Below are 115343 nucleotides of genomic sequence, written 5' to 3' on the forward strand. Positions count from 1 at the left end.
CCAGAATTTTCTCTTATTTTATCTGTACACCTTTTTGACCTGAATCGACTAAGATGATTCCATTGAAAAAGCATCTCTTATTGAATTCATTATAACGTGAATTTAACAAGAGATGCTTTTTTGTTTTAAATTATTGGGTCAGTTTCTTTATTCTATTTTGTGTATATTGGATTGACTTTGATCGCTCCTTGCAAAATGAGGGAGCAAACAAAAGTCTTTTAGAATTTCAAGAAACGTCTCATTGAAATAATTGAACCTAATGAACCGATGATCACACCGATACCAACCATCAATAGATTGATTTTCCATACAATATCTTGAGGATGGATCATTGAATAATGTGAACGTAAAAGTGTTGGGTTCAGTGCTTGGAATGCTTGATCATAACCAAATGTGATGATCAATACAGGAATGATTGCACCAATCAAACCGATCCAGCCACCTTCTAAAAAGAATGGCCAACGAATATAGCCGTTCTTAGCACCAACCAGTCGCATGATTTGGATTTCTCTTTGACGTGAAAGGATGGTGATCCGGATCGTATTGGAGATCAAGAACATAGCAATGAATAATAACAACGCAGCAGCAGCTAATCCCCAAGTACGAACAGCGCTAGCAATCTTAAGTATCCTATCGGAAGAGGTTCCACCATAATCTGCTCGCGAAACATTTGCTAGCTTAGCAGCAGCTTCTGATACCTCTTTGGTATGGGATGGATCAGTAGTACTAACAACATATACGTCATATAAAGGATTATTGTCTCCTTCAAAAAGACTCCATGAGTCACCCATCGCATTTTGGATTTTTTTCAGTTCTTGTGCTTTACTTGAAAATGTCACATTTTTTACGTGATCGATTTCTTTTAACTCACTTTCGAGTTTTTTCATATCTTTCTCATTTGTACCAATATCGATGAAAACTGAAACTTCTACATTTCCTTCGATGTCTTCAGCAATTTTGGTTGCATTCATGATGACTGCCATAAATAAACCAACTAAAGTCAATGTGATCGTTACAGCACTGACTGAAGCAACTGTCATCCAGCCATTACGCTTCAAACTTTTGATACTTTCTAATATGTGACGGAAAAAGGTTCTAATCATCGTATCCATATTCCCCTTCCGCTTGGTCACGAATGATCCGACCATTTTCAATGGCGATTACCCGGTGACGAATTGTATTAACGATCGTACTGTTATGGGTTGCCATAACGACCGTCGTTCCTTGAGCATTGATCCGATCCAGTAATTTCATGATTTCCCATGAGTTTTCGGGATCCAGATTTCCAGTAGGTTCATCTGCAATCAGTACTTTAGGCGTATTGACGATTGCTCGTGCAATCGAAACCCGTTGCTGTTCCCCACCAGATAGTTCACTTGGAAATACACGGACCTTGTGTTTCAATCCCACTAAATCTAATACTTCCATGACACGTTTTTTGATATCTCGAGGCTTACGCCCGATAACTTGCATCGCATAAGCAACATTTTCATATACTGTTTTTCTTGGGAGTAACTTATAATCTTGGAATACTACGCCGATCTCTCTGCGCAGATAAGGAACCTCACGATTTTTGATTTCTAACAAATCATGTCCAGCAACATTCAGTGTTCCTTTTGTAGCTTTTTCTTCTCGATACATCAATTTGATGAATGTAGATTTACCAGCCCCCGATGGACCAACTACATAGACGAATTCTCCCTGATCGATAACAACCGAAAGATTTCGGATTGCAGTCGTACCATTTGAGTACTTCTTCATTACATCCTTCATTTCAATCATGGCGTTCTCTCCATATCTTTTTCAGTCTTTTACCATTATAGCATGGTAATGTTTCATCTTGCTTTCAAAATCTTACAATTTTATGTCATTTATCATTTATCTTCAACTAATCAAAGATGCATCTTTAAATAACCATCGATAAAGATATCTAGGTCACCATCCATTACCGCTTGGACATTCCCAGTTTCAACATTCGTACGATGATCCTTGACCATTGAATATGGATGGAAAACATAAGAACGTATCTGTGATCCCCAGCCGATTTCTTTTTGTTCTCCTCGCAAAGTGGCAGCTTCTTGTTCTTTCTTTTCCACTTCAAGTTGGTAAAGTTTCGCTTTCAGCATGCCCATTGCTTGTTCTCTATTCTTCAATTGTGACCGTTGCGCTTGACTGGCAACTACCGTACCTGTAGGAAGATGGGTGATCCGTACAGCTGATTCTGTTTTATTGATATGCTGTCCGCCCGCACCACTTGCTCGATACGTGTCGATTTTCAAATCATCGGGATTGATTGCAACATCGATCGTTTCGTCTAGTTCTGGCATGACATCTACTGAACAAAAGGACGTGTGACGACGCTTCGCCGAATCAAATGGCGAGATCCGTACAAGTCGGTGCACACCCTTTTCTGATTTTAGATATCCGTAAGCATTATGGCCTTTGATCAGCAAGGTGACACTTTTGATTCCAGCTTCATCTCCTGCTTGATAATCAAGAGTTTCCACCTGATAGCCATGTTGTTCCGACCATCTAGTATACATACGTAAGAGCATGCTTCCCCAGTCTTGCGATTCTGTACCACCTGCTCCTGGATGCAACTCAATAATTGCGTTATTCCGATCATACGGTCCATCTAACAGCATCGCTAATTCATAGGTTTTCATTTTTTCATCTAATGTTTGCAGTCTTTCTTCTGTTTCTTGCTGCATTTGTGCATCTGGTTCTTCTTGCAGCATCTCCACCATCAACTCTAATTCTTCCAATTCTTCTGCTAATGCGTTGAATTGGTCATAGGTTTCTTTGTTCGCGTTATTTTCGTTGATTACTTTCTGAGCGGCTTCACTATCATCCCAGAATCCAGGTTCCGCCATTTTAGCTTCTGCTTCAGCGATATCTTCTTCTAATTGGTCTAAGTCAAAGAGACCTCCTGAAACTTGTGACCTTTTCTCGCATTTCAGATAATAGGTTGCGAATCTCTGAAATTTCCATATTTATCCCTCTTTCTTTTGACTACAATTTATTTTAAGTATCTTTAGTTTACCAGAATCGTTTCTTAACAGAAAGAAGGTGAGTCAATTCTTAATCAAAAAGAACCGATCTCACCAACTTTACTGTCAAAAATTAGTTTTCATCTTTTCCATGACAGTTTTTATATTTTTTTCCGCTTCCACAAGGACATGGATCGTTTCTGCCTACTTTGTTCACATGCACTGGTTGTTTTTTCGCATTTGTATTGCTATTTTCTTTTGCGTCACCAGTTGTCGGTTGAACTGCTTCGCCTTGTGATACTTGTTCACGTTGCACATTTTGACGAATTTCTGCCTTCATAAAGATACGTGTAACTTCATATTCGATGGCTCCGACCATGTCTTCAAACATTTTGTAGCCTTCTGTTTGATATTCAACTAATGGATTATTTTGTCCATAGGCGCGCAGACCGATTGATTGACGTAACTGGTCCATCGCATCGATGTGATCTGTCCATTTTGAATCGACCACTCGCAGAATCACTACTTTTTCAAATTCAAGCAATTGTTCAGGACCGTTCAGTTGAGCGGCTTTTGTATTGAAGATCTCCTGTGCTAATTCATTCAAGTATTCTTTGATTTGTTGTGGTTCTTTTCCTTTTAGATCGTCAACAGAGATGCTATCTTCATGGACAAGTGTACTACCAGCGAAATCAGCGATCCCTTCCAGATTCCAATTTTCTTTTTCTAATTGTGTATGCGCATCGACGACACGACTGATCGTGCGTTTGACCATGTTCATCAATGGTTTAGAAAGGCTCTTTTCTTCCATGATGACTTCTTGACGTTGTTTATAGATCACTTCACGTTGTTCACGCATTACATCGTCGTATTGCAAGACGTTTTTACGTGTATCGTAGTTATTTCCTTCTACGCGTTTTTGAGCAGATTCAACTTGCTTAGATAGCATTTTGCTTTGAATCACAGCATCTTCTTCACCAATCTTCATACGGTCCAAGAATGCTTTGATACGTTCAGAACCAAATCGTTTCATCAAATCATCTTCCAATGAAAGATAAAATTGAGACATCCCTGGATCCCCTTGACGACCAGCACGTCCACGCAGCTGATTATCGATACGTCGAGATTCATGACGTTCTGTCCCGATAACGGCTAAACCACCTAATTCGCGAACACCAAGACCAAGCTTGATATCTGTTCCTCGTCCAGCCATATTGGTTGCGATCGTAACTGCGCCTTTTTGACCGGCGTTCATGATGATTTCTGCTTCTTTAAAGTGATTTTTCGCATTCAAGACTTCATGAGGAATCCGTTCACGATTCAATAGATCAGAAAGCAGTTCAGAGGTTTCGACTGCGACAGTACCTACTAGTACAGGCTGCCCTTTGCGGTAACGATCTTTGATATCTTGGACGACTGCATGAAACTTACTTGTCAATGTAGGATACAATAGATCTGCTCGGTCATCACGAATAACTGGGCGGTTGGTTGGTATTTGGAAAACTTGGATGTTATAGATTTCTCTAAATTCTTCTTCTTCCGTTTTTGCTGTACCTGTCATTCCTGAAAGTTTTTTATACATACGGAAGTAATTTTGGAAGGTGATCGTAGCCATTGTTTTGGTTTCGTCTTCGATCTCTACGCCTTCTTTTGCTTCGATTGCTTGATGCAATCCATCTGAATAACGACGTCCATCCATGATACGTCCTGTAAATTGGTCAACGATCAATACTTTGCCTTCTTGAACAACGTAATCGATATCCAAGAGCATGATATAGTTTGCCCGTAACGCTTGGTCAAGATGGTGTGTCAATGCTGTATTCTCAATGTCATATAGGTTTTTTAAGCCGAAAGTTTCTTCTGCTTTTTCGATTCCTGCTTCTGTTAAACTGATGGTCTTAGACTGAACATCGATTTTATAATCTTCTTCTTCCTTCAATCGTTTGACAAAATTGTCAGCTCTTGTATACAAAGCAGTTGATTTTTCTGCTTGTCCTGAAATGATCAACGGTGTTCTTGCTTCATCGATCAAAATGGAGTCTACTTCATCGACGATTGCATAGTTCAATGGACGTTGAACCATTTGATGACGGTAAACGACCATATTGTCCCGCAAATAATCGAACCCTAATTCGTTATTCGTACTGTACGTGATGTCACAAAGATAAGCTTCACGTTTTTCATCTGCTGATTTTGAATTGATGTTCAATCCTACCGTCAAGCCTAAGAAATTGTATAGTTCTCCCATTTCTGTGGAGTCACGAGTTGCCAAATATTCATTGACTGTAACAACGTGTACCCCTTCTCCAGTCAATGCATTCAAATAAACTGGCATAGTGGCAGTCAACGTCTTCCCTTCACCAGTACGCATTTCAGGAATGTTCCCATCATGAAGGACGATCCCACCCATTAATTGGACATGGTATGGGTATAAACCTAAAACACGTTTTGCCGCTTCACGAACGACCGCAAATGCTTCAGGTAATAATTGATCTAATGTTTCACCTTTTTGATAACGAGCTTTGAATTCAGCTGTTTTTGCTTGTAATTGTTCATCTGTTAATGCTGCCATTTCGTCAGCGTGGGCTTCGACTTTTTTGGCAATGCTATCTAAACGTTTTAGTTCTTTTTTATCATTTTCGATAATCGAACGAATAAAATTGGCCATACGTTGTGTAATCTCCTTTTTTACATATATTATCCAGACTATGTAGACTATACCTTCCATTTTAGCATTAGTCACTAGTAATTGAAATATCTTAAGACGATTAAAGTGAGAACTTCATAATTAATTCATATTTCCTCATCTTAGAAAAAGTGAAAAAAGACTCGCAACACCCCTTTTAAGAGTGCTGCAAGTCAATTTTTACTGATTTAGTTGTTATTTATCAATCTGTTTCGATTAAACCGTATTTTCCATCTTTACGACGGTAAACGATACTTGTACCGTTTGTGTCCGCATCTTCAAAAATGAAGAAATTATGACCCAACATGTTCATTTGTAAAACCGCTTCTTCACTATCCATTGGTTTCAATGACAAGCGTTTCGTACGAACGATATCTAATTCAGAATCACTTTCATTTCCATCAGCTTCATTATTGAATAAAACCGCCGCATCTGCTGCATTGATTCCTTTTTCGCGAGATTTACGGTTGATTTTTGTTTTGAATTTGCGGATTTGACGTTCCAATTTATCAACGACCAAATCGATACTTGCATATAGATCTGGTGAAGTTTCTTCGGCGCGTAATACAAGATAAGGTAATGGAATGGTTACTTCCACTTTCGCTGTTTTTTCAGTATAAACTTTTAAATTTACATGGGCTGTAGCATCTGGTGCGTCACTGAAGTAACGTTCTAATTTTCCTACTTTTTTCTCAACGTAGTCCCGAATCGCTTCAGTCACTTCGATATTTTCACCGCGTACATTATATCTAAACATAAAAATTACCCCTTTCGTCTACCACAATCAAGAAGGAGAAGGACCACTCTTTCCCTCTTCTTAATACTATTATATCGAACTCTAATGTATTTGCAAACTAAATCGCTATCAATTCCATCAGTTTCTAATATTTATTTATCGCGCTAAAGAATACGTCCGGATTTTCTTTGGTTGATGAGGCAAAAGGCAACTGGCTACATGAAATAACGTCTGCCCAGTCGTATAAACATCATCGATCACAAAAATAGTTTTCCCCTTTATTCCAGACGGATCGACCTTAATACCAAATAGTTGGATGCTGGCTAATCGCTCATTTCTTGTTTTTTTTGCTTGTGGGTTTGAGTGATGGATACGAGTCACTAACATCTGATAATCAACCTCCGCTGCTACTAGCATTTCACTCACTTGATTGAAGCCTCTCTCAGCTAATCGTTCGTTTGATAGAGGAACTGGACAAAAAATGGCTTCTGGGTGTTGCTTTTGTAAATTTTTCCAGTAAGTAGCGAATGTTCCTGAAAGGCGGATATCTCCCATAAACTTATACTGATTCAACCATTCTTGAAAGGCAGGATCGTACACAAAAAAAGCTTGATGGACAAAATCATAATCAGGAAACTTGTTTTGCCATGTGAAACAATCCTGACAGATCTTACTCTTCTCCGTGATCTGCTTTGTGCAACGCGGACATCTTCCTTGTTCAGGAATTTGCTGAAACAACGCAGTACAATCACTGCATAACTGCGGAACTTTTTTTACTCGCCAAAAAAGTTCCTTGATGCTTAAGTCGTGTATCAAACGGCAATGACAATAGCAACATTTCATTTTTGACCTCGCAATCTTTTGCCTTGCTTATTCATCTCTTTAATTTCGCGACAAGCTTGGATAATAGCTGTTGTTTTTTCTTCATAGAAAAAGTACACTTCACTATTTGAAAAAGCACCTTTTCTGTCTGCTCTTCCAGCGATCTGTACCAATGAGGATTTTGTAAATACACGATGATCCGCCCCTAAAACGACCACTGAGACTTTTTCAAAAGTCACACCTCGCTCAAGAATCATCGTTGTCAGTAGGATATCATACTTTTTTTCTCGCATTTTTGCCACTTTCGCTATGCGATCTGGATCGCGAGCAGAAGCATCTGCTATTCTATAATCTGGCATTTTTTCCATCAAAAGTCGTGTCAAGTGTTCCATGATCTCGATGCTTGGACAAAAAAGCAATACATGATTTTGTGCCAATAACTGTTCAAGTTTGCGTATCAAAGGGCGGACCTTCTTCTCTGACAGACATTTTTTCTGCCAAGCATTCCAAAAAAATAGCTTTGGTTCAGGAAGTAATCGCTGGTGGAAACGCAAAGGCAAACGGTGTATTTGAAACGCCATACGGATTTCTTTTAATAAACGTTCAGCCGGCGTAGCACTTAAATAGATAAATCTACCTGTTGGCTTGATCGCAGTTTGCACAGCAAAGGAAAGTCCTTGATCGTCTGCATAAGGAAATGCATCCACTTCATCGATCACAACCAAATCAAAGGCTTGATAAAAACGGTAAAGTTGATGTGTCGTGCAAATCACAAATGGGCTAAATCGGTAAGGTAGCTTTGTTTTTCCATGAAGCAGCAAAATATTTTCTTCTGGAAATACTTTATCAAAGCGGAGAAATAATTCATTGCAGACATCCACTCTTGGCGAAGACAAGACGACTCTGCTACCCATCTTTAAGGTTTTCATCACTATTTCATAGAGCATTTCCGTTTTTCCTGCCCCAGTGACTGCCCAGATCAAATGATGCTGTTTCGCTGGGCTGTTGACGATAGCATCTGAAATCGTTTTTTGCAAAAAGGTTAGTTGGCTAGTCCAAGCAAATGCAACGGAACGTTTTGGTAATGACGGCTGACAAAACAAAAATAACTGCTGGCTACTATCACAACGTCCCAAAAATAGACAATGGGTACAATAATAAAGGTTCTCAGTTAATCGACAGTTCTTTTTTCGGTTTCTTGTCCCACAGCGACCGCAGATGAGCCAATTTTTTTCCAAAACAACTGCTGGGACTTTTTTATAGGGAATCGTTTGAAAAGACGGTTCTTCCATTTCGTTCAGTTCTCTTGTGAGTAATCGCCTCCCGTAAAGCTTAGTATTTACTCGGATCACCTCCCATAACTAAATATGCCAAAACGAGAGGATTATAAAAAAAGAGCGTGGGACAAAAGTGAGAAACACTTTTGTCTCATGCTTTAAAAACAAATAAACGGTGGGAGCAGAAGCAAACACTCCTCCAGACCTGCCAATTTATTATTTAGACTCGATCAAACGAAGCGCTTGTTGCAATACTTTTTCGCCATTCATCAGACCGTAATCAGCCATATTGATGATATCTAACGGAATCCCCTTTGGTTCTAACCGCTTTTCAAAGTCAGCTTTCATAAAACGAACTTGTGGCCCTAATAATAGAACATCTACCTCTTTTGAGGCTAAATGATTATCTGCATCAGAAGCGGGGATACTGCAAAAATATCTGTGTCGATTCCTTCTTCTTCGGCAGCCTTTTGCATTTTTGTTACAAGTAAGCTGGTACTCATCCCAGCTGAACACACGAGCATGATTGTTTTCTTTGTCATTTTACTCTCTCCTTTTTACAAAGCAAGCGTTTTCTTTTCGCCTGTGTGCCTATTATACAAAATAGAAAGAGAATGTCAACGGTTTCTTAAAATTTCATTCAATCAAATAACCAACTTGATTTAACTAGCTGATTAAAAACAACATATTCCTTTTTTAGATTGATTACCACTACTTCGTAACCAGCATTTATCCAACCATATGCACCTTTTTCAGGATGCTTATAATCATTCGCCCACCAATCAGTACTTTGTCTGGCAGATTTAGGGAGGCCATAACTGGGAAAGAGCAGTTCATCGATTTGAGTAAATGTCAGAGTAATTTGCGAGCCGCCATTGTTTTTTAAATATTGCGTAATGGCATCATATTTTTTTGTACGTTCTTTCATCCCCATCTCACCTCTCTCCTTTTATTATCGCACACTCTTCTGATTTCGCAAGCGTTATAAATGTTGAAACAATGGACTGAATTCATTATACTTTTACTATTGACTGTAATGTGAAAGAGGTGAGTACCATGCTTCATAGTTATCAAACGATCAAAGAAGACGGACAGAGTGAAATCGAAATCAAAAAATCACGTTTCATTTGCTCTCTCAAACGAGTCACAAGTGAAGAAGAAGCAAAAGATTTTATTCAAGCAATAAAAAAAGAACATTGGAAAGCAAATCATCATTGTAGTGCATTCGTGATCGGAGAAAAAAATGAGATCCAAAGAAGCAGTGACGATGGCGAGCCAAGTGGAACGGCTGGTGTACCGATGTTGGAAGTGCTGAAAAAAAATGAACTGATCAATGTTATAGCGGTCGTTACCCGCTATTTCGGTGGTACAAAACTTGGTACTGGGGGGCTGATCAGAGCGTATACGCATGCCGTTTCACATGCTTTAGAAGAGATTGGGATCGTAAAAGGGACCTTGCAACAAGAGATTTCCGTTCATATCACCTATCCTCAATTAGGCAAATTAGAAAACTATCTTACACTCAATCAGCTAACGATCAAAGAAACGAATTATACAGATAAAGTGACTGTAGTTTGTTTGGTCACAGAAGATAGCGTGGCTTCTTTTAAAGAATCCCTCATTGAGTTGATGAACGGTCAAGTCTCATTTACCGATGGTGCTGTTTCTTATCATGAACAACTGATCAATAAATAAGTCAAGTGACCCGTTTGTTGTTTGTCGACACTCAAAAAATGAATAGCGTAGGCCAAATCTAAAAACCAGTTTTGTTATAGACTCCAATTCCCAATAAACGATGTCCAAAAGTCATTTTTTTCGGAAATTTCAAAAAAGAGGCTAGAACAGAAATGTTTAACTCCTTCCACTTGATCCTTGAAGTTAAATACCTCTGTTCTAGCCTCTATCCAATAGATGTCCTGCTACTATTTTTCTAAATAAAATTCAAAACGATTGCCTACATACTGCGTACGTACATACTCGAATGGCGTGCCGTCTTCAAAATAAGAGATTTGTCTCAAACGCAACACCGCATCACCTCTTTTGATCTCCAAATACTCAGCGATCTTTTCAGATGCTAACACAGCTGTGATGGTTTGATTTGCTGCCCCGATCTTATTTCCGCTTTTTTCTTCAAGCGTTCGATAAAGCGACTCGGTTATTTCAGCTTTGCTGTATGCATCGATGATTTTTTGAGGAACACTTGCTACTTCAAAACAGATTGGAATATCATCTGCGTAACGAATACGTTCCATACGTAAGATCGTGTCTTCTTTTTGCAGATTCAATTTTTCCATCTCACTAGAGCTAGGAGATGTCAAAAAATAAGAAATCGTTCGACTGGAAGGTACTCGGTTCTGTGATTCCATGATTTCAGTGAAACTTGTCGCACCTGTCATCTTTTCTTGTACTTTTTTACGCGCGACATATGTACCTGAACCGATTTTTCTTTCTAAGATCCCTTCATCAGCTAGATTCTGAATCGCTTGTCTCAAAGTCATTCGACTGACATTGAATTTTACAGCTAATTCTCTTTCAGAAGGAAGACGATCACCGATTTTCCAGATGCCCTGTTCGATTTCACTTTTGATCTGATCATGAATTTGTATATATACTGGTAATTGATTCGACATATCGTATACCCGTCCTTTCGTTTCTTCTATTATAACTGGTATATACCTGATTCACAACCGAAAAGAGTACCACTTCTAGCTAAATCCCCTCTTTTTTGCAATCTTTCGATGATCTTGGCTTTTCCCCCAAAAAAGGAACAATACAAAAAACGTATTGTTCCTTTTTCTCTCCAATTTCTCAAACCTAAACGACTTTTGTCTCGACCTCTTCTCGAAACGGTGGGAGCAGAAGCAACTCCTTTTGAATTAAGTCGAAACCCATCTAAAGCTAAAAAGCAATTTTCATGAATCCCTACTTATTTCTCTGGGTTGAACGCTTCTGTCTTAGCCTCACCCTCACAATAGAACTGTTTCAAAAAATATTTTTTACTATTCAGAAGTAGAAATGTACGCTCACGCTTTCTGTTTCTCCAACGTTTTATTTGCTGTTGCCATCATCAAACGGATACGATTCAACTGGTTGACGATGGATACACCTGGATCATAATCGATGGCTGCGATATTCGCATTAGGGTAGCGGTGACGTAATTCTTTGATCACTCCTTTGCCCACGACATGATTTGGTAAACAGCCAAAAGGTTGCATGCAGACGATATTATGCACATCATTTTTTAGCAATTCGATCATTTCACCAGTCAAGAACCACCCTTCACCTGTATGGTTCCCGATTGAAAGGATCTGGCTAGCATCTTTCGCCAAGTCATCGATCGATTGGATTCCGTCAAAACGTTCAGATTTGCGCAATGCTTTATCCATTGGTTTTTCGATCCATTCGATCATTTTGATTGCAAATTGAGCAAGTAATTTACTTTGTTTTGACATTCCAAGTTGTTCATACTTCCAAATTTGGTTATACAACGAATAGTTCATAAAACCGATGATGTCTGGAACGACTGCTTCAGCACCTTCTGCTTCTAATAGTCGAACGATATCATTGTTCGCTGTAGGTGAGTATTTCACTAAAATTTCGCCAACTACGCCAACTTTGGGTTTCTTTTCAGAAGAAATCGGAACGGTATCGAACGCTTGGATGATTTTTTTCATGTTGCTGTTGAATAAAGTGATTGAACCGTTACGCACATTCTTTTCTACTTTTTTCAGCCACTCTTGATACAATCGATCGATACTGCCTTCTTCCAATTCATAAGGGCGTGTGCGATAAACGACTCTTTCGAAGAGATCCCCATATAAAAAGGCAATAGCTACACGTTTAAGCATAGGCAAAGTAAACTTAAATCCTGGATTAGACTCTACCCCTTGATTTCCCATTGAGATAGAAACAACGGGGATTTGTCCAAAGCCAGCATCATTCAATGCTTTACGTAAAAGTGGGATATAGTTCGTTGCTCGGCAGCCTCCGCCAGTTTGTGTCATCATGACGCTTGTATTTTCCAAATCATACTTGCCACTTTCAAGTGCTTCAACTATCTGACCAATCGAAATGATTGCAGGGTAACAAGCATCATTGTTGACGTACTTCAAGCCAACATTGATTGCTTCATTGTCTTCTGCTGGTAGACACACCACATGATATCCAGAAGCATTTAGTGCAACATCCACTAAACCTGATTGATGGATCGGACTAAGCATCGGTAATAACAGTGTATGTTTTTCCTTCATTTCTTTCGTAAAAGTAATTTTTTCAGGTTCTTCAAACCGTTTTACAGGTTCAAATTGTCGTTTTTCTCGTTCATTTACTGCGGCTTTTAGTGAACGTAACCGGATCCTGATGGCACCTAGATTCGATCCTTCATCAATTTTAAGCACCGTGTAGATCTTGCCATATTGATCCATGATCTCTTCCACTTGGTCTGTTGTGACCGCATCGATCCCACAACCAAATGAGTTTAGTTGAACCAATTCAAGATTTTTCGATTTTGCGACTACCCTTGCAGCTGCATATAAACGTGAATGATAGACCCATTGATTGACCACACGAAGATTTCCTACATCCCCTAGATGAGAAATACTATCCTCCGTCAAAACATGAAATCCTTCTTGTGTGATGACTTCAGCGATCCCATGATTGATTTCTGGATCTAAATGGTACGGTCTGCCAGAAAGAACAATTCCTCGTTGGTTTTTCTGGTTCAACATAACTAACGTTTCTTCACCTTTTTGTTGAATATCTCGTTTAAAAGAATCGAGTTCTTCATAACCATGATGCAAAGCTGTTGCTACTTCTTCTTCTGTGAAACCAAAATCAGAAAATGTCTGATGTAGGACTTTTGCAACAGACGCTTCGTTTGCTAAGTTCAGAAAAGGATTGCGATAATCTACTTTGCCTGCGCGGATATCATCGACATTATTGCGGATGACATCTGGATAGCTTTGTACGATCGGACAATTGAAATGATTGTCTGCACCCGCAAATTCAGGACGTTCAAAGATGACCCCTGGATAAAAGATTCTTGAGACACCCGAGTCAATTAGTGCTTGGATATGACCATGTGTCAATTTAGCTGGGTAACAAGCCGTATCACTAGGAATTGTTTCCATTCCTTGTTCATACAGTTCTTTGTTTGAACGAGGAGATAAAGTTACTCTAAATCCTAGATCAGAAAAGAATGTATGCCATAGTGGATAATTTTCATACATATTCAGTACACGAGGTATCCCGATCGTTCCATTGACAGCTTCTTTTTTTCGAAGTGGACGGTACTTGAACAAACGACGGTACTTATAATCGACTAAGTTGACCTTTTTAACTTCTTTTTTGATTTTGATACGTGCGCCGCGTTCACAACGATTTCCTGTAATAAAACGTCGTCCATCAGAAAAAAGAGTGACAGTTAACATACAATTGTTTTCACAAAGACCACAATGAGTGAATTCTTTTTCAGAAGTAAATTGAGCCAATTCTTCTAAAGAAAGAATCGTACTTTCATCACCAATCTCGTAATCTTCCAGTGCAATCAAAGCAGCTCCATAAGCCCCCATCAGACCTGCAATGGATGGACGAACGACTTCTCTGCCACTAATCATTTCAAATGCACGTAACACAGCTTCATTATAAAAAGTGCCACCTTGGCAAACGATTTTTTCTCCAAGTTCTTCTGGTCTTCTTACTTTGATTACTTTATATAATGCATTTTTGATAACTGAATAAGAAAGTCCTGCAGAGATATCACCTACAGATGCCCCTTCTTTTTGTACTTGTTTTACTTTTGAGTTCATAAAAACAGTACAACGTGAACCTAGATCAACTGGTGCTTGCGACTCGACTGCTGCTTGCGCAAAACTTCTTACGTCATATTTCAAAGATTTGGCAAATGTTTCAATAAAGGAACCACAACCTGAAGAACAAGCTTCATTTAGCTGAATCGAAGATAACACACCTTCTTTGATAGTCATAGCTTTCATGTCTTGTCCGCCGATATCTAAAATAAAGTCAACACCTGGTTGAAAGAAATTTGCAGCTTTATAATGTGCCATTGTTTCAACTTCACCAATATCGACTTTGAGTGCATTCTTGATCAATGCTTCACCGTACCCAGTGGCAGCTGCTTTTCCGATATAGACATCTTCTGGTAACTGTTCATAAAGGTCTTTTAAAACTGCCATCGTTGTTTCCAAAGGCTGGCCTTCATTATTGCCATAAAAAGAAAATAAGATATCGCCATCTTCATTTATCAAGACTACTTTTGTTGTAGTTGATCCTGCATCGATGCCTAAAAATGCAACACCGTGATGTTCAGAAAGTTTTTTTTCTGAAGCCTGTGCTTTTGCATGTCTTTGACGAAATTGAGCAAGTTCATTTTCATCTTTAAATAAAGGAGTCAATGTCTTGGAAGGATTTAATTGGGCTTGGTTCCCATTTTCTAACGTGTCAATGAGTTTCGCCATTGTGGTTGGCTCAGCTTCTTCTGCATAAAATGCTGCGCCCATCGCCACAAACAATTGCGGATCTTCTGGGAAAATGACATCTTCTGGGGCTAGATTCAACGTATCGATGAATCGTTGACGAAGTTCAGACATGAAGTAAAGCGGTCCACCTAAAAATGCGACTTTCCCTTTGATTTTACGACCAGCTGCAAGTCCAGCAATGGTTTGATTCACGACAGCTTGAAAGATACTCGCTGCTATATCTGAACGATCAGCACCTTCATTGATCAGTGGTTGAACATCCGTTTTTGCAAAAACGCCACATCTCGAAGCGATCGGATAAATTTGTTGGTAATTTTTAGCTAATTCATTGACTCCATTTGCATCTGTTTTAAGTAAAGAAGCCATTTGATCAATAAAAGCTCCCGTGCCTCCTGCACAACTACCATTCATCCGCTGTTCCAAAGAACCTTCAAAAAATGTGATTTTCGCATCTTCACCACCTAATTCGATTGCGACATCTGTCTCCGGTATGATTTCCTCTACCGTTCGTGTACAGGCAATAACTTCTTGAACAAAGGGGATATCTAACATCTCTGCTAATCCCATTCCACCCGATCCTGTGATTGCAATCGAAAGAGGCTGCTCAGCAACCAACTTTTGCGCTTCTCTCAATGTTTGTAACGCTGCTTTTTTGACATCTGAGTAATGTCGTTCATACTTAGAATAAATCGTCTTTCCTTGTTCATCTATTACAATTAATTTGACGGTCGTCGAACCGACATCGATCCCCGCTTTTAAACTCATATTTTCTCCCACTCTCTTTTAACGGACACCTTGTTGAATATATAACAAATTGTCTGTTATACTACTTATGTATATTTTAGGTACCTTTTTAAGTTTTTGCAATAAGCAAACTATCGCAGTTTGTGAGATAAGCAACAAAAGAATGTGAAATGTCGAAAAATAAGCGAGGAAATTTTATGGGGAATAAAACAGATCTTCGAGTAAAGCGCACCCACAAAATGATTGTGGAAGCTTTTGTCCGCTTACTAGAAAAAGAAAAAAATTATGAATCAATCACGATCCAAGCCATCGCAGATGAAGCGATGATCAATCGAGCAACTTTTTATGCCCATTTTAAAAACAAAGAAGATCTTTATGAACAGATCTTTGATATTGCCATTGAAGTTTTTATGTCTGTTTTGGATTTAGAACCATTAGTTGATGGTAATCGAATCAAGTTGAACCATATCATTCGTGCATTAACAACGATCTATGTGAATATCCAGAAAAATAAAGTGCTTTTCTTAACTACGATGGATGGATCATCGATTGAATTATTTCGAAAAAAATTGGAAATGTTTCTGTATGATAAATACGCAAGTATTTTTAACAACTTACAAATCAAAGAGAGCCAATTAGAAGTTCCAATCGATTTCATCACGGAATATATGACTTCTATTTTTGTTGGTACTCTTCATTGGTGGATCACAAGTGACACAGATATGACACCCGAAGAACTTGCCGCATTAGTCGTTAAATTAGTCGGTAACGGACACTTGACTGTCCTAGGAATCGAAGTCGTTAAATAACAAAATCTCTAGAAATCAGTAAAAAAGAAGATTTCTAGAGATTTTTGTTATTATTAGCGGTTTTTTGATAGCCATTTTTTCGTATGGTTCGTGGGGCGTTTAGATGTTATCTGTACAGCTTTATCAGATTTTTTTGGAAAATGGACTTCCACATTGTATTTTTCTGATTTCATTAAATCATAGATCTTTTCTGCAGTTTCATCAACTTTTTCTTTCCATCTCATTTTTCCTGCCTCCATTTCTATCTTCTATACTTACTCTAGCTTAAATTGGCAGAATCTTCAAGAAACAAGGTGTTTTTTGCAAAAAAAAAAGAGCGATTCTCAATGATCACTCGTAAAAACTGGGGTAGCTGGATTCGAACCAACGCATGAGGGAGTCAAAGTCCCTTGCCTTACCGCTTGGCTATACCCCAATGAATGGAGGAGAGTGGATTCGAACCACTGAACCCTAAGGAACGGATTTACAGTCCGTCGCGTTTAGCCACTTCGCTACTCCTCCAAAAGGTCTGTATCAACCTGACTTAGTTATAATACCTAATTTCCCAGATTTTTGCAACCCTTTATTGAAAATTTTTTTGATATTTTTTTAGTCATGCAGATTCCAGTGACGAATCACTGTTTCTATCGCATTTTCAAGGGTTTTTTCTTTGCCAAAATCTTCTTCCCCAAAGAAAATCTCAAATTCTTTTGGTCCATAAGCTAAAATTTCACCGATCAATTTTTTGCCTATAAATAACTGTGTGACCTCATATGTTTTTCCATTGATATTCTTTTTTACTTCTTCAATACGAACTACTATATCTTTATTCTTTTTTGACATCTTTTTCCCACCTCCATGATAGTTTATCATATTTGAAGGGGGAATACATCGTCTGCGCCCAAAAGACTTTTTCCCCCAGCAAATTTGTTACGAATCTCCTCTTGCTGTTGCAAAAAAATTAGCTGATGCCCCGATTAGATTCGCCTCATTTCGGTAATCGCATAGCAAGAGTTGAGGATCAAAATCATTCAATTCATAGCGAGTGGTCAATTGTTTCATCCGTTGATTCAATTCTTTAAGCAAGTCTTTTTTTGCTGAGATACCGCCACCTATGATAATTGCTTCTGGATCAAAAGTAAATTGGATACTGAATAGCCCTTTCGTCAAATAATCGTAAAAACGATCGACTTCTTCTTTAGCGATCTGATCGCCTTGTTCAGCTAATGCAAATACTTCTTTTCCGCTATAGGCCGTTTTTGCTAGGCCTTTTCGTTCACAGTATCGCCAAGCCATGCTTACCGCAGTTCCCAGCTGACTAAATGTTTGATTGTTGTCTAATAACATCAGCCCGAATTCCCCACCGTATAGATGGGCCCCTTTATGGATCTTCCCATCCATGAACACTGCTCCACCGACACCTGTGCCAATCACCACAAATGCTACATTTTGATATGCTTTTGCTGCTCCTTCGTAAAATTCTGCCATCCCTGCACAATTTGCATCATTTTCGATCGTCACAGGTAAACAAAACAATTGCTCTAACTCTTCAAAAATATTGAATCCATGGATATAAGGAATGGCACTGATTCCTTCAATCCTTTGTTTCTCATTGTTCACTACACCTGGTGAACTGATGGCTATCCCTTCGATGCTCAAAGTAGCTGATAATGAGTCATATATCTGGTATAAATCCGTTTTCATTTTTTCCCAAGTATCGGGAGTTGGAAATTGTCCAGTTCCCTCAAGTGATACGCCATTCCAATATCCATATTTCACTGCAGAACCGCCAAAATCAAAAGCTAAAATTCCCATGCTCGTCTGTTCTCCTTTTTTGCTTACTACGTCTATTGTAAAATATCCTGCACCTTTTTGAAAGCACTTTATTTTTAGATCATCAGTTCCAAAGTGACTTGATCACGTAGCAACTCCCCATTTTCATAGATGGGTTCAGGATAGTTTTTGACAAAATAGTCGATATCCCTAGAAACTTCCACAAATCCAACTTTTTTATAAAGATGGAGGGCAGCAGACGACACACTACCTGTCCGAATGATTATTTTATTTTGGGCGTTTTTACCCTCTCTAAGGTGTTTGATCGCGTGAAGCAATAATTGACGGCCAATTCCTCTTCCTTGCTCGCTAGGGGCAACAGCAACGTTCATGATCTCATATTCTGTCTTTCTAGTATCGTACACGATGACCCCTTTTATTTCATCAGCTACTTACCAAACAAAGCCGGAGCCCATATCTACATACATTTGGATTTTTTCTTTATCAGGATCTGCATCTAATAATAGCTCCCATGGAAGATGCTGCTTATCTAATGTGGTGAACATACCGTCTCCTTACTATTTTTTATAGTGTGGCATTTCCTTATCCTTTTTATTCCTTGTCAATTGGAATTTTAAAGGCACGTGATCGATACCACCTTTGACGAACGGATGACAGCGTAAAATGCGTGCTGTCCCCATCAGTGTCCCTTTCATCGCTCCATGCGACTGGATCGCTCGGATCATGTAATTTGAACAGGTAGGTTAATAACGGCAACTAGGAGGAAATGCAGGGGAGATAAAGCGCTGATAAAAGCGAACGAGCCCAATCAACATTTTTTTCATATTCTTTCCTCCATTTCTTTTCTACTTCAATAAAAAGCGGAGACAAAAGTAGCGAACCTCAAAGAACAAGAAGGAACTTTCACTAACTGAGTTCATGATCTTTGAGATCTTCGTTCATTTCCGAAGAAATTACTTCTGTCCTCGCTATTTAGTCTAATTTAATAAGGGGAATACAGGTGGTCTTTACTCAACCTTTTTTTGCCTAACTTTATTTAGGACGAACGAAACAAAGGGTTGCTTAAAATAGCTATATCAGCGATTTTAAGAACCCTCTTTTTTACTTTAAAACGAACAATGTAAGATCAGTCTTCAACTAAAAAAATCTCGAATATGAAGCCATAAGCTTGGTTGAAAAACTTTAAGCGGATTGCCTTCACCAATCACTCCGTACCCGATCATCGTACCGGCAATAAAAAGGAGAATCAATAATAAGACAACGAGCAGTATCTTGACCAAGCTGACTAAAATATAGCGTTGTGTACTCATCTAACCACGTCCTTAAGCAATCGTTTGTGCTGTCTTATCAGCAGTTACTTGGTTACTCTCAACACGTTCAACATCCGCACCTAATTGTTGCAATTTGATATGGAAGTTATAATAGCCACGATCTAAGTATTTTAGATTACGAACACGTGTGATCCCGTTTGCTTTCAAGCCAGCTAATACTAAAGCTGCTGCTGCACGCAAGTCAGTTGCATACACTTCTGCACCTTGTAACTCATGGTTTCCATCCATGATGGCTACATTGCCGTCGATTTTTACATGTGCATTCATTCGACGCATTTCTTCTAAATGTTGGAAACGATTTTCAAAAACTGTTTCCGTCACCATGCTTGTACCTTCAGCAACTAATTGGATTGCTGTCATTTGTGCTTGCATATCTGTAGGAAATCCAGGGTGAGGCATTGTTTTTACATCTGTAGGCAAGATATGTTTTGGTCCAATGACACGGATCCCGCCTTCTTCTTCAGTGATCTTAGCACCCATTTCGATCAATTTAGAGATCAATGGTCGGTTGTGTTCTGAGATAGCGTCAGCGATCAAAACATTTCCTTCAGTCATTGCAGCGGCTACCATGAATGTGCCTGCTTCAATACGGTCTTGTACGATTGAATGTTTCACAGCATGAAGATGTTCAACACCTTCGATACGCATCGTTTCTGTTCCAGCACCGTAAACATTGGCGCCCATTTTATTTAAAATATTGGCAAGGTCAACGATTTCTGGTTCACGTGCTACGTTTTCAATGATTGTTGTTCCTTTTGCTTTTACAGCTGCCATCATGATATTTTGAGTTGCTCCAACACTAGGAAAGTCCAAATAGATCGTGTTACCGATCAATTGATCTGCAATAGCTTCGATATAGCCGTTCTTTTGGATGATTTTAGCTCCTAATGCTTGGAATCCTTTTAGGTGCAGATCAATTGGACGTTTACCAATTGCACATCCTCCTGGCATAGCTACTTTCGCATGACCATTTCTTGCAAGCAATGGTCCCATTACAACGATCGAAGCACGCATTTGGCTAACATATTCATAAGGTGCTTCAATTTCTAACTGTCTTGAGGCATCAAGTGTTACTTGATTCATTTCTTCATCAAACGCTACATCGACATTTAAATGACGAATCACTTGATTCATCGTGAAAACGTCAGAAAGAATAGGAACATTATTTAATACGGTTGTTCCCTCTTCTGCCAATAAACTAGCAGCTAAAATAGGTAAAACCGCATTTTTAGCTCCTTCGATTTTTACTGTTCCATTTAATTGATTGCCACCTTTTACGATGATCTCTTCCATGTTGTTCCCCCCAAAAAATTCCAATGAGCTACAGTTGCTCAAAATCTTTTCTATTATATCATTTCTTCTTTTAAAATAGTACCTTTTTTTAAAATAATAGGCTAACGAAAAGGTTGCGACACAAAGCGATGATCTCTAAGAAAAAATTACTCGCCGTATACCCTAAAAAAATAGAAAAAAGTACAATCGTCATGCGAATCTGTGTATTATGCATCGCTCTAAAAAAGGTTTCGATGCGCAAAGAACGTAAAGACCAAAAAGCTAAATAAATGAATGCTAAGTGGCTAACAATTCGGATAATCGCATCAATTCCGTATACTTGCATAGCTACGTCCTTTCTAACAATTGTTTTTTTACGATAACTAACAAAACGATGATACCATAAATTGGAAGAATAGAGAAATTATTGATTGCAAAAAGTATAATTTTTTTGTTTTTTTCTTGACAAATTTCAAGAAATGAATGTGGGACAAATCTAAAAATCAAGTTTGCCACAGACTCTAATTCCTAATAAACGGTGTCTAAAAGTCAGGTTTTTCGGAAATTTCAAAAAAGAGCATGGTGAACATATAGAAAGACGTTTATCCAATACTTTACATCTCATGTTACTTTTCTTTTAAATAAAAAAAGAACGTGGACAAAAGTAACAAATACTTTTGTCCACGTTCTAATACGAATAAACAATCAGAGCAGAAAACACTTGGAAAAGCAATCTGAAATTCACAAAATCTAAAAAATCGAGTTTCGCAATTTTCTTCTTGATCCCTTAGCACTCCTGTCTCGATTATTTATGACTATGAATGTTTTGAAACCTTGATTCGGTTGATTGCACGATGCAAAGCAACGGTTGCACGTTTCAATTCATTTGTATCTTCTTTTTCTTTTGCTTCTTCAATTTGTCGTTCCGCACGTTGTTTTGCTCTTTCCGCACGAGAAACATCGATATCACGTTCACGTTCCGCACTATCGGCTACGATAGAAACAACGTTATCACGTACTTCCATGATCCCGCCATTTACTGCGATCCAGTCGACATGCGTATCGGAGTCAGTTCTTTTTATACGAACTTCATCGATCGTTAAAGGAACGATTATGGGCGCATGTTTAGGTAGAATACCGAGTTCGCCGGCTGTTGTGCGTGCAACTACGATCGCTGCATGGTGATCATAGACCAAACCGTCAGGAGTAACCACGTTAACTGTTAAATATTGATCCATGGGGCACCCCTTTCTAGTAGCCTAGTTTTTTCGCTTTTTCTACGACGTCTTCGATTCTACCAACACTACGGAATGCTTCTTCAGGAAGGTCATCGTATTTACCTTCTAAGATTTCGCGGAATCCTTTGACAGTTTCTTCAACTGGTACATATGACCCTGGAAGACCTGTAAATTGTTCTGCTACGTTAAAGTTTTGTGACAAGAAGAATTGAACTCTACGTGCACGAGAAACTAAAACTTTTTCTTGGTCAGATAATTCATCCATCCCTAAGATAGCAATGATATCTTGTAATTCACGGTAACGTTGTAAGACATGCTGTACTTCCGTTGCTACTTTATAGTGTTCTTCTCCGACGATTTCTGGAGCAAGCGCACTTGATGAAGAAGCGAGTGGATCTACGGCTGGGTAAATCCCTTGTTCTGTCAATTTACGTTCCAAGTTCGTTGTTGCATCTAAATGGGCAAATGCTGTTGCTGGCGCTGGGTCAGTATAGTCATCGGCTGGTACATAGATTGCTTGGATTGAAGTGATTGAACCTTTTTTCGTTGAAGTGATCCGTTCTTGTAATTGACCCATTTCTGTTGCTAGCGTTGGTTGGTACCCAACGGCAGAAGGCATACGACCTAATAGGGCAGAAACTTCTGAACCGGCTTGAGTGAAACGGAAAATATTATCAATAAACAATAGCACGTCTTGCCCTTCAACATCACGGAAGTATTCAGCAATCGTCAAACCAGTCAAGGCAACACGCATACGTGCACCTGGTGGTTCGTTCATTTGACCAAACACCATGGCTGTTTTTTCAATAACTCCTGAATCTTTCATTTCATAATAAAGGTCATTACCTTCACGTGTACGTTCACCAACACCAGTAAATACAGAAATACCACCGTGTTCTTGAGCGATATTATGGATCAATTCTTGGATCAATACAGTTTTACCTACACCGGCACCACCGAATAATCCAACTTTCCCACCTTTTAAGTAAGGAGCAAGCAAGTCAATAACTTTGATCCCAGTTTCAAGGATCTCAGTACTTGTACTTAACTCATCAAAGTTTGGTGCTTTTTTATGGATTTCGCTACGTTTTGCATCTTCTGGGAAAGGTGCAGATAAATCGATCGTATCTCCTAATACATTGAATACACGACCTAACGTTTCTTTACCCACTGGTACAGAAATTGCTTTTTCTGTATCAATGACTTCCATTCCGCGTTGTAAACCATCTGTTGATTCCATCGCGATTGTACGGATGACACCGTCACCTAATTCTAGCGCTGTTTCAAGAACAACTTTCGATTTCTTCTCATCATTTTTATAAACAACTAAAGCGTTGTTGATATCTGGTAAGGATTGGTCTAAAGAAAATTCCACGTCGACAACGGGACCGATTACTTGAACAATCTTGCCTGAACTCATCTTTTTTCCTCCAATCTTAATACTATTCTAGTGCCGAAGCTCCGGCAACAATTTCGGTAATTTCTTGGGTAATAGCCCCTTGTCTTGCACGGTTATAAGAAACCGTTAGATCATCGATGATCGTTGCGGCATTATCCGTTGCTGTCTTCATAGCTGTCATACCGGCAGCATGTTCTGCTGTCTTGGCATCAACGATTGCACCATAAATCAAGCTATCTGCATATTGAGGTAACAATTGAGCCAAGATTTCTTCTTTTGATGGTTCAAAAATATATTCTTGTTCAAAGGTTATTGCTTCCTCAGGGTCTAAATCAGAAATCGGCAGCATTTTTTCTACCCGAAATTGACTAGTTAGTGAATTGATATGATGGTTGTAACATACATACAATTCATCAAATACTTCATTTTGATACATAGTTGTTGCCATTCCTACGATCTTGCGAACTTCATCAAAACTTGGTTGGTCAGATAAATTACGCAATTCGTAAGCTAAATTGATTCCTCTTGCTTTGAAGAAGTCTGCACCTGTTCCGCCGATTGCGATCATTACGTAATCGTCAGGTGATTGGTGATCTTCTTCTAAAATGGACATCGTTTGCTTCAAGATCGAGCTATTATAGCCACCAACTAAACCACCATCCGCAGTGATCACGATGTACCCCGTCTTCTTCACTGGTCGACTGATCAACATACTGTTGTAGTTGATGTCTCCACGAGGATTGTCTGAGGCGATATCGTTTAATTGCGTTGCGGTCAAATGGGTCACGATCTCTCTAACTTTGTTTGCATAGATCTGAAACTTCTGAGAAGAAGCTTCAGATTTTGTTAGTTTAGAGGCGGAAACCATTTGCATTGCGCGCGTGATTTGACTGGTTTTCTTAGTTGAAGCGATCCGAGTCTTGATTTCATTTAATGAAGCGCCCATTCATCTCACCTCACTATGCATTTTGAATGGATTTCAATTTGTCTTCTGTTGAAGAAGAATTACCTTTTGACGCCAAAAAGATATCTTTATATTCTTGGATCGCAGTATTCAAAGCTTCTTCTTCTGGAAGATCCTTCGTTGTACGAATCGTTTCAAAAATATCTGAATGGTTATTATCTAGATATTCAAATAATTCATGTTCAAAATCTAAAATACTATCAACAGGGATACTATCTAAGAATCCATGTGTCAAAGCATATAAGATGACTACTTGTTTTTCAACAGCAAGTGGTGCATGAAGTTTTTGTTTCAAGATTTCAACTGTACGGCGACCACGATTTAATTTTGCTTGTGTCGCAGCGTCTAAGTCAGAACCGAACTGTGTAAATGCTTCTAATTCACGATAACTTGCTAAATCAAGACGTAAAGTTCCGGCAACTTTTTTCATTGCTTTGATCTGTGCAGAACCACCTACCCGAGAAACGGATAACCCAGCGTCAACAGCTGGTCGAGTTCCGGCATAGAACAAGTCGCTTTCCAAGAAGATTTGTCCGTCAGTGATCGAGATAACGTTTGTTGGAATGTATGCAGAGATATCTCCAGCTTGTGTTTCAACAAATGGTAAAGCAGTCATTGAACCGCCACCCAATTCATCACTCAATTTAGCTGCACGTTCTAACAGACGTGAATGTAGGTAGAAAACATCCCCTGGATATGCTTCACGACCTGGTGGACGACGCAATAGTAATGAAAGTTCACGATAAGCAACGGCTTGTTTTGATAAATCATCAAAGATGATCAAAACATGTTTTCCATTGTACATGAATTCTTCACCCATAGCAGTCCCTGCATAAGGAGCGATATAAAGTAATGGAGCTGGTTGTGATGCTCCAGCATTCACGACGATCGTATAATCCATCGCACCATATTTTTTCAATGTTTCTACTTGTGTACGAACAGTAGAATCTTTTTGACCGATTGCAACATAGATACAGATCATATCTTGACCTTTTTGGTTAAGGATCGTATCGATTGCAATTGATGTTTTCCCTGTCTTACGGTCACCAATGACTAACTCACGTTGACCACGACCAATTGGAACTAAAGCATCGATTGCTTTTAATCCCGTTTGCATTGGTTCATTAACAGATTTACGTTGCATAACGCCTGGTGCCATTGCTTCAACTGGACGAGCCTTGTCTGTTGCAATTTCACCTAATCCATCGATTGGTTGACCTAGCGGATTAACGACACGTCCGATCAATGCGTCCCCAACTGGAACTTCCATGATCTTTCCTGTACGTTTTACTTTGTCTCCTTCACGAATGGATTCGAAATCACCAAGGATGATGATACCTACATCATTAGATTCTAAGTTTTGTGCCATTCCGTATGAGCCATTTGAAAATTCAAGCAACTCACCACTCATCGCATTTTCTAAACCATGTGCACGAGCGATTCCGTCACCAACATAAGTAACGGTACCGATTTCTTCGACTGAAAGCACGTTTTGATAATTTTCAATTTGTTCTTTAATCAAGGCACTAATTTCTTCTGCTTTGATAGCCATTCGATTCACCTACCTCTTTGTACTATCTATTTAATTGACTACGCATTTTTTCTAATTGCGTGCGAATGCTTCCGTCGATCACTCGATGGTTGGCTTCAACAATTGCCCCACCAATAATAGATGAATCAACGATTTCTTTTAATTCAACTGTTTGATAGTCCATTGTTTTTGCAACATTCTTTTCTAAATTTTGTAACTGTTCCTCAGAAAGCGGTACTGCTGTTTTTACACTACCTAAAAGTAGTCCTTTATGTTCGTTATAACGATGTTCGTATTCATCGATCATAAAGGTTAGATCAGACATTCGATTGTAATTGTAAACAACTTCTAAAAAGTTTTTCACAGTGCCTTCGAAGCCTGCAACAAGTTTATCCATAATTAGACGTTTTTCATGAGGTTCTAAGCGGACATCACTAAGCAGGTTTCCTAATTCTGGAACTTCTGCATAGATTTGTCGCAAACTTAATAACTCTTGGTAAATTTCTTCCGCACGATTTGAATCGATCGCCAGTTCAAACAATGCTTTACCATAGCGTCTGCCTACAGTATATTTATCTAGTTTCATTTGAAGAACCTAGACCTTCGATATATTGATTGATTAAAGATTCGTGCATTTCTGGAGAAAGTTCTTTGTTCAAGATTTTTGCCGCAATTTGAAGAGATAGATCAGCTACATCGTCTTTCACAGAGTTTAAAGCTGAGTCACGTTCTAATGTGATATCGGCTTGCGCTTTGCTTTTTAGACGAGCTACTTCTTCTTGCGTATCCTTCAAAATATTTTGACGGATTAATTCTCCACTTTCTTTCGCATTTTTAATGATATCAGCTGCATCTGAACGAGACGCTAACAATTGTTGTTCACGTTCTTGTTCCATTTTTGCTGATTTGATGCGAGATTGTTCGGCAGAATCTAAATCATTGGCGATCTTATCTTCACGTTTTTTCAAAATATCGCTGATTGGGCCCCAAGCAAAATGCTTTAGTAGGGCCAGTAGTATCAAAAATGAGCCGCTGACAACGATGATATTACCTAACATCGGATTACCAACTTCTGCAATTGCCAATTGATTCAGCATAGGCTAGCCTTCCTTTCTTTCAGGTGTTTCTAACTGGTGTAAAGGATGCGTCTCTCATTTAAGAAATTCGTCTTCCTAAACGCCTTTTTCTAATTTTATGAAGAAACTTTTTTAGTTTTTCTACATCTTTTTCAATTCACTGCAATGAAAAGAGGATTAGTGACATGCGTCCCATCCTCATTGAGTAAATTTACTACATAAATACTAGAATTAAAGCGATAACCACACCTAGAATTGGAACGGCTTCAACAAGGGCTACCCCGATGAACATTGTTGTACGGAATTGACCAGACATTTCAGGTTGGCGTGCCATTGATTCGATGGTTTTAGAGATAACTTGTCCATTACCATAACCAGCTCCGATTGCTGCCCCCATGATTGCGATTGCTGCTGCGATATAATTCATAATATATTTCCTCCTAAAATAGATAAGTAGTTTGTTCAAAAACGATGTTATTCTTCTACTTCAATCTTATGGCTCATATACACCATTGATAAAGTAACAAAGACAAATGCTTGGATGCTTCCGATAAACAATGAAAATGCAATCCAAATCATCTCTAAAGGAATTGCTAATGGTAAGGAGTACCAACCTATGTTATTCATCATGCTGGCGATTAAGGTTAGCAAAACTTCCCCCGCGTAAATATTCCCATAAAGACGTAAAGCAAGTGTTAATAGGTTCGTAAACTCTTCGATCAGTTTCATTGGAAACATGAAACTATATGGTTTTAGGAACGAATTTACGAAATACCCTTTGAAGCCGAGTTTCTTCACCCCAAATAGATGAGTAAGAGTGATCATTATAAATGCCAATGTTAAAGTAATAAATGGGTCTGCCGTCGGACTTTTCCAAAGTGTCGTATCATTCGGTAAGACGATTTTCGTTACTAAACCAATATTGTTCGCAACAAAGATAAATAAAAACAACGTGAATGCCAACAAATGGAAATTGTTCAATTCTTTTCTAGGCAAGTTATCTGTTACGATTCCTCGGGCAAAGTCAATGACCCATTCTATCGCATTTTGTTTTCCAGTTGGTTTCATCTTAAGGTTCCTAGTAAAGAAGTAAACCAAAAAGAAGACGATCAAACAGGTCAATAACACCATCATACAAACTGTACCATCAAACCAAACAGGTCCAATATGGAAGGTTAGCGAGCGTTCATCCAATCCATTTCACCTCTTTTCCCTGAAATTCACATAAAATCAAATTCATGTGTACATCTGGTTTTTCTAAATCGTTTTCTAACCAAACGGTATCATACCACCATGAAACAGAAAATTCAAAACATTTTCATGAAAATTAGACACTTTTTTATTTCAGTCAAAAAATGTCTAAATCTCAAAGAAATCCATCGTGGTATTATACAGAAAAAACCTGTAATAATCATGCTTTATCAGATTAAATGCTAACAAATTTTATCATTAAGTAAAACTAAAAGCACCGAATATGCGAAAAAGGATAATGAAATTATCTAGAGAAATTTTTTAATGTTCGATCAATTTGACGATCCACATCTTTTCTCTTCAAGTCTTCTCGCTTGTCATACGATTTTTTCCCTTTCGCAAGCCCAATGAGGACTTTTGCGTATCCATTGCGTAAGTATACTTTCAACGGTACGATCGTGACCCCAGTATTTTTCGTTTCATTTTCAAGACGTGCAATCTGTTTCTTGTGGAGTAACAGTTTTCTTGTCCGTAATGGATCATGATTGAAAATATTTCCTTGTTCATAGGGGCTGATATGCACATTGTGCATATACGCTTCCCCATTGCGTACTCGGACAAACCCATCTTTAAGATTGATCCGACTGTTCCGAATAGATTTTATCTCTGTTCCTTGCAATACCATTCCAGCTTCCATTGTGTCGATGATCGAATAATCGTGGCGAGCTTTTTTATTTTGCGCGATCAGTTTCCCCTCGCCTTTTGGCATAGTTCATTCCTCCAAACGAATAACTTGTTATTTTTTCTTCTTTTTCTTTTTGATTCCTTTATAAAAAGGTTTTTTCCCTTTTTTACCTGTGGTTGATTTCGCATTTTTACGATCGTTCGTGCGCGGATTCTTTTTCCCTTTTTTATCCGAACGTTCGCTATTTCTATTTTGTCGGCTCACGGGTCTACCTTTTCGCTGAGTTTTAGGTCGTTCAAGGGATGCTACTTCTTCCGCAGATACGAGTTCAAAATCAACTGCTCGTTCATCTGGATCAGCTTTCGTGACTTTGACACGAACTTTCTGACCAATTTTGAAAGTCAACCCAGTTCGTTCCCCAACTAAAGCTAAGTGATTTTCGATGAAGTGGAAATAATCCTGTTTCAATTCATTGATATGGATCAATCCTTCTACCGTATTCGGCAATTCGATAAATAAGCCAAACTTGACAACCGAACTGATGATGCCGTCGAATTCTTCTCCGACTTTATCCATCATGAATTCAGCTTTCTTCATTGAATCGACTTCACGTTCCGCTTCTACCGCGCGACGTTCCATTTTCGAACTGTGGTCTGCGATCTCAGGTAACTCGCCTTCCCAATATGTTTTGTTTGTATCACTAGCATCTTGTCCGTACGAACGGATCAAACGATGGACGATCAGATCGGGATATCGTCTGATTGGCGAAGTAAAGTGTGTATAGTATTCTGCTGCTAACCCATAGTGTCCAAAATTGTCTTCTGAGTAACGTGCCTGTTGCATGCTTCTCAATAGCATTGTATTGATCACTGCAGATTCTGGTCTATCTTCTACATGCTCGATGACTTTTTGTAAATCTTTTGGTGTAATCGAACCTTTTGTTCCTTGAACGACGATTCCTAAAGCCGAAGCAAAATCAAAGAACCGTTGCATTTTTTCTTCTTTCGGTTGTTCATGGATCCGATAAATGAATGGAAAATGCTGCTTATAGAAGTGTTCTGCGACAGTTTCATTTGCTGCCAACATAAAGGACTCGATCAATCGTTCCCCTACTCCTCGGCTGCGCAATTGGATATCCATTGGATGTCCATCTGGGTCTACTAGTATTTTTGCTTCACGGTCTTCAAAGGAGATCGCACCACGACGGATCCGCATCTCTTCAAGAATATCATGCAGCTCTTTCATTTCTTGGAACATCGGTACGAGTTGTTCATAGCGTTCCATGACCGCTTCATCTTGTTCCTCTAAGATTTGGTTGACAGCTGTATAGGTCATACGTTCGGTAGTTTGGATCACACTAGGAAAAATCTCATGAGAAATCACCTTTCCAGTCGGATCGATCTCCATCTCACAACTCATCGTCAATCTTGAAACATGAGGGTTCAAGGAACAGATACCATTTGAGAGTCGCTGAGGGATCATTGGGATCACTCGATCGGTCAAGTAGACACTTGTTCCTCGTTCGTAGGCCTCACGGTCCAATTGGCTGCCTTGTGTCACATAATACGACACATCTGCAATATGGACACCAAGAAAATAATTGCCATTTGCTCGTTTTTTTACAGTAACTGCATCATCTAGGTCTTTGGCATCTTCTCCATCGATCGTCACGATCAACTGATCTCTCAAGTCTTTACGACCGATTAGATCCTTCTCGCTGATCTCATCTGGTACATGGTCAGCTTCTGCTAAGACATCATCAGGAAATTGCGTAGGAATACCATTAGAGACCACAATGGATAAGATGTCCATACCTGGATCATTTTTATGCCCGATGACTTGTTTGATGATTCCTTCTAAACTTGTGGCGTAGTTTTTTTCTGGATAATGGGTCAATTCGACCATTACGATACTACCATCAACAGGACGGATTCCTTCTGCGGCAGCGTAGATTTTGAATTGATTCATTTTTTTATCTTTAGGGATAACTACACCATATAGATCTGTTTCTTTGATTTCTTCTTCGGGATAAGCAACGAATTCTCCAGCAAGTTGTGTAGTTGCTCTTTTGCGGATCTCGACTACTTTTCCTTCAGCTCCACGATCCATCGCTGTATCTGCGGTTTTGATGATATCGATTGCTACTGTATCCCCATCCATCGCATAACCCGTTGCCTCTTTAGGGATATAAATGTCGTCTTCTTCGGGATCGATCGTCACAAAACCAAAACCCCGTTCATTTGCCCGAAAGGTACCTTCTACTAAAATAGGCTGCAATGGTAATTTCACTTTTCCTTTTTTGGTAAAGACAACCGTTTGTTCTCTTTCCATCTGAGCGATCGTTTGTACAAGTAATTTGAAATCTTCACTTTTTTCCAGCCCTAGTCCTTGGGCGATTTCTTCCATTGAAAAACTTTTTTTGCGACTGCTTTCAATAAAGAAAATAATTTTTTCTTTCAACGTTTCTTTGGTCATATTGATTCCTCATTCCAAGGTAGATTTTCTAAGAAATCCAACACATCTTTTTCGAGTATCCTTCTTGAATCACCTACAGTAATCACATGTTTACTGTTGGGATACCATTGAAGTGTCACTCTTTTTTCAGCCATCTTTTTAGCGGTCTCAAACACACCATAGGGGTCGATCATTTCATCTTGCCCCGCTTGCGCCATAAAAATAGGCGATTGGATCTCAGAAAGTTTTCCTTCTGTAATTGTTGCCTGATTTTGGATTTCTTCTAATTGTCTGCGTATCATTGGTCTAAAACCTACTGTTGCAGCTTCGATTGCTTCATCTGACTGTCCAGCAAATTTCAATACTTGCCGAACGTATTTCTCAAAATTTTCTGGTACGTGATTTTCCACAGGAGAAATCGGCGAACAGAAAAATCCTCCTCCGATCAAAGACTCATCTGCCAATGCACGAACAGCAAAAATTCCTCCCATTGATAAGCCAAATGCGGCGATTTGAGAAAAGCCTTCTGATTTTAAAAACTGAATCGCTTTTTGTGTGTCCTTCCACCAGTTCTCCGCTTTTTGAGATAAAATATCTTCAGGGTCCAGTGTTCCATGTCCTTCAAATAAAGGAGCATAGACTGTATACTCAGATTTTTCCAAAAAACGGCAAAGCATTCGTACATCATTCGGACTCCCAGAATACGCATGTAATAAAAGCACGGCACGTTTTCCATGCTTCCCATATAAGGGTTTTGGTAGACTTTTCATTTGGTTCACCTCGTTCTCTTCATTTTACCATAGTTTCCATGAACCCTTCTCGTAAAACAGCTTTTCTAAAAAAGAAAAAAAGAGCCGTGACATCCGCCGCTGCTCTTTTCTGGTTCATTCATCATTGAGCGTGGGACAAAAGTAAGAAACACTTTTGTCTCATGCTTTAAAAACGAATAAACGGTGGGAGCAGAAGCAACTCCTTCGGAAATAAGCCAAAATTCACAAAAATTTGAAAAGCAATTTTCGTGAATTTCTTCTTATTTCTCGGAGTTACACACTTCTGTCCCAGCCTCTTGTTAAACTTCTACCTATACTTAAGCAATAAACAGACTGCTGATCCATCCTGTGTGCATATAAAAACTATGATTCAGGTTGAAACAAGTAGCTGTCCTCTTCGCTTATTTCGAAGATAAAAAGACAAGTACAAATAATAAGATCATCCAAATCGCACCCATTACCGCTGTCGAGCGTTGCATCACAGCTTCAAAGCCACGTGCTTTTTGTTTTCCGAACAATTGATCAGCGCCACCTGTAAATGCGCTCGCTGCACTATTTTGTTTGCTCGGCTGCATCATAATAGCGATCACCATTACAATAGATAAAACGATCACGATTCCTAAAATTAGATTATACATATGGCAGCCTCCTTTCTAAAAGATATCATCTCTCTCATTCTATCATATTAGAAAAATACCTACAACTCCCTACTTTATCTAAAAACCATTCAAGAGAGACGAGGCTGGGACAGAAGTGTTTCTTACTTTTGTCCCACACTCATCAACAAAAAAAGAGTTGCCAAAACCATCTAGTGATCCTGGCAACTCTTCGTTAAGAAAGCAAAGGTTATTTTCGTAAAACGTCCTGATATTCTGGTTTTCTTTCAAATTCTTTTTTAGCGTAAGGGCATAACGGAATCACTTTTTTCCCATCTCTTCTGGCGATTTCTACGCCTGTAGATACTAATTTTTCCGCTAGTTTTTGTCCGCGATAAGCTGGGTCAACAAATGTATGATCAATGATCATAATGTCTGGTCCAGCATCTGACCATGTCATTTCGCCTATTTCTTCTTCAGCATTCAGTAATACCAAACGGCTTTTTTCTTCTTTGATTTCCATTTCACAACACTCCTTGTATCGACCACTTATTTTGTTCATCTTGATTTTAACAGTCTACTTTCCTACAGACAATTATTTATACTCGAACTGCTTTTCCATTATAGACGAATCCGTTGTTCGATAAACGAGAAGACCACCGTCCAATATGTCTCAGGGTCTTTTACCGCTGCTTCTAGATGTTGCGCTTCTGGCACTAAAAGCAGTGCTTTATCACCAGCTGTAGCATTCTGGATAGTATAAGCCGCTTCTGTTGGAACAAAATGGTCATTTTCTCCATGGAAGATTAGTACCGGAAGATGGTTACTGCCTAACTGACGGGTAGCTGAAGCTTGTTTTAATGAATAGCCCGCATACTTTTTTGCACAGCGATCTGCATGACGCATGATGGATTTTTTTGGAAAAGCAGTCAATTTGCTCAACATATAGCGAAATTCTGCGTAAACAGAGACAAAACCGCTATCCAAGATAAATCCTCGGACTGCAGAAGGGAGTTTTTCTCCACTTGCCATCATGATAGCAGAAGCACCCATTGATCCACCATGTAAAATAATTTTTGCAGACGGATCTTGATTCAACACATAATTGATCCACACGATCAAGTCGAGCCGGTCGAGCCAACCCATCCCGATGATTTCTCCCTCGCTTTTTCCATGCGCTCTTAGATCTGGTATCAGCACATTGAATCCATTTTCGGCATATTTTTTCCCGATATAAGACATATCTTTCTTTCCATCACTACGGTAATCATGTACACAAATCACCCACTTGTGACTATTCGGTTGGCAGTGAAAGCTTCGGCCAATCAATTTGAGACCATCTTGACTTTTGACTTCTATTTCTTTCCCGCTTGTCCAAAAGTCCTCTGCTTGCGATTCAGCTAGTTGTCGCTGCCTTTCAACCGTCGTCAATGAGGAAGGATCCATTAATTGATGTCCGCTACTCTCATACCATTCATAGCCTCGTTGTAAACCAGACTTGATAAGTTTGTTTGCATAATAATAAGAAAGAACTTGATAAATGACTGTGCCTAAAACTAGGATACCCACTATCAAATAAAATACAATCACTTATCTTCCCCACTTTCTATCGTTTTTAATCGTACTTTCTACCCCAATATCGATGATTCTATTCTTCTTTATTGTAACATTTTCTAAAAAAACTGCTCAAGGTTTCCCCTTCGATCTGCAGAAAAATAATTTTATCTCAGTGCTCATACGTGTTTCTTTAATATTAAATAACGTTTACAATTTATTTAAAAGCCAGTATACTAGGTTCGTGCATTGGAATCAAGGATTTTCCTTGGACTGGTTCGGAAACTTCCCAGAATAAAAAACTAAGGATCTCTAAAGAAAGGAGATTGGAAATAATGCGTAAAGTAATCATTGATTGCGACCCTGGAATAGATGATCTTTTGGCTCTGCTATATGCGGTCAAATCATCTGAAATCGAGGTAGTCGCCATTACCACTGTCTGTGGAAATGTTCCTGTCGAGTTAGGTACGCAGAATGTTTTTACGTGCTTAAAACGATGTGGACGATTAGACATCCCTGTTTATCAAGGAATGGCTAAACCGATGAAACAACCATTTATCAGCGCCCAAGATACTCATGGGATGGACGGCTTAGGTGAAACAAATTTCCCAGCAATCCATGAAAAACAAGCAGAACAGATAAATGCCGTTGACTTTCTTGTTCGCTACTTTTCTGAAGAAAGGGACACATCGATCATCACACTTGGACCATTGACGAACATTGCCAGTGCCCTTATCAAAAATCCTCGCATCGGCAATCACTTAGAACGTTTCGTTTCAATGGGTGGCACATACAAAAGTCATGGAAACTGTTCTCCTGTTGCAGAGTATAATTACTGGTGCGATCCTGAAGCGGCTGCACTTGTTTTTGAGAAGCTTGGGAAAACCATTGAAATGGTGGGGTTAGATGTCACTAGGGAAATCGTCTTTACCCCTACGATACTTGAATACTGCTGTCAAATGAATCCAACTGAAGGCAACTTTTTAAAAGACATCACTCGCTTTTACTTTGATTTTCATTGGCAACAAGAACGAATTCTTGGTTGTGTGATCAACGATCCTTTAGCTGTTGCTTATTTTATCGATGAACAGCTATGTCAAGGTTTTGCCAGTTACACAGCCGTTGAAACACAAGGTATCAGTCGAGGACAAACTTTAGTTGATCGATTTGATTTTTGGCAAAAACCTGCTAATAGTATCATCATGACTGAAGTAGATTCTCATCTATTTTTTCGGAAGTTTTTGACCGTTCTTTTAAATGCACAAGAAGAAACGATTAAAAAAGATCTGGAAAGATTAAAGATGGGATGAAAAAAATGTTGAATAAAAGAATAACAACAAGAACAATCACGATTATCGCTTTATGTATTGGACTAAATTATATTGGTGGAACAATTGCTTTATGGCTGCGCTTGCCGATTTATCTAGATTCTATCGGTACGATCTTCGCTGGTGCTTTGCTTGGACCTGTGTTTGGTGTACTGACAGGTATAACTAGCGGTGTATTGAGCGGTTTTACTACTGATATCTTTTCATTGTATTATTCGCCTGTCCAAATGATCACTGGGCTGCTAGCAGGAATCATTTTTTATCAGCGATTATACCAAAAGAAAAATCGTTTTACTCTGATTTTTTGGGCATTTGTGTTGTCATTACCAGGAACGATCCTTTCGTCCCTCATCACAGTAAAGCTATTCGGTGGCATCACATCCTCTGGTTCCAGTATGATCGTCCAATTGCTGCATGGTCTAGGAATGGATCTAACGATGAGCACGATCCTTGTTCAAGCTGGAACAGATTATCTTGATCGACTCCTCTCTTTAGTCCTCGTGGCATTCGTAGTTGTTGCTTTAGGAAAACGAGGAAGAATCGGCAGTCAACTAAAAGAAAATCAGCAATGATACTGTTCATTTCACTATGCTACTGAACGATTCGTTGGGTATGCCAACTCTTGACATCTGACTTAAAACCAAAGTGTAATAAATTTAGGCATTTCATGTTTGATCATCACAAAAGAAGCTGTGACCTCTCAATAGAAAAATGAGGTCGAGATAAAAGTCGTTTAGGTTTGAGAAATTGAAAAAAAAAGCGACTGGGACAAGAGCAACTCCTTCGGAAATAAGCCGAAGGAGTTGCTTCTGCTCCCGCCGTTTATTCGAGAGTCTGTGGCAAAACTGATTTTTAGATTTGTCCCACACTCATTTTTTGTTCAATAATCCAAGTTGGTCACCCATACATAACACAAGAAACGCTTATTTCAGTAGGCTGAATTTTTTTGTTACAGCTCTAACCTCTTCATCTGGACCAGAAACGACAATTCCAACTGGTTTCAAATTTTCTAAATCACTTTTTTGGATCTGTTCTTGGTAGACCTCAAATTGATTATTTAAGGACTGCCCTGTTGCGGTAAACACACAACTAGATATCGTTTCACTTTCTTTCAGTGATTTTGCTAAATTCGCGATTTGCCCTGATCCAGCTTTTAATACGACTGTGCTATACCGGATCGCGGCATGACGAACACCATCTGCATCCGTCACTTCTGAATCTAAATAGACCTCTGGATTGATTTGCGCTATTTGTCCCATCAAAATGCCAGCTACATTGCCAACTTCTCCGGCTGTTAAGTTTTTTTCTAATATGATTGCATTTCTTTGCATAGTTATCTCCCCCAATTTTTAAACATCCTTGTCATCGTTTCCCCAAGTAAGAATGCCCCAATATGTGCAATCAGTATAACTTAGTTTCCGACCGACTGAAAGGCTTATTTAAGACTCAACCCCTTACTATACGTAAAAACATATAGACAAAAAATAGAGGGTGTTTTTCTTGTGATAATTTTCGGGAAATCTGTATTCTGCCTATGGTGTACCTCTTTCCATGTAAAAGGATCATCACCAAAAATCATGTTCATTTCTGGTGATGATCCTTCTTATCAAAAGAGCATATTGCCAAGTGTGTTGCTTCTCAAGCTAAAGAAAAAAGTAGCCTAACATCAAAACAAGCCATTAATAAATGTCACAGTCTGTTCATAACATTCTTTTGATTCTGGTAGAGAATAATCAAATTGGTATTCATGACTGATTTCTTTTTTCTCATCTTTATAAAACAAACCTTCAACTGGTACCTGTAGTTCTTTCAATTTGTTTTCCAATGCCATCCCTTGTTCTTGGAAAGAATACGCATTTCCATCGGTAATAAAAGTTGGTGGAAAATTTTTTGTGACGTGATCGACTAAACTAGCTTGGAATAAACGGTCATCCGTTTTCCAATCTTTTTGTCCTAATAAAGACCATGCAACAGTTTTAACGAAAAAGCGCATAAATCGATTATCAGATTGTTGTTTAGCCGTTTGTTGTAGATCCACAGGCCCACAATAAGAAATGGTCCCTTTGATTGTTTCTGGCGCCATACTTTGTTTCATATTCATTTCTTTAGCATACTCTTCATTTGTTTGGATCGTTACGTATTGTAACGCAATCTGAGCGCCTGCACTGTCCCCGCCAAAGAGAACATTAGAAAGATCCAACCGTTTATCTTTGTCTTTCTTCAATTGTTGGACTAACTCATCGACTTGCGTTACTTGATTCGGATATTGAGAAGCCGGTGCTGGTTCATAATTCATACTCACTACTGCTACATGAGTATCTGCTGCTACTTTTGTCGCAAACTCTTTTACACCCGCTTTATCTCCACTTACATATCCGCCACCATGTACCCAAATCAACACTGGAACAGCTTTATCACTATTTTTAGGATAGTAGATATCATAATTATTTTGTTTATTTTTAGATTGATAGACTTTGTCCGCACTCAATTCAGTCGATGCTTTTGCGTGATCATACTCTTTTTTATTCGTGATTGCTGTTGCATCGTTGAACAAATGAGCAATCACAAAGGCTCCGGGTCTTGGCGAAACTTGGAAGGCTATTACGATCACTAATACTATGCTGATCAGCGCGATCCCCAACCATTTTAATCCTTTAAAAATCTTAGCTCTCATTCATTTTCCCCATTACATTTTTACTTTTTTTGCCTTTAATATCTTAGCAAGAAACAGTCAATTTGTAAATCTGCCTGCTACTTTATCAATAGCCACTTGCTGATTTGTCGAGCCTTTTATCAAGTAATTCATCCTCCTCAAGTTCTACGAGTTAATATTCAGAAGCCAAAATAGCATACTCAAATGTATCTACCCAAATCGGCTTTCCTTGCCCATCTTTCTTGAACCAAATATTTTGACGTAGATGTCCTTCTCTTCGCAAACCTAGACGCTCAAGTAATTGCCACGAAGAAACATTTAAAGGATTACACCTTGCGAAGATCCGATGAGCGTGTTTTTCTTTGAATGCATGCTCTATCAAAGCCAGTGCTGCTTCTGTTGCGTAACCCTTCCCTTGAAATTCTGGATTGAAGACATATCCTAATTCCCAAGTGTCAAACTCCTGACTTGCCAAATAGATGTTCCCAATCAATTTATTTGTTTCTGCTATACATACTGCCCAAAAGGAATCATCCTGAGAACGTCGAATAGCTTCTTTTTTACACTCCTCAACACTAAGCACATCATAAGGTTCAAATTCAACAACCTCTTCTTTGGATAAATAGTCAAATAGATCCTGCCAATCCTCCTCAGTAAATTTTCATATTGAAAGTCTTTTTGTTTTCATTGATTTCCCCCAAAAATTTGATTAACAATTTCTTGATCTTAGGCCCGTTTCTTTAATCATACATTGGTAAAGTTTAAGAAACAAATCATTCCTATATTATGGATAGACTTTCCTTTTTAAAACGTTCGCCAAGTTGATTTTCAGTGTTCTTTTACTGCTCTGTTGGATAAAAAAATACCCTCCTCCTATCTTTAACGATAAGAGAAAGGTATTTTAGAATAATCTCATAAGGGAGAAGTAAATCACAGATCCAGTCGATAGTATCGATTAAAAATCAGCTATACTTTCCGATTTAAAATTATTTATTTTTTAAGTTGTAGAAAGATTTCAAGCCTTTGTATTCTGCAACTTCACCAAGTTGGTCTTCGATACGTAGTAATTGATTGTATTTAGCAATACGGTCAGTACGTGATAGAGAACCAGTTTTGATTTGGCCAGCGTTTGTTGCAACAGCGATATCAGAGATTGTTGAATCTTCTGTTTCACCAGAACGGTGAGATACAACTGCAGTGTAGCCAGCTTCTTTAGCCATTTCGATAGCTTCGAAAGTTTCTGTCAAAGTACCGATTTGGTTAACTTTGATAAGGATTGAGTTAGCAATTCCTTTTTCGATACCTTCAGCTAATTTTTGAGTGTTTGTTACGAACAAGTCGTCACCAACTAATTGAACTTTGTCGCCTAATACGTCAGTTAATTTCTTGAATCCGTCCCAGTCGTTTTCGTCTAAGCCGTCTTCGATTGAGATGATTGGATATTTAGCAACTAATTCTTCGTAGAATTTGATCATTTCGTCAGTTGTTTTTTCGCCTTCGCCTGAATCAGCTAATACGTAAACACCTTTTTCTTTGTCGTAGAATTCTGAAGAAGCAGCATCCATAGCAAGAACAACGTCTTTACCAGGTACATAGCCAGCTTTTTCGATTGCTTCGATGATTACTTCGAAACCTTCTTCGTTTGAACCAAGGTTAGGAGCAAATCCACCTTCGTCACCAACAGAAGTAGCTAAACCGCGTGCTTTTAGGATTGATGCTAACGCGTGGAATACTTCAGCACCCATACGTAAAGCTTCTTTGAATGTTGGAGCGCCAACAGGCATGATCATGAATTCTTGGAAGTCGATTGAGTTGTCTGCGTGTGATCCACCGTTGATGATGTTCATCATTGGAGTTGGTAATACTTTTGTGTTGAATCCGCCTAGGTAGTGGTATAAAGGTACTTCTAGGTAGTCAGCAGCTGCACGAGCAACAGCGATAGATACGCCTAAAATAGCGTTCGCACCTAATTTACCTTTGTTAGGAGTGCCGTCTAAAGCGATCATAGCTTTATCGATTGCCATTTGGTCACGTACATCGTAGCCAATGATTGCTTCAGCAATGATGTTGTTTACGTTGTCAACAGCTTTAGTTACACCTTTACCGCCATAACGAGCTTTGTCTCCATCACGTAATTCAACTGCTTCGTATTCACCAGTTGAAGCACCTGAAGGAACCATTCCGCGGCCAAAAGCTCCGCTTTCTGTGTATACTTCTACTTCGATTGTTGGGTTTCCGCGTGAGTCTAAGATCTCGCGAGCGTAAACATCAGTAATAATTGACATGTTTTGTCTCTCCTTTGAGTTTGTTTTTTCCTAAGGGATTACCCTCATATACGATTTTAGTTAATTTCTTGCATTAGTGCAAACATTTCTTGCATTTTTTGCAAATTTTCACAAATTATTTTACAGCATCTAATAATGCTAAGAATGAATCAGCTTGTAAGCTTGCGCCACCAACTAATGCACCATCAACATTTTCTTTTGCCATATAATCAGCAATGTTTTCTGGTTTAACAGAACCACCGTATTGGATACGTACTGCATCAGAAACTTCTTTGCCATATAATTTTTCAACTGTTTGGCGAACAACACCACAGATTTCATCAGCGATTTGTGCATCAGCTGATTTACCTGTACCGATAGCCCAGATTGGTTCGTAAGCGATAACCATGTTGCTTACTTGGCCGTCTGTTAAACCTTCAAGTCCAGCAGTGATTTGTCCTTCGATCCATTCAGCTGTTTTTCCAGCTTCATAAGTTTCTAAAGATTCACCACAGCAAAGGATTGGGATCATGCCGTTTGCAAAAATAGCTTTTGCTTTTTTGTTGATGTCTGCATCTGTTTCGTGGAAATATTCACGACGTTCTGAATGGCCGATGATCACATAGTCCACTCCTAGGTCTGCTAAAGCAGCTGGTGAAGTTTCACCTGTGAACGCACCTGAGTTTTCCCAGTAGCAGTTTTGTGCAGAGATTTTTAATTCTGTTCCTTCAGCTGAAGCCATTAATTCTTGTAAGAATAATGCTGGAGATCCGATAACTGAATCCACTTTATCATTTGAAGGGATATTGTTTTTTACTGCTTCTGCAAATTCTTTTGCTTCAGAAGCTGTTTTGTTCATTTTCCAGTTACCAGCGATAATTGGTTTACGCATGACAGTATACACTCCTTTAAATTATGAGTCGCAGATGTTCTTCTACGTATTGAAAAAGAAAAACTACGATCCGAACGAATGCTCTCGCTACAAAAAGTAGCTTTTCTTTTCCTACTTAACTTTTACGATTGATTATTTGTCGTTGATTGCTGCTAGACCTGGTAATTCTTTACCTTCTAACAATTCTAAGCTTGCGCCGCCACCTGTTGAGATGTGTGTGAATTTATCAGCGAAACCTAGTTGTTCTGCAGCTGCAGCTGAGTCACCGCCACCGATGATAGTTGTAGCACCTTCAAGGTTAGCGATTGCTTCACATACGCCGATCGTACCTTTTGCAAAGTTACTCATTTCGAATACACCCATAGGTCCGTTCCAAACAACTGTTTTAGCACCTTGTAATGTATCAGCAAATAATTTAACTGATGCAGGGCCGATGTCTAGAGCCATCAAGCCTTCAGGGATATCTCCTTCGATGACTTGTGTTTCAACATCATTTGAAAATTCTGGAGCACATACATTGTCGATTGGTAATACAAGTTTGTCGCCAGCCTTTTCGATCAATTCTTTCGCTAATGCTACTTTATCAGCTTCAACTAAAGAGTTACCGATCTTGATGCCTTTTGCTTCGTAGAATGTGTAAGTCATTCCGCCACCGATCAAGATTTTGTCAGCTTTAGGAATCAAGTTTTCGATTACGCCGATTTTATCAGAAACTTTTGCGCCACCTAAGATTGCGATCATAGGGCGTTTTGGATCTTCAACTGCTTCACCGATAAATTTGATTTCTTTTTCCATTAAGAATCCAGCAACTGTTGGGATACCAGTTGAAGCAATCCCTACGTTAGAAGCATGCGCACGGTGAGCTGTACCGAATGCATCGTTTACAAATACATCACCTAATGAAGCCCAGTATTTACCTAGGTCAGCATCATTTTTGCTTTCTTTTTTACCATCAACATCTTCAAAACGAGTGTTTTCGAAAACAACTACGTCTCCGTCTTTCATGTTGTTGATTGCAGCTTCTAATTCAGCACCACGAGTTTCAGGAACGAAAGTTACTTCTTTTCCTAATAATTCGCCTAAACGTTTTGCAACAGGTGCTAAAGATTTGCCTGCTTTATCTTCTTCAGTTTTTACACGTCCTAGATGAGAGAAAAGGATTGCTTTTCCGCCTTGTTCTAATACGTAGTTGATTGTTGGTAAAGCAGCTTTGATACGTGTATCATCAGTGATCACGCCATCTTTCAAAGGAACGTTAAAGTCAACACGGACAAGAACTTTTTTGTCTTTTAAATCGATATCTTTAACTGTTTTCTTAGCCATTTTATATCCTCCTAAATAAACTTATTATCAAAAAAAGCGGAGAAGCGCGATTGCTTCCCCGCTTTTAAGTGTACATGTTTATTGTTTACACTTGTACGTTTGTCTATCTTATAAGTTAGCGAAGTATTCTAAAGTACGTACTAATTGTGCAGTGTATGACATTTCATTGTCGTACCAAGCAACAGTTTTAACTAATTGTTTGTCGCCAACAGTCATTACTTTAGTTTGTGTAGCATCAAATAATGAACCGTAAGTCATACCAACGATATCAGAAGAAACGATTTCGTCTGTGTTGTATCCGTAAGATTCGTTTGAAGCTTCTTTCATTGCTGCATTGATTTCGTCAACAGTTACTTCTTTGTTAAGAACTGTAACTAATTCAGTTAATGAACCTGTTGGTACAGGAACACGTTGAGCAGCTCCGTCTAATTTACCGTTCAATTCAGGGATTACTAAACCGATAGCTTTAGCAGCACCTGTTGAGTTAGGAACGATGTTTGCAGCAGCAGCGCGTGCACGGCGGAAGTCACCTTTAGGATGAGGTCCGTCAAGAGTCATTTGGTCACCTGTGTAAGCGTGGATAGTTGTCATTAATCCTTCAACGATACCAAATTTGTCGTTTAATGTTTTAGCCATAGGAGCTAAACAGTTAGTAGTACATGAAGCACCTGAGATAACTGTTTCTTTACCAGTTAATGTTTCGTGGTTTGTGTTATAAACGATTGTTGGAACGTCATTTCCACCAGGAGCAGAGATAACAACACGTTTAGCACCAGCTGTTAAATGTTTTTCAGCAGCTACTTTTGAAGTGAAGAAACCAGTACATTCTAGAACGATGTCAACACCTAGTTCGCCCCAAGGTAATTCTTCAGGGTTACGGTTAGCTAAAACTTTAACTTCTTTTCCGTTAACATTGAATGAACCTTCGTGAACTTCAACTGTACCGTTGAAACGTCCTTGAGTTGTGTCATATTTTAACAAGTGTGCTAACATTTTAGCATCTGTTAAGTCATTGATTGCTACTACTTCGATTCCATCTACATCTTGGATACGACGGAATGCTAGACGTCCGATACGTCCAAAACCATTAATACCTACTTTAACTGTCATTTAAGATTTCCTCCTTATGAAAATCAAAAAAATATTTATTTTAAAGGGATATCCCTTTTAAAATCTCATTTGCAGCAGCTTCATCTGTGATGAGCCACGTTTGTTTTGGTGCATTTTTCATATAGGCTCGAATTGCTTTAGCTTTTGACTTTCCACCTGCAATAGCTAGGATGATCGGTACATTCGCTAAGTCTTTCAATTCTATGCCGATTCTTGGAACCTTATAAACAACTTCTCCATTCTCGTTAAAGAAATAGCCGAAGGATTCCGCAACAGCATTGGCCTGTTTTAGCATGACTAATTCTTGCTCAGTCATTTTTCTTCGTGCAGCCATGTGTAATGCACGTCCAATACTATGAATAACACAATTCGCCTGACTAATCAAGTTTAAGACTTCTTGGATAGACGGTTCATTGAGTAAAGAATTGTACGTAGCTAGACTTAATTGTTCTGGTACATACAACGCACGATGATTGCCACTTGCCTTTGTAGCCATTCTAGCACTGACCGAATTTGCTTGTACAGTCACAGCTTCTCCGATACCGCCACGAGCTGGCACAAATAAGTTATGTCGTTTACTGTTTTCCAGATTTGTCAATTGTTCAGCGACGATTGCCATCGTTGTTCCTCCCATTACGGCGATAATATTATCACCTTCCGGAAGTAAAAGATCCAACGCTTCGTCTAATGCTTCACCGAAGCCGTCAGCAACTTTAGGCTGTTTCTCACTGTTTCCTGACACGACAATACAACGTTGATTCCCGAAATACTCAGCCAGTTTTTTTTCTGTCTGATGCATACCTAAAAGTTGATCCATGAAGCTTTCAAGACTCTGATAAACTTCCTCACCTTTTTTTGTCAACGTCATTCCGCTTTTAGAGGTGTTGATTAAATTCAACTGTTTCAATAAATCTGTTTCTGTTCGTAATACTCGTTCTGTGATTCCCATACTTTCTGATAAACTGCGGCGACCAATCGGCTGCATCCAATAAATATTTCGCAAAATTTTATAGCGTTCTTGCAGAACCTCGATAATATCTGGTGCAACAGATTCAATCATTTTCAATTCATCTAGCATAGCGATCTCCTTAGTTGGACGATAAATGTCCAATGTAGACTCAAAACGACCCATGTACGATAAAAAAAGAAAAGTGACTTTCCAATTTTCAAAAATATTAAAAAGGAAAATCTCAACCTCACGAATGTTAGTCTAACAGTTTTATTCTACTTTTTCAATAAAAAACAACTAGAAAAAATTTTTCATTTTTTCTAGTCAAAATTCACATTAATTATCATAACGTTTTCTTTTCGATGAACTTGGGATTCCTAACAGGTCTCGATACTTCGCAACGGTTCTTCTTGAAATCAATATTTCATCTTTTTTTAATAGTTCTACTATTTTTTGATCGGATAGCGGCTTCCCTTTATCTTCTTCCTCGACTAACTCTTGGATTCTTTTTTGGGCCGTATCTGCAGAAAGATCTTCTTCTGACATGTTTCCACTTTTTTGGATGCGATTCGTAAAGAATTTTTTTAGTTCGAATACACCGAACTCTGTCTCTAAATATTTTCCATTGACAGCACGGCTGACTGTTGATTCATGCACATCGATTTCTTGAGCAACTTCTCTTAACGTCAACGGCTTGATTGGTCGGTTCTTATTCGTAAAAAATTCTTGCTGATGCGCCACGATACTTTGCGCCACACGCAAGATCGTATCCCCTCGCTGTAAGATCGTTTTTTTCAACCAATCAAATTCCTGTTTTCGTTCTTTCAAATAGACTTGCGTTTCTTTGTCCGCTTTTTTTTGCATCTGATTAAAGTAATGTTCTTGAAAACGGACATCTGGTTGGTTTCCCCGATTTGATCGAACATGGACCTGGTTGTTCTCATCTACCATTACTCTTACATCTGGAATAATGTAAAGTTCGCTGCTTCGATCAAAAATCCTACCAGGACTCGGACTAAGGGTTTGAATATAATCAAAGATCTGCTGTACTTCGCTTAATTCAATCGAGAAGCGTTGCGCAATTTCTTTCCACTTCCGTTCTACTAACGGTTCAAAACACTCTTCTAAGATGATATAAGCTAATTCTGGTGCGAAATCATCTCTTTCTGTCTGAAGCATCAGACACTCTTGCAAACTTCTTGCGCCGACTCCTGCCGGTTCGAGTTGCTGGATCAGTGTAAGGGCATCAAGTATTTCAATCGATGACGCATTCGTATTGGTTTCTGCTTCTTTCAAATCAATCGTCAAAAAGCCGTTCAAGTCGATATACTCAACTAGATAAAGTACGAGTTTACGCAAAAACGTATCACGATAATTCAAATGGACCTGATCGATCAATGATTCAAATAAGGAAGTGCTGGTATCTGGAATTTGATTCAAGTAGTTTGTTTCCTCGCCTTCATAGTTCGACGATTTTATTTTTTGAAAGTCAGGTTGCCAATCTGGCTCTACGACTTCTAATAAAGGATTTTCCAGTGCTTGATTTTCAACAAACGCGAGCAGTTCCTCACTGTTATACTGCAATACTTGAATGGACTGTTGCAGCTGCTGTGTCATGGCTAATTTTTGTGTTTGTTGTTGTTTTTGTGAAAAGTTTTGTTGAAATTTCATTTTTTTGTCCATTCCCCTTGTTTTTTTTTTTGGGTTTCGTTACAATTATCCCAGTGCTTGCGTCCTTAGTGTAGTGGATATCACGTAAGATTCCGGTTCTTGAGACGGGGGTTCGATTCCCTCAGGACGCGTCTATTGTTATCTTAGCATATTTGAGAGCGTTTTGCTTTCTAAAATTTTCAATCAAAAAGCTGGTCCTCGATCGAGAACCAGCTTTTTATTTATTTTCTCTCTTTTATTTCCCTTAAAGTCGAACATCTCCCCCTCTATCATCAAGCTTTCACTTAATTTTTGCTCGCAGAAGATATCACGTGGATTGCGTCAATAAAGCGATTAAGCGAAAACGTTAAAAATAAAATTGCCAAACTATGCACCAAGAGTGTTCCAGCATATTCAATGAGGTATTGTTCCCCAAAGACTCCCTTGGCAGAGATCGATTGAGAGATCATGACTGGAGCAATAAATAAACTGATGCTTGCTAATACATTCACACCTAATTTCACTATTGGTTTGATCTTTTTTATTCTCCCATCACCTTTTATGAACGAAACATCCACTTATTTTTCCATAGCTTCTTTACAGAACTTCCAACTACAGACTAACCTAATAACTAACGTCATAAAACTGTTATGTTCTAAGTTTTTTTTAAATTCAAAAGGTCTTTTTGCTCATTCTTGTTCTTTTGAAAATGGAAATACCTCACAAAAAAACAAAAAAATAGAGCATGAGACAAAAGTAAGAAATACTTTTATCTCATGCTTTAAAAACGAATAAACGGTGGGAGCAGAAGCAATTCCTTCTTAAATAAGCCGAAATTCACAAAAATTTGAAAAGTAATTTTCGTTAATTTCTTCTTATTTCTCGGAGTTACACACTTCTGTCCCAACCTCCATGAAAGTCTGATTTTTAGATGACTATTCTTACTTGATACTTTTTACTAAACGTTATAAGAAATTATTTTTTAAAATAAGAGTTCTTGTTCTTCGGCTGTCAATTCTCCTCTTTGTGCTAGTACGGTGACGCATTCTACCATATTTTTGTAGGATTGATTTAAGCCGATTCCGCCTTTTTTCGGCATTTTGATAATTAGGACTGTTTCACGAAATTCTTCAACAGCTGGGTTTTCTGCTGACATTGCTGCCGCTGCGGGAACTCCATTCTTAGCTAATGCTTTTGCTAAGCTACCTGCCATCATACCAAAATTGGGATAATGCATCGCTGGGCCGCATAATACTGCATCAGCGCCGAATTTCTTGGCAAAACCGATGAATTTTTGGTTTACCTCTTCAGGATGACTTACATAGTACTGATCACCACAGTATAAAGTTGCAATAATCTCAGCATCTTTTTCTTTGAATAGTGGAACAAGCGTTTCTGCTGGTCCCATCGCTGCTTTTTTTCCTCCTGGAGGCAGTTGCGCTTGCTCATCACTTCCCATACCAGCCGTGACATGGTTCAAAATCACGAGTATCTTTTTCATGAGATACCTCCTTTTTACAATGTATCAAAATCGAAATCATCAAAATTGATTTCTTCTGTTTCTTTTTCTTCCGCTTCATGTTCTTCTTTTAGGTACTGATTATCTAATACCTTGATAAATGGATAGTAGATTCCCATTCCAAGTAAAATCAAAACGCCTTGTAGGATCGAAGCCTGCCAGCCACTTACTAAAAATCCAGAAATGATCGGTGGTGTCGTCCAAGGAAGTTGGATACCGTTGGTGTAGGCAACCAATCCGAAATCCATACAGAAATAGGCAATGATGATATTGATCGTTGGAACAAGAACAAATGGGATCAAAATGATTGGATTCAATACGATCGGCAAACCGAAAATGATCGGTTCATTGATGCCAAAAATTCCTGGTACAAGGGATAATTGAGATAATTTTTTGATACGTTGACTCTTACAAATGATGACCATCACTAAAATCAATGATAATGTTGATCCGCCACCACCAAAAGTTGCGAACATGTCTTGGAATTGACCGGTGATGATGTTAGGAACTTCCAGACCATTTTTATAAGCGTCTAAATTTTCAATGGATAACGCACGTAGAACCGGATTGAATACTGCTCCGACTACACTTGATCCGTTGATTCCAAAGAACCAGAAAAAGTGTAAAAATAAGTACGCAATGATCATGGCTCCTAGCGTATTTCCCAAACTTAACAACGGCATTTGCAAAAACTTGAATAAAATTTCTTGCAGGTTTCCATATGAAGTTAAATCTGCTAACCAATTAGCTACCATGAAAAATGTAAGGATAACAAAACTAGGGATAAGTGCCTCAAATGATTTCACAACAGTTGGAGGGACGCCTTCTGGCATTTTGATCGTCCAGCCTTTGCGAATCAACGCAACGAACATCCTCGTTGAGAGCAATGCAACGACCATTCCCAAGAATAGACCGCTTGAACCCATCCAGCGTAATGGAAGGCTTCCTACTTCATATACTTCGGTAGAGCCTTCTGGAGTGAAGGTCGTTGAAAAAGGTGTCACGATAAAAAACGAAACTAATGAAATGATTGCTGCCTGCATCGCATCGACTTTGAACTGTTTCGCTAAACTATAGCCGATCCCACAAACAGCGAGGATCGTCATGATATCAAAACTAGCTGTTGCCGGTTTATTCAGCATCGTTGCCCAGTCGTCACCTAAAATTCCGCTCATGATTTCATTCCAGTTAGGAATCGGGAAATTGGTCAATACTAAGAATAACGATCCTACGATCAATAATGGGGTAGAAAGTAGAAACCCATCCCGAATAGCGATTAGATATTTGTTTTCGCCAATGGTTTTCGCCATTGGTGTAAGGACTCTTTCCAGCCAATTTAAAAATTTCTGCATCTTTTTTCCTCCGATCTTATGTTTGATTTTGACTGTTACCGGTTACATTGCTATTTACTATTTACTTTTTACTATCTTTGATCAATTTTAGAACATCTTTCATTGCACGTTCGCCGTCAATCATGCCATATGCTTCCGCCGCAATCGTGCCGACTGGTATTCCTTGTGGTTCAAATGTTTGCTTCATCTTGTCACTCAAATGACGAACTTGCGGTCCAAGTAAGATTGCTACTGGTTTTTCTTGTTCGACTTTCTCTTCCGCATGAATTGCTGGAAAAGCACTGATTTCCAAAGGCATTTTGTGTTTTTTCACGACCTCCATCATTTTGTTGACCATGATACTTGTAGACATTCCTGCTTCGCAAAACAAATAGATTTTTTTGTAGCCATTCTTCTTCCTCCTTAATTTATAAATAATAGCTGAGAGCCAGCTGTATAAATAGATTTGTTAAACTGGTGCTTTGATTCTCTTCTCATAGGCATCCAACCATTCTTTAGTGATCGGCTCAATGATCGTGTTTTGTTCTGGTCCTGGATTTGCTAAGTAAATAGCTGGTTGCTCTTTCTCAGTTGCAAGACTGAATGTAAATTCGACATTTGTCGCAACACCCCACTCACCTTCATTATTCATTGCGATCAGTGAAAAAGCTCCCGCTTTTCCATAACGTTCTTTCAGCGTGTCGCTGAACCGGTATACTGCTTGGTCACACGCTGCTTGTGGGGAAAGTCCTTCGCCCATCAATCGGACGATTTCATATGACAAACAGCCTTTCATCAAATCTTCCCCAAGACCTGTAGCAGCTGCACCACCGATTTTACTATCGACATAAAAACCTGAACCTGACAACGGAGAATCGCCTACGCGTCCTTGTTTTTTCATGAATAGTCCTGAACTAGAGGTTCCTGCAGCCATGCTTTGGGATTTGTCTAAGGCAACAACGCCAACTGTGTCATGACCATCATATGGACTTAGGTTTGTTTTTGCCATTTCGTCTAATCGTTTTTGCCAGATTTTTTTTGCTCGCTCTGTCAGCATATTTTTACGTTCGAAGCCTGCCAACATAGCAAATTCGGTTGCTCCTTGCCCGACTCGGAAACTATTGAATTTTTCCTCACTTAACCGACGTGCGACTGCAATTGGATTGGCTATATCAACGATCCCTGCGACAGCCCCTATCTTGAATGTATCACCATCCATGAATGCTGCATCCATCTCTACGATCCCACGTTCATTTGGCAGTCCACCATACCCGACTGATTTATAAAATGGATAATCTTCCACACACTTGATGGCCGTTTCAACAGCATCACCACAAGTGCTTTTCTCTTCGAGTAATCTTTTTGCTGCGAGAATGCCGTCATGCGCCATGCGCCAAGTTGCTATAATTCCCCACATACCTACTCCTCCTGACTATAGTAACGCTTACAATTATTTTTATTTAGTATATACTAATATGTCTATACTAAAAAGAGGCTTATCCAAAAATCTAATCGATTTATAAGATAAGCCTTCTTTATTTCATTATAAAAATCTTCCACTATAGAAACTATTCCAACAGTGCCTGGATACTTTTTAGATAGATCTCTAAATTCATACGTAGATCTGCTATATCCATATATTCGTTTTTATTATGCGCAATCCCTTTTTGCCCTGGAAATGAAGGACCAAATGCTAACGTATTCGGTATCTTTCTAGCATACGTTGCCCCTGTGGTTGTTACTGGTGTTGGGTCATTACCGGTGACTTCACCATAGATCATTGATAGTTTTTGGATCTCGAGTGAGTCTTTTTCACGACAGAATCCCGGAATACTGCGTGTCACCTCATAAGAAGCACCTTTAGGCAACTGTTGCGCCAATCGACGAAGTACCTCGTCTTCACTAGCAGAAACTGGATAACGGAAGGCGACTTCCAGATCCAAACCCGTCTCGCTTTTTTGTAAAACTACTGGTGTAAGGATGAGCTTACCAGAATCCTTATCTGCCAAGGCAAGATCGATTCCTTCACCGTAGTGTTTGCCGTGAAAGCTTTCAGCGATCCACCTAAAATAACTTTGTAGTTGGTCAGGTATTTCAGTCTCTTTTAGTTTCTGTGTGAGTAAAGTAATCGCATTCTCACCCATTTCTGGCGCATTACTAGGTGAACGTTTGCCTGTCACCTGATGAGTGGTGCCATTGATTGTTACACCTAATTGATCTGGAACATGATCTCTGTATTGATCTCCTGAGAATTGACTGATCTGACCAAGCACTTCTGGATCAAGAGGGAGCTGGATCGTTACATTGACGACTCCACGTTCACCATAGACTACAGGGTATTTGCAGTCAGGGGTAAATCCAAAAATCGGCGGTTTTTCCGACTTTAAATAGTGCGGGATATCAGACATCCCGCTTTCTTCATCTGTACCAAATATAAGTCTGATCGTCTTTTTGGGAACGAAACCACTTTTTTTCAATAAAAACAGCGCATAAAGACAACTAATGATTGGACCTTTATTGTCTAAGATACCTCGACCATAAAAACGTCCCGCTTTTTCAGTCAAATCAAATGGTGGAAAATCCCAACCTGTTCCTGCAGGCACAACATCAAGGTGGCCAATGACTCCGATATATTCTTCACTGTTTTCACCCCATTGAACATAACCGATGGCATCGTCGATTACGTTCGTCTTGAAACCCTTCGCCGCAGCCTCGGCCAAAACAAGATCCAATACTCTTCTTGGTTCTGTCCCATACGGTGCGTGATGTGCTGGTTTACCTTTCACACTTGGGACTTGCATTACCTTTTGAAGCAAAACTAAAAACTCTTGCCAATGCGAATCAATACTTGCGGTTATTTCTTCCATTTTGTCACCCCTTATTGTGTCGTATCAATGTATTTTTGAATGTATATTTATCCGCACGATAAAACGAGCGGTCATATAAAATAGGGTGGGCGGCTGGTGAATACGTCATGGAGTGAACTAGCAGCATGGGTTCCCCAACCTGGACTTTAAGTAGTTTTGATACATCTTTAGTGACTTTTACTGCTTCGACCTCTTGATGTGCATAACCGATCTCGATATGTTTTTCGATTACTTGATACAATGAGCCACTTAACTCTTTTTTTGTTGCCTCCCCTATATAGCGTTTTAGTACGTAGAGGTTTTCGACTGTCATTGGTTCATCTTCAAAAGACCGTAGTCGAATCAAGTGAACGATTGGCTCAGAAGCATATTCGCCAAATGCCTGTTTTATTTTAAGGGATAGTTCCTTGGCAATCTCATATTCCAGCACTTCTGTTTTTGTTTGTTTTCCTTGGATACGAGCCGTTTCAGTAAAACTTTGCAGACCACCAGAGCCGCTTTGGATCTTTGGCTGCTTCATGACATATGTGCCTTTTCCTTTTTCTTTTACTAAGATATTCTGACTGATCAATAATTCAATCGCTTTTCGTATAGTGAGCCGACTACATTGAAATTCATCCGCTAGATCATATTCAGAGGGTAGTTTTTGACTAGATACATAAACACCATCTTCCACGCGTTCTTCAATTTTGCGTGCAATCTCCTGAAATATCGGCTGGTTTTTCACAGCGTTCCCTCCTAATTTCTGTTTCTAATACAATATGGTATCCCTCTCATTTCAAAAAAATTCAACTTTAGAATTACTTTTAAAAGAATACCAACAAAAATAAGTATATACCAATAAGTATATACTTTCACTTAAAATTTCAATTTTAAGAATAATTTATCCAATTGAATGAACGAAAAGAGTCGTTCATTGGCAGCTGCAGAAATAACTATCCCTACTCGGAAATAATTTTCCCGATCAAGAGCACTCCAACGAACCGACTCTTTTCGTTTTCTTCAATTACTGTAGTTTAGTCTTCATGATAAGGAACATAATCTTCATAACTTTCGCTACTATTTAATTCTTCATTTTCTAAAAGCATGTTTGCTCCGCCCATCAATTCAGAACTCATTGGACCATTGAGTAGGCGATCATTCTCTTCGATCAATCGTTGGTAATCTTCTGAACTGATGATAGCACCAGTTTTGATATTTTTGTATTGTTCAGGTAATGCTTCTTGTCCTAAATCAACATTTTTATTTTCAAACTCTTCTTCTTTGTAAGTGACGAAATAGCCATGGGACAATTTCTTTTTGACCGTGTAGTCACATTGTGGACAACGGATCGGCATTTCTTTTTTTCGATGATGGACAACATTTGTCACTTCATTATAATAAAATTTCGTTTGACATTGCGGACATTTCAATTTGTCATCAAGCATTTTGATCGTCTCCTTCATCATTTCTTTGTCTACCACTTTTGTCTATTACTATAGTAGCGCAAAAGGAGAATTTTGGACAAATGAAAACTATTTTGACGATACAAAGCTAACGGTCTAAGTAATCACTTGTTGCCAATAATTTGTTGGTTATCGCTTTTGGAATCACAAATTCTGGATTCCCCATATAGCCTGGAGCAATAGCAAACTGGTCGTAAACCAAAACAAGCTCGTGATTTTTATTGATGTAAAAAGGCGTATCCTTCGTTACTAACGGGATTTCTTCTACTCCTTCTTGAAAATCTTTGTTTGTCCAATAGTATTTCTCTGGATTTTCGTTTACTTGTTCGCTCATTTGTCGTTTGACCTCTTTAGTCAGTGTAGAAATATACTGGTCATCCTTGAACAACAATGGCAAAGATAAAACTACACTGTTTTGTTTATCGATCGTGTCATATCTTTTTTCTGTATAACTATCTGCAGCCGTTTTTGTTAGGTTTCTTTCAATAACTAAAAAGCGCGTATCATCTAGGACCTTCCGATAATCTCCCGTAACTTGAAAATGACCCTTTTCAATATCCTGATACTCCATTTTTGCTTTTTCAAATTCGACTTTTCCTTCGCGAAAGTATTTTTTGTTCAATCCACTGATGGTTTCATTTTCTTCACTTTCACTTGTCATTACTTGCGGAACATCGATAGTGATACCCTTATCAGACAGCTGCTCCCCTAAGAGCAATCTGACAGCTGGACCAATGATCGGGAGGTCTTCAGCAAAACTACGTGCCTGATCGCTAAAAAGCAGGCTGCTAGTTGTTACTGCCAATAATGCAATAGTGACTAAAAATCCTTTTATTTGTTTTTTTCTTCTTAACTTCCTAACGAGCAAATGCTCTTCCAAGGAATAACGGGTAAATATCTCATTCTTTATGTTCTCAGGTATTTCTTGTTCTCCATATACTTTCTTTAGTACATCCAGTTCTTTTTGGGCAGAATACATTCTTAACTCTCCTTTACTGTAAAATTTTTCTTAGCAGATTCAATGAACGATACATCTTGGTTTTGACTGTATTTTCGTTCAGCTCTAATATCTCAGCGATTTCTTTCAAGCGAAACCCTTCAAAAAAGTGAAGAATCAAAATTTCTTTTTCCGGACTGTCGATACCTTCTAATACTTCGTAGAGCTCTTTTGTAGAAATTTCAGAAGGATCTACCCCGACTGAGCGTGCTTCTTCAAAAGGTTCAAAGCTGTAGCGTTTTTGTTTTCGCCAAGCATCGATAGCTGTTCGGATAAGTATTCGATAGAACCATGCGGCAAAGTGTTCGATGTCTTCTCCTTTCTCAAAATAAGTTAATGCTTTGTGAAAGCTATCTTGCATGACATCTAATGCTTCTTCTTTATCATGAACATAAGTCATTGTGATCCGATACATCTTTTCATATTCCGTTTGAATCAATTCATTTAATAAACGTTTAGATTTTTCAATCTGTTTCTTTTTCCTATAACTAGTAAAAATCGAACTCAGCCCCTTTCCGTCTCACCTACTATGACGTTTTGAATCACCAAAAAGTTTCAAAATGATTTATTTTTTATGTACATACTGATTTAAAGATAGAAAAAAGGTGGGACAAAAGTAAGAAACACTTTTGTCTCGCCCTCTTCTAAATACGAAAAAAAGGCGGGAGCAGAAGTAATTTCTGCTGTCCCGCCCTCTTTGAAAGACATTTACTCTTCAGTAAATTCTTCGTCTTCGTAGTCTTCATCGTCATCTTCTATAATGCTTAGATCCTCTTCGATGTTTCCTGGCAATTCTTCTTCATCATCACTTGTATCGTCTGCACCTATTTCTTGTAGGTCAGAGTTATAAGCAGCGATTTCTTCATCATCGTCATCATCATCTTCAAAAAGATCATCATCGTCTTCGTCAGACAAATCAGTATCTTCTGGGTCGTCATCATTATAATCGATTGCATCTTCATCATCATTGATAAAGGCATTTACTTTTTTACGTTTGCGTCGACGAGGTGTATCTTCATCTTCTTCGTCGATTCCATGGTTGACTTCTTCATCGATTGAATCGATTGCATACCATGAACGCAAGCCCCAGCGATTGTCGCCTAATGAAATAAAGCTACCATCAATATTTAAGTCAGTATAAAATTGTGCGAGTGAATCACGAATTTCACTATCTGATTTTCCAAGATAGTTTTGGATTTGGTTTGCTAAATCAGAAAAATCCATCACATCGCCACGTTGTTCTAAGATCGCGTGTGCTACTTCGATCATCGATAATTCGTTTTTGTTTGCACCTTCAAATACACTAATTTCCAATCAGGACACGTCCTTTCACAGTCTATTCCTTATCATACAAAATCAAACGCAAAAAATCAAACGTTTCTTTACGATTTAAGCAGTAAAGTCCAAAGTTAAATAATATTCGCCTAATTTTTCAGGCCCCATAAATAAATCATAATCAATGAGGACTTTTCCCGCTGTTGGTCGATCCTTCAAACTTACATGTAATTCTTTTGTAAATGTTTCAACTTGGATCATTCCGTAAGGTGTTTTATAATTCGTTTCTAGGCGCTCACGGTAGCCGAATTTCAAGCGCATCCGCATCTCACCTGCGCGAATCAATTGGACATGACCATCTGGCATCAGCTTGATCGTCACTGGCACTTCCTTATCTGTTCCCTCTTGGACTTCTTGATAACGTATGTATAGAGTGTCACCGATTTTGACCATTTGTCCTTTTAAATCAAAGAAAAAATCTTGCTGTTCACCGTGTTGTTGAACTTTCGTACGTAATTTAATTGAAATAGGTGTACCATTTGATCGTTCCATTTTTTCATTCTCCTTTGCTTCTCATAGCTACATTGTTCCCAGTTTTCCCATATTTGTCAACCAACTTGTATGAAAACCTAAGAAGATTTTTTTCACAACATCTTTTATCATTTAGAGTATAATAATGAAGAAACAGGCTTTCAGCACTCTGTTTTTTCAATCAACCAATTACAAAAGGAGTGAATGGCATGTATCCAACAACCATTTTGGATCAAAAAACTTATCATACAAATGATTTTACCCCTTTTGCCCTGACGGATATATTAACCGAGTATTCCAAAAAAAACAATACGGTCTTTTTACATTTTTGGCAGTACGATCAAACGGTGATTCTAGGAATGAAAGACACACGGGCACCTTATTTGAAAGACGGAATAAAGGAATTAAGAGACTTAGGATTCGTCCCAGTGGTAAGAAATTCTGGTGGATTGGGGATTATTTCAGATAGTGGGATCTTGAATATCTCATTGATCTTCCCTCAAAACGAAGACGCCAAGATCTCGATCGATGATGCGTACAAAAAAATGCTGACACTGACTAAAGTAGCATTTCCTGAGGCTGACATCCAGGCCTTTGAAGTCACCCATTCCTATTGCCCTGGTACTTATGATCTGAGTATTCGTGGCAAAAAATTTGCTGGGATCGCTCAACGAAGAATAAAAAATGGCATCTCTGTTATGATGTATTTAAGTGTCAATGGCGATCAGCAAGCAAGAGGATCAGCCATGAAAAAATTCTATCAAGCATCTTTACAAGATGACTTTGGAAACAATGGCTATCCTGCAGTCATTCCTGAAAGCATGAAGACTTTAGAGACACTGCTTGCTGCTTCCTTTACTGTTGAGGAAGTCAAACAACGCTTCATTCATGCTTTCGATCAGTTATACTTACCTGGTCAGCAACTTGACTCCAATCAATGGAAAAAGGACCATGTCCTTACAGATGAATGGACAGCACAGATCGATCGTATGCAGGAACGAAATAAGATAAAGGAGCTTGCCCATGACTATACCATATAAATATCAGATGCTACCGATGGAAAAAGTTTTTCGTGATCCTGTTCATAACTACATCCATGTACAGCATCAAGTAATTTTAGATTTGATAAATTCCAAAGAAGTCCAGCGCCTTCGTCGGATCAAGCAGCTAGGAACAGCTTCCTTTACCTTTCATGGAGCAGAACATAGCCGCTTTACACATTCTTTAGGCGTATACGAAATATCGCGACGGATCTGCGATATTTTTTCCCGTAACTTTCCTCAAGAAAAAATGGGGCGTGATGGCTGGGATGATCAAGAACGTTTAGTCACGTTATGCGCAGCGCTACTTCATGATATCGGCCATGGACCTTATTCACATACATTCGAACATATCTTTCATACGGATCACGAAGCAATCACTGTCGAAATCATTACTTCACCTGAAACAGAAGTTTACCAAATTCTTAACCGAGTAGAGGCTGGTTTCCCAGAAAAAGTCGCGAGCGTAATCCAAAAAACGTATCCTAATCCTCAAGTCGTCCAAATGATTTCTAGCCAAATCGATGCAGATCGCATGGACTACTTGTTAAGAGATGCTTACTTCACTGGCACAGAATACGGAACATTCGATCTCACTCGAATCTTGCGTGTGATCCGTCCGTATGAGGGTGGTATCGCCTTTTCAATGAGTGGGATGCATGCAGTGGAAGATTATATCGTTAGTCGTTACCAGATGTATGTCCAAGTCTACTTCCATCCAGTTTCCCGTGGAATGGAAGTCATTTTGGAACATCTCTTGCACCGTGCCCATGAACTTTATCGTGAAGATCCTAGCAGTTTTGAGTTGCACTCACAACTTTTATTGCCTTTTCTTGATGAAAAATTTACATTGAATGACTATTTGAAATTAGATGACGGTGTCTTAGGAACTTACTTCACTCAATGGACAAAATCAGATGATCCCATTTTGAATGATCTAGCCAAGCGCTTTTTAAATCGAAAACCATTGAAATCAGCTGCCTTTTCTGGTGATCGCTCGTCACACTTGATCAAAGAACTGACTACACTTGTTGAAAGAGTCGGTTATAATCCTATTTACTATACTGCAGTGAATTCAAGTTACGATCTGCCTTACGACTTTTATCGTCCTGAGGAAAATCGACACCGCACGCAAATCGAGATTTTGAGAAATGACAGAACTTTGGTAGAATTATCAGAGGTGAGCCAACTGGTGGCTGCTCTTGCTGGACAAGAGCAAGGAGATGAGCGTTTCTTTTTCCCTAAAGAAATGGTCGATCCATCTTTACGAAACCACTACGATCTATTCGATGAAACGTATCAAGAATTCGCCCGTCATATACGTAATGGTTCATTGATCGAGGAAATAAATTAAATACTGGAGGAAATTATGTCTATCAAGTTAGTCGCCATCGACATCGATGGTACCCTATTAAATGAAAAAAGAGAAATCACGTCAGAAGTCAAAGAAGCATTTGCAAAAGCTGTAGCCCAAGGAGTGGCCATCGTATTATGTACAGGTCGTCCATTACCCGGTGTCAAAGAGCAATTGGATGAATTGGATCTATTCCAAGAAAATGATTATGTCATCACTTATAATGGTGCATTAGTTCAACAAACAAAATCTGGTAGGATCATCGCCCGTCATGGATTGACCCATGAAGATTTCCTAGAGATCGAAGTAATGGCACGTCGCGTCGGCAGCCATCTACACTCGATCGATGACAAAGCGATCTACACACCCAACCGTGACATCAGTGCTTACACGATCCATGAAGCAAGCTTAGTCAAGATGCCATTGAAATACCGCACACCCGAAGAAATGACACCGGATATGAATCTAGTGAAGATGATGATGATCGATGAACCAGAAGTCTTAGATGCTGCTATCGCTCGTTTGCCGCAAGCTTTCCGTGAAAAATATACGACAGTGAAGAGTGCTCCTTATTACTTTGAAGTGTTGAATAAAGAAGCAAGCAAAGGAGCAGCTGTAGCAAATCTTGCCCAACATTTGGGTATCGCACAAGATGAGATCATGGCGATCGGTGATAACGAAAACGACCTCTCAATGATCGAATATGCTGGATTAGGTGTCGCTATGGGAAATGCTATCCCACTAGTGAAAGAAGCAGCAAATGTCATCACGACCACAAACGATGAACATGGTGTAGCAGAAGCAATCAAAAAATATGTATTATAGTTTTAACTAATACTATCGTCAAAATTGCATGTGAAAAAAATTAAGAAACACAAACCTCTTCTTTACTCAGGTTTGTGTTTCTTGTTTATTTCTTTTTTGTTAGCCATTGCTCAACAGCCCATTTATGACTCCCACGTTTCAATTTTTGAATAGCATCAACGGGACTTACCCACCAGATCTGATTCGTTTTTTCAGTCGGTTCCCCCACTTGTTGCCAGTTGCTTGCAACATAAAAATAACCGGGATTATAGTAATGTGTTTTACGATAATTAGAATAAAAATATTCATCTGCTTCACCTAGATAGATGTCGATCTCCGCCGCGATCCCCATCTCTTCGATCAACTCACGACGAAGTGCTTCTTTCTTTGTTTCTTGCCCTTCAATCTCTCCACCAGGTAAAAAAAAGGCTCCATTTGGTGCTTCAATCAGTGCAATTTCGTTATTTTTTTCGACGATTATATAGGCAGCATATCGATTCAAATACTCTGCTGATTGTTCTTTCTCACCAAATACTGGTTTATCCATGTTTGTTTGTCCACCTTAAACTTATTTTCTTTTATTCTACATGAGAGTTTTCTCATAAACAAGCGCAAATCTATTATTTTTTATTCTTTTTTTGATATGATTGAAAAAAAGAAAGGATGGATTTTACTTATGAAAATGGCTCATACTTGCGTACGAGTAAAAGATCTTGACGCTTCCCTAGAATTTTATCAAAAGGCATTTGGCTTTGAAGAAAGCCGTCGTCGCGACTTTCCAGAAAGTAAATTTACACTTGTTTATTTAACTTTACCTGGAGACGACTACGAATTAGAGCTTACTTATAATTATGACCATGAAGCTTACGATTTAGGAAATGGCTATGGACACATTGCAATTGCCTCAGATGATTTAGAAGCACTTCATGAAAAACATCAAGCAGAAGGATTCAATGTGACTGACTTAAAAGGTCTGCCTGGAACAGCCCCTTCTTATTACTTCATTGTAGATCCAGACGGCTACAAGATCGAAATCATCCGTGGTTAGATCACTACCTAGATACTAAAAAAAGTGGTCGAGACAAATAAAAAAAACGAGAATGGGACAAAAGTAAAAAACACTTTTGTCCCATTCTTTAAATATGAAACAATGAAAAAGAAGCAGCCCCTTCGATAATCAATCCGATATTCACAAAAATTTGAAACGCAATTTCTGTGATTCTTTTACTTTTTTGAAGTGAAATCCTTCTTTTCCAACCTCTAGCCAATCATGACACTTTCTTCAGGGAGCTTGTAGTTTGGTTCTGCTTTGTTTGCTTTGACTAATAAAGAAAAAATAACAGTCATGACCCCAACACGTCCGATGTACATCAATGAAATGATGACCAGTTTGCCCACAACTGATAAGTCTGGTGTCAGACCCATTGTCAACCCTACCGTACCAAAAGCGGAAAATACTTCAAAAGCAATGTACTCGATTCCCGAAGTACTTGGAAAGGTTTCTGTGACAGACAAGATCATGATAGCCACTACACATAACGTCAGAGTAACAAAGAAGAGTGTCAAAGCTCGTAGAACAGCCGCTTGGCGAATTGTTCGACCAAATGCTTCCGCACGAGTTTTCCCTTTGAACATCGCCCGCATCTGAATGAACAATATCCCTAACGTCGTTGTTTTCAAGCCGCCAGCTGTTGAACCAGAAGTTCCTCCGATATACATCAAAAACATTGTTACGATCAATCCTGCATGGCTCATCCTCAAATAATCAATGGAATAATACCCTGCAGTTCTTGGTGTCACACTCATGAAAAAGGTATTCGCTAACTTTTCCCAAAATGTTCCATCTACTAGTTTCAGTCCGTTTCTTTCCGTAAAGAAAAACAGAATAAATCCACCGATCAATAGGCTGGCTGTCACTGTCAACGCAATTTTGGAATGTAGCGTGATTCTTTTTACTTTGTGATAGCTTAACAAATCTCGCCAAACAATGAATCCTAACCCACCTGCAATGATCAATACTGAGATCACCATGATCAAATAAGCATTTGTCTGATAGTCATGCAAACTATCTCCCAGTAAATCAAACCCTGCATTACAAAAACTGGATACTGCATGAAAAATACTAAACCAGATACCTTTGCCCCAGCCAAATTTAGGCACAAATGCGAAACTCAATGCTAAGGCACCCAATAACTGGATAACTACTGCAAATTTCAGGATATAAAGCATAAGACTCATGACACCAGAAATCTCTTCAAGGTTCAATGCTTCCTTTAAAACGATCCGCATACTGAAGCTGACTTTTTTCTTTGCTAATGCGAAAAAGAGAATAGGGATCATCATGAAACCCAATCCACCTATTTCAATCAGCATCATGATCAAAAGCTGGCCGGCACTATTCCAATGCTCTGCTGTATTTAGTGTGGTCAATCCTGTGACGCAGATTGCCGAAGTAGCCGTAAACAACGCATCCAAAAAATTTGTTTGTTGCCCGTTTTGACTAAACATTGGCAAGGAGAGCAAGCCTCCTCCAATGAGTATCAAGACAAAAAATCCTGCCGCAATCAATTGTACGGGCGATATTTTTTTGTTCCTTTTCTTTTTCATGACAGACATTCCTTTTTTGTTTTCATTTACAAAAGTGAGCGCGTGGGACAAAAGTAAGAAACACTTTGGTCTCATTCTTTAAAAACGAATAAACGGTGGGAGCAGAAGCAACTCCTTCTTAAATAAGCTGAACTTCACAAAAATTTGAAAAGCAATTTTCGTGAAGTTCTTCTTATTTCTCGGAGTTAAACACTTCTGCCCCAGCCTCTTTTTCGACTCTCTCAAGCTTTTGCAGCAAATTTTTCGTTTCGTCTAAAGAATCATTCACTCAGACGGTCGCTTTTTGGCTACTGCTTATTACCCATATTTTTGACTTTGATCAAACGAGTCACTTCCGCACGTTCATTTTCTTCCAGTTTCATTTTAATATAATAAATCGTTTCTTCCAACTGTGGGATCGTCATATACTCTAAAGCATTGACCCGTCTTCTTGTCTTCTCGATTTCTTCTGCCATCAACTGACACGATTTTTCGATTTCTGATAACTCTAGAAGTTTCGGTAACAAATGGGTGAAACGATCGATCGAACGATCCAATTCAGCGTTGGAATTCAGAAAACCATATTCTAATGGCGCATCACTTAGTTGCTCATCATACTGAAAATTCATGATTGGTACTTTGACACTCATGATATTTTTCTCTACGACAGAAAGTTCCACATTTTCAGTAGGCAAAGCGAGCAACTCCTCGATGAACGAGTCATTGATCGTTGATTTCGCCAAAACGAAGTCACTCATCGCCTGTTCCATTGTTTTTTCCACTGTCTGTCGCAAGTCATTATTTTTACGAATCAATAGAATAAATTGTCGCATCAATTCATCCTGTTTGTCTTTTAAAAGTTTATGCCCTCTGGTTGCGGTCGTCAATTGTTTTTTTAATCGAGTTAATTCCATTCTAGTTGGATTGACGTTTAATCGCATCGAAAAACTCACTTCCCTTCCGGCAGATACTTATCCAGTAGATCGTCTTTGATCCGTTTTAATTCAGTTCGTGGAAGCATCGCTAAAAGTTCCCAACCTAAATCAAGTGTTTCTGTAATTGTTCGGTTTGTATAGAATCCTTGATTCACATATTCATTCTCGAATCGCTCCGCAAATTTCGCATAGATTTTATCGACATCTGATAATGCAGATTCGCCCAAAACGACAGCTAATTCTTTTGCCTGTTTTCCCTGTGCATAAGCTGCGAATAATTGATTCATCGTTGCTGCATGATCCTCTCGTGTTTTCCCAGCGCCTGTTCCTTTGTCTTTCAAACGAGAAAGAGACGGCAATACATCAATTGGTGGCTGGATGCCACTCTTATACAGCTCTCTAGTCAAAATGATCTGTCCTTCAGTGATGTAGCCGGTCAAATCGGGTATTGGGTGGGTTTTATCATCTTCTGGCATCGTCAAGATCGGTATTTGTGTCACTGATCCTTTCAACCCTCGAATACGCCCTGCACGTTCAAACAATGTCGCCAAATTCGTGTAGAGATAGCCCGGATAGCCACGGCGCCCTGGTACTTCTCGACGAGCAGCGGAGATTTCGCGCAACGCTTCGGCATAGTTGGTCATGTCTGTCATGATGACCAACACATGCATGCCTTTTTCATAAGCCAGATATTCTGCAGCTGTCAGCGCCATTCTTGGTGTCGCGATCCTTTCGATTGCTGGATCATTGGCCAAATTCATGAACATCACCGACCGATCGATTGCGCCCGTTTGACGGAAATCTTCCATGAAAAACTCTGCTTCTTCAAAAGTGATGCCTATTGCGGCAAAAACGACAGCAAAATCATCTGAAGAATCCAGTACAGTTGCTTGTCTCGCAATTTGTGCAGCTAATTCTTTATGGGGTAACCCTGAACCAGAAAAGACTGGTAGTTTTTGTCCGCGAACTAACGTGTTCAAATGATCGATTGCCGAAATACCTGTTTGGATGAACTCATCGGGATAGTCTCTCGCAACGGGATTGATTACTTCACCGTTGATATCCAAATATTTCTCTGGCAAGATTTCTGGTCCATTGTCTTTTGGTCTACCTAGTCCGTCAAAGACGCGACCGATCATATCTTCTGATACACCCAATTGCAGTGGATGACCTAAGAAACGAACAGAAGAATCTCTTAGATTGATTCCACTAGTTCCTTCAAAAATCTGGACCATTGCTTTATCTTCTTGCACTTCAAGTACTTGTCCCCGACGGATCTCACCATTTTGCATGCGGACTTCGATCAGTTCTTCATACTTTACTCCAGAAACTTTTTCTACCGCCATCAAAGGTCCGACCACTTCTTCGATCGTTCGATATTCTTTAATCATTGGTCATTCCCCCTTCAGAGATGATTGCTTTCATCGTTTCTTTGATTTCCTGATTGATCGCATCTAATTTTGATAGATCGTCTTCTGGAATGTATTTGCTTCGACCGATACGTTCTCTGATAGAAACAGTGCCATCCATGATCTCATTAAGATACGCACCTAAACTTAAAGCCTTGCGTGCTTCTTCGCCAAACATCAAAATCATTTTTAGCATTTTGAATTGTTTTTCCCTAGAAGTAAATGTATCGACATCATCAAACGCATTTTGTTGTAAGTAGTCTTCACGGATCGATTTTGCGACTTCCAATGTCAAACGGTCATTGTCGGATAAGGAGTCGATCCCTACTAAGCGTACGATTTCATTCAATTGTTCTTCTTCCTGTAAAATACGCATGCCAGTGGCAACCATCTCTGACCAGTTTTCTTGTAACACTTGATCCATATATTTTCCTACTTCAGTTGAATACAAGGAATAACTTTGAATCCAGTTGATCGATGGGAAATGTCGTTTTTGGGCTAATGTTGAGTCCAATCCCCAGAAAACTTTCACGACCCGTAACGTATTTTGTGTGACTGGTTCTGAAACATCCCCGCCAGATGGTGAAACTGCGCTGATTGCTGTAATACTTCCTTCACGATTATCTGAACCTAACGCAATCACTCTACCAGAGCGTTCATAATATTCTGCTAAACGAGAACCTAGGTACGCAGGATAACCTTCATCCCCAGGCATCTCTTCCAAACGTCCGCTCATTTCACGGAGTGCTTCTGCCCAGCGAGAAGTTGAATCTGCCATGATTGCCACATCATACCCCATATCACGGAAGTATTCCGCGATGGTGATACCTGTATAGATAGAAGCTTCTCGGGCCGCTACCGGCATATTGGAAGTGTTAGCGATCAATACTGTACGTTCCATCAATGACTCCCCAGTATTTGGATCGATCAATTCTGGAAACTCGTTCAGTACATCCGTCATTTCATTGCCACGTTCACCACAGCCCACATAGACCACTAAATCAACATCTGCCCATTTGGCGATCTGATGCTGTACAACTGTCTTTCCTGCACCGAATGGACCTGGAACAGCTGCTGCACCACCCTTTGTTACAGGGAAGAATGTATCGATGACCCGTTGTCCTGTGATCATTGGTGCATCAGGATTCAATTTTTCTTTGATAGGGCGGCTTCTTCGTACGGGCCATTTCTGTAACATCGTTAATTCTTTCTTGCCATCTTCTGTATTAATGACACAGACTGGTTCATCGATCGTAAATGAGCCTCTTTCGATCTTCTCGATTTTCCCTTTGATACCGTGAGGAACCATGATTTTATGCTTGATGATCTTAGTTTCGTCGACATAGCCGATTACATCACCAGCACTGACCTCATCCCCGATTTCACTTATAGGTTCGAACCACCATTTTTTCTCATGATCCAATGCGGGCAATTGGATACCCCGGCCTAGAAAATTACTTTGAGTTACTTCCATAAATGTATCTAAAGGCCGTTGGATACCATCAAACATTTGAGCGATGATCCCTGGTCCAAGTTCGACTGACAATGCTTCACCAGTCGATCGAACGGGTTCTCCAGGACCGATGCCTGAAGTTTCTTCGTAAACCTGAATCGATGCGACATCGCCACGCATCTCGATAATTTCACCGATGACTCCTAAATCTCCCACTAAACACATGTCTTGGATACTTGCATCCGACATATTTTCTGCCATAACGAGAGGACCGGAGACTTTTATGATTTTTCCAATTTGCAAATGATTATCTCCTTTTTCTATTATAAGATATTTTGTCCAACTGCTTTTTCTACACTTTTTTGTATCTCAGCAATCCCGATTCCCAAAGATCCTTGATGATTTGGGATCAAGATGATTGCTGGTGTCAACTGTCCTTTATAGCGTTCGATCGTTTCAGGGATTTCCTTTGCGCACTGCTCCGTTAAATAAATGACCCCGTATTCTTGTTTAGCCATCTCATCAACAGCGTGTCTGATCTCCTGCTTCGTAGCACTATTTCGAACATCGAATCCAAATAATTTGAATGGCAAGACAGAATCTTTATCGCCCACTACACCTATTTTATGCGTCATAGACTTGTCTCATCCTTTCTTTTAACTGTTCGATCGAAAAATGATTTCTTTTACCAATGATCAACAGTCGAAGATTCTTGCATTCTACTTCTTTCGCGTTCATAAAGGCCAATAGAGGTAAAGGTCCAAAAGCTTGGGTCTGAGCAATTTGATAATAAGAACTTAAATAGTCATCTTTCAGTTGCTCTAACCTCACCAAATCGATCATCCCATCCTGTATTACCGGTTTTAATAACTCGCTATAATTTGTAGATTGTAAAAATTGAATATACGATTCGAGATCACTGTGCACAAAGGACAAGAAATTTTCCTTCGCAATCTCTCCTGAGCTAGAGATGACTGTGGTCATGAATCCAAGAGATTGTTGCTGTAGGATTCCTCTTGCCATAGTTGTAATATTCGTCAAATCAATGAAAGCGATGATTTCTTCTAGTAACTCCTGATAGCCAAGTTTTTCCCCTAATCTACGCTGTTCTGTCAGAAAACATCGATCATAAATGACATCGATTCCCTGCAAAACAGAAGAGGCATCAAAATATTCTCGCACTTCTTTGATACAAGTCATCAGGTTACTTGGTAAGACAGACGATGCTTGTGTATGGATCGCATCTTTCACTTCCTCAAGTGTATAGAACCCATCATCAATGAACAGATGGTCTAAATCTTTTCCAGTCATCTCTGACTTCGTCAACACCTTCAAATTATGAAATGTATAACGCATCGTGTAGATCCAAACGATTTCTGGTTCTGGGGAAGACTCTTTCAACCATTTGAATAACTCGCTTCGTTCTTTTGCAAGATTATCTTCAAAATCATACTCAAATCCTTCGTGGATATAGGGACTGTAGATCGTGGTCTTTAAAATCTCTCCAAGGTCTTCGATTGAATCAACTTGAAGCATTCGGTCAAAGGTCTCTTTAGAGATCAATTCCAGTTCTCTGCCACGTATCAAGGGATTCAATTCATGGTACTCCATTCGTCATCCCTCCTTAATCAAATAATTGTTGAGCAATTTCGAAGCGCATCGTTTCTTCCACTTCTCTTATTAAATTACGGTACAAAAAGTTATACTGTACGCCTTGATCATCGATCAAAAAACCAGCTTGCTTTTCAATCACTTCTTCATCCAATACCAATTCAAAGGGAAGTTCATTATTCCACTTATCGATCAATTCTAAAGAAACATGATCCACTGTTTTTTCGCCTAAAATCAAACGAACTTGTCCCGTCAAAGTCAATGTATGAAGCATTTCTGTCATCAAATCTATTTGCGCTTCTTTAGGTTGGCTTTCCAGTTGAGTAGTAGCTTCTGTAAATAACCGTTGTAAAAAATTTTGCTTCTCATTCAACGTCTGTTGTCGACTTTCTACTTGCTGTCTATTTCTCAATTGGCGGTAATTTCGCTCAATGCCTTCTAATTGCCTTGCTTTTTGTTTTTGAAAGTCATTTTCTAATTTTAATCGCTTCGTTTCAAATTCTTGCTCGATTTCGTTTCGTTTCGTCGCTTCGAGAAGTGTTCGTTCTTCTTGCGCTGTTTTATTCATCTGCGTGATGATTTTATCAATAGCATCCACTGGGCTTCCTCCTTATGAATCTTAAGCATTTAGAACAAGTAAGAAAGAAATAACGAATCCTAGGATAGCATATGTCTCTACCATCGCCGCATAAATGATTCCTTTCGTTGCGTGTTCTGGTTTTTTCGCTAAGATTTGAATACCAGCAGCGGCAACTTTCCCTTGAGCGATACCAGAAAATAGGCCCGTAAATGCGATTGGTAAAGAGGCACCTAAAAAATTAAGTCCTTGAACAACTGTCATATCGCTTCCCAAATTGATGAAGATCAAAAAGGCAATAACAAATCCGTAAAGTCCCTGTGTCCCTGGAAGCAACTGTAAAATCAGTGCTTGACCAAATTTTTCCGGTTGGCTTGTCGTCAAAGCTGCTGCAGCTTCCCCTGTCATACCAACTCCTTTAGCAGATCCAATCCCTGAAAAAATCGTTGCTGTTGCCATCGCTAATACCGCAAATACCATTCCACCGTTTTGACTAATCAAATAATCCATCATTGTTTCAAATTCCTCCAATTATATCTATTTTTTCTTATGATTGATGTTGACGTATTTCTCCGCTGTTTTGAACGGTTTGAAGGCACGTCCGCCTCCACTATAAAATTTCCCAAAAAATTCAACGTATTGTAGTCTTGCACCATGGACATATGCACTTAAAAGTGTCAAAAACATATTAAGGGCATGAAGTGCAATGATCAGGATGATCCCCACACTAAAACGTGCAGCGGGTGGCATGAATGCCACTAACATATTGAACGCAGCACCGATGCTCCCTCCAGATATTCCTAAAGCCATCAAACGAGTGTAACTGACCAAATCTCCGATATATCCGGTCAAGCCATACAAGTTATAGGCACCCTTCGCCATCCCTTTGACTTTCGATGAAGATTGAAAAATAGGAATGATCAGGATGCACAATGCGGAAAGAACTGCTAATCCGATTCCTAGGTAAACAAATGCTTGGTTCTTTAAGATCATCATGCCTAGCAAAACAAAGATGATCCCCATCAAAATCCCTTGCCAAGCAAAACCTTCATTGACCGCATCGATATACGCTTTACGTTTTATATTTTCCTTTGCTGCAATAAATAATCCAACTAGTATCTGGATCAAGCCAAAGATGACAGACAAGATCAAGATCGTATTGACATCGTTGGTCGTTGATAATATCGGAAACGGTAAATGGATACCACCTATCTCTTTTGGCAGCTCGTTTCCGAAGAAGGAACTATAGATGAATCCCCAAATAATTGAAGGGACCGCTAAAATCTCAAAAAATTTAGCAAATCGCTGCATACTACGAGGCAGTACGATGAATCTTTGGACAAGAAAAGCGCCTAGAAACATCAGTAATCCATACCCGATATCAGCCACCATCATCCCGAAAAAGACTAGATAAAATGGGGTCATCCATGGCGTAGGATCTACCTCTTCATACTTTGGCAAACTGTACATCTCCGTCAACATTTCAAATGGTGCTACGATTGGATGGTTTTTCAGTTTAGTTGGTACTTCTTCTGCTATTTCGTTCTCCGTTGGTTCTTCAAAACTGACATATACTTCTTCTGCCAAATGTTCTTGTTGCAACAAATGGATAAAATCTTCTTTTTCTTCACTATCTATCCAACCTTGCACAATGATCAAGTATGGTGAGTGGACCAGTCGATTCGTGATTGCTACTCGCTCTGCTCTAGCCAAAAGGATTTCTTCTGTCCATTCAAATTCAACAATATAGCCACTGCAACTAGCAATTTCAGAAGCAAGCTTCTTTTGTTGCTTACTGATTTCAGTTAGTTGTTTCTTTACAACATTTAGCTGTTGGCGCGGACTATTTTCGTATTTATACTCTTCTTTGACGAACCCATAACGACTAGCGATATCATCTACAGCTTGCATCTTGTTTTGCAAAACGATATAAGCAAAATAGACCGTTGTTTGTGTCGCGTTGACTTCCTCAAGATAGATATCTTGTATCTTTGCCAGTTCTTCTTTGAAGGCTTCGGCATTGGCTGCACTGACTGTTCCGATGACGAATGACGTAACCTGACTAAGAAAAGCAGAAGGTGTCGCATCAAGATTTTGCCAGTTATTCAACCATTCTTCTTCACTTTCTAACTGATCACGTTCATCTATCAATTGTTCCCATCGTTCTTTCAGTGAGAGTACTTCATTTAATTTCCTTTGAAACGCCTCTTCAGAGTAATCTCTTTCCAATTCTTGTAAAGAGAGTTCCCGTCTTTTTAGATGTCTTTTTTTCTGTCCTTTTTCTCCGTGATGTTCAATAAATTGAATCGCTGTTCTTATTTCTGATAGTTCACTTGTCAAAACGGCTGCTTTAGATTCTTTGTCGATCGTAGCAGTTTCAGGGAAATATTTTTCTACCCATTCATTATTCTCAGATTCTTGAAAAAGGTCACGAATTTCAACAGCATGCATTCCTTGAACAACTTGCAGGATCTGCCCTTGATTTTTCTTATCTGAAATGAGAGTCACTTTTTCCATCTTAGTGACGGCCATATGTCTGTATCACCCTTTCGATAATCGCCGAGATTGCTTGTTCTTGATGTGTCTGATATTGCTCAAGCAAGCGTTCCTGAAGTTCTTTTTCAGTTGCCTTCAACTGCTCTTTTTGTTCTGCAGTTTGTTTTTCTTCCAAACTGATTTTCTCCTCGATCAACTGCGCTAACTGTTGCCGATGTTTTTCTTCTATTGCTGCTAATTCTTTTTCTTTTGACTCAGAATAATTATTTAATTCTTCGTTCAACTTGACCAACGATTGTTGATTTTTTTGTTCCGCTTCTTTTATCTTCTCTAGAGCCTCTAGCAAAATTCACACATCCTTTCTGTTAAAAAAAAGGGCACATGCTTTCTTTTTCATTGAAAGTATGTACCCTTTTAAGATAACTGTTTAAAATCAGGCACTTTCAAAAAACGTTCTTCTCACCCCTTGAAGAACTAGATCCTTGAAGCTTGCGCCCAACCTTTTTTATTCGTACTTTAATTAAAGTATAACAAAATATGAATAGAATTCAACAGCGTTCTCTCATTCTCTTTGTAAAAAATTATTTTTCCAAAGGGACGAACGATAAAATAAGTTTTTTCTTCATATATACAAAGTGTTTTAAAAATTTTTAAATTACTGATAGAATATGTCTAATTTATTATTGGGAGGAATTATTATGTCACCTATCATTGGAATTGCCGGTAATCAGTTGATCAGAGCAACTGATACCTTTCAGGGAAACCAAGTAACCTATACCCCTCAAGGATTTGTCAACGCAGTCCAGCAGGCTGGCGGACTGCCTATGATCTTGCCGATCTCTGAACCTAGCAGTGCGTCTTCTTACATCCAGAAGATCGACAAGCTGATCCTTGCAGGCGGTCAAGATGTTTCACCTCAACTTTATCATGAAGCTCCGCATCCTAAACTGATGGAAACGAATCTACAAAGAGATCATTTTGAAGAAGCATTGATCAAAGAAGCACTAAAACAAAAGAAACCGATCCTCGCAGTTTGTCGTGGCATGCAACTTTTGAATGTTGCCCTTGGAGGAAGCTTATACCAAGACCTATCTCTATATTCCGACTGATCTATTAAACACGATCAATTTCCGACTGAGCCACAATTTGCCACTCATGAAGTCACTATTCTTACGGATACGACATTAAATAAATTTCTTCCTACATCGTATTTTGTAAATTCGTACCATCATCAAGCAGTAAAAGAATTGGCCCCTGATCTAAAAGCTACTGCTCTTTCACCGGATGGCCTGATTGAAGGCGTGGAAAGTACGGAACTAAAACTATTAGGTGTCCAATGGCATCCAGAGCTTACTCACCGCACAAATCCACTTGATCAGCAGCTATTCACCTATTTTGTGCAAGAATATTAATGCAATATGATACGCAGATCACTTGAATCTATCAGTCTTCCGCGTATTTTTTTATTGTTTGCGTTGATAAGCCAATAAACGTTTCAATTGGTTGACTTGTTGTTGCAACTCTATTCCTTTGGATGTGTCTCGGTTAAATTTTCTAGGTAGTTGTTGATCGATCACTTTCTTGACATCTGCTTGATTACTCGTCTTTTTTAATTGCTGTTCAATACCAAGGGAGGGGTAATGGGTAACAATTTGAAAACCATAAGAGTTACACAATAGCGAATAACCAGCGATCCCAGTCGTTTTTTGATACGCCTTCGATAGTCCACCATCAATCACAAAGACGGTACCATTGGCTCTGATCGGTGATTCTCCTTTTTTGACTTTGACCGGAGTATGACCGTTGATGATGACTGATCCATTTTCTTCTACACCAAATTCTTTAAGAACTTTCTTGCTGAACCATTCCTCGTTTCTTAAAGTATAATAAGGATTTCTTTTCTCTATATGAGTTTCCTTTTCGGTTAGAAAATAACGTTCAAATGTTGCCATCTTACTTTTCCCAAAGAGCGGCGAAAATGGTCCGATCTGAGCATACCAAATCAAATCTGTTGCCAGATCATCTTTTACAGTAATCTTTTTCGCACTAGTTCGGATTTGCTTTTCAAAGAAATCCAATAATTTTTTACCAGAATAACTTTTATTTTCTAAAGAAAATGACAGGAAGCCACCTTCTTGGTCGATCGGTATACATCCATGAAACAAAAGATGCTGATTATATGTCAGATACATTGCTCCTTTGGTCAACAAAAATTCCATATGCTTCTTCATTCTCAAAGAATGTTGAAATGAGTACATCAAGCTATCGATCACTTGTCTTTCTTCTGGCAACAATTGATTCGGATTCTTTGGATCAATCGTTTGAAAGCAAGCGCCATTGATCGTATGAACCGTTCCATCTAACTTGATCGTGTTGTGAGAATAATCGATTTGAGTCAATAAATCTCGTTGGGCCATCTCAAACTCTGGTCGTCGTTCCAATATTTGTGACTCCACTTTAAATTGCATGATTGCAAGTGCTTGATGGATCTTCTCCATTTCTTTTCGTTCTCTTGTTGTTAACTCCTCATGATTTTTTGGTGTAAACAGAGGATTTTCATCATAATTATCATTTGAAAAAGAAGCTAGAATACGAAAGTTCAAGCCATATTCTTTCTCCAAATCAAATAAATAGTTGTACCGAGCGGCAATCCTTAACAGTGTCAATAAGCAGGCTTCCGAACCGCAATAAGCGCCAAGCCATAAAAGATCGTGGTTTCCCCATTGGATATCGATAGATGAGAATTTCATCAGTCGATCCATTACTTTTGCAGCTTGGGTACCTCGATCAAAGATATCCCCAACAATATGGACATGATCAATGACCATTGTTTGGATCGTCTGCGCCAATTTTTTCAAAAAACGCTGTTCTTCACCCATCAACGTCAATTGATCAATGATTTTTTTGACATACTCTTTTTTGCCGGCAACTCGGTCGTCGATATACAATAATTCCTCAATGATGTAACTATACTCTTTAGGCAGTCCTTTTCGAACTTTTGAACGTGTATACTTTACAGAAGTAAAACGTAACAATTCGATCAATTGATGGATCAGCTGTGATTTGTCTTGCTTTTCGTACCATTCAGTTGTGACAGCATATTCTGGATAAGCAACAAAGATCGTCAGTTGTTTGATGTCTTCTTCATCCAAAGAGTCATGAAACAACTCTTTGATTTTTTCTTTTAAATTTCCTGAACCAATACGCAAAATATGATCGAACGCTGGAAATTCTCCATGGATATCACTTAAAAACAGCTCTGTCCCTTTCGGAAGCTGCAAGATTGCCTCCAGATTAATGATCTCTGTGATCACATCTTCCATTGTAGGGAATTTTTCTGACAATAACTCTAAATATTGATCCATTCTAAGACCTCCAGATTGGTATACTTAAAATTATAGTGAATATAAGCGCTTTTTTCAACATTAAAATCTTAATTCACTTCGGATCAAAAAAATATTGGTCTATCTATAAAAAGAAACACGTTCACTAAGAAAACTCCTCTTAATGAACGTGTTTCTTCATCTTCGTTTTGTGTTAGGCTTTTTTGCGTTCATTTCTCATGATCGATATCGATTGTTTCAATGAACTCCATAGTCCACCCTCGCTATAAACAAGCACATTGGATTTGTACATATTTGCAGAAAGAAACATTAAAACAAAAGTGACTACGATCAATATGACAAGTGAGACCATCGCTCCACTCGCATCGACCGTTTCATTCGCTAAACGAACAGGCATGATGTAAGAAGAAAGGAATGGAATATAAGAGGTGATACGAATGACGATATTATTAGGATCAGACGCACCTAAGATCAGACCTAACATATATCCACCTAGCGATAAATAGGTGACAGGTAAAATCGCCTTTGCTGTATCTTCTGCTTTATTCACTAATGATCCGCATAGTGCTGCTAGAACAGCGAATATCAAGATACCAAAAAACATGAATAGCAATGAATACCATAGGAATGGTCCAAAAATGCTATCTAAAGAAATCCCATCTAAAGCATTTTTCACGATATCCATATTTTTGAATTGATTAAATCCGACGCCAAAAATCACGCCATATAATGCCATTTGTGTCACAGCAACAAGCAAAACGCCTGTCAATTTGCCATAGAAATGTTTTTGAGCCGTTGTACTAGATAAGATCACTTCCATGATACGCGTACCCTTTTCAGAAGCAATCTCCTGTGCAATGATTTGTGCATACGTCAAGATAATGATGAACAAGATGATCGTTGCGACATAGCTAACTACATATTGTACATCAGAATTGTCTTCTCCCACAGTCATCTTTCCTTGATCGTTGAAACTGACTTTTTGGCGGGAAAAACTTGCTGGCTGACTAAGACTTGCTACTTCTTCTGGCGAAACGCCCAGCGTACTTGCTCTAAGCATCGATTGCACACCCGTCAGTTGTTGTTGGATAAGTAACTGCGTACTTTGACCTAATGAATTTTCGCTATAGAGTTTCCCTTTGACTTCCTCGTTAGCTACCGAAACGGTCATATAGGCATCGATTTTTTCATCTGCCAATTCTTTTTGTGCCTTTTTTGTCGAATCGATTGCTTTAAACTCAAAATCATCTGTTTTCACTTGACCTAGTTGTTGTGTCACCTGCGGATCATCTGATAGGACCCCAATTTTATTGACCTCACTATTTTGTTGCGCAAAATTCCCTGCAACGTAAATGACCCCCATCATAATAAATGGCACTAAGATCATGATCAGAAAAGAAATAGATTTGATATTTTTTAAATAGACATCTTTTGTAATGATCCAAAATTTACGCATCCATCTCACCTGCTTTCATTTTGAAGATCTCTTCCAAAGTAGGCGGTTGCTGATTGAACATCGGAATGTAGCCAAACTGAGTTGCTCGCGTGAAAATCTCTTTCCCTGCCTCTGGATCTTCTAATGTGACTTCCAATGTTTGGTCTTCATGAAGGGTCACATTTTTAACACCTTCGATTTCAGCTACGTCTTGTTGTGTCAGATCAGATTCTAAAAATACTTTTGTTCGGCCAAAAGATTCTCTGATTTCATGTACTTTTCCATCTAAAACCATTTTCCCATTTCGCAACATGATCAAATGATCACAGATTTTTTCAACATTATCCATATTATGACTTGAGAAGATCACACAAGAACCCTTCTCTTTTAATTCAATGATCCCATCTTTCAATAGTTCTGCGTTGACTGGATCCAACCCGCTAAATGGTTCATCTAGGATGATCAGCTTGGGTTCATGGATCAACGTAGCAATCAACTGTACCTTTTGCTGATTTCCTTTTGATAGCGATTTGACTTTATCTGTTTTCTTGCCTTTTACTTGGAATTTTCCCATCCAAAAATCGATTTTCGGTTCAATTTCTTTTTTTGATTTTCCTCGTAATTCCGCAAAGTACACCAGTTGATCTTGGATCGTCACTTTTGGATATAATCCTCGTTCTTCAGGCAGATACCCAATGATATCGTAATCTTTTTCTCCTAAATGATGACCATTCCATAATACTTCCCCTTGATCTTGTGTCAAAAAATCTAAAATCAGTCGAAACGTCGTGGTTTTTCCCGCCCCGTTTTGTCCGATCAATCCCATGATCTTTCCATCTGGAATCTGAAATGATACATGGTCAACAGCTGTGTAGTTCCCAAAAGTCTTTACCAGATCTTTAACTTCTAACATCGTTTCACTCCTTCGCCACTAGTATATTTCTTCAAAAAATAAATCGCATACATTCGTAAGAATAAAACCAAGAGGGGAACCTGACATTTAAGAAGAAATACCCCCTATTGTACCGAAACGATTGTTGGCTATCATTTTTCTTATAAAAAATGATAGGACACTTTACAGTGTTTGTAAAGCGTCCTTTGTTAGTTTTCATGTAATTTGTCAAAAACATTTTGTGCGACATTTTTAGGTAAGCCGATTTGTTGAAGTTCTTCGACTGTTGCTGCTGTAATATTTTTTAGAGATTTGAATTCTTTCAAAAGAGTTTTTTTCCGTTTTGGTCCTAATCCTTCGATTTCATCTAAGCGCGAAGCAAAACTATTTTTACTTCGAAGTTGTCGGTGAAAGGTGATTGCAAATCGATGGACTTCATCTTGTACTCGTTGCAATAAAAAGAACTCAGGTGAATTTCTTTCCAATGGAACGACAGCTAGATCTGAACCAAAAAGTAATTCATTCGTTTTATGCTTTTCATTTTTTGCCATTCCTGCTACGGGAATATCGATACCTAACTGGTTCTCCAGCACATCTTTTGCAACATCGACTTGACCTTTTCCCCCATCGATCAAGATCAAATCAGGCAAAGGCAAGCCTTCACGGATCACACGTGCATATCGACGATAGATAACTTCCCTCATGGAGGCGTAGTCGTCAGGACCCTTCACTGTTTTGATCTTATATTTGCGGTATTCCTTTTTTGCTGGTTTCCCGTCAATAAATACGACCATCGCAGCGACTGGATTTGTTCCCATGATATTAGAATTATCGAAAGATTCGATACGTGTTGGTGTAGGGATATTCATTGCATTTCCTAACCGTTCCACGGCGCCAATCGTTCGTTCCTGTTTTCGCGCAATCAGATCAAACCGTTCATTTAAGGCAACCGCTGCATTTTTATTGGCAAGTTCCACTAGTTTTTTCTTTTCGCCTCTTTTTGGCTGTAACACTTTGGTGTCTAATAGAGCTTCCACGCTTAACTGGTCGATCGTATCAGGGATCAAGACTTCCTTGGGGATGAAATGTTCATTTTCTTGATAGAATTGGCCGATATATGTTAAAAAGTCTTCTTCCGCTTCATTATAAAAAGGAAAGATAGAAACGTCACGTTCGATCAATTTTCCTTGTCTCACAAAAAATACTTGGACACACATCCACCCTTTATCGATGGCATAACCAAATACATCTCGATCCACTAAATCGGTATTCGTCATTTTCTGTCTTGTCATGATCGTTTCGATTGCTCGGATCTGATCGCGGTATTCTGCGGCCTTTTCAAATTCCATATTTTCAGCAGCCTGCACCATTTTTTGGTGGATCTCTGACTCAACTTTTTCATGACCGCCGTTTAGAAACCCTTTTACTTCATCGACGATTTTCGTGTATACCTTAGGATCGACATCAAAGTAATACGGACATAAACATTGGCCTAAATGATAATACAAACAAGGTTCTTTGGTTTGACTTGGCTTACATTTACGTAAAGGAAACAGTCGATCAAGTATTTTCTTTGTTTCATTCGCAGCCCCTACATCGGGATAAGGTCCAAAGTAAAAAGCTTTATCCTTCAATACTTTACGTGTGATCACTAAACGTGGGTATTTTTCATTGGTGATTTTTAAAAAAGGATACGTCTTGTCATCCTTTAGCATGATATTATATTTAGGATCGTTCTTCTTGATCAAGTTGATCTCTAAAAGCAAGGCTTCGATATTTGATTCAGTCACGATATATTCAAAGTCTACGATCTCACTAACTAATCGTTCTGTTTTGGTATTGTGGCTACCTGTAAAATAAGAACGAACACGATTCTTTAGGATTTTTGCCTTTCCCACATAAATGATCGTTCCATTTTTATCTTTCATCAAATAGCAGCCTGGTTGATCAGGAAGTAAAGCTAATTTGTTTTTGATGCGTTCATTCATTGTATACTTCCTTTCAAATTTCATTGTATTCATTATAACATGATTGATAAATTCGTTGTTTCACTGTCATTTATTTTGACAATAAATTAAATTTTACAAGTATCGTCTGCATTATGACACTGCGCAAAAAGAAGAGGGCGAGACAAAAGTAAACATCACTTTTTGTCTCACCCTCTAAATCCGAATTAAGGACCTCTTTTTAAACCTTGTAACTAGTTTTCACGACCTTATAAATAAGGTTGTTCATTCTATAAATGTTGACTGATCATTTGACGTAGTTGTTCTTTCGTATGAACACCAATCGCTTTTTCAACTACTTGTCCATCTTTTTTCAACAATAATGTTGGAATACTCATGATCCCAAATTCTTGTGGTGTTTGTGGATTTTCATCTACATCCATTTTTACGATCCTGAATTCATCTTCATCGTATTCTTCTGCTAATTGATCCAAAATTGGTGCTTGCATGCGACAAGGTCCACACCAAGTTGCCCAAAAGTCAACCAATACTAAGCCTTTGTCTGTTTCTTCGTTAAATGTCGTATCTGTAACTACTTGTGACATATAAAAGACCTCCATTTTTTAGTCTGATGGTATTATAGCATTTTTCTTTTCCAGAAACGAGCATTCTGCTTACATTAAGTAAGTTTTATTTAAACTTAACGATCGTTGCGCCATTCCCACCTTGATTAGCGGGAGCAAATTCATAGCTTTTTACACTTCGATGATTTTTTAGATAGTCCGTGATCCCTTTGCGTAGTGCTCCTGTTCCTTTACCATGGACAATAGTGACTTGAGGATACCCAGCCAAGATTGCTGCATCAAGGTATTGATCCACTTCAGTCAGTGCTTCTTCATAACGTTTTCCACGAAGATCTAGTTGATTTGCCACATGACTGGCAGACTCTGATCTTACTGTATGCACCACTCTTTGTGTTGGTTCTTTTTGCGGAGCTACTGGCATCAATTCACTTTCAGAAACATTCATCTTCAAGATACCGATCTCCACTTGCCATTGATCCCCGTTTTTACGTAACAAGGTTCCTCGCTGGCCATAAGTCGTTACAAGAACTTCATCTCCAGGTTTGAGCGTCTTTTGTTCCTTCGCTTTTTTCAATACTTTATTTTTCTTCAATTGTTCTTCTTGGTGTAAGTTTGCTAATTGTGTTTTCGCATCAATCAATTGATGCTCTTTCACATTTCCTTGTCCGATCTGTTGTTGCATTTTTCGGATATCTGCGATGATGTGATCGGCTTTTTCTTCTGCTTCCGCCACCAGATCATTTGCTTTCTTTTTCGCTTTTTCTAGTTCTTTTTCCCGTTCTTCAAAGAAATAACTATACGCATCTTTTAGATTTTCATACAAACTCTGTGCCTCATCAACATAATGACGCATTTCCAAGTATTCTGTTTCAGCCATTTTACGACGACTTTCTAAATCAGAAATCATTTCATTCAAATCTTGGCTTTCATCATTCATCAATTGTTTTGCTTCATTGATCACATCTTGATCTAGTCCTAACCGACTCGAGATCTCAAATGCGTTGCTTCGACCTGGAACACCGATCAGTAAGCGATATGTTGGGCTCAATGTATCCACATCAAACTCCATACTTGCATTGATCGTATTGGCACGATTATAACCATACACTTTCAACTCTGGATAATGAGTCGTTGCCATGACATACGCTGATTTTTTCCCTAGATCATCTAGGATAGCGATAGCTAATGCTGCTCCTTCTTGCGGGTCTGTCCCGGCACCTAACTCATCAAATAAAACTAAACTTTTTTCGTTTACTTTCGCTAAGATATCCACTGTATTGGTCATATGAGAAGAAAAAGTCGATAAACTTTGTTCGATCGACTGCTCATCTCCGATATCGGCAAATACTTCTTCAAAAATTCCAATCTGGCTATCTTCACCTACAGGGATCGGCAGTCCAGCCTGCCCCATCAATTGAAGTAAGCCAAGCGTTTTTAACGTGATGGTTTTCCCACCTGTATTTGGACCAGTGATGACGATTGCTTGATAATTCTCACCGATCGTAATGTCATTAGCCACAACTTTCTCTTGGTCGATCAATGGATGCCGTGCTTGTTTGAGCACAACATGATTCTCTTCGCTGATTGTCGGAACAATTGCTTTTAATTCTTTCCCAAAACGAGCTTTGGCATTCATTATATCCATTTTTCCAATAACATATGCGTTATGGATGATCTCATTACGATGAGGAACAAGCTCTGCTGACAATTCACTTAATATTCGTTGGACCTCATTACGTTCGGCAATCTGGTACTGTCTTAACCGGTTGTTCAAGTCAACGATTTGTTTTGGCTCAACAAATAAAGTTTGACCAGAAGCACTTTGGTCATGGACTACGCCACCAAACACACCACGATATTCTTGTTTTACTGGAATAACATAGCGATCATTTCGCATCGTGATGATTGCATCACTCAAATATTTCGCGTTTTTCCCTCGAACGATGCCATCTAATTGCTCTCTAACCGTTTGTTCGCTGCGACGAATGTTTTGACGGATACTTTTTAGTTCTGGTGAAGCATCATCTGTCACTCTGCCATCTTCATCGATTGCTTCTTTTAGTCGACGGCTTAAAACCGGGATCGTAACTAGCTGGTCAGCCCAAAAATACAAACGATAGAAGTCGATTTCGCTGTCAGCTAGATCATCAATGAATCGTTTCAATTCACTAGTTGTTGATAACACACGAGAAACTTCCGCTAATTCAACCCCATTCAAATCTGCACCGATTTCGATCCGTTTCATATGTGGTCGGATGTTTTCCAATTTTGGTATCGGGATGCCTCCACGTAAACGTTGGACTTTCAATCCATCCTCTGTTTCAGCCAACCAATCCGTGATGTGTTCTTTCTGATTAACAGGAACTAATTTCACTAGTTCTTCTTGTCCTTGAGCTGTCACTAAATATTGACGGACAAGCTGTTTTACTTTTTCAAATTCTAATGTTTCAAGGATTCGGTTATTCACTTTATCACCTTATCTTTCACTAAAAAAAGTTGTAACTCTTCGCATCAGCTCTTTCGCTTCTGCCATCCTGTCACAACCTCTTTTCAATCGTTTTGTTTCATCAATCCTATTGATTGATGATATTCGTTACCCATAGATCATGGATTTTGTCACTCAATAGCGGTGTCTTCTCAACAATAAAGCGTGCAAGACTATTTCCACTAAATTGATTTTGGATAAAATCTACTGGAACAAGAGTCAATAAGCTCAAAAGTAAGAAAATCGTCACATAAGCAACCACAACAGACAGCACACCGCCTGCTAGCCAGTCTACTTGCCTCAACACAGGGACATAGGTCAAACTGTGAGCAAAAATCCCGATGAAGCGAGTGATCAATGCACCCGCCAATAGAATCAGCAAGAAGGCCACACCTGCATAAAAGGCCTCATCTAATCTAAAAGAGATCGCTTGATCAAAAAAGACCATTTTAGATGTAGAAGTCGCTGCTGGATAAGGAATATATAACTCTAAATGATCCGCTAACTGTTTGTAAAAATGCTGGGCCGCAAAAAACGATAGTACATAGCCTATCGTATAAACCACTTGCATAGCAAAACCTCGCCTGGCCCCTGAAAAAAACGCAATCAGCAAAATAAATAAAATCAATAAACTTAACATGCCACGTTCCTTTCTCCTCGTTAATTTGAAGATTTTTGTTTGATTTGGCCTTTTCTTTTTTCATTCAAGATTTGTTGTGCTTCCATATGATTTTTGATTTCACGGTCAGGTTGCCCGTTTTCTTTCAAAACTTCTCGAGCTTCATTTTCAATTGCTTCGATCCGTTTGATACGGTTCTCCATTTCGGTAAATTTAATCATTTTTTTCTTTAAGTTTGCCACTTCTTTTTCAAGTTCTAAATTTTTTTCTTGTTTTTTCAATTGATCCGAGAGCGCATTGACAGCCATCAAAATAGCTGCTTGTTCGTTATCGATTTGAGGTGACAATTCCTTCAACTCTGCTAATTGTTCATTGATCAAATTTGTCACGATATCCATGTGATGTTTCGTTTCACGTCCAATGATCGTGTAAGTTTGGTCGGCAATCACTGCTTTATAGCGTGTTTTTTCGTGCGCCATCCGAATCATTTCCCCCTATTGATAAAATTATTATCTAGTGTACCATGAAGTTAATGATTTAACAGCTGTACACACATTTCTTTAATTTACTTTATCATTATATGATAAACTAAAAAAAAATGCTATGTCTCCTACTATTCTTATGTTTAGAATGTATGGAGAGCAAACTATTTTGGACAATGTCAATAAATTGGAGGCACCATGAGTAACGTAATCATAAAAACAACTACTAAACAGATCGAAAAAATGAAACAAACTTATTCAACTTTTTTATTACCAAAAAAAGTTCCTTATACATCTTTTGTAGCAAAAAAAAATGGCACTACGATCACTGCTTATACTTCTGGAAAAGTCATGTTTCAAGGCACAAATGCAGAAAAAGAAGCTGGTCGTTGGGGTGAAGCCCAATCAGCAGCCAAAAAAAATAGCAAAAGTACGGATTTGCCACCTGATCTTCCTCATTTATCCGTGCTAGGAAGTGATGAAGTCGGCAATGGGAGTTACTTTGGCCCGCTGACCGTCTGTGCCGCATATGTCGACAAAACAAAACTTGATTTATTGAAACAATTAGGTGTGCGCGATTCAAAAGAAATGAAAGATCCACAGATCGTTCAATTAGCGAAGATACTAAAAGAAACGATACCCTATCAGCTACTTGTTTTATCTCCGAAGAAATACAATGAGATCCAGCCAAAGTATAATGCAGTTCGGATGAAGGTCGCTTTGCATAATCAAGCAATCCATTTGTTGTTGCAAAAAATAGCACCCACTAAACCTGATGCTATTTTGATCGATCAGTTCACGCCAGAAGCAAACTTTAAAAAATATGTACAGTCAGAAAAAAATCAAATCCAAGAAAAACTTTATTTCGTTACTAAAGGGGAACAATACCATCTAGCTGTAGCAGCTGCCTCTATCATCAGTCGCGCAAGTTTTTTAGAAGAACTCGATAAAGCATCTGCAGAACTAGGTTTTACACTGCCTTCTGGTGCTGGCACAAAATCTGATCACGTAGCCGCTAAGATTTTACAAAAAGGTGGGTTACCTTTACTGGAAAATTACGCCAAACTTCACTTTGCCAATACAGAAAAAGCCAAAAGATTGATGGGCTGATCTTCACAAATCAAAGAGGTCGAGACAAAAATCGCGTAGGTTTGAGAAATTATAAAAAAAGGCTGGAACAGAAGTGTTCAACTCCGAGAAATAAGAAGGAATCAACGAAAATTGCTTGTCAAATTTTTGTGGATTTCGGCTTATTTCCGAGGGAGTTGCTTCTGCTTCCACCGTTTATTCGTTTTTAAAGAATGGGACAAAAGTATTTCTTACTTTTGTCCCACGTTTTTTTCTTTTTTTAAATATAGCATACGAAGCTGCTCAACCTTGAAGTTCAAAATAATCGCGTAACGCTTCAGTTAAGCTTTCTGCTAGTTGTTGTTGATAGGAAGAAGTCGTCATTTCTGCTAGATCAGCATCATTATTCATGTACCCCATCTCTACTAAGAGCGCAGTTTGAAGATTTTCCCGTAAGACCTGATAATTGCCTGTTGCAATGCCTCTTGAGGCAAGCGGCAAATCGTCAAATGAATCCGAAACTGTCTGGGCTAATTTTTCGTTCTCTTGATAATAGTAGTACGTCGTGATTCCTGTTGCCTCATTGGCATACTCTGTAGAATCGGCATGCAGACTAATAAAAATATCCGCTTTTTTTGCTTCACTATACATACAGATATCTCCTAGCTGTACAAATGTATCACTAGTTCGGGTAAGATAAACCGTAGCACCTGCTGCTTCAAGTTCTTTCTTTACTTTCTTAGCTGTACTCAAAGTAATCGTTTTTTCTTCTATTTCTTCGTTGGTACTCAATGCCCCCGTATCACTTCCTCCGTGACCTGGATCGATTACGATCACCGCATCAGATAAGTCTGTTGGGTTCTCCTGCACTGTTTTTTCCACTATGCTCCCATTTGTCAAAGCTAGATATCCCGTCGTTCCGTCATTGGTAGTTACTTGATAAGCATCATCTTTTTGGGTGAGATAAGTAGTAAGCTCCCCACCATTGACTACTGTTAATGGGGTTGTCAACGCAGCGTCTGCATATAGCGTGCTATCTTCTTTTCCAATTTTTACCATTGTTTTTGTTTCTGTCGAACTCGTTGTTGCAGCTTGCGTGGCCTTTTCTTGACTAGTACTTGCTTCTTCTGCAGCTGTTTGTTTATCAAAAAAGTTGGATTCATTGCTCGCTATCACACCGAGTAACCCAATAAAAAGAATCAGAATCACTTTCTTCATGTTCTTTCACCTCGTGAAGCAAACAATACGATGTTAAGCTTAAAGACAACTTAAATTGAATTTTTAGTCAAAAAAGACACACGTATGAAGGAATTGTCTCATCCCTTCATCGTGTGCCTCACGATGATCCGCTGGTTGCTGTTAAATTTTTTGTTCAACACAACTATTCACTGATCACGCCGTGTAAATATAAGTCGATCAACTGTTCCACAGTCATGGACTTTTCAACAGAGTTGCCTGCTTGTGTGATATATGGCGAGAGGATCAAAAAGAAATGTCTGGCTGCAATTTCTTGTGTGACATTTTCTCGAAGTGCTTCTCGGTTCTTTGAAAAAATGACTTCAAAAGGTTCACGATAATTTTTCTTCCATAACGCAAAAAGATGGTTCCTCGTTTCGCTTGAGATATTTTGTTTCAAATCATGGAGCATCATGAATAGATCGACCAAATGACTGTCAATCAAATACCTCGCCATCGCTGTCAATGTTTGCTGAAAGGTCACATCGCTTGTTTCTGAGATTTTTCTTAAATCTTGACCGACTGTCGTCAGATGTTCTTCAAGAACTGCTTTGTACAATTTTTCTTTATCACTAAAATAATGGTACAAGTTCGGTTGAGTGATTCCAGCTCTCTGGGCTATCTCCCTAGTTGAAGTACCCAGATATCCCTTTGACATAAACAAGCGATTGGCTTCCTTCAAAATCTTTTCTTGCGTATCTTTATTGTAGCGATGAACCATATGCACACCCTCTTTTCAGGCTTAGTCTGTTTTTTCTTTAAAAACACCATCTTCCATCATAAAGACTTTATCACATTTGTCAATAAGTCTTGTATCATGTGTGACCATAATGATCGCTTTATTCTTTTCTTTTGACTCTTTCGCGAGTATATCGACTACTTCTCTCGCTTTTTCAGAATCTAAGCTAGCTGTAGGTTCATCCGCCAAAATGATTGAAGGATCGTTATACAAAGCCCTTGCAATCGCTACTCTTTGTCGTTCACCGCCCGACAGTTCTTCTGGGTATTTATTGACCAAACTGTCGACCCCTAGCTGTTCAAACAATTCGTTAGCTTTCTCTTGTCGTTTCTCATGTTTCACTTTATCCACCAAAATCAGCTGTTTTTTCACCGTTAGAAACGGAACCAAGTTTGAAGCTTGTAAAATGAAGCCAATCTCTTTAAAACGAAGTTTCACCCGTTTACTTTCAGGCTGATTACTGAACTCTTCCCCATTGATCAGTACAGAGCCTTTACTAGGCGTCTGCAATCCACCAGCCATTGTTAAAAATGTACTCTTTCCTGATCCAGAAGGTCCAATGATTGCGACGAATTCGCCTTTTTCAATACGCACATTCGTTTTTTTCAGTGCGTGGACGATCTGATCGCCATCTTGAAAACTCTTTTCCACTTCTTTAAATTCAATTGCTGCCATTTTTATTTTCCTCCTATCCAATCGCCTTTAGTGGATCGATTTTTACGATCGTCCGAACTGAGAATAGCGCGCCTAAAACAGCGACTACTAACATCAAGACACTGATCACTCCAAAGAAAAGCCAATTACTTTGGAAAGGTACGGTATCTGGTAACACCAAGGAAGTTCCTACTGTTCCCAACAATCCCAGAGCAACACCAAAAACTGAAAGTAAAAATGTTTGCGCTACTACCGAACGTGCAATAAAACCACCGGTAATCCCTTGCGCTTTTAGTACACCAAAAATATTGATTTTTTGCATCGTTAACACATAAATAAAAATACCAATCACGATTGCTGCAATTACGATCAAAAAGCCGATCATAAAGCCAAAAGTCAATACTTGTGCATTGTATCCAGGCAATTCATTGATGAATTTTGCAATACTGATTTTTTCGAGATCATCAGGCATTTTATCGACACTGCCCCTAACCACTACAGCGTTGATTCGCGCATTTTCACTAGTATCTGTTTTTTCAAAACGAATCTCTTGATACGCATCAAGAGTCGTATATAAGACTGGTGAAACATTGAATTTGGCATTTTCTGTAAAACCTGTCAGCTTAAATGTCTTATCACTTCCAGAAAGTTTGACCGTATCGCCAATCTTCAGTCCATATTCTTCCTTCAAACTGATATCCCCAACTGCTTCATCGTTTCCAGAAAATTCTTTTCCTTCCACAAGCTTCGGCATTAAGAATTGACTTGGATCGATACCAAAAAAACTCACATTGATCTTACCCGCATCTTTATTGTCCTTGCTAGTTACTACTCCAGGTGTTTGCGCTAAGTACGCAACTTCTCCACCTTTCACTTCTTCGGCTGTCTTTTTCGTGATCATCGACATCCCAAGATTTGTGTTAGAATCTTTGGATAAAACGATATAATCGGCTTCCCATTTATCCACTGCCGTACGATTATCTTGTGCCAACCCATAAGCTAATCCTGTTAAAAAAAAGACAAGGTAAGCAATCAAAAACATGACTCCAGCTACTAAAGCATAGCGTAATTTTGAATGAACAATTTCATTTAATGCTAAAAACATCTAATTCCCCCCTTAAAAAATGATCGATCGATAAATTTATTTTATCACTTGATAAATTTTTAATGGAATATTATGCTCATGAAAAAAGAAGCATGTGGGACAAATCTAAAATTCAGGTTTGCTACAGACTCTCGAATAAACGGTGGGAGCAGAAGCAACTCCTTCGGAAATAAGCCGAAATTCACAAAAATTTGAAAAGCAATTTTCGTTCATTTCTTCTTATTTCTCGGAGTTAAACACTTCTGTCCCAGCCTCTCTCAAATTAACGGCATCCAAAAGTCATTTTTTTCGAAATTCAAAAAAAAAACGACCAATACAAAAAGCGTATTGCTCGTTTTTCTCTCCAATTTCTCAAATCGAAACGACTTTTGTCTCGACCTCTCTTTTCATGTACGACTATTGGCCATAATATGCTGTTTTTCCATGTTTTCGATAATAGTGTTTATCTAATAAATATTGAGGTGTTCGAACAGTATTGCCATTCAGTTCTTCTGTTGCTTTTGCTAGCTGACAAATTTCATCCAATACAATCATATTTTCGACTGCTTTTTCTGGCGTAGCTCCAAATGTAAACGGTCCATGACTAAAAACGAGGATACCTGGGATAGCTTGAGGACAGATTTCTTTCTCTTTGAAACATTCAATAATTACTTTCCCAGTATTTTCTTCATATTCTGTTTGCACTTCTGCTTCTAGCAATTGACGAGTACAAGGAATATCGCCGTAAAAAGTATCTGCATGGGTCGTTCCATATACTGGCACTTCTCGTCCTGATTGAGCCCAAGCCACTGCGTGAGATGGATGTGTATGAACGATTGCTGAAATATCCTTGAACTGTTGGTATAACATGAGATGTGTGAGTAGATCAGAGGATGGCTTCAATGAAGGTTTCTCAAACGTTTTTCCTTGCAAATCGCACACGACCATATCTTCCGGTTTTAATTCGTCATAAGGCACCCCGCTTGGTTTAATTACAACGATTTTTAATTTACGATCAATCTCACTGACATTCCCCCACGTCAGTTTTACCAAGCCTTCTTCAGGAAGTCGCCGATTTGCTTGGTAAACTCTGTCTTTTATCTCTGCGATCTTTGTTTCATTACACATGATATCCCGCCTCATTCAATTTTGGATAAAGATAATCTTTCGCTTCTTGTATTTCATTTTCATATCCAGCGTTTTCCCCACTCCACATTTCTATGAGAAATGCACCTTCATATCCCGAACGTTTAAGAACTTTTAATAAACCTAAAAAATCAACGCATCCTTTTCCGAATGGGACGTTTCGAAATTTACCTGTTGATTCTGTTGTGACGGGATAAGTATCTTTTAAGTGAATAGCCACAAGATGTTCCTTCCCTTTTTCCAATTCCATTGCCGGATCATTTTCTGACCAAGCAGACAAATTGCCTAAATCGGGATAGAGCTGTAAGAAAGGAGACGGGATTTGATTTTTTATTGCCATAAATTTCGTGACAGAATTTATAAAAGGATCATCCATGATTTCAATAGCTAAGATGATCCCATAACGAGATGCTTCTTGCACACTTTCAGTTAAGCATTCGATAAATCGTTCTCTAGATAATACAGATTTTTGTTCATAGTATACATCATAGCCCGCAAGCTGGATTATCTTTATGTTCAATCTATGGGCTAATCGAATAGCCTTTTTCATGATATTTTTAGCTTTATTTCGCTTTTTTTCGTCGTCCGAACCAAATGGAAATCTGCGATGTGCACTAAGACAAAGTGAATGGAGCCAAATTTCCGAAGCGAACAGCTTACTTTGTATCATTTTAATTTCTTTCTCAGACCAATCAAGTCGTGCCAACCGTTCGTCACTCTCATCAATTGATAATTCCATAAAATCAAAGCCAAGTTTATTTACTAAAGCGAAACGCTCCGCCCAAGAAATATCTTGCGGTAACGCCTTCTCATAGATTCCTATAACAGCCATCACTTCACCCCCAAATACGAGCAATTTCAGTCTTAAATCGCTCTGCGGCTAAAAGTGGTTCTTTGGACGCAGTGATTCCTCGACCAACGATAAAACTGTAAATAGACAGGTCTTTGAATAATGGTAATATCTCTGGAGATAGTCCACCTGTCACAGAAACTTTGAAACCTAATTCAACTAGTTGTTCCACTTTTTCTAAGTCTTTTTCGCCCCATGATTCACCTGCAAGCAATGAATCTCTGCTTTGATGATAAATAGCCTGTTCAATTCCAAGTTTGAGCCATTTTTCTGCTTGTTCAAATGTCCAATCTCCGTAAAGTTCTATTTGTATTTGCTTCACCTGTGTTTGAGCTGCTTCCATGGTTGCTAAAGAAGCACAACAAATCACGGTCATCACATCTGCTCCAGCGTCCGCTACATTTCTTGCTACAGTTCTACCCGCATCTGCACATTTCGTATCCGCAACAATTTGCTTATCAGGAAATAACTCTCGAATACAACGAATTGCTTTTTTTCCTTCTTGAAGACACAAAATCGTTCCAACTTCAATGGTATCCACTATTTTACCAACTTGTTCAATGTCTTCTAGTGCTTCCGCTAATGAATTATGATACAAAGCAATTTGCAAGTTTGGTTGTATCATTCTCCCTCCTCTTTCTTGTATTTTTTGTATAAATTTGATGTTGAAAATTTTTCCTTGATCTCTTTTGCTGACATTACATTTTTGATTCCTATAACAAGGACTCCTCTTTTTTCTGCTTGTTTAAACATCGCTAAAAAATTTTGAGGTGTAAAAACTACATCATATTGACTAGCTGAACTTTTTCCTTCTGAAAGCGCACAACGATGGATTTTGATGATAGGAATTTTCAATTCTGCCATTGCTTTTTCTACACTACGCATCATCATTAGACTTGTTCCTGATCCATTTGCACAAGATACTAAAATTCTCATGTTTAGGTCCTCCAAAATCACTTATTTTTTTGTCGATTTTCTTTGTACTGCTCATAATCAGCAACGATCATAAAATATCCTTCTGGATCTTTTCGGTATTGTAGTTGAGGAATGATCAATAAACCAACGGCAACTAGTACTACACCAACATAACCAGCGAATTTCATGATTACTGTAATGAACGGCCACGCGGTTGCCCAATCAAACATACCTATATACCCTCCGAATTTTGATAGCCCAATCCATGTAGCAAATAACGCTGACCCTCCAACCTGGATCATTCCAGACAAAAAAGGAAAAATACAAGCAGCTTTAAACCCACCTCTATTGTTGGCAAAAACAGCAATGACCGCATTATCAAAAAATAAGGGAATAAAACCCGCAATCACAATCGTTGGCGAGCGCAGTAAAATCAGTAAGCCAATCATCAAAAATTGACCTAATGCACCAAATAAAAATCCAACTGTCACTGCATTTGGAGAACCAAATCCAAAAGTTGCTGCGACATCGATTCCAGGAACTGCGCCTGGAAGAATAGTGTTGGAGATTCCTTGAAAAGATTGTGTCAGTTCATCAACAAATGTTCGGACACCTAACTGCAAAATCGCAAGATATACAGCAAAATTTAAAGAAGTAGTGAGAATATAGAAAAGAAAACTTTGACCTTCAATCATGAACTCGGATTGAATTAAATAATCTTTTCCTAAAACCAGTAAAATGATACCGAAAAAGAAAAGCATAAGTAGAGAAGTTGCTACCATATTCTCATTGAAAATAGACAAAAATCCAGGCAGCTCGATATCTTCTAATTTTCTATCTACTTTATTTAATCCTTTCTTTTTCTGATCCTTTTTCATCCATTCCGATAGTTTTGCAAAAAGGTAGATACCGAACATTTGTTGATGGGCTACCGCAAAACCAGCACCTTCTGTTAATTCTTGTGTGATACCGACTGTCAAATTTGATGCAACAGCCCAGTAACAACCTAAGATGATTCCCATAAAGACTAACACTTCTATTCTTCCTAGATTAGGAAAGCAAAATAACAAAATCCAAAAGGCTGTTGCTGCTTGTTGAATCTGAACATTTCCTGTAGTGAATACCGCACGTAGTTTTGTATATTTTTGAAATCTTACTAGTGTGATATTCAAGATAAAAGCAATCAAAAGTAAAATCATCACATCTCCAAAGGTACGTCCAAATGTCTCCTCTAACCCGACATCCACTGCATTCTGTCCAAAGTAAGGGTCCGTTACCATTGCATCTAGATTGAATCGATCCTTCAAACCTACTAAGATAGGGCGAAAATTATTTACTAAGCCAGCTGAACCAACAGTAAGAATAAAGTAGCCCACAGTTGCTTTCAAAAAACCTGCCAGACATTCATAGAATGGGCGCCGCAATAATAAATAACCTAATAAAACAATGAATCCGATCAAATAAGCCGGTTGCGTTAAAATATTTGTGGCGAAATATGTCCAAATATGTAATAAAAATTTTCCCATCTTTCTCCTCCTAACTTTCGTAGCGACGCATCACTTTTAAGTAATCTTCTATTGATTCGGTTGCCATTAAGCTATCGATTACTCTTTCTTTCATCAATAATTCAGATAATCTTTGGATGTTTTTCAGATGTGCTGTAGGATCTTTTGCTGCTAATGTAAAAAAGAGTTGTGCTTTTTTCTCTGGATCGCCAAAATTGACAGGAGACTTTAATTTTGTAAATGAGACAGCTGTTCCTAACACCTCATCGCTTTGCGAAGAGGCATGGGGCATCGCAACATTTGGTGCAACAATGATGTATGGTCCAAACATCTTTATACATTTGATGATCTCTTCTACATACGTTGCTTTGATGATCTTTTTCTCTAATAGCAGCTGACAACTCTCACGTATACCTTCTTGCCAATCCGTGACTTCTTTTTCTGAATAATACACCAACCCTTCTGACCAAAAATATCGCAGCATCTCCTTCTCCTCCTGTTCTATAAAAATGATGGAAATGGTGTATCATTTTCAGTTGTAAAAACATCATGAAACCCTCGATTAAAATTAAATTCTAGCTTTTCAAAATCGTGTGGATACGTAAACTTTCCACCAACTTGCCAAATAAAGGGGTGAAATTGATAGGCCAGACGCTCTTTTTTAGATTGCCATAAAAGGGTGATCTCTTTCGGATCAGCCATGAAATTTGACCAAATATCATAATGAACTGGAATCACTACTTTTGTCTTCAAAGCTTCTGCCATCCGTAATATATCGGCTGAAGTCATTTTATCTGTGATTCCTCGTGGGTTTTCCCCATATGCACCTAAGCAAACATCAACAGTATATTCATTTCCGTGTTTTGCAAAATAATTAGAGTAATGAGAATCCCCTGCATGATAGATATTTCCTCCAGTAGTTTCAAATAGATAATTCACCGCTATATCGTCCATCGCCTGTGGCACCTTTCCTTTGAAGGAATAATCAGTCTTATCACAAGTAATCAGGGCCGTCCGATCGAAAGCTTCCAAAGCGATCACTTTCGTTTTACCAAGTGTTATTTCGTCACCTGGCTTGACGATCGTCGTATTTTCTTTCGGTATCCCCCAGTCAAGCCACGTTTCAACTACCTTTTTAGGTCCAATAAAGCGTGCTTGCGGACAATTTTGATGGACAGCTGCAGCAGTATTTATGTCTAAATGGTCAGAATGGATATGGGTCACAACTAATGCAGCGATGTTTTCCATTTCAAAAGGGTCAATCACAAAAGGTTGCGTACGTAAATTAGGCTGCATCTCTTGGACCCCACTCATTCGCATCATTTGATGTCCTTTTTTCATCAATCCTTTCCCATGTGTTTTTTTCCCAGTGCCACACCATAAGTCACATAATATATTTGTTTTTTCAGCTGTTTTTATCCAAAGTCCTGTACAACCTAACCACCATATAGATACACTTCCTTCCTCCACTTCTTCTCTCGCAATCTCCTCATTTAAATACGTACCCCATTCCGGAAAAGTCGATAAAATCCAATTTTCCTTTGTGATATCTGCTATATTCATATTTTTCTATTCCTCCTTGAAATGTGAGTATCAACACCTAAATAATAAAGCGCTAACAAACTCATTTAAATAGTTTTAAATGAGTGTTTGTACTTTATATGATTGTTTTATTTTTTTATATGATTTTTCTTATATACTCAGTCATATAAGAAGTTAAGCCATTCTTTGAGGAGGTAGTTTTTTGAAAAATTCACTGAAAAGTATTGAGAAAAGACGAAAAGCGATTTTAGATATTTTAGAAGCACGAAAACAGCTGACAACACTTGAGCTTTCGTCTGAATTAAATGTTTCGTTGAGCACAATCCGGAGAGACCTAAATGTCTTAGAGAAAAAAAATGATATCATCAGAAAATACGGTTACTGTCTTTTTAATTACAAGAATAAAACAAACTTTGATGAGTCAGGACCTCTCAGGCTCAAACAACAAATTGCTAGATATGCAAGTAGATATGTCAATGATTATGATACGTTGTTCATCAATTCCAGTTCTACTGCTCTAGCTATTTTGAACTATCTCACTGTTAAGCATGTGACTATCGTTACCAATAACTTGAAAGTTGTCGCCACTACTCATCAACCAAACTACAGTTATATCTTGACTGGAGGGGAATTGCGTATACCAAAAGAAGTATTAGTTGGAGATATTGCTACACGAACTTTAATGGATATGAATGCAGATATCTGTGTGATTGGATGTAGTGGTGTCAGCGTAGAAAATGGCGTTACAACTAAAATTTTAAATGAATCAAAAATCAATGAACTGATGATCAATAAAACAAGAAGGAGTAAAATATTAGTTGCTGATCATCGCAAGATCGGCTTGACTTCAAAATTTAAAATTGCTGACGTTTCTTCATTCGACTATTTGATCACCGATCAATTCTGTCCGACAAAAATCGCAAAGGAGATCAGTGAAACAGGTATAAAAGTGATTCGGATAAAAGACTTTCCTGCTATTGAACTTTTCTGATACATGGCAATGAAGAGTACTCCTATTAAGCACATGAAGAATATACTTGATTAAACAACAAAAGCAGTGAGAGAAATCTGAACTACTGACGTTCAGTCTCTTCACTGCTTTTGTTGATTATCCGCTAAATAAACCGATTCTCCCTCAATTTCGCCTTTTTGATGTCTTCTACCGTTTGCGTACCTGCTAATTGCATGACCATTTCAAGTTCTCTTTTGAAGAAATCAAATACTTGTTTGATCCCTGTACTTCCTCCAATGGCTAATCCGTATATAGCAGGTCTTCCAATGGCAACTAGATCCGCACCTGAGGCAATTGCTTTAAAAACGTGCTGCCCGCGACGAACACCACTATCAAAGACGATTGGTACACGTCTATCCACTGCTTCAGCCACATATTGTAAAGAGTCAAAGGAAGCAGGACCACCATCTAATTGTCTTCCTCCATGGTTCGATACCCAGATACCTTGCGCACCCGAATCAAGTGAACGATAGACATCTTCTTCTGATTGGACACCTTTGACATACACTGGTAGATCTGAATGGGTAGTGATAAACTCGATATCTTTAGGACTCAGTTTTTGTTTAGACGATTTATAAACGGCATCCATCGTTTGCCCTACCCCTGATTGATATGCTTGAACGATCGGCATTGGCAAAGGGAAGGTAAATCCGTTTCGTCGATCTGTTTCACGATTACCGCCAACTGTTGCATCCGCTGTCAAGACGATAGCTTTAGCGCCATTGCGTTTGGCCATTTCTAAGATATCTGTATTGATACCATCATCTTTACTCATATAAAATTGGAACCACTGTGGTGCGGTATTTCCGCCCGCTTTCCTGATTTCTTCTAATGTACAGGAAGCATATGAACTTGCTGTATAGATAGTCCCAAACTCTGCCACTCCTTTTGCAGAAGCTCTTTCCGCCTGTTCGTGAGCCAATCCATGGGCTGCTACTGGCGCCATGATGATCGGTGCCGTTAATGTTTCACCCGAAAAACCGGTCGTTGTATCAGGCAATTCTACATCTTTTAAGATATGAGGAATGATCAATCGGTGATTAAAAGCCTTTTCATTTTCTCGATACGTAAAAAGATCTCCTGCTCCACTGCTGATATACCCATATCCACCGTTAGGAATGACTTGTGTTGCAGCAAGTTCTAAATCTTCTATATTAATAAAATCGATAAGTCCTTCATTCGTTCCAGCTTGATAAACTTTTTCCATACTAAAGCCTTCTTTCTAGATAATCAAAAACATGATTTTATGATAGCGTTTGCATAATTATGGTACCTCGCAAAATTGATACAGGCAAATAATCTGTTTGAAAATAAATGTTCCAACTGAAAAATTGAACAAAATGGATCATATATAAGAAAGAGTAAAAAGTTTTAAATCGCAAAATTACGTTTCTTTCAATTTCTTCATATAAATAATATTTATCATTACCCTTGCTTTTGACTATAGTATTTAACGGCGCCTATACTTCGCTTGTAATCAAATCTTAGGAGGAAAACATACATGCTTACAGGATTAAACTTATTAAACAATCCATTTTTAAATAAAGGAACTGCTTTTACAAAAGAAGAACGTGCAAAATATGGGATCACAGGAATGTTACCAAGTACTGTCCAAACACTTGAACAACAATCAGTACAAGCTTATGGTCAATATTTGAGCAAACAAACAGATTTAGAAAAACGTATTTTCTTAATGAATCTATTCAACACAAACCGTACATTGTTCTATAAATTGATGGGACAACACCTTGTTGAATTTATGCCAGTTGTTTATGATCCAGTCGTTGCGGACTCAATCGAACAATACAATGAAATTTTCTTAAAACCACAAGATGCAGCTTTCCTTTCAATTGACGAACCTGAATCAATCAAAACAAGCTTGAAAAATGCTGCTGACGGTCGCGATATCCGCTTGATCGTTGTAACAGACGCTGAAGGAATCTTAGGTATGGGTGACTGGGGCGTAAATGGTGTCGACATCGCTATCGGGAAATTAATGGTCTACACTGCTGCTGCTGGTATCAATCCTACACAAGTACTACCTGTTTCAATCGATGCAGGAACCAACAATGAAGAATTATTGAACAATCCTTTGTATCTAGGGAACCGTCATAGCCGTGTCGAAGGCGAAACTTACTACACATTCATCGATCAATTCGTTGAATCTGCAACTGAGCTTTTCCCTGAACTACTTCTACACTGGGAAGACTTTGGTCGTGGAAATGCTGCAACGATTTTGGAAAAATATGAAGATAAAATCACTACCTTCAATGATGATATCCAAGGAACTGGTATCGTTGTTCTTGCCGGCGTTTTAGGTGGTTTGAATATTTCTGGTGAAGCATTGAAAGATCAAACAATCTTAACATTTGGTGCTGGAACAGCCGGTGTTGGTATTGCCAATATCTTACTAGATGAAATGATCCGCCAAGGTGTTCCAGAAGAAGATGCACGTAAACACTTCTATCAAGTAGACAAACAAGGTCTTTTATTCGAAGACACAGATGGCTTGACACCAGGACAAATTCCATTTGCTCGCAAACGTTCTGAATTTGCAAATCATGCTGAATTAACAAACTTAGAAGCAGTCGTGAAAGAAATCCATCCAACAATCATGATCGGAACTTCTACACAACCTGGCGCCTTCACTGAAGAAATCGTAAAAGAAATGGCTGCTCACACAGCTCGTCCAATTATTATGCCATTGTCAAATCCAACAAAATTAGCAGAAGCAAAAGCAAAAGATCTAATTGAATGGACAGACGGTAAAGCATTAGTTGGGACAGGTATCCCTGCTGCTGATGTAGAATATAATGGTGTTACTTACCAAATCGGTCAAGCAAATAATGCTTTGATGTACCCTGGTCTAGGACTTGGTTTGATTGCTTCTACTGCTACACATGTAAATGCTGAAATCATTTCTCAAGCTAGCCGTGCATTAGGTGGAATCGTTGATGTAACAAAACCAGGTGCAGCTATTTTACCTCCAGTTGCGAAAATCACTGAATTCTCTCAAATAATTGCAGAAACAGTGGCAAAATCAGTTGTTTCACAACACTTGAATCGTGAAGAAATCACAGATATCAAAGCAGCAGTTGAAGCAGCAAAATGGGTACCAGAATACCAAGATTTAGAACAATAATCTTTCCTATTCTAACGCGTTAATCAGCGACTACTCTGTGGCAAAGTCACCTTTAGAGTAAGTCTAACGAGTCAGCAAACGAACTCACTAAGATGTCTTCTTTTGCTGACTCGTGTAAATAATGTTGACTCGAATTACGGGAGCGGGTATTTTCGCTCCTCTAATTTTTGATGTCTTCATTTGACTGAATTTTTTCAAATAAGAAAGGATCTGTATGAATGACACAAAAAGAAACAGCAACTGTAACAGTTGAAGAAACCAAAAAAGAAAGCTTTTGGGCAACTAAAATCAGTGGTGTAAGCTTGCCTATCTACTTGATCATGGTCATTGTTCTGATCGTTGCGATGGCTTTAGGAAAACTACCTAGTAATATGATAGGACCTATCGCTGTGCTTGTGATATTCGGAAATCTCTTCCATTTTATTGGAACAAAGATCCCAATCGTTAAAAGTTACCTAGGTGGTGGCTCTGTCTTTGCAATCTTTGCTTCGGCTGCCATTGCAACGTTTGGTATTTTACCTGATTATGTAGTCAAATCAACAGAAAACTTTGTCAATAATATGGGTTTTCTAGATTTTTATATTGCAGCCTTGATTACAGGGAGCATTTTAGGAATGAATCGCAGTTTATTGATGAAAGCTTCTGTACGTTTTATTCCTGTAGCACTTATTTCAATGATCGCCTCATTTTTTGCCGTTGGATTAGTTGGTATGTTGATCGGAAATGGATTTGCTAATTCCGTTTTGTATATCTCACTTCCTGCAATGGCTGGAGGAGTTGGCGCTGGTGCCGTCCCATTATCAACGATTTATGCAAATGTTTTAGGTACAAATGCTTCGTCTATTATTTCTCGTTTGATCCCAGCTACAGCAATGACAAATGTCTTAGCGATTATTGGAGCAGCTTTAGTGGCACGTGCTGGACAATCAATGCCTAAGCTAAACGGAAATGGAAAATTAATGGCAAAAGGTGACCTTGGTGATGGAAAACCACGGGATGTAAAACCAACGATCCAACAATTAGGGGTTGGCTTGATGGTCTCTCTCACTTTCTTTATTTTGGGCCAAATCTGTAATTTCTTTATACCAAAAGTCCATGCTTATGCCTTCATGATCATCATTGTAGTTATCTGTAAAATCACTAATGTATTACCAGAATACTATGAAGATGCCGCAATCATGTTCAATAATCTGATCGTTAAAAACTTAACTGCAGCTGTTCTTGCTGGTATTGGTATCGCATTGTTGAACTTAAATGTCTTAGCCTCTGCTTTGACATGGCAATTTGTTGTATTGTGCTTAACAAGCGTAATCGTCATCTCACTTGTTTCAGGTTTTGTTGGTCGTCTATTCGGTCTATATCCTGTAGAATCAGCAATCACTGCCGGACTATGTAATAACTCAATGGGTGGTACTGGGAATGTTGCAGTACTCTCTGCTGCCAACCGCATGGGATTGATCGCATTTGCTCAAATGGGGAATCGATTAGGCGGAGCAATCGTTTTGATCATTTCCGGTTTCTTGATGCAATTACTCTCTTAGAAATGAAAAAAGAGGCCGAGACAAAAGTCGTTTAGGTCTGAGAAATTGGAGAAAAAAAACGAACAATACGCTTTTTGTATTGCTCGTTTTTTTTTGAAATTTCCGAAAAGACTGACTTTTGGACGCCGCTTATTTGAGAGAGGCTGGGACAGAAGTGTTTAACTCCGAGAAATAAGAAGAAATGAACGAAAAGTGTTTTTCAAATTTTTGTGAATTTCGCCTTATTTAAGAAGGAGTTGCTTCTGCTCCCGCCGTTTATTCGAGAGTCTGTAGCAAACCTGAATTTTAGATTTGTCCCACTTACTTTCTATCAAGTAACCTTGATCAGGCGAACCTCATGATACAAGAATACTTATCAATACGATTAAACTATCATACAGAAAATGAGTTAAAAATGCCGGAAGGATATTCTTTGTTTTCATATACGCCAGTGTAAAAGGTACTCTCACGATCCCAACAGCTAAGACTGCTTGTAAGAAATTCCATTGATATGTTGGCAAGTGCAATGCCCCAAATAAAAGTGAGCTGATCAATACGAGTAAAGCCACTGACCATTTTGTTTTCTTCTGTTTCTCTTCTAAGCGTCTCAAAATGACTGAAACTGGGACTAATACAAGTAATTCCTCTCCGAGTAAAGCTGGTATGAAAAGAACAAAAGTCCAAAAATTTGGCGACTCCATCACTGGATTAGATTCCATGCTGAGTCCTAATAATTGCGAAATGATTCCATAAATAATCACCCAGATAATCGCCAGACCTAAACAACCAATCACCAATAGACCATCTTTTACTTTCATTTTTTGAACAAATAAAACATCTTGCCGTAAATGATACGACTAGCAAGCAATCCTGCAATCAACAACCAAAATTCTCCAATGATCCTTCCACCTATCCCAAATGACAAGGCAAGAAAGCCAATAAATACAATGATGATCGAAAGAATGATATTTCTAATCGATCCTATTTCTTTTTTCATGTTCTCCTCCTATTGCTCCAAATAGATTTCTAAACTATAACGTCATTTTCATGCCGCAAACCATTGTCATTATAACAGCTTTCTGATTATTCAGATACCAAGATTTCTATAAGTAAATGGCTTTTTTCAATTGAAAAATCCACTTTGATAAGCTACGATAGTAAAAAATAGTGTACCAAAGGAGCCTTAATGAAAAAAATATTCAATACTCAATTATCTTCTTTTGAAATGACCGAGGTAAAACAATTAAAGGAGACCGTCGAACGTCAACGCACATGTTGGTTCAAATTAGAACCTGATTTTCTTCATCAAGCAAATCGCCGTAGTCAGCATTTTCTTTACTATCAAGAGAATACACTTCTAGCCTATGCTTTTTTGAATTTTTTTGACTCACAAGTCCTTGAAGCCACATTGATCGTTCAAGAAAACGAGTTGATTGCGGATAGTTTAGTAGCCCTTAACGACTTTGCACGCCAACAAGCCATTCCAACTGTTTTGATCATCACAGACATTAACGACCAACTTTTATCGACCTTCCTAAAAAATGAACAAAGTTATGTACATCAATTTTCTGAGTATCGTCTGTTTCTTGACAGCTCAAACTTCAACGCACAACAAGAAGTACTTCCTTTACGTCATGCCAAAGTAGAGGAATCCCTACAGATTGCTCGCTTACTGGCTGAAATGCCTGAAGACGAGATAGAGCCCCTTTTACCAGAAGATTTAGCAAATACCCTCGTTCTTACCAAAGAAGATCGAGTAATCGCCTGCATCCGTATCGATGAAAGTCCTAAAACTTATGGTATCTATGGCTTTGTCGTCGATCCTGATCATCGTGGCCGAGGATTAGGTCAATCGATCTTGACTACCGTCATCCAACAATTACTAGCAAAAAAGCAAAAAGAAATCTATTTAGAAGTTGAAGCAACCAACCAACGTGCGTTGCATCTCTACACAAAGCTAGGTTTCAGAAAAGAGATACTCTTTGATTATTATTGTCATGAGGTTTGATGAGCCTGTGGAAAAAATAGTCAAACATTTACTTAAATGTAATGCCCGAAACCACTTTTCAATCAAACGATTTTCAGTTTGTTGTAAACTGATCTATAGAAAGGAGAAACTCTGACAGCATAAGGTCAAGGTTTTTTCTTTTTTTCAATTCTATCCATCTTCAGCCATTAAGATTGGCAAGATTGAACCAAGCATCCATTACACATATCTAAATATTTAAAAATAAAGTTTTTCACTACGAAAAGTCTTTTGAATAGGACAATTCGTTGTTTAAGTGTATCTCCATAATTTTCGATAGATATGGTCCATTGCTACACATATTTACCAAAACTATTCATTTATCAAAATTGAATAAAACGGATAATATTTCCCCCATTTCTTGCGGGGTCTCTTTCATTCCTGATTGTATCCACCGTAATTCGACAGAAATAACAGCACCTGCCATAAAAATACTCGTATATTTATTATTTTTTCTCTGTAATTTTACATAGCCTTGCTCGATGAGACAAGAATAGACAGTTTCAAAAGTGGTGATCAATGTTTCAGTTAGTCCCGCATTCGCTAACAGGATCACTGATTCTGCTTCTTCTTTTTGTAATTTAAAATATACAGTCATCAATGTGATGAAATTAACTTCCTTAGCAAGTTGTGTTCTCCTCATATAGGCACTCATTTCCCAACTCTTATATCTTAGGATGATATCTTGTAAGGAATGGAAATTCCGATAGTAGTAAGTTCGTGAAACTCTAGCTACTTTGCATAGTTCTGAAATCGAGATATCTATCAGTTCTTTTTTCTGTAATAGGTGTAGTAAGGCTTGATAGATCTGTCGTAATTTTTGAAGCTTGACTTCCTGAGGTCCCATAGTTTACAAATTCCCCTCTTTCTGTAACCTAAATATGTATATTCAGTATAACATGTTCTATGCTACCTACATAAATGAGGGGGCATTACTATGACGAAACAACAAAAATTTATTTTAGGGACTATGGCTATCGGCATATTTTTATGTGCATTAGATACCACTGTAATGAACATTGCATTACCCGCAATTCAATCTGGGTTCCATACGGATCTTAATTCTCTGCAATGGGCTTTGAATATCTATACCATTCTTTTTGCTGCATTCACCATTCCTTTAGGCAGAGTTGCTAATATTTTAGGTCGGAATAAAGTCTATATGATCGGGTTGCTCCTTTTTCTAATAGGATCTTTCGCCTCTGGAAGTGCTATGTCTGTCGTACAACTTGTTCTCAGTCGCGGAATACAGGCAATAGGTGCAGCGATCGTCTTTCCAACAAGCATGACTATTGGTATGAATACTGTAGAGCTAAAAAATAGAAATACCGCAATCCTCATTCTAGGAATTACTCAGGGATTAGCATCAACTTTTGGTCCAACAATTGGCGGTTTCATGACGCAATTTTTTAGTTGGCGAGGGATTTTTTTGATCAATCTTCCGTTAAGTATCATTGCTTTAGGTGTCAATTTCTTTTTATTACCGATAAAAAATGAACATAGGATCAAAAAATCTCTTGATTTGCCAGGGATGTTGCTTATAGTGATCGCTTTGTTTTCACTAGTTTTGTCACTTGTTCAGGGGCGTGTCTGGGGATGGACTAGTTTAATAACAGACTTATTATTTGGCGTTTTTGGGCTATCCCTCATCCTATTTATTTGGCATGAAAAAACTGTGAAAGAGCCAATGATCCCTCTAGCTTTATTCAAAGATCGTCAATTTTCAGGGACCGTACTGATGACTTTGATTTCCGGAATCTTTTTTGTAGGTTTGTTCGTTCTTCTTCCCAGCTTTTTCACCAAGGTTTACAATGATTCAGAACTTATTGCAGCTTTGTTGATTACACCAGCTTCTGCTATGGTTTTCTTCTATTCTCCTATCAGTGGTTTATTGCTTAAAAAAATGGGTTCCCGCATACTATTATTATTTGGGATTACCTTAATGGCATTAGGATATACAGCATTAACTTTATTAGATCCGGATATCTACTGGCAATTTGCTATTGCTTTAGTATTGATAGGCGCAGGCTATGGGATAATCATTGGTCCGTTGACTGTTTTAAGTGCAAGTAATTTTTCTGGTGAATTATTGACTGCTTCACAAAGTGTTATGGGCGTTTTCCGCCAAATCGGCACAGTATTAGCTGTGGCACTATTCATTAGTGCATTTTCGTCAAATCTATCAATAGCGAAAAAAGAGATCTGGCAAACTGCTCAAAATCAAGTTGCAGAACTGCAAGTATCTAATATGCAGAAAGAACAGTTATTAAACGGTATAAAGAAAGGCATTGATGGAGAAAATATCCCCACACAAAAAAATGAATCATCAACTCTTATTGTGAAGAAAATCCAACAAAAAATAAGTGCAGTAAGTACTCAGAAATTATCAAGAGCATTTATTCAACCATTTCAAAAAGCATTGCCCTTCACTTGGCTTTTTCTTCTGGTTATCTTTATTTTCCCCAAAAAAAGTCACAAGAGAAGAATGTGAAAATTTTTTACAATATGATGATTTCCTCTTAGTCTAACGGTAATATAGATGATAAGAGTACTACTATCCAAACAATGGAACGACTATTTTACGAATTCAAATCATTTGGGAACATGAAATTCAGGATCTTTTGATCAATCAATTGATTCAAGTGAAATAACAAAAAAATCTGAGACAGAAGTTTAGTCCTTCTGTCCCAGATTTTTTGTTATGCAATTCATTGTTTTTATTATCAAAGAGTTCAGATTTCTTTATCAAAAAATTTTCAAAGCAGTTCTCCAATCTTCTTTAAACCCATTCTCTTCACAATTAAATAAATCATCGCTATGGTCAACTAATTCAGATAAATCATCTATAAACAAATTCCATTCATCTTGAATAGCTCGATCTGGAAGGAAAGAAAAAAGTTTCTTCTCTGTAAACAACATTACAAATAAATTATCTTTTTGTGAATTTTTTATACTATATTTCTTTAAATCTTCTTTAGGTAAAGATGGAAAAACTACAAACCTTTTGCTATAAAATCTTGCGTGATGCGCAGTCATATTTCTGATATATCTAGCAACCCCCACCCAACTAACAACAAATTTTCTGTATTGTTTTCCAAAAACTTTATCGATCCACATATTTTTATACTCAGGCTTCAACTGAGAGATAAACGTATCAATTTGCCCAAAAGTCAACTCCTCAATCAGAACCCACACAGGAATACAACCATTTTTTTCCCTATGATGATACTTAATATACACCTCTTTACTTCGAGTAACTGTTTCAGCAAAACTCGCTAAAATCTCTTTTCCTTGTTCTTCTTTACCATAAATATTTAAATCAAGATAAAATTCAGCCTGTTGGTATTCATCAGAATTATAGTTATTACTAATTACATTAGCAAGAGAGGTTTTTATCCACTCCTCTAGAATTCCTGAAAAATGGCTTAATTGCTTCCTTATGTATTTATCCACATTATACAAATATAAAACATTGGAAAAAGTTCTCTTATTATCCTCAACTACTAGCCTAGGGAAAACTGAGAATCTATAATAATTTGTATATTTAAAAAAGTTAAGTGCTTGCTGTTTTTCTGCAGAAGAAAATAAAACCATATGACCATAATCTTCTTTTTGAAGGATATCAATAAATTCTTGTCCTTCCTTGGGTTCTTTCATTGCCTCATCAACGTCAAAACTTTTTTTAAAATAAGTATAGTCCAACTCATTATTTTTTTTAGCCATTTTTATTAAATTTTCGATATAAGCTAACTGATCATATATAAGAATACGCTTTCACCTCAATACAAAAAAAGACTCGCCGTGGTCCGCTGGTTTCCCAAGCGTGGCAAGTTCTGGTAACTAAAATTTATCAGTAAAGGCAGCAATTGTCAATATTAAGCTTAAAAAGTATTATTTTTTATTAAATATCATCCAACTTTTTCCACTAAAAAGACAGCCGAATTTTCGGCCGCTCCTTTTTTGTTCTGCTATTTCTTTTTAGTTAAATACCTAAGCTCTTCCAATCATCAACAAAATATTTTAACACTTTTTTATGTCCTTGGTGATTAGTGGTAAAGAATGACTACATCACGCATCTATAAGCATGACTATGGACATCTTAGCAAAAAATAAAAAGCTATATAACAGCTTGTAACCTAGATTTCAAGAAATTATAACAAGGATAAACTCTTAAAGAAAAATGCTATATTGTCATTTTCGGACATTCTCGTTATAAAATCTGAGAATCCAATTCTTATTGTTGCGTTTGAAGATAAGAAAGTACGAATTTCGCCTCGTATTCAAATTCAATGCAACGTGAATCTTTTTTCTTTGCGAACTTTCGATGATTGAAGTCTTCTAGCTTTCTCAGATTTTAACCATTGACATCCTTCAAGTAAGATTTTCCCAGTAAACTGGCATCAATAGCGATCTGTGAATCGACTATGCTATAATTCTGATTCAATACAAATTGTAAGAACCTTTGGGAAGACACTCTTTTAACCCTATCATCTTCTTTGACTCAACTGCCTAGTCGTTTAGTTTCGCATAGGCTGATACGGCTACCTCTTGGATTCGATTATCCAATCGATCTTAATCGCATAAATCATGATTTCTGCTTAACAATCATCATGGCAAAGATAATACCAACTAATGACATTAAACCAGCTCCAATCATAGCTGCGCTGAATCCATTGAAAAAGTCGCTAACTGTCGCCACACTGCCAACCGCATAAAAAATAATTACTGTGACTGTTACACCTACCGCACCACCAAACAGCCGAAACATATTGTAGATGCCAGATGCTTTACCAACTTCGTTTCCTTTTACCGATCCAATAGCTGATTTTTGTAAGGCGGGGCCGGCCATTGAAAGCCCCGTACCTGCTAAAACTAGAGGGAGTACAATCAGTAGGTAAGATGTTCCCGGATGAAAAGCTAATGCAATCCAAAGATATCCGATGCCTTGCAACACCAACCCAATTGTAGCGATAAATCTTTCACCAAATTTGTCAACTGCGCTACCTGCAAAAGGTGCGATGATAACCAAGGTTCCAGTCCAAGGCAATAGCTTCAATCCTAAAATAAGTGCATTTGAGTGGTTCACGACTTGAAAATATTGAGGGAGAAAGAAGACTGCCCCATACATCGATGCATAAAGTAAGAATGTTGCAATATTACCACCATTAAATGATTTTGATTTAAAAAATCTCAACGGTACCATTGGTTCACTTTCGGATTTTTGCCGGAAGACAAATAAAACACCAATAATAATGCTGATCACACCAATAATGATCGTTGAAGTGGCAATCGGAACACTCTTACTTTCAGATAATGCCCAGATAATTCCAGCAGAAGCCAGTATGATTAGAATCGAATCTAGGATATTGATGCTAGAAGCATTTCGTTTTGATTCTGGTAACTTTTTCTGTGACAAATACATACCAACTATTCCAATTGGAACATTGATCCAAAATATCCACTGCCACATTAGCTTAGCAACAATAAAACCACCTAACGCTGGACCAACAGTAAGTGCTAGTCCACCAATCCCACTCCAGATTCCTAAAGCACGACCTCGTTCTTCCGATGGCAAAGCAGATGTTAAAATAGCCATCGACATTGGTGTAATGACAGAGGCACCGATTCCCTCAATTATCCGTGCAACTATCAGAAAATTAATGCTATTTGATAGTGCACACAAAATTGAACCAATCACAAATACAAGAATCCCTAGATTATAAACTTTACGATGACCAAAGCGATCACCAAGTGATACCCCCAACAGTAGCACTGCAGCAATCGTGATGTTATACGCATTTATAGCCCATTGTAATTGGCTAACCGTAATATTAAAATCATTCCTAATGGCTGTTGAAGCCGTTGTAACAATCATCGAATCCATCATCGATAAAAAAATTCCGAGGGATGTTAGTATCAATACCCACGTTGCGTTTACTTTTTTCATTTCTCTTCTCTCCTCGCCTATGACAAGTACTTTTGCACGGCATTTTTGACTTTATTTGAATTCGTAATTGGAACAACGTGTCGATCTTCTAAAATGACAACAAGTCTGACATCAACATCAAGATTATTGTTCTTCACTGTTTCAATCGTATCTTTCACCATCTCTTCACGATCAGTCTGATTTAACTCTGCCAGATTCTTAAAATGGTCTTTTTTTACCACGTTTTCTCATCTTCCGAAATCATATCTATGTCCTCCTTTTCACCTAAAAGTTAAATAGTACAAAAGTTATTGAACTATTGTACTTAAAGCTAATACTATTTTTATATACTGTCAACATATTTTAGTACTTTGAGAGAAAAAAATATGCCACAAATCTAAAAATCAGGTTTGCTACAGACTCTCGAATAAACGGCGTCCAAAAGCCAGTTTTTTCGGAAATTTCAAAAAAAAAAACGAGCAATACAAAAAACGTATTGTTCGTTTTTATCCACAATTTCTCAAACCAAAACGACTTTTGTCTCGATTTCCTCAATTATAGAGAATCTAAAAAATGGTTTACATATCTTTCGAAGGTATCGTAGTTCAGTGAGACATATTTCTCTCTTGCTTCTTTACGAGAGGAAATTAACCCAGCTTCTCTTAATAGTTTAAAGTGATAAGAGCCTGCTGACTTGCTCATTTTAACAACCTTTCCAATCTCACCACACGTAATTTCACGATCAACCTTTTTTAGATATCTGATAATTTCAATTCTTGTCGGATCAGACAAGGCTTTAAAAAGCTTCACTCGCATTTCATCTGCTTGTTGTTGATTTAGTTCAATAATCATAAAACAATTGTACTAATCATTTCCTTTTTTTTCAAGTCTTACTCATTAGTTATACTCAAATTAGTTTTATCAGCTACCGAAAAGTATCCTCTTTCTACACTCTTTTCTGAATGCTCTGCGATAACAGCAGCATAAAGACAATGCCATTGAAAAGCTTGTAGCACATCAAAATTTCTAATTATCTTAGTCAATTTCTCAGTCAAAAGAAAAATAAAAAAGAAGAAACCCTGTCTAACAAGGTTTCTCCCATTTTTTGAAACTATTCTTCTTCTTCAGCCATGAATGTGTTGAACACTTCTTCGATCATGTCCCATTCAGCATCTGTTTCGATTTGTTCTAGTTCGCCTTCTGTACCATCTTCATTTTCGATGTAGGCATAAGCTTGTAATTCGACATCTTCATCTTCAGATGCTCCTGCTGGATAAAGTAATACGTAGTTGCGTCCAAATTCTTCTTGGCCATCTACTGTTAATAAGATTTCGTATAATGTTTCATTTCCTTGATCATCAACTAATGTGATATGCTCATGTCCTTCGTGATCATGGTCATGTGTATGATTATTTTCTGTCATAAGATTCCCTCTTTTCATTTTATGTTAAAACCATTTTTTCCCTGAACCATCTAAATAATTTTGTAAAATCATTACAGCGGCTAACTTATCAATGACTTTTTTTCTTTTTGCTCGTGACGTGTTCGCTTGCTCAACTAACATTCGTTCAGCTTGAACAGTGGTCAAACGTTCATCTTGATAATCAACTGGCAAGGAAAACAATTCTTTGATTTTTTCTCCATAAGCGATCGAACTTTCCGCTCTTGGTCCAATTGTATTATTCATATTTTTAGGCAAGCCTACGACGAAACGATCGACTTCATATTCTTCCACTAATTCTTTCAGACGGTCAAAGCCAAACTCTTCAGCTGACTCATTGATCCGAATGATTTCTACGCCTTGAGCAGTCCACCCAAAAGGATCACTAACAGCAACTCCGACTGTTTTTGAGCCTACATCTAAGCCCATGACCCTCATAGATTTACTCCATGGTTCGTGAGATAATCTTTAACGATTACTTCCATGATCTCATCGCGCTCGTGACGGCGAATCAAATTACGTGCATCACGATAACGAGGAATGTAGGCCGGGTCTCCAGAAAGTAAGTAGCCCACAATCTGGTTGATTGGATTGTAGCCTTTTTCTTCTAAAGCCCGATAAACGATCGCTAATGTTTCGCTGACTTCTTTTTTACGACTATCATCAAAACCAAAACGTACGGTTTCATCTGTAAAACCCATGATTCTACACCTCTTTCCCAAAGGTAATCCATTTACCTTATACACCTTTATTTTACTCGAAGTAGCTCAAAACTACAAACAAATCTTCAGAAACTTATAGATAATTTGAGAATATATGCTACATTAGCATACCATAACCTTCGTTCAAATCATTTCATTTAAAGTTATTCTAAACTAAGTATACGCTAAATTTAAATAAACATAAGCTTTTTCGATTTTTCTTCAAGATTTTCACACTTTTTTCGAATATATCCGTTCAATACTGCTCTATTTTTTTGTTGCTTGACCAGTTTCATAGTTGATCGTATAACCATCTTGAACATTATAAATAAAGACATTGAATTCGATTTTTTTGTCTTCGATACTTTCTGCTTCCAGTTGTACCCCTCTTGCTACCAATTCATCCCCTTGAAAATGCGGGGTTACCCGATAACGTACATGATGATTAGTTTCTTTGATATAAGCTGCGATATCATTTTCATGTGCCAACATATAAGGTGCATTAAACGAACGTGTCCCAGTCATCAAGTTTTTGATATTATTGTTTTGGCCAGTTAACTGATAGCCAATCAAATGGCTACGATTATATAACCACTGCCCATCGCTTAGTTTTTTTTGTTTCCACCCTGTTGGATCGACATACAAAGCTTCCCGTTTTTCTTTAGGAAACAAATCTTTACCTAACATAGCGTTTGCAGCACCTACACGATTCAGACGGTCGATATTTGAATAGCTTTGCCATGTTCCTTTTGACAAGCTTAGATCTTCTTTGGAAAAATTCGGTTGGTTATTATTGATCTCGATTTCTTGATGTTTTCCATCATATTCTGGAACATCGGCTACCTTAGAGGCTTGAGGCGTTGACTCGAATATTCCAGTGATTTGTTGGACGATATCGGAATCTTTTTGTGTTGATAGACCAAGTGCACCAGCTAAAATTGCCACAACGATCCCCATAATTGCTTTTGATGATTTTTTTCCCATTTCTTTACTCCTTTACTAAAACAACTATTCTAAACTTTAACATATGTTCCCCTTTTTTAAAATAAAGAAATTTATTTAATTGACGGAATTCACCTGTTTTTATCGTTCTTTTCTATTGGTCTTCTTCACAAATAAAATACGCCACTGATCGGCTTTTTGCTTGTTGCTTATTTCTGACGACAAAAAAACGATAATCAATGTCTGATTACCGTTTTATTCATTCAAAAATTCCTATAAGCGGGTGACGGGAATCGAACCCGCGACATCAGCTTGGGAAGCTGGGATTTTACCACTAAACTACACCCGCATCTCACAAATGATAGTATACGCCTAATTTTTTTCAGACTCAAGTTTTTATTTGTTTTTATCTTTTTTCACCTGTTTGTAGTAAAATAAAGGCAATAAATGAACTAATGGAGAAGATGCTATGTCGGAAAAAGAATTGAACTTGTTACTTGATACCTGCTTATTGGCTGGAAAAATCATGATGGAAAGCAATGCTGAAATGTATAGGGTAGAAGATACGATGAGTCGGATTGCTCTTGCATCCGGCAGTTATCGCTTAGTTAGCTATGTGACACAAACCGGACTCTTCATTGGATTTGATCGAACGTCGACGATTCGTATGGAGCAGATCACGAACCGATCGATCAATTTAGAAAAGGTTGTTAAAGTGAACAATTTATCCAGAAAATATGTTGCCGGTCAGCTGACACTAGACGAATTGTACCAAGAATTACAAGAAATCGACAAAGATCGCTCTTTCTTCCCCGTCTGGCTTCAGATTGTCAGCGCAGCGATCATTAGTGGAACGATCATGGTGCTGTTTGGTGGGGAAATGCGTGATTTACCAATTACTGTGATCATTGGCGGAATTGGCTATGCAATTTATTTATACAGTTTGAAATTTTTCCGTATTAAATTCTTATCTGAGTTCCTTTCTTCCTTATTGATTGGTGTAGCCGCTATCCTTAGTACTCGAATTGGTCTTGGAATTAATCAGGATTTAATCATCATTGGTTGTGTCATGCCCCTTGTCCCTGGGGTACAAATCACGAATGCCATACGTGATCTACTTGCTGGACACTATATTTCTGGTGTTTCCAGAGGAACAGAAGCCATGATGACAGCTACGATGATTGGCTTTGCAATCGCCTTTATCTTTCAACTTTTTTATTAGGAAAGGAACATGATGATGTGGAATCTATTTATTCAATTCTTATTTAGCTTTTTAGCTACTGCAGCTTTTGCGATCATCACCAATGTTCCTAGACGAGCATTGATCTACTGTGGTCTATCCGGTGCATTCGGTTGGATGATCTATTGGACTTGTGTTGATTTTGGCGGTAGCCCCGCTTTTGGTTCATTACTGGGTTCCCTTGGCGTGGCTTTCATCAGTAACATTTTCTCTAAACGCTTAAAAATGCCTGTAACTATCTTTAATATCCCCGGCATGGTTCCATTAGTTCCGGGTGGATTAGCCTATCAGGCAGTCAGAAATCTCGTGACAAGTTCCTACCAAGAGGCAGCGAACTATACTGTCCAAGCCATTATGATTGCTGGTGCGATCGCATTAGGACTAGTTCTGTCAGAAGTCTTCAACCATAACATCCGCAATTTCAAAGTCAAGAGAGAATCAATACTGTTAAAAAGAAAAAAACGAACCAAATAATCAACAGTATGGGAAATGAAGTACGCTCTTTCTTCAATATAAAAAGAGGTCGAGACAAATCTAAAATCAGTTTTGCTACAGACTCTCGAATAAACGACTTTTGTCTCGACCTCATTTCCACTCTATCGCCTATTCTATAGTTTTTCCCAAAAATTCTTTTGGTAGTATCGAATAAGCCAAAGCACACTAGGGATGAGGAGAGCAAAAGCAATCCCATTAACGATCCAGAAAGGAAACATGAGTGTAGTAATTCCATAGATAACTAGGATGATCACACTACCAATTATCGTCCCCATCAACATCGCTACCAATCCTAGGTTTCCTGCTCCACGGGTAAAGAGTTGATTGATGTTCGTACAATTTAATAGAAGCAGTCGATAGTCTCGGGCAAAGTAACGCAGTGATAAGATGTAAGTGCCAATTAAGGTACCTAGTAAGAAACTAAGTAAAAAAAGAAGCGGTAAGCGGAAAATCAAGCCAGCTATTATCGCAATTCCTCCTGATAGGCAACTCTGTAATAACCAACCAAAACGAAATTTTTCTTTTAAATAGCGCTTCATGGAGAGTGGCAATGAACGGATGAACAAATAATTTTCTTGGTCTAAAGAAATCAGATTACTGACAAAGGATGTTTGATTGACCGTCAAGGAAGCTAAGACGATTCCAGTGAAAAAAACTACCCCGATCAAACGAATATCAAGTGTACTTAAATTTATCCCATCCCCCACAGCAAAGGCAATAATAAAAATAATCGGCGTTATTAACGAGGATGAAATAACTTGTAAGATCAGGCTTGGCTCTTCAACTAACTGCATATTGTAGTTAAACAATAATTGTCGTAAGGTCTGATCTTTTTTGTGTTTACGCTTCGCTTTTACCTCAGTTGTTGACGCAGTTAGCTGATCAGTTAGTTTTGGTACGATCAATGAGCGAATGGCAAATAACAACACGAGAACTGTTACCAAAATGATACCAAGATTGAGTAGCCCATTTGTAGAAAACGGCTGATTCATCACATGATAAAAAGGTAAAAGAAATACGAGCGGTTGCCGATCAGCCAAGCCTACGCTAATATCAACCGTCTGATGATTCATCCACATGATTCCGACTACTGCAATGACCATCGATCCACCAAGTAGAAGACTAGTCACTGCTTTTTTATGTTTTTTGAACAATGATGTTTGCGCAAGTCCAAAGACGAGTAAACTAGCGATACAAAAAAGCAAGATAAGAAATAGCGCAAATAATAAGAATGCGAAGAAAATCGTCACTAGGAAAAAGTGTTGCGCCCGCCAACTAGTTAATAGGAATAACACAAGTAACGGGAAAACAAAGGGAGCGATAGTCATCGCTACTACTAAGATCTTCGATAGGAATAGTTGACTCTGTCTAAATGGCAAAGGTAGAAATGCTTGAAGATCGGTTCCTTCAAAAAAGATGTTATAGATAACAGAAATACTTTGTGACAATCCCAATAAGCTAAACAGTGCCACATAGTAAGTAAAAAAACCTGGCATGCGATTAAAATCAACGGCAAACATGGTAACACTATAAATCAATAAAAATGCTAAGCCAGAAAGCACAAACTGTAACATCAAATAACGTGAAAGACTTTTTCCTTTCTTTCCTTTTTCTCGAGCCTTATTAGTCATTTGCGGATTTACGTATAAAAGATTGACACGGATCAATTCGATCAGTTGTTGTTTATTCATACGTCTCACCTGCGGATTGTCTCCCCGCCATTTTCAAATAGATCGTCTCTAATGTATCCGCTGGCGATTCATTCAATAAATCTTGCACTTTTCCATGATAGATCAGCTCTCCTTTTTTCAAGATAGCAATCTTATCACACAATTGTTGCGCAGTATCTAGTACATGAGTTGAAAAAATCACGGTCTTTCCTTTTGCCGCATGCGCTTTCATCATTTCTTTCAGATCATAAGCCGCCTGGGGATCAAGTCCTTGCAGTGGTTCATCCAACACCCAGATATCTGGATCAGGCAATAAGGTTCCGATCAGGATCGTTTTTTGCCTCATTCCATGAGAAAAACTTGCGATCGTCTCTTCCTGATTTCTCCCCAGATCAAAAAGTGTAGTCAACTCAGCTAAACGTTTTTCTTTTTGTGCCGGTTCTATTTCATAAGCTGCAGCAATCAGATCCCAATACTCTCCAGCCGTCAATTGCAAAAATATGTCTGGCGAATCCGGTACATAGCCGATCTTCTTTTTTATTTCTAAACGATTTGTCGACAAATCTTTGCCATCGACCACTATTGAACCAGAAGAAGGTTCGATAATACTTACTAGACTTTTGATCGTAGTTGATTTTCCTGCACCATTATGACCTAAAAATCCAAATATTTCCCCTTGCTCAATCGTTAACGTTAACTCTTTCAAAGCTACTTTTTTCCCATAGTTCTTCGTCAAATTCCAAAATTCAATCATCTTACACCTCTTTTTTCATTTGTGATTTTTTTCTATTGTACGCTTTCATTTTGAATACGTAAATATGTAAAATACAGAGAAGGATGAAATACAACAAAAAAACATGCTGATTTTATCCCACTTATCGAAAGTGAAATCATGATCAACATGTCGCGCGTATAACAATCAGATAGTTCTAGTGAACAGGCACTCATCATCTGTATTCGGTCGATTACTGATATTGCCTCCAGTGACTGCTTTGATCAGTTCCCCCAATATGGGTTATGAAATCCGAACATATAATAAAGGAAAAGATACATATAAAAACAACTGCCTATGACTAGTAAAATACGGGCAAATAGCTTGTTTAGTTTAGGAAGGCAAGTACCTAACCCAAAGAAATACAATCCTAAAATATAAGTATAACTAATATTTTCTAGTGTCTCTTCGGTCGATCGATTGACATAGTAACTTAGAAAGATCAAGAAAAGCGTAAAGAGCAAGATAAATGAAAAAGTTTTCGAAAATTTGATTTTCTTCATGGATAATTTCCTCTTTCATTATTTTTCAGACATACGTTGATGCTCTATCGGAAATACGGAAAAATTCAAATCACAAACAGTCAAATCACAAACAGTTGTTCAAAGTGACCTTTTCTAGCGCTTCTTTCCCCCAATGATAGAAAAATTTTTTATTGATTTTGTCTATACGGTACGATACTAACATATATGTAATCGATATCAATCAGTAAAAAGTGCAACTCTCACTTTTACTTAGATCAGCGAAAAAATGATCCATACAAAAAAACTTGTGACGAAAAGAACTTGGGACAAATCTAAAAATCAGGGTTGCTACAGACACTCGAATAAACGGCATCCAAAAGTCAGTTTTTTGGAAATGTCAAAAAAAAAAGAACATGGGACAAAAGTAAGAAACACTTTTATCACATTCTTTAAAAACAGATAAACGGTGGGAGCAGAAGCAACTCCTTCTTAAATAAGCCGAAATTCACAAAAATTTGAAAAGCAATTTTCGTTAGTCTCTTCTTATTTCTCGGAGTTAAACACTTCTGCCCCAGCCTCGTTTTTCTCTCCAATTTCTCAAACCAAAACGACTTTTGTCTCGACCTCTTTTCGTCACAAAGTCTTCTTTACACTTTCATTAAAATGATCGGT

At 38.4% G+C, this 115343-nt stretch carries 112 protein-coding genes, 4 tRNA genes, 6 pseudogenes, 1 riboswitch and 1 other annotated feature (1 of these 124 running past the window's edge); of the genes and pseudogenes, 18 read left to right on the forward strand and 104 right to left on the reverse strand.

All coding sequences use genetic code 11. From position 1 onward, the window contains the following. Window positions 1-218 precede the first annotated feature (218 nt). From ftsX to ED2_RS00040, 9 genes and pseudogenes are all read right to left on the reverse strand, one after another. Window positions 219-1103 carry a permease-like cell division protein FtsX gene (ftsX, locus tag ED2_RS00005; RefSeq protein ID WP_279594352.1) on the reverse strand — a complete coding sequence of 295 codons (885 nt, stop codon included), beginning with the start codon at window positions 1101-1103 and terminating at the stop codon, window positions 219-221. Further along, window positions 1096-1782, reverse strand: coding sequence for a cell division ATP-binding protein FtsE (gene ftsE / locus ED2_RS00010; protein WP_005880425.1), 687 nt, complete (start codon window positions 1780-1782; stop codon window positions 1096-1098). Before ftsE ends, ftsX begins: the two co-directional genes overlap by 8 nt. A 110-nt stretch (window positions 1783-1892) precedes the next feature. Then, window positions 1893-2991, reverse strand: a protein-coding gene (gene prfB / locus ED2_RS00015) for a peptide chain release factor 2 (protein WP_185777032.1) whose coding sequence is annotated in 2 segments (ribosomal slippage) — window positions 1893-2918 and window positions 2920-2991 — 1098 coding nt in all. Because the reading frame shifts where the segments join, the coding sequence is not laid out codon by codon here. Window positions 2992-3123: 132 nt separating this feature from the next. Beyond that, window positions 3124-5658: a preprotein translocase subunit SecA gene (secA, locus tag ED2_RS00020; protein WP_005880429.1), complete on the reverse strand. Its 2535-nt coding sequence runs from the start codon at window positions 5656-5658 to the stop codon at window positions 3124-3126. 220 nt (window positions 5659-5878) lie between these two features. Next, the gene (gene hpf / locus ED2_RS00025) at window positions 5879-6433 is read right to left on the reverse strand and encodes a ribosome hibernation-promoting factor, HPF/YfiA family (protein ID WP_005880431.1); all 555 of its coding nucleotides are present in this window, start codon (window positions 6431-6433) and stop codon (window positions 5879-5881) included. Window positions 6434-6568: 135 nt separating this feature from the next. Beyond that, a complete protein-coding gene (locus ED2_RS00030) occupies window positions 6569-7255 on the reverse strand; it encodes a ComF family protein (RefSeq protein WP_016177410.1) in 687 nt (228 codons plus the stop codon). After that, on the reverse strand, window positions 7252-8526 hold the full coding sequence (locus tag ED2_RS00035; RefSeq protein ID WP_016177409.1) for a DEAD/DEAH box helicase: 1275 nt from the start codon (window positions 8524-8526) through the stop codon (window positions 7252-7254). Before ED2_RS00035 ends, ED2_RS00030 begins: the two co-directional genes overlap by 4 nt. A 201-nt stretch (window positions 8527-8727) precedes the next feature. Then, a pseudogene (locus ED2_RS14615) lies at window positions 8728-9053 on the reverse strand (PTS sugar transporter subunit IIB). 98 nt (window positions 9054-9151) lie between these two features. Further along, on the reverse strand, window positions 9152-9439 hold the full coding sequence (locus ED2_RS00040) for a DUF7662 domain-containing protein (protein WP_025479974.1): 288 nt from the start codon (window positions 9437-9439) through the stop codon (window positions 9152-9154). A 128-nt stretch (window positions 9440-9567) separates the two neighbouring features. Between ED2_RS00040 and ED2_RS00045 the strand changes: the two genes are divergently transcribed. Next, window positions 9568-10206, forward strand: coding sequence for a YigZ family protein (locus ED2_RS00045; protein ID WP_016177407.1), 639 nt, complete (start codon window positions 9568-9570; stop codon window positions 10204-10206). Between the two features lie 227 nt (window positions 10207-10433). On the opposite strand, the gene ED2_RS00050 is transcribed toward ED2_RS00045, so the two are convergent. Together ED2_RS00050 and ED2_RS00055 are read right to left on the reverse strand one after the other, a co-directional pair. Next, window positions 10434-11141, reverse strand: coding sequence for a GntR family transcriptional regulator (locus ED2_RS00050; protein WP_005880442.1), 708 nt, complete (start codon window positions 11139-11141; stop codon window positions 10434-10436). A gap of 393 nt (window positions 11142-11534) precedes the next feature. Further along, entirely contained in the window at window positions 11535-15773 is a 4239-nt protein-coding gene (locus ED2_RS00055; RefSeq protein WP_016177406.1) for a 2-hydroxyacyl-CoA dehydratase, read from the reverse strand. Between the two features lie 176 nt (window positions 15774-15949). Between ED2_RS00055 and ED2_RS00060 the strand changes: the two genes are divergently transcribed. Beyond that, a complete protein-coding gene (locus ED2_RS00060; protein WP_016177405.1) occupies window positions 15950-16561 on the forward strand; it encodes a TetR/AcrR family transcriptional regulator in 612 nt (203 codons plus the stop codon). Between the two features lie 53 nt (window positions 16562-16614). On the opposite strand, the gene ED2_RS15565 is transcribed toward ED2_RS00060, so the two are convergent. The 24 genes and pseudogenes from ED2_RS15565 to ED2_RS00165 all read right to left on the reverse strand — a co-directional run bounded on the left by ED2_RS15565 (window position 16615) and on the right by ED2_RS00165 (window position 34431). Further along, a complete protein-coding gene (locus ED2_RS15565; protein ID WP_005880446.1) occupies window positions 16615-16785 on the reverse strand; it encodes a hypothetical protein in 171 nt (56 codons plus the stop codon). 119 nt (window positions 16786-16904) lie between these two features. Continuing rightward, window positions 16905-16976, reverse strand: a tRNA-Gln gene (locus ED2_RS00065). Window positions 16977-16981: 5 nt separating this feature from the next. Continuing rightward, window positions 16982-17062, reverse strand: a tRNA-Tyr gene (locus tag ED2_RS00070). A gap of 87 nt (window positions 17063-17149) precedes the next feature. After that, entirely contained in the window at window positions 17150-17383 is a 234-nt protein-coding gene (locus tag ED2_RS00075) for a DUF2969 domain-containing protein (protein ID WP_016177404.1), read from the reverse strand. Between the two features lie 87 nt (window positions 17384-17470). Further along, window positions 17471-18355 (reverse strand): ROK family protein, encoded by an 885-nt coding sequence (locus ED2_RS00080; protein ID WP_016177403.1) that lies wholly within the window; start codon window positions 18353-18355, stop codon window positions 17471-17473. 74 nt (window positions 18356-18429) lie between these two features. Continuing rightward, window positions 18430-18879: pseudogene (locus ED2_RS00085) on the reverse strand (GNAT family N-acetyltransferase). A gap of 12 nt (window positions 18880-18891) precedes the next feature. Beyond that, window positions 18892-19158: pseudogene (gene yidD, locus ED2_RS14620) on the reverse strand (membrane protein insertion efficiency factor YidD). Between the two features lie 309 nt (window positions 19159-19467). After that, complete coding sequence (locus ED2_RS14625) at window positions 19468-19644, reverse strand: DNA-directed RNA polymerase subunit beta (RefSeq protein ID WP_005878478.1); 177 nt, start codon at window positions 19642-19644, stop codon at window positions 19468-19470. A 12-nt stretch (window positions 19645-19656) separates the two neighbouring features. Further along, the gene (murA, locus tag ED2_RS00090) at window positions 19657-20958 is read right to left on the reverse strand and encodes a UDP-N-acetylglucosamine 1-carboxyvinyltransferase (protein ID WP_016177399.1); all 1302 of its coding nucleotides are present in this window, start codon (window positions 20956-20958) and stop codon (window positions 19657-19659) included. Window positions 20959-21046: 88 nt separating this feature from the next. Next, on the reverse strand, window positions 21047-21283 hold the full coding sequence (locus ED2_RS00095) for a DUF1146 family protein (RefSeq protein WP_005878474.1): 237 nt from the start codon (window positions 21281-21283) through the stop codon (window positions 21047-21049). A 469-nt stretch (window positions 21284-21752) separates the two neighbouring features. Then, window positions 21753-22175 (reverse strand): F0F1 ATP synthase subunit epsilon, encoded by a 423-nt coding sequence (locus tag ED2_RS00100; protein WP_005878470.1) that lies wholly within the window; start codon window positions 22173-22175, stop codon window positions 21753-21755. Between the two features lie 13 nt (window positions 22176-22188). Beyond that, the gene (gene atpD / locus ED2_RS00105) at window positions 22189-23595 is read right to left on the reverse strand and encodes a F0F1 ATP synthase subunit beta (RefSeq protein ID WP_005878468.1); all 1407 of its coding nucleotides are present in this window, start codon (window positions 23593-23595) and stop codon (window positions 22189-22191) included. 22 nt (window positions 23596-23617) lie between these two features. Then, a complete protein-coding gene (locus ED2_RS00110; protein ID WP_016177398.1) occupies window positions 23618-24520 on the reverse strand; it encodes a F0F1 ATP synthase subunit gamma in 903 nt (300 codons plus the stop codon). A 13-nt stretch (window positions 24521-24533) separates the two neighbouring features. Further along, a complete protein-coding gene (atpA, locus tag ED2_RS00115; RefSeq protein ID WP_005878464.1) occupies window positions 24534-26090 on the reverse strand; it encodes a F0F1 ATP synthase subunit alpha in 1557 nt (518 codons plus the stop codon). Window positions 26091-26112: 22 nt separating this feature from the next. Continuing rightward, entirely contained in the window at window positions 26113-26655 is a 543-nt protein-coding gene (gene atpH, locus ED2_RS00120; RefSeq protein WP_005878462.1) for an ATP synthase F1 subunit delta, read from the reverse strand. Further along, window positions 26642-27166 (reverse strand): F0F1 ATP synthase subunit B, encoded by a 525-nt coding sequence (atpF, locus tag ED2_RS00125; protein WP_016177397.1) that lies wholly within the window; start codon window positions 27164-27166, stop codon window positions 26642-26644. The genes atpH and atpF overlap by 14 nt, the downstream gene beginning before the upstream one ends. A gap of 193 nt (window positions 27167-27359) precedes the next feature. Continuing rightward, the gene (atpE, locus tag ED2_RS00130; RefSeq protein ID WP_005878459.1) at window positions 27360-27572 is read right to left on the reverse strand and encodes an ATP synthase F0 subunit C; all 213 of its coding nucleotides are present in this window, start codon (window positions 27570-27572) and stop codon (window positions 27360-27362) included. A 47-nt stretch (window positions 27573-27619) separates the two neighbouring features. After that, window positions 27620-28339, reverse strand: coding sequence for a F0F1 ATP synthase subunit A (gene atpB / locus ED2_RS00135; RefSeq protein ID WP_005878457.1), 720 nt, complete (start codon window positions 28337-28339; stop codon window positions 27620-27622). Between the two features lie 301 nt (window positions 28340-28640). Then, the gene (gene smpB / locus ED2_RS15295) at window positions 28641-29105 is read right to left on the reverse strand and encodes an SsrA-binding protein SmpB (RefSeq protein ID WP_005878455.1); all 465 of its coding nucleotides are present in this window, start codon (window positions 29103-29105) and stop codon (window positions 28641-28643) included. A 27-nt stretch (window positions 29106-29132) separates the two neighbouring features. Then, window positions 29133-31496, reverse strand: a complete 2364-nt coding sequence (gene rnr / locus ED2_RS00145; protein ID WP_060789666.1) for a ribonuclease R — start codon at window positions 31494-31496, stop codon at window positions 29133-29135. Beyond that, on the reverse strand, window positions 31493-32245 hold the full coding sequence (locus tag ED2_RS00150) for an alpha/beta hydrolase (protein WP_005878451.1): 753 nt from the start codon (window positions 32243-32245) through the stop codon (window positions 31493-31495). Before ED2_RS00150 ends, rnr begins: the two co-directional genes overlap by 4 nt. Window positions 32246-32646: 401 nt before the next feature. Next, on the reverse strand, window positions 32647-32883 hold the full coding sequence (secG, locus tag ED2_RS00155) for a preprotein translocase subunit SecG (protein ID WP_005878449.1): 237 nt from the start codon (window positions 32881-32883) through the stop codon (window positions 32647-32649). Window positions 32884-33091: 208 nt separating this feature from the next. Next, the gene (locus ED2_RS00160) at window positions 33092-33364 is read right to left on the reverse strand and encodes a GNAT family N-acetyltransferase (protein WP_005878447.1); all 273 of its coding nucleotides are present in this window, start codon (window positions 33362-33364) and stop codon (window positions 33092-33094) included. A 98-nt stretch (window positions 33365-33462) separates the two neighbouring features. Continuing rightward, window positions 33463-34431, reverse strand: coding sequence for an alpha/beta hydrolase (locus ED2_RS00165; protein ID WP_060789667.1), 969 nt, complete (start codon window positions 34429-34431; stop codon window positions 33463-33465). A 231-nt stretch (window positions 34432-34662) separates the two neighbouring features. After that, a riboswitch (PreQ1 riboswitch) is annotated at window positions 34663-34707 on the forward strand. A 23-nt stretch (window positions 34708-34730) separates the two neighbouring features. Between ED2_RS00165 and ED2_RS00170 the strand changes: the two genes are divergently transcribed. Both ED2_RS00170 and ED2_RS00175 read left to right on the forward strand, forming a co-directional pair. Next, window positions 34731-35705, forward strand: a complete 975-nt coding sequence (locus ED2_RS00170; protein WP_016177395.1) for a nucleoside hydrolase — start codon at window positions 34731-34733, stop codon at window positions 35703-35705. 5 nt (window positions 35706-35710) lie between these two features. Continuing rightward, window positions 35711-36295, forward strand: a complete 585-nt coding sequence (locus ED2_RS00175; RefSeq protein ID WP_025481380.1) for an ECF transporter S component — start codon at window positions 35711-35713, stop codon at window positions 36293-36295. 351 nt (window positions 36296-36646) lie between these two features. On the opposite strand, the gene ED2_RS00180 is transcribed toward ED2_RS00175, so the two are convergent. From ED2_RS00180 to rpoN, 9 genes and pseudogenes are all read right to left on the reverse strand, one after another. After that, window positions 36647-37054 carry a DUF2000 family protein gene (locus ED2_RS00180; protein WP_005878439.1) on the reverse strand — a complete coding sequence of 136 codons (408 nt, stop codon included), beginning with the start codon at window positions 37052-37054 and terminating at the stop codon, window positions 36647-36649. A gap of 335 nt (window positions 37055-37389) precedes the next feature. Further along, window positions 37390-38397 (reverse strand): alpha/beta hydrolase, encoded by a 1008-nt coding sequence (locus tag ED2_RS00185; protein WP_016177393.1) that lies wholly within the window; start codon window positions 38395-38397, stop codon window positions 37390-37392. A gap of 151 nt (window positions 38398-38548) precedes the next feature. Continuing rightward, a pseudogene (locus ED2_RS00190) lies at window positions 38549-39022 on the reverse strand (GNAT family N-acetyltransferase); the annotation flags it as partial. A gap of 340 nt (window positions 39023-39362) precedes the next feature. Beyond that, window positions 39363-40661: a phosphopyruvate hydratase gene (gene eno, locus ED2_RS00195; RefSeq protein WP_005878433.1), complete on the reverse strand. Its 1299-nt coding sequence runs from the start codon at window positions 40659-40661 to the stop codon at window positions 39363-39365. 115 nt (window positions 40662-40776) lie between these two features. Beyond that, window positions 40777-41532 carry a triose-phosphate isomerase gene (tpiA, locus tag ED2_RS00200; protein ID WP_016177391.1) on the reverse strand — a complete coding sequence of 252 codons (756 nt, stop codon included), beginning with the start codon at window positions 41530-41532 and terminating at the stop codon, window positions 40777-40779. A 132-nt stretch (window positions 41533-41664) separates the two neighbouring features. Next, window positions 41665-42855 carry a phosphoglycerate kinase gene (locus tag ED2_RS00205; protein WP_005878429.1) on the reverse strand — a complete coding sequence of 397 codons (1191 nt, stop codon included), beginning with the start codon at window positions 42853-42855 and terminating at the stop codon, window positions 41665-41667. A gap of 108 nt (window positions 42856-42963) precedes the next feature. After that, window positions 42964-43965 (reverse strand): type I glyceraldehyde-3-phosphate dehydrogenase, encoded by a 1002-nt coding sequence (gene gap / locus ED2_RS00210; protein ID WP_005878427.1) that lies wholly within the window; start codon window positions 43963-43965, stop codon window positions 42964-42966. 40 nt (window positions 43966-44005) lie between these two features. After that, window positions 44006-45097: a sugar-binding transcriptional regulator gene (locus ED2_RS00215; protein WP_173284501.1), complete on the reverse strand. Its 1092-nt coding sequence runs from the start codon at window positions 45095-45097 to the stop codon at window positions 44006-44008. 153 nt (window positions 45098-45250) lie between these two features. Beyond that, window positions 45251-46585, reverse strand: coding sequence for an RNA polymerase factor sigma-54 (gene rpoN / locus ED2_RS00220; RefSeq protein WP_005878423.1), 1335 nt, complete (start codon window positions 46583-46585; stop codon window positions 45251-45253). 59 nt (window positions 46586-46644) lie between these two features. On the opposite strand from rpoN, the gene ED2_RS00225 reads away from it, so the two are divergent. Further along, window positions 46645-46716, forward strand: a tRNA-Arg gene (locus ED2_RS00225). Between the two features lie 153 nt (window positions 46717-46869). On the opposite strand, the gene ED2_RS00230 is transcribed toward ED2_RS00225, so the two are convergent. The 12 genes from ED2_RS00230 to ED2_RS00285 all read right to left on the reverse strand — a co-directional run bounded on the left by ED2_RS00230 (window position 46870) and on the right by ED2_RS00285 (window position 56550). Next, window positions 46870-47142: a hypothetical protein gene (locus ED2_RS00230; protein ID WP_005878421.1), complete on the reverse strand. Its 273-nt coding sequence runs from the start codon at window positions 47140-47142 to the stop codon at window positions 46870-46872. Window positions 47143-47546: 404 nt separating this feature from the next. After that, window positions 47547-48065, reverse strand: a complete 519-nt coding sequence (locus tag ED2_RS00235; protein WP_016177390.1) for a GrdB-related putative oxidoreductase — start codon at window positions 48063-48065, stop codon at window positions 47547-47549. Window positions 48066-48079: 14 nt separating this feature from the next. Further along, on the reverse strand, window positions 48080-49435 hold the full coding sequence (gene celB / locus ED2_RS00240; protein ID WP_016177389.1) for a PTS cellobiose transporter subunit IIC: 1356 nt from the start codon (window positions 49433-49435) through the stop codon (window positions 48080-48082). 61 nt (window positions 49436-49496) lie between these two features. Further along, window positions 49497-49811 carry a PTS sugar transporter subunit IIB gene (locus tag ED2_RS00245; RefSeq protein ID WP_255209464.1) on the reverse strand — a complete coding sequence of 105 codons (315 nt, stop codon included), beginning with the start codon at window positions 49809-49811 and terminating at the stop codon, window positions 49497-49499. Window positions 49812-49883: 72 nt separating this feature from the next. Beyond that, window positions 49884-50831, reverse strand: a complete 948-nt coding sequence (locus ED2_RS00250) for a glycosylasparaginase (RefSeq protein ID WP_005878413.1) — start codon at window positions 50829-50831, stop codon at window positions 49884-49886. A gap of 151 nt (window positions 50832-50982) precedes the next feature. After that, the gene (locus ED2_RS00255; RefSeq protein ID WP_016177387.1) at window positions 50983-52281 is read right to left on the reverse strand and encodes a Sapep family Mn(2+)-dependent dipeptidase; all 1299 of its coding nucleotides are present in this window, start codon (window positions 52279-52281) and stop codon (window positions 50983-50985) included. A 4-nt stretch (window positions 52282-52285) separates the two neighbouring features. Then, window positions 52286-53008, reverse strand: a complete 723-nt coding sequence (locus tag ED2_RS00260; protein ID WP_016177386.1) for a GntR family transcriptional regulator, LSA1692 subfamily — start codon at window positions 53006-53008, stop codon at window positions 52286-52288. A 289-nt stretch (window positions 53009-53297) separates the two neighbouring features. Continuing rightward, on the reverse strand, window positions 53298-53708 hold the full coding sequence (locus tag ED2_RS00265; RefSeq protein ID WP_005878408.1) for a hypothetical protein: 411 nt from the start codon (window positions 53706-53708) through the stop codon (window positions 53298-53300). Window positions 53709-53814: 106 nt separating this feature from the next. Then, on the reverse strand, window positions 53815-54705 hold the full coding sequence (locus ED2_RS00270) for an RsiV family protein (protein WP_016177385.1): 891 nt from the start codon (window positions 54703-54705) through the stop codon (window positions 53815-53817). Between the two features lie 13 nt (window positions 54706-54718). After that, entirely contained in the window at window positions 54719-55138 is a 420-nt protein-coding gene (locus tag ED2_RS00275; RefSeq protein WP_005878404.1) for an RNA polymerase sigma factor, read from the reverse strand. Window positions 55139-55431: 293 nt separating this feature from the next. Continuing rightward, a complete protein-coding gene (gene rpoE / locus ED2_RS00280) occupies window positions 55432-56037 on the reverse strand; it encodes a DNA-directed RNA polymerase subunit delta (RefSeq protein WP_016177384.1) in 606 nt (201 codons plus the stop codon). Window positions 56038-56112: 75 nt separating this feature from the next. Continuing rightward, a complete protein-coding gene (locus tag ED2_RS00285; RefSeq protein WP_005878400.1) occupies window positions 56113-56550 on the reverse strand; it encodes a YwiB family protein in 438 nt (145 codons plus the stop codon). A gap of 188 nt (window positions 56551-56738) precedes the next feature. Here ED2_RS00285 and ED2_RS00290 point away from each other — a divergent pair, with 188 nt between their 5' ends. Genes ED2_RS00290 through yidA form a run of 3 tightly spaced genes read left to right on the forward strand, consistent with a single transcriptional unit; the run spans window position 56739 to window position 59748 of the window. Beyond that, a complete protein-coding gene (locus ED2_RS00290) occupies window positions 56739-57569 on the forward strand; it encodes a lipoate--protein ligase family protein (protein ID WP_005878398.1) in 831 nt (276 codons plus the stop codon). Continuing rightward, complete coding sequence (locus ED2_RS00295) at window positions 57553-58923, forward strand: HD domain-containing protein (RefSeq protein WP_016177383.1); 1371 nt, start codon at window positions 57553-57555, stop codon at window positions 58921-58923. Before ED2_RS00290 ends, ED2_RS00295 begins: the two co-directional genes overlap by 17 nt. 15 nt (window positions 58924-58938) lie before the next feature. Then, window positions 58939-59748 carry a sugar-phosphatase gene (yidA, locus tag ED2_RS00300; RefSeq protein WP_016177382.1) on the forward strand — a complete coding sequence of 270 codons (810 nt, stop codon included), beginning with the start codon at window positions 58939-58941 and terminating at the stop codon, window positions 59746-59748. An 85-nt stretch (window positions 59749-59833) separates the two neighbouring features. Here the strand turns inward: yidA and ED2_RS00305 are convergent, their stop codons facing one another. Further along, window positions 59834-60274 (reverse strand): NUDIX hydrolase, encoded by a 441-nt coding sequence (locus ED2_RS00305; RefSeq protein WP_005878392.1) that lies wholly within the window; start codon window positions 60272-60274, stop codon window positions 59834-59836. Window positions 60275-60403: 129 nt separating this feature from the next. Between ED2_RS00305 and gloA the strand changes: the two genes are divergently transcribed. Then, on the forward strand, window positions 60404-60775 hold the full coding sequence (gene gloA / locus ED2_RS00310; RefSeq protein WP_005878391.1) for a lactoylglutathione lyase: 372 nt from the start codon (window positions 60404-60406) through the stop codon (window positions 60773-60775). A 212-nt stretch (window positions 60776-60987) separates the two neighbouring features. On the opposite strand, the gene ED2_RS00315 is transcribed toward gloA, so the two are convergent. The 10 genes from ED2_RS00315 to ED2_RS00360 form a co-directional block, all read right to left on the reverse strand. Continuing rightward, entirely contained in the window at window positions 60988-62334 is a 1347-nt protein-coding gene (locus ED2_RS00315; protein ID WP_016177381.1) for a TrkH family potassium uptake protein, read from the reverse strand. A 287-nt stretch (window positions 62335-62621) separates the two neighbouring features. Then, complete coding sequence (locus ED2_RS00320; RefSeq protein ID WP_005878387.1) at window positions 62622-63254, reverse strand: V-type ATP synthase subunit D; 633 nt, start codon at window positions 63252-63254, stop codon at window positions 62622-62624. Between the two features lie 8 nt (window positions 63255-63262). Continuing rightward, window positions 63263-64639 (reverse strand): V-type ATP synthase subunit B, encoded by a 1377-nt coding sequence (locus tag ED2_RS00325; RefSeq protein ID WP_005878385.1) that lies wholly within the window; start codon window positions 64637-64639, stop codon window positions 63263-63265. Continuing rightward, window positions 64632-66413 carry a V-type ATP synthase subunit A gene (locus ED2_RS00330; protein ID WP_005878383.1) on the reverse strand — a complete coding sequence of 594 codons (1782 nt, stop codon included), beginning with the start codon at window positions 66411-66413 and terminating at the stop codon, window positions 64632-64634. Before ED2_RS00330 ends, ED2_RS00325 begins: the two co-directional genes overlap by 8 nt. 20 nt (window positions 66414-66433) lie before the next feature. Then, entirely contained in the window at window positions 66434-66745 is a 312-nt protein-coding gene (locus tag ED2_RS00335; protein WP_005878381.1) for a V-type ATP synthase subunit F, read from the reverse strand. Further along, on the reverse strand, window positions 66735-67721 hold the full coding sequence (locus ED2_RS00340; protein ID WP_016177380.1) for a V-type ATPase subunit: 987 nt from the start codon (window positions 67719-67721) through the stop codon (window positions 66735-66737). Before ED2_RS00340 ends, ED2_RS00335 begins: the two co-directional genes overlap by 11 nt. A gap of 13 nt (window positions 67722-67734) precedes the next feature. Further along, complete coding sequence (locus ED2_RS00345) at window positions 67735-68319, reverse strand: hypothetical protein (protein WP_005878377.1); 585 nt, start codon at window positions 68317-68319, stop codon at window positions 67735-67737. A gap of 21 nt (window positions 68320-68340) precedes the next feature. Continuing rightward, entirely contained in the window at window positions 68341-68811 is a 471-nt protein-coding gene (locus tag ED2_RS00350; protein ID WP_005878375.1) for a V-type ATP synthase subunit K, read from the reverse strand. Between the two features lie 24 nt (window positions 68812-68835). Continuing rightward, window positions 68836-70830, reverse strand: a complete 1995-nt coding sequence (locus tag ED2_RS00355; RefSeq protein WP_060789668.1) for a V-type ATP synthase subunit I — start codon at window positions 70828-70830, stop codon at window positions 68836-68838. Further along, window positions 70817-71140 carry a hypothetical protein gene (locus ED2_RS00360; RefSeq protein WP_005878371.1) on the reverse strand — a complete coding sequence of 108 codons (324 nt, stop codon included), beginning with the start codon at window positions 71138-71140 and terminating at the stop codon, window positions 70817-70819. Before ED2_RS00360 ends, ED2_RS00355 begins: the two co-directional genes overlap by 14 nt. A 107-nt stretch (window positions 71141-71247) precedes the next feature. Continuing rightward, window positions 71248-71295: a sequence feature (sodium ion sensor (DUF1646 type); this cis-regulatory element may regulate processes involved in with the transportation of sodium ions), on the reverse strand. Between the two features lie 197 nt (window positions 71296-71492). On the opposite strand from ED2_RS00360, the pseudogene ED2_RS00365 reads away from it, so the two are divergent. Then, window positions 71493-72206, forward strand: a pseudogene (locus tag ED2_RS00365) (gamma-glutamyl-gamma-aminobutyrate hydrolase family protein). Window positions 72207-72257: 51 nt separating this feature from the next. Here the strand turns inward: ED2_RS00365 and ED2_RS00370 are convergent. From ED2_RS00370 to zapA, 8 genes are all read right to left on the reverse strand, one after another. Beyond that, a complete protein-coding gene (locus ED2_RS00370; protein ID WP_060789669.1) occupies window positions 72258-74159 on the reverse strand; it encodes a fructose-bisphosphatase class III in 1902 nt (633 codons plus the stop codon). 172 nt (window positions 74160-74331) lie between these two features. Beyond that, on the reverse strand, window positions 74332-75594 hold the full coding sequence (locus ED2_RS00375) for an ABC transporter permease (protein ID WP_016177376.1): 1263 nt from the start codon (window positions 75592-75594) through the stop codon (window positions 74332-74334). Beyond that, on the reverse strand, window positions 75587-76486 hold the full coding sequence (locus ED2_RS00380) for an ABC transporter ATP-binding protein (protein WP_016177375.1): 900 nt from the start codon (window positions 76484-76486) through the stop codon (window positions 75587-75589). Before ED2_RS00380 ends, ED2_RS00375 begins: the two co-directional genes overlap by 8 nt. Window positions 76487-76674: 188 nt before the next feature. Next, on the reverse strand, window positions 76675-78453 hold the full coding sequence (gene uvrC, locus ED2_RS00385; protein ID WP_005878361.1) for an excinuclease ABC subunit UvrC: 1779 nt from the start codon (window positions 78451-78453) through the stop codon (window positions 76675-76677). A gap of 248 nt (window positions 78454-78701) precedes the next feature. Then, window positions 78702-79016: a thioredoxin gene (trxA, locus tag ED2_RS00390; protein ID WP_005878359.1), complete on the reverse strand. Its 315-nt coding sequence runs from the start codon at window positions 79014-79016 to the stop codon at window positions 78702-78704. 85 nt (window positions 79017-79101) lie between these two features. After that, the gene (locus ED2_RS00395; RefSeq protein WP_016177374.1) at window positions 79102-81462 is read right to left on the reverse strand and encodes an endonuclease MutS2; all 2361 of its coding nucleotides are present in this window, start codon (window positions 81460-81462) and stop codon (window positions 79102-79104) included. 106 nt (window positions 81463-81568) lie between these two features. After that, window positions 81569-82120, reverse strand: a complete 552-nt coding sequence (locus ED2_RS00400; protein WP_016177373.1) for a CvpA family protein — start codon at window positions 82118-82120, stop codon at window positions 81569-81571. 20 nt (window positions 82121-82140) lie between these two features. After that, window positions 82141-82578: a cell division protein ZapA gene (gene zapA / locus ED2_RS00405; RefSeq protein ID WP_005878354.1), complete on the reverse strand. Its 438-nt coding sequence runs from the start codon at window positions 82576-82578 to the stop codon at window positions 82141-82143. 201 nt (window positions 82579-82779) lie between these two features. Between zapA and rnhC the strand changes: the two genes are divergently transcribed. Then, window positions 82780-83691 (forward strand): ribonuclease HIII, encoded by a 912-nt coding sequence (gene rnhC / locus ED2_RS00410; protein WP_005878352.1) that lies wholly within the window; start codon window positions 82780-82782, stop codon window positions 83689-83691. 261 nt (window positions 83692-83952) lie between these two features. Here rnhC and ED2_RS00415 read toward each other — a convergent pair whose 3' ends face one another. The 12 genes and pseudogenes from ED2_RS00415 to ulaG all read right to left on the reverse strand — a co-directional run bounded on the left by ED2_RS00415 (window position 83953) and on the right by ulaG (window position 93341). Continuing rightward, on the reverse strand, window positions 83953-84867 hold the full coding sequence (locus ED2_RS00415; protein ID WP_016177372.1) for an N-acetylmuramoyl-L-alanine amidase family protein: 915 nt from the start codon (window positions 84865-84867) through the stop codon (window positions 83953-83955). Between the two features lie 163 nt (window positions 84868-85030). Then, window positions 85031-85606, reverse strand: coding sequence for a TetR/AcrR family transcriptional regulator (locus tag ED2_RS00420; RefSeq protein ID WP_005878348.1), 576 nt, complete (start codon window positions 85604-85606; stop codon window positions 85031-85033). Between the two features lie 21 nt (window positions 85607-85627). Continuing rightward, entirely contained in the window at window positions 85628-86299 is a 672-nt protein-coding gene (locus ED2_RS00425; RefSeq protein ID WP_005878346.1) for an ABC transporter ATP-binding protein, read from the reverse strand. A 13-nt stretch (window positions 86300-86312) separates the two neighbouring features. Then, a complete protein-coding gene (locus ED2_RS00430; RefSeq protein ID WP_005878344.1) occupies window positions 86313-87383 on the reverse strand; it encodes an ABC transporter permease in 1071 nt (356 codons plus the stop codon). A gap of 131 nt (window positions 87384-87514) precedes the next feature. Continuing rightward, window positions 87515-87634, reverse strand: a pseudogene (locus ED2_RS16485) (DUF3788 family protein); the annotation flags it as partial. A gap of 145 nt (window positions 87635-87779) precedes the next feature. Further along, window positions 87780-88490, reverse strand: a complete 711-nt coding sequence (araD, locus tag ED2_RS00435; protein ID WP_016177371.1) for an L-ribulose-5-phosphate 4-epimerase AraD — start codon at window positions 88488-88490, stop codon at window positions 87780-87782. Further along, complete coding sequence (locus tag ED2_RS00440) at window positions 88483-89340, reverse strand: L-ribulose-5-phosphate 3-epimerase (protein ID WP_016177370.1); 858 nt, start codon at window positions 89338-89340, stop codon at window positions 88483-88485. The genes araD and ED2_RS00440 overlap by 8 nt, the downstream gene beginning before the upstream one ends. 4 nt (window positions 89341-89344) lie before the next feature. Beyond that, window positions 89345-89983 carry a 3-keto-L-gulonate-6-phosphate decarboxylase UlaD gene (locus tag ED2_RS00445; RefSeq protein ID WP_016177369.1) on the reverse strand — a complete coding sequence of 213 codons (639 nt, stop codon included), beginning with the start codon at window positions 89981-89983 and terminating at the stop codon, window positions 89345-89347. Next, window positions 89980-90294, reverse strand: a complete 315-nt coding sequence (locus ED2_RS00450; RefSeq protein ID WP_005878337.1) for a PTS sugar transporter subunit IIB — start codon at window positions 90292-90294, stop codon at window positions 89980-89982. Before ED2_RS00450 ends, ED2_RS00445 begins: the two co-directional genes overlap by 4 nt. Before the next feature lie 17 nt (window positions 90295-90311). Continuing rightward, window positions 90312-91799 (reverse strand): PTS ascorbate transporter subunit IIC, encoded by a 1488-nt coding sequence (ulaA, locus tag ED2_RS00455; RefSeq protein WP_005878335.1) that lies wholly within the window; start codon window positions 91797-91799, stop codon window positions 90312-90314. Window positions 91800-91809: 10 nt separating this feature from the next. After that, window positions 91810-92262 (reverse strand): PTS sugar transporter subunit IIA, encoded by a 453-nt coding sequence (locus ED2_RS00460; protein ID WP_005878333.1) that lies wholly within the window; start codon window positions 92260-92262, stop codon window positions 91810-91812. A gap of 17 nt (window positions 92263-92279) precedes the next feature. Further along, window positions 92280-93341 carry an L-ascorbate 6-phosphate lactonase gene (gene ulaG / locus ED2_RS00465; RefSeq protein ID WP_005878331.1) on the reverse strand — a complete coding sequence of 354 codons (1062 nt, stop codon included), beginning with the start codon at window positions 93339-93341 and terminating at the stop codon, window positions 92280-92282. Between the two features lie 181 nt (window positions 93342-93522). Between ulaG and ED2_RS00470 the strand changes: the two genes are divergently transcribed. Beyond that, entirely contained in the window at window positions 93523-94311 is a 789-nt protein-coding gene (locus tag ED2_RS00470) for a DeoR/GlpR family DNA-binding transcription regulator (RefSeq protein WP_016177368.1), read from the forward strand. Window positions 94312-94435: 124 nt separating this feature from the next. On the opposite strand, the gene ED2_RS00475 is transcribed toward ED2_RS00470, so the two are convergent. Next, window positions 94436-95539, reverse strand: a complete 1104-nt coding sequence (locus ED2_RS00475) for an alpha-hydroxy-acid oxidizing protein (RefSeq protein ID WP_060789670.1) — start codon at window positions 95537-95539, stop codon at window positions 94436-94438. Window positions 95540-95833: 294 nt separating this feature from the next. On the opposite strand from ED2_RS00475, the gene ED2_RS00480 reads away from it, so the two are divergent. Continuing rightward, window positions 95834-97474: a malolactic enzyme gene (locus ED2_RS00480; RefSeq protein WP_016177365.1), complete on the forward strand. Its 1641-nt coding sequence runs from the start codon at window positions 95834-95836 to the stop codon at window positions 97472-97474. Window positions 97475-97692: 218 nt separating this feature from the next. Then, a complete protein-coding gene (locus ED2_RS00485) occupies window positions 97693-99015 on the forward strand; it encodes a 2-hydroxycarboxylate transporter family protein (protein WP_060789671.1) in 1323 nt (440 codons plus the stop codon). Window positions 99016-99350: 335 nt separating this feature from the next. Here the strand turns inward: ED2_RS00485 and ED2_RS00490 are convergent, their stop codons facing one another. Beyond that, window positions 99351-99812, reverse strand: coding sequence for a CPBP family intramembrane glutamic endopeptidase (locus ED2_RS00490; protein ID WP_016177363.1), 462 nt, complete (start codon window positions 99810-99812; stop codon window positions 99351-99353). Continuing rightward, window positions 99809-99991: a hypothetical protein gene (locus ED2_RS00495; protein ID WP_016177362.1), complete on the reverse strand. Its 183-nt coding sequence runs from the start codon at window positions 99989-99991 to the stop codon at window positions 99809-99811. Before ED2_RS00495 ends, ED2_RS00490 begins: the two co-directional genes overlap by 4 nt. A 189-nt stretch (window positions 99992-100180) precedes the next feature. Between ED2_RS00495 and ED2_RS00500 the strand changes: the two genes are divergently transcribed. Continuing rightward, a complete protein-coding gene (locus tag ED2_RS00500; RefSeq protein ID WP_016177361.1) occupies window positions 100181-101002 on the forward strand; it encodes a GNAT family N-acetyltransferase in 822 nt (273 codons plus the stop codon). A 334-nt stretch (window positions 101003-101336) separates the two neighbouring features. Here the strand turns inward: ED2_RS00500 and ED2_RS00505 are convergent, their stop codons facing one another. After that, entirely contained in the window at window positions 101337-101867 is a 531-nt protein-coding gene (locus ED2_RS00505; RefSeq protein ID WP_016177360.1) for a TetR-like C-terminal domain-containing protein, read from the reverse strand. A 90-nt stretch (window positions 101868-101957) separates the two neighbouring features. On the opposite strand from ED2_RS00505, the gene ED2_RS00510 reads away from it, so the two are divergent. Beyond that, window positions 101958-103511 (forward strand): MFS transporter, encoded by a 1554-nt coding sequence (locus ED2_RS00510; RefSeq protein ID WP_016177359.1) that lies wholly within the window; start codon window positions 101958-101960, stop codon window positions 103509-103511. A 254-nt stretch (window positions 103512-103765) separates the two neighbouring features. On the opposite strand, the gene ED2_RS00515 is transcribed toward ED2_RS00510, so the two are convergent. The 9 genes from ED2_RS00515 to ED2_RS00555 all read right to left on the reverse strand — a co-directional run bounded on the left by ED2_RS00515 (window position 103766) and on the right by ED2_RS00555 (window position 110379). Then, window positions 103766-104743 carry an Abi family protein gene (locus ED2_RS00515; protein ID WP_016177358.1) on the reverse strand — a complete coding sequence of 326 codons (978 nt, stop codon included), beginning with the start codon at window positions 104741-104743 and terminating at the stop codon, window positions 103766-103768. A gap of 862 nt (window positions 104744-105605) precedes the next feature. Next, the gene (locus tag ED2_RS00520; RefSeq protein ID WP_016177357.1) at window positions 105606-106967 is read right to left on the reverse strand and encodes an MFS transporter; all 1362 of its coding nucleotides are present in this window, start codon (window positions 106965-106967) and stop codon (window positions 105606-105608) included. 17 nt (window positions 106968-106984) lie between these two features. Further along, on the reverse strand, window positions 106985-107188 hold the full coding sequence (locus ED2_RS00525; protein ID WP_005878311.1) for a hypothetical protein: 204 nt from the start codon (window positions 107186-107188) through the stop codon (window positions 106985-106987). Window positions 107189-107501: 313 nt separating this feature from the next. Then, window positions 107502-107798, reverse strand: coding sequence for an ArsR/SmtB family transcription factor (locus ED2_RS00530; RefSeq protein ID WP_005878309.1), 297 nt, complete (start codon window positions 107796-107798; stop codon window positions 107502-107504). A gap of 259 nt (window positions 107799-108057) precedes the next feature. Next, entirely contained in the window at window positions 108058-108369 is a 312-nt protein-coding gene (locus ED2_RS00535; RefSeq protein WP_005878307.1) for a DUF1292 domain-containing protein, read from the reverse strand. A 24-nt stretch (window positions 108370-108393) separates the two neighbouring features. Further along, window positions 108394-108825 (reverse strand): Holliday junction resolvase RuvX, encoded by a 432-nt coding sequence (ruvX, locus tag ED2_RS00540; RefSeq protein WP_005878306.1) that lies wholly within the window; start codon window positions 108823-108825, stop codon window positions 108394-108396. Beyond that, on the reverse strand, window positions 108822-109088 hold the full coding sequence (locus ED2_RS00545; protein WP_005878304.1) for an IreB family regulatory phosphoprotein: 267 nt from the start codon (window positions 109086-109088) through the stop codon (window positions 108822-108824). Before ED2_RS00545 ends, ruvX begins: the two co-directional genes overlap by 4 nt. 267 nt (window positions 109089-109355) lie before the next feature. After that, window positions 109356-110072: a DNA/RNA non-specific endonuclease gene (locus ED2_RS00550; RefSeq protein ID WP_016177356.1), complete on the reverse strand. Its 717-nt coding sequence runs from the start codon at window positions 110070-110072 to the stop codon at window positions 109356-109358. A gap of 236 nt (window positions 110073-110308) precedes the next feature. Further along, a tRNA-Gly gene (locus ED2_RS00555) sits at window positions 110309-110379 on the reverse strand. 120 nt (window positions 110380-110499) lie between these two features. Between ED2_RS00555 and ED2_RS00560 the strand changes: the two genes are divergently transcribed. Further along, entirely contained in the window at window positions 110500-111252 is a 753-nt protein-coding gene (locus tag ED2_RS00560; RefSeq protein ID WP_005878300.1) for a threonine/serine exporter family protein, read from the forward strand. Window positions 111253-111267: 15 nt separating this feature from the next. Next, entirely contained in the window at window positions 111268-111744 is a 477-nt protein-coding gene (locus tag ED2_RS00565; RefSeq protein ID WP_016177355.1) for a threonine/serine exporter family protein, read from the forward strand. 134 nt (window positions 111745-111878) lie between these two features. Here the strand turns inward: ED2_RS00565 and ED2_RS00570 are convergent, their stop codons facing one another. The 4 genes from ED2_RS00570 to ED2_RS00585 all read right to left on the reverse strand — a co-directional run. Then, a complete protein-coding gene (locus ED2_RS00570) occupies window positions 111879-113456 on the reverse strand; it encodes a hypothetical protein (protein WP_016177354.1) in 1578 nt (525 codons plus the stop codon). Next, the gene (locus ED2_RS00575; protein ID WP_005878294.1) at window positions 113449-114189 is read right to left on the reverse strand and encodes an ABC transporter ATP-binding protein; all 741 of its coding nucleotides are present in this window, start codon (window positions 114187-114189) and stop codon (window positions 113449-113451) included. The genes ED2_RS00570 and ED2_RS00575 overlap by 8 nt, the downstream gene beginning before the upstream one ends. Window positions 114190-114431: 242 nt before the next feature. Then, the gene (locus tag ED2_RS00580; RefSeq protein WP_005878293.1) at window positions 114432-114710 is read right to left on the reverse strand and encodes a hypothetical protein; all 279 of its coding nucleotides are present in this window, start codon (window positions 114708-114710) and stop codon (window positions 114432-114434) included. A 619-nt stretch (window positions 114711-115329) separates the two neighbouring features. After that, window positions 115330-115343, reverse strand: the final stretch of a protein-coding gene (locus ED2_RS00585; protein WP_016177353.1) for a TIGR03943 family putative permease subunit. It continues 862 nt past the right edge of the window; 14 of the gene's 876 nt are visible here — the last part of the coding sequence; its start codon lies off the right edge, out of view; the stop codon is at window positions 115330-115332.

It is taken from the genome of Enterococcus durans NBRC 100479 = LMG 10746, from assembly GCF_001544215.1.
Classification (GTDB): Bacteria; Bacillota; Bacilli; order Lactobacillales; family Enterococcaceae; genus Enterococcus_B; species Enterococcus_B durans.

What these genes read in the sequence shown, in the direction of transcription:
- ftsX (WP_279594352.1), bottom strand. Translation starts at nt 1,103, where the DNA reads ATGATTAGAACCTTTTTCCGTCACATATTAGAAAGTATCAAAAGTTTG.
- ftsE (WP_005880425.1), bottom strand. Translation starts at nt 1,782, where the DNA reads ATGATTGAAATGAAGGATGTAATGAAGAAGTACTCAAATGGTACGACT.
- secA (WP_005880429.1), bottom strand. Translation starts at nt 5,658, where the DNA reads ATGGCCAATTTTATTCGTTCGATTATCGAAAATGATAAAAAAGAACTA.
- hpf (WP_005880431.1), bottom strand. Translation starts at nt 6,433, where the DNA reads ATGTTTAGATATAATGTACGCGGTGAAAATATCGAAGTGACTGAAGCG.
- ED2_RS00030 (WP_016177410.1), bottom strand. Translation starts at nt 7,255, where the DNA reads ATGAAATGTTGCTATTGTCATTGCCGTTTGATACACGACTTAAGCATC.
- ED2_RS00035 (WP_016177409.1), bottom strand. Translation starts at nt 8,526, where the DNA reads ATGGAAGAACCGTCTTTTCAAACGATTCCCTATAAAAAAGTCCCAGCA.
- ED2_RS00040 (WP_025479974.1), bottom strand. Translation starts at nt 9,439, where the DNA reads ATGAAAGAACGTACAAAAAAATATGATGCCATTACGCAATATTTAAAA.
- ED2_RS00045 (WP_016177407.1), top strand. Translation starts at nt 9,568, where the DNA reads ATGCTTCATAGTTATCAAACGATCAAAGAAGACGGACAGAGTGAAATC.
- ED2_RS00050 (WP_005880442.1), bottom strand. Translation starts at nt 11,141, where the DNA reads ATGTCGAATCAATTACCAGTATATATACAAATTCATGATCAGATCAAA.
- ED2_RS00055 (WP_016177406.1), bottom strand. Translation starts at nt 15,773, where the DNA reads ATGAGTTTAAAAGCGGGGATCGATGTCGGTTCGACGACCGTCAAATTA.
- ED2_RS00060 (WP_016177405.1), top strand. Translation starts at nt 15,950, where the DNA reads ATGGGGAATAAAACAGATCTTCGAGTAAAGCGCACCCACAAAATGATT.
- ED2_RS15565 (WP_005880446.1), bottom strand. Translation starts at nt 16,785, where the DNA reads ATGAGATGGAAAGAAAAAGTTGATGAAACTGCAGAAAAGATCTATGAT.
- ED2_RS00075 (WP_016177404.1), bottom strand. Translation starts at nt 17,383, where the DNA reads ATGTCAAAAAAGAATAAAGATATAGTAGTTCGTATTGAAGAAGTAAAA.
- ED2_RS00080 (WP_016177403.1), bottom strand. Translation starts at nt 18,355, where the DNA reads ATGGGAATTTTAGCTTTTGATTTTGGCGGTTCTGCAGTGAAATATGGA.
- ED2_RS14625 (WP_005878478.1), bottom strand. Translation starts at nt 19,644, where the DNA reads ATGAGTACACAACGCTATATTTTAGTCAGCTTGGTCAAGATACTGCTC.
- murA (WP_016177399.1), bottom strand. Translation starts at nt 20,958, where the DNA reads ATGGAAGAGATCATCGTAAAAGGTGGCAATCAATTAAATGGAACAGTA.
- ED2_RS00095 (WP_005878474.1), bottom strand. Translation starts at nt 21,283, where the DNA reads ATGCAAGTATACGGAATTGATGCGATTATCCGAATTGTTAGCCACTTA.
- ED2_RS00100 (WP_005878470.1), bottom strand. Translation starts at nt 22,175, where the DNA reads ATGGATCAATATTTAACAGTTAACGTGGTTACTCCTGACGGTTTGGTC.
- atpD (WP_005878468.1), bottom strand. Translation starts at nt 23,595, where the DNA reads ATGAGTTCAGGCAAGATTGTTCAAGTAATCGGTCCCGTTGTCGACGTG.
- ED2_RS00110 (WP_016177398.1), bottom strand. Translation starts at nt 24,520, where the DNA reads ATGGGCGCTTCATTAAATGAAATCAAGACTCGGATCGCTTCAACTAAG.
- atpA (WP_005878464.1), bottom strand. Translation starts at nt 26,090, where the DNA reads ATGGCTATCAAAGCAGAAGAAATTAGTGCCTTGATTAAAGAACAAATT.
- atpH (WP_005878462.1), bottom strand. Translation starts at nt 26,655, where the DNA reads ATGAAACTAGATAAATATACTGTAGGCAGACGCTATGGTAAAGCATTG.
- atpF (WP_016177397.1), bottom strand. Translation starts at nt 27,166, where the DNA reads ATGCTGAATCAATTGGCAATTGCAGAAGTTGGTAATCCGATGTTAGGT.
- atpE (WP_005878459.1), bottom strand. Translation starts at nt 27,572, where the DNA reads ATGAATTATATCGCAGCAGCAATCGCAATCATGGGGGCAGCAATCGGA.
- smpB (WP_005878455.1), bottom strand. Translation starts at nt 29,105, where the DNA reads ATGCCAAAAGGCGAGGGGAAACTGATCGCGCAAAATAAAAAAGCTCGC.
- rnr (WP_060789666.1), bottom strand. Translation starts at nt 31,496, where the DNA reads ATGACCAAAGAAACGTTGAAAGAAAAAATTATTTTCTTTATTGAAAGC.
- ED2_RS00150 (WP_005878451.1), bottom strand. Translation starts at nt 32,245, where the DNA reads ATGAAAAGTCTACCAAAACCCTTATATGGGAAGCATGGAAAACGTGCC.
- secG (WP_005878449.1), bottom strand. Translation starts at nt 32,883, where the DNA reads ATGTATAATCTAATTTTAGGAATCGTGATCGTTTTATCTATTGTAATG.
- ED2_RS00160 (WP_005878447.1), bottom strand. Translation starts at nt 33,364, where the DNA reads ATGGAAATCAAAGAAGAAAAAAGCCGTTTGGTATTACTGAATGCTGAA.
- ED2_RS00170 (WP_016177395.1), top strand. Translation starts at nt 34,731, where the DNA reads ATGCGTAAAGTAATCATTGATTGCGACCCTGGAATAGATGATCTTTTG.
- ED2_RS00175 (WP_025481380.1), top strand. Translation starts at nt 35,711, where the DNA reads ATGTTGAATAAAAGAATAACAACAAGAACAATCACGATTATCGCTTTA.
- ED2_RS00180 (WP_005878439.1), bottom strand. Translation starts at nt 37,054, where the DNA reads ATGCAAAGAAATGCAATCATATTAGAAAAAAACTTAACAGCCGGAGAA.
- ED2_RS00185 (WP_016177393.1), bottom strand. Translation starts at nt 38,397, where the DNA reads ATGAGAGCTAAGATTTTTAAAGGATTAAAATGGTTGGGGATCGCGCTG.
- eno (WP_005878433.1), bottom strand. Translation starts at nt 40,661, where the DNA reads ATGTCAATTATTACTGATGTTTACGCTCGCGAGATCTTAGACTCACGC.
- tpiA (WP_016177391.1), bottom strand. Translation starts at nt 41,532, where the DNA reads ATGCGTAAACCAATTATCGCTGGTAACTGGAAAATGAACAAAACAGCT.
- ED2_RS00205 (WP_005878429.1), bottom strand. Translation starts at nt 42,855, where the DNA reads ATGGCTAAGAAAACAGTTAAAGATATCGATTTAAAAGACAAAAAAGTT.
- gap (WP_005878427.1), bottom strand. Translation starts at nt 43,965, where the DNA reads ATGACAGTTAAAGTAGGTATTAATGGTTTTGGACGTATCGGACGTCTA.
- ED2_RS00215 (WP_173284501.1), bottom strand. Translation starts at nt 45,097, where the DNA reads ATGGGTCGTTTTGAGTCTACATTGGACATTTATCGTCCAACTAAGGAG.
- rpoN (WP_005878423.1), bottom strand. Translation starts at nt 46,585, where the DNA reads ATGAAATTTCAACAAAACTTTTCACAAAAACAACAACAAACACAAAAA.
- ED2_RS00235 (WP_016177390.1), bottom strand. Translation starts at nt 48,065, where the DNA reads ATGAAAAAGATACTCGTGATTTTGAACCATGTCACGGCTGGTATGGGA.
- celB (WP_016177389.1), bottom strand. Translation starts at nt 49,435, where the DNA reads ATGCAGAAATTTTTAAATTGGCTGGAAAGAGTCCTTACACCAATGGCG.
- ED2_RS00250 (WP_005878413.1), bottom strand. Translation starts at nt 50,831, where the DNA reads ATGTGGGGAATTATAGCAACTTGGCGCATGGCGCATGACGGCATTCTC.
- ED2_RS00255 (WP_016177387.1), bottom strand. Translation starts at nt 52,281, where the DNA reads ATGGAAGAAATAACCGCAAGTATTGATTCGCATTGGCAAGAGTTTTTA.
- ED2_RS00265 (WP_005878408.1), bottom strand. Translation starts at nt 53,708, where the DNA reads ATGCTTGATGACAAATTGAAATGTCCGCAATGTCAAACGAAATTTTAT.
- ED2_RS00270 (WP_016177385.1), bottom strand. Translation starts at nt 54,705, where the DNA reads ATGTATTCTGCCCAAAAAGAACTGGATGTACTAAAGAAAGTATATGGA.
- ED2_RS00275 (WP_005878404.1), bottom strand. Translation starts at nt 55,138, where the DNA reads ATGTATCGGATCACAATGACTTATGTTCATGATAAAGAAGAAGCATTA.
- ED2_RS00285 (WP_005878400.1), bottom strand. Translation starts at nt 56,550, where the DNA reads ATGGAACGATCAAATGGTACACCTATTTCAATTAAATTACGTACGAAA.
- ED2_RS00290 (WP_005878398.1), top strand. Translation starts at nt 56,739, where the DNA reads ATGTATCCAACAACCATTTTGGATCAAAAAACTTATCATACAAATGAT.
- ED2_RS00295 (WP_016177383.1), top strand. Translation starts at nt 57,553, where the DNA reads ATGACTATACCATATAAATATCAGATGCTACCGATGGAAAAAGTTTTT.
- yidA (WP_016177382.1), top strand. Translation starts at nt 58,939, where the DNA reads ATGTCTATCAAGTTAGTCGCCATCGACATCGATGGTACCCTATTAAAT.
- ED2_RS00305 (WP_005878392.1), bottom strand. Translation starts at nt 60,274, where the DNA reads ATGGATAAACCAGTATTTGGTGAGAAAGAACAATCAGCAGAGTATTTG.
- gloA (WP_005878391.1), top strand. Translation starts at nt 60,404, where the DNA reads ATGAAAATGGCTCATACTTGCGTACGAGTAAAAGATCTTGACGCTTCC.
- ED2_RS00315 (WP_016177381.1), bottom strand. Translation starts at nt 62,334, where the DNA reads ATGAAAAAGAAAAGGAACAAAAAAATATCGCCCGTACAATTGATTGCG.
- ED2_RS00320 (WP_005878387.1), bottom strand. Translation starts at nt 63,254, where the DNA reads ATGCGATTAAACGTCAATCCAACTAGAATGGAATTAACTCGATTAAAA.
- ED2_RS00325 (WP_005878385.1), bottom strand. Translation starts at nt 64,639, where the DNA reads ATGATTAAAGAATATCGAACGATCGAAGAAGTGGTCGGACCTTTGATG.
- ED2_RS00335 (WP_005878381.1), bottom strand. Translation starts at nt 66,745, where the DNA reads ATGACGCATAAAATAGGTGTAGTGGGCGATAAAGATTCTGTCTTGCCA.
- ED2_RS00340 (WP_016177380.1), bottom strand. Translation starts at nt 67,721, where the DNA reads ATGGAGTACCATGAATTGAATCCCTTGATACGTGGCAGAGAACTGGAA.
- ED2_RS00350 (WP_005878375.1), bottom strand. Translation starts at nt 68,811, where the DNA reads ATGATGGATTATTTGATTAGTCAAAACGGTGGAATGGTATTTGCGGTA.
- ED2_RS00355 (WP_060789668.1), bottom strand. Translation starts at nt 70,830, where the DNA reads ATGGCCGTCACTAAGATGGAAAAAGTGACTCTCATTTCAGATAAGAAA.
- ED2_RS00370 (WP_060789669.1), bottom strand. Translation starts at nt 74,159, where the DNA reads ATGGATCAATATTTAGAGTTATTGTCAGAAAAATTCCCTACAATGGAA.
- ED2_RS00375 (WP_016177376.1), bottom strand. Translation starts at nt 75,594, where the DNA reads ATGCGTAAATTTTGGATCATTACAAAAGATGTCTATTTAAAAAATATC.
- ED2_RS00380 (WP_016177375.1), bottom strand. Translation starts at nt 76,486, where the DNA reads ATGTTAGAAGTTAAAGATCTGGTAAAGACTTTTGGGAACTACACAGCT.
- uvrC (WP_005878361.1), bottom strand. Translation starts at nt 78,453, where the DNA reads ATGAATGAACGCATCAAAAACAAATTAGCTTTACTTCCTGATCAACCA.
- trxA (WP_005878359.1), bottom strand. Translation starts at nt 79,016, where the DNA reads ATGTCACAAGTAGTTACAGATACGACATTTAACGAAGAAACAGACAAA.
- ED2_RS00400 (WP_016177373.1), bottom strand. Translation starts at nt 82,120, where the DNA reads ATGTTAAGTTTATTGATTTTATTTATTTTGCTGATTGCGTTTTTTTCA.
- zapA (WP_005878354.1), bottom strand. Translation starts at nt 82,578, where the DNA reads ATGGCGCACGAAAAAACACGCTATAAAGCAGTGATTGCCGACCAAACT.
- rnhC (WP_005878352.1), top strand. Translation starts at nt 82,780, where the DNA reads ATGAGTAACGTAATCATAAAAACAACTACTAAACAGATCGAAAAAATG.
- ED2_RS00415 (WP_016177372.1), bottom strand. Translation starts at nt 84,867, where the DNA reads ATGAAGAAAGTGATTCTGATTCTTTTTATTGGGTTACTCGGTGTGATA.
- ED2_RS00420 (WP_005878348.1), bottom strand. Translation starts at nt 85,606, where the DNA reads ATGGTTCATCGCTACAATAAAGATACGCAAGAAAAGATTTTGAAGGAA.
- ED2_RS00425 (WP_005878346.1), bottom strand. Translation starts at nt 86,299, where the DNA reads ATGGCAGCAATTGAATTTAAAGAAGTGGAAAAGAGTTTTCAAGATGGC.
- ED2_RS00430 (WP_005878344.1), bottom strand. Translation starts at nt 87,383, where the DNA reads ATGTTTTTAGCATTAAATGAAATTGTTCATTCAAAATTACGCTATGCT.
- araD (WP_016177371.1), bottom strand. Translation starts at nt 88,490, where the DNA reads ATGTGTAATGAAACAAAGATCGCAGAGATAAAAGACAGAGTTTACCAA.
- ED2_RS00440 (WP_016177370.1), bottom strand. Translation starts at nt 89,340, where the DNA reads ATGGCTGTTATAGGAATCTATGAGAAGGCGTTACCGCAAGATATTTCT.
- ED2_RS00445 (WP_016177369.1), bottom strand. Translation starts at nt 89,983, where the DNA reads ATGATACAACCAAACTTGCAAATTGCTTTGTATCATAATTCATTAGCG.
- ED2_RS00450 (WP_005878337.1), bottom strand. Translation starts at nt 90,294, where the DNA reads ATGAGAATTTTAGTATCTTGTGCAAATGGATCAGGAACAAGTCTAATG.
- ulaA (WP_005878335.1), bottom strand. Translation starts at nt 91,799, where the DNA reads ATGGGAAAATTTTTATTACATATTTGGACATATTTCGCCACAAATATT.
- ED2_RS00460 (WP_005878333.1), bottom strand. Translation starts at nt 92,262, where the DNA reads ATGCTGCGATATTTTTGGTCAGAAGGGTTGGTGTATTATTCAGAAAAA.
- ulaG (WP_005878331.1), bottom strand. Translation starts at nt 93,341, where the DNA reads ATGAATATAGCAGATATCACAAAGGAAAATTGGATTTTATCGACTTTT.
- ED2_RS00475 (WP_060789670.1), bottom strand. Translation starts at nt 95,539, where the DNA reads ATGGAAAAAGTTTATCAAGCTGGAACGAATGAAGGACTTATCGATTTT.
- ED2_RS00480 (WP_016177365.1), top strand. Translation starts at nt 95,834, where the DNA reads ATGCTTACAGGATTAAACTTATTAAACAATCCATTTTTAAATAAAGGA.
- ED2_RS00485 (WP_060789671.1), top strand. Translation starts at nt 97,693, where the DNA reads ATGACACAAAAAGAAACAGCAACTGTAACAGTTGAAGAAACCAAAAAA.
- ED2_RS00490 (WP_016177363.1), bottom strand. Translation starts at nt 99,812, where the DNA reads ATGAAAGTAAAAGATGGTCTATTGGTGATTGGTTGTTTAGGTCTGGCG.
- ED2_RS00495 (WP_016177362.1), bottom strand. Translation starts at nt 99,991, where the DNA reads ATGAAAAAAGAAATAGGATCGATTAGAAATATCATTCTTTCGATCATC.
- ED2_RS00500 (WP_016177361.1), top strand. Translation starts at nt 100,181, where the DNA reads ATGAAAAAAATATTCAATACTCAATTATCTTCTTTTGAAATGACCGAG.
- ED2_RS00505 (WP_016177360.1), bottom strand. Translation starts at nt 101,867, where the DNA reads ATGGGACCTCAGGAAGTCAAGCTTCAAAAATTACGACAGATCTATCAA.
- ED2_RS00510 (WP_016177359.1), top strand. Translation starts at nt 101,958, where the DNA reads ATGACGAAACAACAAAAATTTATTTTAGGGACTATGGCTATCGGCATA.
- ED2_RS00515 (WP_016177358.1), bottom strand. Translation starts at nt 104,743, where the DNA reads ATGGCTAAAAAAAATAATGAGTTGGACTATACTTATTTTAAAAAAAGT.
- ED2_RS00520 (WP_016177357.1), bottom strand. Translation starts at nt 106,967, where the DNA reads ATGAAAAAAGTAAACGCAACGTGGGTATTGATACTAACATCCCTCGGA.
- ED2_RS00530 (WP_005878309.1), bottom strand. Translation starts at nt 107,798, where the DNA reads ATGATTATTGAACTAAATCAACAACAAGCAGATGAAATGCGAGTGAAG.
- ED2_RS00535 (WP_005878307.1), bottom strand. Translation starts at nt 108,369, where the DNA reads ATGACAGAAAATAATCATACACATGACCATGATCACGAAGGACATGAG.
- ruvX (WP_005878306.1), bottom strand. Translation starts at nt 108,825, where the DNA reads ATGAGGGTCATGGGCTTAGATGTAGGCTCAAAAACAGTCGGAGTTGCT.
- ED2_RS00545 (WP_005878304.1), bottom strand. Translation starts at nt 109,088, where the DNA reads ATGGGTTTTACAGATGAAACCGTACGTTTTGGTTTTGATGATAGTCGT.
- ED2_RS00550 (WP_016177356.1), bottom strand. Translation starts at nt 110,072, where the DNA reads ATGGGAAAAAAATCATCAAAAGCAATTATGGGGATCGTTGTGGCAATT.
- ED2_RS00560 (WP_005878300.1), top strand. Translation starts at nt 110,500, where the DNA reads ATGTCGGAAAAAGAATTGAACTTGTTACTTGATACCTGCTTATTGGCT.
- ED2_RS00565 (WP_016177355.1), top strand. Translation starts at nt 111,268, where the DNA reads ATGTGGAATCTATTTATTCAATTCTTATTTAGCTTTTTAGCTACTGCA.
- ED2_RS00570 (WP_016177354.1), bottom strand. Translation starts at nt 113,456, where the DNA reads ATGAATAAACAACAACTGATCGAATTGATCCGTGTCAATCTTTTATAC.
- ED2_RS00575 (WP_005878294.1), bottom strand. Translation starts at nt 114,189, where the DNA reads ATGATTGAATTTTGGAATTTGACGAAGAACTATGGGAAAAAAGTAGCT.
- ED2_RS00580 (WP_005878293.1), bottom strand. Translation starts at nt 114,710, where the DNA reads ATGAAGAAAATCAAATTTTCGAAAACTTTTTCATTTATCTTGCTCTTT.